This is a genomic window from Caproicibacter sp., assembly GCF_046707225.1.
Taxonomy (GTDB): Bacteria; Bacillota; Clostridia; order Oscillospirales; family Acutalibacteraceae; genus Caproicibacter.
Window position 1 is genome coordinate 1 of sequence record NZ_JBJKOP010000008.1, and the last position, 114586, is coordinate 114586.

At 53.1% G+C, this 114586-nt stretch carries 108 protein-coding genes, 2 riboswitches and 1 other annotated feature (1 of these 111 cut by a window edge); of the genes, 55 read left to right on the forward strand and 53 right to left on the reverse strand.

Features of this window, described 5'->3' with window-relative positions; genetic code table 11:
• Window positions 1-482: 482 nt before the first annotated feature.
• The 8 genes from ACLQ3M_RS00825 to ACLQ3M_RS00860 form a co-directional block, all read right to left on the reverse strand.
• On the reverse strand, window positions 483-1271 hold the full coding sequence (locus ACLQ3M_RS00825; RefSeq protein WP_411675817.1) for an alpha/beta hydrolase: 789 nt from the start codon (window positions 1269-1271) through the stop codon (window positions 483-485).
• Between the two features lie 27 nt (window positions 1272-1298).
• On the reverse strand, window positions 1299-1649 hold the full coding sequence (locus ACLQ3M_RS00830) for a VOC family protein (RefSeq protein ID WP_411675818.1): 351 nt from the start codon (window positions 1647-1649) through the stop codon (window positions 1299-1301).
• 144 nt (window positions 1650-1793) lie between these two features.
• Window positions 1794-3203 carry a glucuronate isomerase gene (gene uxaC, locus ACLQ3M_RS00835; RefSeq protein WP_411675819.1) on the reverse strand — a complete coding sequence of 470 codons (1410 nt, stop codon included), beginning with the start codon at window positions 3201-3203 and terminating at the stop codon, window positions 1794-1796.
• Between the two features lie 114 nt (window positions 3204-3317).
• Window positions 3318-4604 carry a TRAP transporter large permease gene (locus ACLQ3M_RS00840; RefSeq protein ID WP_411675820.1) on the reverse strand — a complete coding sequence of 429 codons (1287 nt, stop codon included), beginning with the start codon at window positions 4602-4604 and terminating at the stop codon, window positions 3318-3320.
• Window positions 4601-5149 (reverse strand): TRAP transporter small permease, encoded by a 549-nt coding sequence (locus tag ACLQ3M_RS00845; protein WP_411675821.1) that lies wholly within the window; start codon window positions 5147-5149, stop codon window positions 4601-4603. The genes ACLQ3M_RS00840 and ACLQ3M_RS00845 overlap by 4 nt, the downstream gene beginning before the upstream one ends.
• Window positions 5150-5213: 64 nt before the next feature.
• On the reverse strand, window positions 5214-6266 hold the full coding sequence (locus ACLQ3M_RS00850) for a TRAP transporter substrate-binding protein (protein ID WP_411675822.1): 1053 nt from the start codon (window positions 6264-6266) through the stop codon (window positions 5214-5216).
• Between the two features lie 118 nt (window positions 6267-6384).
• Entirely contained in the window at window positions 6385-7875 is a 1491-nt protein-coding gene (locus ACLQ3M_RS00855; RefSeq protein ID WP_411675823.1) for a UxaA family hydrolase, read from the reverse strand.
• A gap of 2 nt (window positions 7876-7877) precedes the next feature.
• The gene (locus ACLQ3M_RS00860) at window positions 7878-9338 is read right to left on the reverse strand and encodes a tagaturonate reductase (protein WP_411675824.1); all 1461 of its coding nucleotides are present in this window, start codon (window positions 9336-9338) and stop codon (window positions 7878-7880) included.
• A gap of 244 nt (window positions 9339-9582) precedes the next feature.
• Here ACLQ3M_RS00860 and ACLQ3M_RS00865 point away from each other — a divergent pair, with 244 nt between their 5' ends.
• The 3 genes from ACLQ3M_RS00865 to ACLQ3M_RS00875 all read left to right on the forward strand — a co-directional run bounded on the left by ACLQ3M_RS00865 (window position 9583) and on the right by ACLQ3M_RS00875 (window position 12219).
• On the forward strand, window positions 9583-10329 hold the full coding sequence (locus ACLQ3M_RS00865; protein ID WP_411675825.1) for a GntR family transcriptional regulator: 747 nt from the start codon (window positions 9583-9585) through the stop codon (window positions 10327-10329).
• Between the two features lie 172 nt (window positions 10330-10501).
• Complete coding sequence (locus tag ACLQ3M_RS00870; RefSeq protein ID WP_411675963.1) at window positions 10502-10852, forward strand: substrate-binding domain-containing protein; 351 nt, start codon at window positions 10502-10504, stop codon at window positions 10850-10852.
• 194 nt (window positions 10853-11046) lie between these two features.
• Window positions 11047-12219, forward strand: a complete 1173-nt coding sequence (locus ACLQ3M_RS00875; protein ID WP_411675826.1) for a DUF362 domain-containing protein — start codon at window positions 11047-11049, stop codon at window positions 12217-12219.
• A 30-nt stretch (window positions 12220-12249) separates the two neighbouring features.
• On the opposite strand, the gene ACLQ3M_RS00880 is transcribed toward ACLQ3M_RS00875, so the two are convergent.
• The 5 genes from ACLQ3M_RS00880 to ACLQ3M_RS00900 all read right to left on the reverse strand — a co-directional run bounded on the left by ACLQ3M_RS00880 (window position 12250) and on the right by ACLQ3M_RS00900 (window position 15772).
• On the reverse strand, window positions 12250-13047 hold the full coding sequence (locus ACLQ3M_RS00880) for a MerR family transcriptional regulator (protein WP_411675828.1): 798 nt from the start codon (window positions 13045-13047) through the stop codon (window positions 12250-12252).
• A 150-nt stretch (window positions 13048-13197) separates the two neighbouring features.
• On the reverse strand, window positions 13198-14361 hold the full coding sequence (locus tag ACLQ3M_RS00885; RefSeq protein ID WP_411675829.1) for an AI-2E family transporter: 1164 nt from the start codon (window positions 14359-14361) through the stop codon (window positions 13198-13200).
• A gap of 204 nt (window positions 14362-14565) precedes the next feature.
• Window positions 14566-14724 carry a DUF6132 family protein gene (locus ACLQ3M_RS00890; protein ID WP_411675830.1) on the reverse strand — a complete coding sequence of 53 codons (159 nt, stop codon included), beginning with the start codon at window positions 14722-14724 and terminating at the stop codon, window positions 14566-14568.
• Window positions 14725-14782: 58 nt separating this feature from the next.
• Window positions 14783-15010: a 4Fe-4S binding protein gene (locus tag ACLQ3M_RS00895; protein WP_411675831.1), complete on the reverse strand. Its 228-nt coding sequence runs from the start codon at window positions 15008-15010 to the stop codon at window positions 14783-14785.
• A 129-nt stretch (window positions 15011-15139) separates the two neighbouring features.
• Window positions 15140-15772, reverse strand: a complete 633-nt coding sequence (locus ACLQ3M_RS00900) for a CatB-related O-acetyltransferase (RefSeq protein ID WP_411675832.1) — start codon at window positions 15770-15772, stop codon at window positions 15140-15142.
• Window positions 15773-16059: 287 nt separating this feature from the next.
• Between ACLQ3M_RS00900 and ACLQ3M_RS00905 the strand changes: the two genes are divergently transcribed.
• From ACLQ3M_RS00905 to ACLQ3M_RS00920, 4 genes are all read left to right on the forward strand, one after another.
• A complete protein-coding gene (locus ACLQ3M_RS00905; RefSeq protein WP_411675833.1) occupies window positions 16060-16485 on the forward strand; it encodes a DUF3842 family protein in 426 nt (141 codons plus the stop codon).
• A 61-nt stretch (window positions 16486-16546) separates the two neighbouring features.
• On the forward strand, window positions 16547-17110 hold the full coding sequence (locus tag ACLQ3M_RS00910; protein WP_411675834.1) for an ECF transporter S component: 564 nt from the start codon (window positions 16547-16549) through the stop codon (window positions 17108-17110).
• Between the two features lie 204 nt (window positions 17111-17314).
• Window positions 17315-18310 (forward strand): asparaginase, encoded by a 996-nt coding sequence (locus ACLQ3M_RS00915; RefSeq protein ID WP_411675835.1) that lies wholly within the window; start codon window positions 17315-17317, stop codon window positions 18308-18310.
• A 102-nt stretch (window positions 18311-18412) separates the two neighbouring features.
• Window positions 18413-19258, forward strand: a complete 846-nt coding sequence (locus tag ACLQ3M_RS00920) for a patatin family protein (RefSeq protein ID WP_411675836.1) — start codon at window positions 18413-18415, stop codon at window positions 19256-19258.
• A gap of 7 nt (window positions 19259-19265) precedes the next feature.
• Here the strand turns inward: ACLQ3M_RS00920 and ACLQ3M_RS00925 are convergent, their stop codons facing one another.
• On the reverse strand, window positions 19266-21059 hold the full coding sequence (locus ACLQ3M_RS00925) for a glycosyltransferase (RefSeq protein ID WP_411675837.1): 1794 nt from the start codon (window positions 21057-21059) through the stop codon (window positions 19266-19268).
• A 404-nt stretch (window positions 21060-21463) separates the two neighbouring features.
• Entirely contained in the window at window positions 21464-22483 is a 1020-nt protein-coding gene (locus tag ACLQ3M_RS00930; protein ID WP_411675838.1) for a LacI family DNA-binding transcriptional regulator, read from the reverse strand.
• Between the two features lie 167 nt (window positions 22484-22650).
• Between ACLQ3M_RS00930 and ACLQ3M_RS00935 the strand changes: the two genes are divergently transcribed.
• From ACLQ3M_RS00935 to ACLQ3M_RS00950, 4 genes are read left to right on the forward strand one after another with little or no spacing between them, the layout of a single operon-like run.
• Entirely contained in the window at window positions 22651-24018 is a 1368-nt protein-coding gene (locus tag ACLQ3M_RS00935; RefSeq protein ID WP_411675839.1) for an acyclic terpene utilization AtuA family protein, read from the forward strand.
• Window positions 24019-24021: 3 nt separating this feature from the next.
• Complete coding sequence (locus tag ACLQ3M_RS00940) at window positions 24022-24348, forward strand: hypothetical protein (RefSeq protein ID WP_411675840.1); 327 nt, start codon at window positions 24022-24024, stop codon at window positions 24346-24348.
• Window positions 24349-24350: 2 nt separating this feature from the next.
• Complete coding sequence (locus ACLQ3M_RS00945; protein WP_411675841.1) at window positions 24351-25553, forward strand: CaiB/BaiF CoA transferase family protein; 1203 nt, start codon at window positions 24351-24353, stop codon at window positions 25551-25553.
• 36 nt (window positions 25554-25589) lie between these two features.
• Complete coding sequence (locus tag ACLQ3M_RS00950) at window positions 25590-26924, forward strand: CitMHS family transporter (protein ID WP_411675842.1); 1335 nt, start codon at window positions 25590-25592, stop codon at window positions 26922-26924.
• A gap of 179 nt (window positions 26925-27103) precedes the next feature.
• Here the strand turns inward: ACLQ3M_RS00950 and ACLQ3M_RS00955 are convergent, their stop codons facing one another.
• The 14 genes from ACLQ3M_RS00955 to ACLQ3M_RS01020 all read right to left on the reverse strand — a co-directional run bounded on the left by ACLQ3M_RS00955 (window position 27104) and on the right by ACLQ3M_RS01020 (window position 41338).
• The gene (locus ACLQ3M_RS00955) at window positions 27104-28243 is read right to left on the reverse strand and encodes a DUF3298 domain-containing protein (protein ID WP_411675843.1); all 1140 of its coding nucleotides are present in this window, start codon (window positions 28241-28243) and stop codon (window positions 27104-27106) included.
• 113 nt (window positions 28244-28356) lie between these two features.
• Window positions 28357-29763 carry a dihydrolipoyl dehydrogenase gene (gene lpdA, locus ACLQ3M_RS00960; RefSeq protein WP_411675844.1) on the reverse strand — a complete coding sequence of 469 codons (1407 nt, stop codon included), beginning with the start codon at window positions 29761-29763 and terminating at the stop codon, window positions 28357-28359.
• Between the two features lie 54 nt (window positions 29764-29817).
• A complete protein-coding gene (locus ACLQ3M_RS00965; protein ID WP_411675845.1) occupies window positions 29818-30819 on the reverse strand; it encodes a lipoate--protein ligase in 1002 nt (333 codons plus the stop codon).
• The gene (gene gcvPB, locus ACLQ3M_RS00970) at window positions 30809-32248 is read right to left on the reverse strand and encodes an aminomethyl-transferring glycine dehydrogenase subunit GcvPB (RefSeq protein WP_411675846.1); all 1440 of its coding nucleotides are present in this window, start codon (window positions 32246-32248) and stop codon (window positions 30809-30811) included. The genes ACLQ3M_RS00965 and gcvPB overlap by 11 nt, the downstream gene beginning before the upstream one ends.
• The gene (gcvPA, locus tag ACLQ3M_RS00975; protein ID WP_411675847.1) at window positions 32245-33570 is read right to left on the reverse strand and encodes an aminomethyl-transferring glycine dehydrogenase subunit GcvPA; all 1326 of its coding nucleotides are present in this window, start codon (window positions 33568-33570) and stop codon (window positions 32245-32247) included. The genes gcvPB and gcvPA overlap by 4 nt, the downstream gene beginning before the upstream one ends.
• Before the next feature lie 4 nt (window positions 33571-33574).
• Window positions 33575-33961 carry a glycine cleavage system protein GcvH gene (gcvH, locus tag ACLQ3M_RS00980; protein ID WP_411675848.1) on the reverse strand — a complete coding sequence of 129 codons (387 nt, stop codon included), beginning with the start codon at window positions 33959-33961 and terminating at the stop codon, window positions 33575-33577.
• Window positions 33962-34024: 63 nt separating this feature from the next.
• Entirely contained in the window at window positions 34025-35113 is a 1089-nt protein-coding gene (gcvT, locus tag ACLQ3M_RS00985; protein WP_411675849.1) for a glycine cleavage system aminomethyltransferase GcvT, read from the reverse strand.
• A 152-nt stretch (window positions 35114-35265) separates the two neighbouring features.
• A riboswitch (glycine riboswitch) is annotated at window positions 35266-35351 on the reverse strand.
• A 13-nt stretch (window positions 35352-35364) separates the two neighbouring features.
• Window positions 35365-35751 carry a carboxymuconolactone decarboxylase family protein gene (locus ACLQ3M_RS00990; protein ID WP_411675850.1) on the reverse strand — a complete coding sequence of 129 codons (387 nt, stop codon included), beginning with the start codon at window positions 35749-35751 and terminating at the stop codon, window positions 35365-35367.
• A gap of 153 nt (window positions 35752-35904) precedes the next feature.
• Window positions 35905-36675, reverse strand: coding sequence for a LamB/YcsF family protein (locus ACLQ3M_RS00995; protein ID WP_411675851.1), 771 nt, complete (start codon window positions 36673-36675; stop codon window positions 35905-35907).
• A gap of 18 nt (window positions 36676-36693) precedes the next feature.
• The gene (locus tag ACLQ3M_RS01000; RefSeq protein ID WP_411675852.1) at window positions 36694-37479 is read right to left on the reverse strand and encodes a putative hydro-lyase; all 786 of its coding nucleotides are present in this window, start codon (window positions 37477-37479) and stop codon (window positions 36694-36696) included.
• Between the two features lie 73 nt (window positions 37480-37552).
• Window positions 37553-38494, reverse strand: a complete 942-nt coding sequence (locus ACLQ3M_RS01005) for a biotin-dependent carboxyltransferase family protein (protein WP_411675853.1) — start codon at window positions 38492-38494, stop codon at window positions 37553-37555.
• Window positions 38484-39224: a 5-oxoprolinase subunit PxpB gene (gene pxpB / locus ACLQ3M_RS01010; RefSeq protein WP_411675854.1), complete on the reverse strand. Its 741-nt coding sequence runs from the start codon at window positions 39222-39224 to the stop codon at window positions 38484-38486. Before pxpB ends, ACLQ3M_RS01005 begins: the two co-directional genes overlap by 11 nt.
• A 127-nt stretch (window positions 39225-39351) precedes the next feature.
• The gene (locus ACLQ3M_RS01015) at window positions 39352-40449 is read right to left on the reverse strand and encodes a DUF4392 domain-containing protein (protein WP_411675964.1); all 1098 of its coding nucleotides are present in this window, start codon (window positions 40447-40449) and stop codon (window positions 39352-39354) included.
• Between the two features lie 25 nt (window positions 40450-40474).
• Window positions 40475-41338, reverse strand: a complete 864-nt coding sequence (locus ACLQ3M_RS01020) for an aminotransferase class IV (protein WP_411675855.1) — start codon at window positions 41336-41338, stop codon at window positions 40475-40477.
• Between the two features lie 416 nt (window positions 41339-41754).
• On the opposite strand from ACLQ3M_RS01020, the gene ACLQ3M_RS01025 reads away from it, so the two are divergent.
• Window positions 41755-42852, forward strand: a complete 1098-nt coding sequence (locus ACLQ3M_RS01025; protein WP_411675856.1) for a GGDEF domain-containing protein — start codon at window positions 41755-41757, stop codon at window positions 42850-42852.
• On the opposite strand, the gene ACLQ3M_RS01030 is transcribed toward ACLQ3M_RS01025, so the two are convergent.
• The 3 genes from ACLQ3M_RS01030 to ACLQ3M_RS01040 all read right to left on the reverse strand — a co-directional run bounded on the left by ACLQ3M_RS01030 (window position 42846) and on the right by ACLQ3M_RS01040 (window position 46360).
• Complete coding sequence (locus tag ACLQ3M_RS01030; protein ID WP_411675857.1) at window positions 42846-43601, reverse strand: protein-glutamine gamma-glutamyltransferase; 756 nt, start codon at window positions 43599-43601, stop codon at window positions 42846-42848. The genes ACLQ3M_RS01025 and ACLQ3M_RS01030 overlap by 7 nt on opposite strands.
• Complete coding sequence (locus ACLQ3M_RS01035; RefSeq protein ID WP_411675858.1) at window positions 43598-44590, reverse strand: hypothetical protein; 993 nt, start codon at window positions 44588-44590, stop codon at window positions 43598-43600. The genes ACLQ3M_RS01030 and ACLQ3M_RS01035 overlap by 4 nt, the downstream gene beginning before the upstream one ends.
• A gap of 144 nt (window positions 44591-44734) precedes the next feature.
• Window positions 44735-46360, reverse strand: coding sequence for a peptide ABC transporter substrate-binding protein (locus ACLQ3M_RS01040; RefSeq protein WP_411675859.1), 1626 nt, complete (start codon window positions 46358-46360; stop codon window positions 44735-44737).
• A gap of 236 nt (window positions 46361-46596) precedes the next feature.
• On the opposite strand from ACLQ3M_RS01040, the gene ACLQ3M_RS01045 reads away from it, so the two are divergent.
• The 4 genes from ACLQ3M_RS01045 (at window position 46597) to ACLQ3M_RS01060 (ending at window position 49389) form a co-directional block, all read left to right on the forward strand.
• Entirely contained in the window at window positions 46597-47031 is a 435-nt protein-coding gene (locus tag ACLQ3M_RS01045; RefSeq protein ID WP_411675860.1) for a LytTR family DNA-binding domain-containing protein, read from the forward strand.
• Between the two features lie 39 nt (window positions 47032-47070).
• Entirely contained in the window at window positions 47071-47478 is a 408-nt protein-coding gene (locus ACLQ3M_RS01050; RefSeq protein ID WP_411675965.1) for a DUF3021 family protein, read from the forward strand.
• Between the two features lie 148 nt (window positions 47479-47626).
• Window positions 47627-48532: an ATP-binding cassette domain-containing protein gene (locus tag ACLQ3M_RS01055; RefSeq protein ID WP_411675966.1), complete on the forward strand. Its 906-nt coding sequence runs from the start codon at window positions 47627-47629 to the stop codon at window positions 48530-48532.
• Window positions 48529-49389 carry an ABC transporter permease gene (locus ACLQ3M_RS01060; RefSeq protein ID WP_411675861.1) on the forward strand — a complete coding sequence of 287 codons (861 nt, stop codon included), beginning with the start codon at window positions 48529-48531 and terminating at the stop codon, window positions 49387-49389. Before ACLQ3M_RS01055 ends, ACLQ3M_RS01060 begins: the two co-directional genes overlap by 4 nt.
• A 74-nt stretch (window positions 49390-49463) precedes the next feature.
• Here the strand turns inward: ACLQ3M_RS01060 and thiW are convergent, their stop codons facing one another.
• The 6 genes from thiW to ACLQ3M_RS01090 all read right to left on the reverse strand — a co-directional run bounded on the left by thiW (window position 49464) and on the right by ACLQ3M_RS01090 (window position 55057).
• On the reverse strand, window positions 49464-49964 hold the full coding sequence (gene thiW, locus ACLQ3M_RS01065) for an energy coupling factor transporter S component ThiW (protein ID WP_411675862.1): 501 nt from the start codon (window positions 49962-49964) through the stop codon (window positions 49464-49466).
• 75 nt (window positions 49965-50039) lie between these two features.
• Window positions 50040-50149: riboswitch (TPP riboswitch) on the reverse strand.
• A gap of 133 nt (window positions 50150-50282) precedes the next feature.
• A complete protein-coding gene (locus ACLQ3M_RS01070) occupies window positions 50283-50606 on the reverse strand; it encodes a P-II family nitrogen regulator (RefSeq protein WP_066649831.1) in 324 nt (107 codons plus the stop codon).
• A gap of 233 nt (window positions 50607-50839) precedes the next feature.
• Window positions 50840-52351, reverse strand: a complete 1512-nt coding sequence (gene gpmI / locus ACLQ3M_RS01075; RefSeq protein WP_411675863.1) for a 2,3-bisphosphoglycerate-independent phosphoglycerate mutase — start codon at window positions 52349-52351, stop codon at window positions 50840-50842.
• 20 nt (window positions 52352-52371) lie between these two features.
• Complete coding sequence (gene tpiA, locus ACLQ3M_RS01080; RefSeq protein ID WP_411675864.1) at window positions 52372-53139, reverse strand: triose-phosphate isomerase; 768 nt, start codon at window positions 53137-53139, stop codon at window positions 52372-52374.
• A 68-nt stretch (window positions 53140-53207) separates the two neighbouring features.
• Window positions 53208-54401: a phosphoglycerate kinase gene (locus tag ACLQ3M_RS01085; protein WP_411675865.1), complete on the reverse strand. Its 1194-nt coding sequence runs from the start codon at window positions 54399-54401 to the stop codon at window positions 53208-53210.
• A gap of 155 nt (window positions 54402-54556) precedes the next feature.
• Window positions 54557-55057, reverse strand: coding sequence for a tRNA (cytidine(34)-2'-O)-methyltransferase (locus ACLQ3M_RS01090; RefSeq protein WP_187037267.1), 501 nt, complete (start codon window positions 55055-55057; stop codon window positions 54557-54559).
• A gap of 156 nt (window positions 55058-55213) precedes the next feature.
• Here ACLQ3M_RS01090 and ACLQ3M_RS01095 point away from each other — a divergent pair, with 156 nt between their 5' ends.
• The 6 genes from ACLQ3M_RS01095 (at window position 55214) to ACLQ3M_RS01120 (ending at window position 64650) form a co-directional block, all read left to right on the forward strand.
• On the forward strand, window positions 55214-55393 hold the full coding sequence (locus tag ACLQ3M_RS01095) for a hypothetical protein (RefSeq protein ID WP_411675866.1): 180 nt from the start codon (window positions 55214-55216) through the stop codon (window positions 55391-55393).
• A 271-nt stretch (window positions 55394-55664) separates the two neighbouring features.
• The gene (locus ACLQ3M_RS01100) at window positions 55665-57197 is read left to right on the forward strand and encodes a hypothetical protein (protein ID WP_411675867.1); all 1533 of its coding nucleotides are present in this window, start codon (window positions 55665-55667) and stop codon (window positions 57195-57197) included.
• Window positions 57184-58482 (forward strand): hypothetical protein, encoded by a 1299-nt coding sequence (locus ACLQ3M_RS01105; protein ID WP_411675868.1) that lies wholly within the window; start codon window positions 57184-57186, stop codon window positions 58480-58482. Before ACLQ3M_RS01100 ends, ACLQ3M_RS01105 begins: the two co-directional genes overlap by 14 nt.
• Window positions 58483-58897: 415 nt before the next feature.
• Complete coding sequence (locus ACLQ3M_RS01110) at window positions 58898-61771, forward strand: polymer-forming cytoskeletal protein (RefSeq protein WP_411675869.1); 2874 nt, start codon at window positions 58898-58900, stop codon at window positions 61769-61771.
• A 287-nt stretch (window positions 61772-62058) separates the two neighbouring features.
• The gene (locus tag ACLQ3M_RS01115; protein ID WP_411675870.1) at window positions 62059-63450 is read left to right on the forward strand and encodes an MBOAT family O-acyltransferase; all 1392 of its coding nucleotides are present in this window, start codon (window positions 62059-62061) and stop codon (window positions 63448-63450) included.
• Between the two features lie 12 nt (window positions 63451-63462).
• Window positions 63463-64650, forward strand: coding sequence for a DHHW family protein (locus ACLQ3M_RS01120; protein WP_411675871.1), 1188 nt, complete (start codon window positions 63463-63465; stop codon window positions 64648-64650).
• Between the two features lie 35 nt (window positions 64651-64685).
• On the opposite strand, the gene spoIID is transcribed toward ACLQ3M_RS01120, so the two are convergent.
• Complete coding sequence (gene spoIID, locus ACLQ3M_RS01125) at window positions 64686-65684, reverse strand: stage II sporulation protein D (protein ID WP_411675872.1); 999 nt, start codon at window positions 65682-65684, stop codon at window positions 64686-64688.
• Between the two features lie 273 nt (window positions 65685-65957).
• Here spoIID and ACLQ3M_RS01130 point away from each other — a divergent pair, with 273 nt between their 5' ends.
• From ACLQ3M_RS01130 to ACLQ3M_RS01210, 17 genes are all read left to right on the forward strand, one after another.
• The gene (locus ACLQ3M_RS01130) at window positions 65958-67328 is read left to right on the forward strand and encodes a citrate/2-methylcitrate synthase (RefSeq protein ID WP_411675873.1); all 1371 of its coding nucleotides are present in this window, start codon (window positions 65958-65960) and stop codon (window positions 67326-67328) included.
• 19 nt (window positions 67329-67347) lie between these two features.
• Complete coding sequence (locus tag ACLQ3M_RS01135) at window positions 67348-68361, forward strand: hypothetical protein (protein ID WP_411675874.1); 1014 nt, start codon at window positions 67348-67350, stop codon at window positions 68359-68361.
• Between the two features lie 94 nt (window positions 68362-68455).
• Window positions 68456-69472, forward strand: a complete 1017-nt coding sequence (gap, locus tag ACLQ3M_RS01140; RefSeq protein ID WP_411675875.1) for a type I glyceraldehyde-3-phosphate dehydrogenase — start codon at window positions 68456-68458, stop codon at window positions 69470-69472.
• Window positions 69473-69728: 256 nt separating this feature from the next.
• Window positions 69729-70466: an IclR family transcriptional regulator gene (locus ACLQ3M_RS01145; protein ID WP_411675876.1), complete on the forward strand. Its 738-nt coding sequence runs from the start codon at window positions 69729-69731 to the stop codon at window positions 70464-70466.
• Between the two features lie 89 nt (window positions 70467-70555).
• A complete protein-coding gene (locus ACLQ3M_RS01150) occupies window positions 70556-72337 on the forward strand; it encodes an L-fucose isomerase (protein ID WP_411675877.1) in 1782 nt (593 codons plus the stop codon).
• Window positions 72338-72391: 54 nt separating this feature from the next.
• Entirely contained in the window at window positions 72392-73414 is a 1023-nt protein-coding gene (locus ACLQ3M_RS01155) for a sialidase family protein (RefSeq protein WP_411675878.1), read from the forward strand.
• A 40-nt stretch (window positions 73415-73454) separates the two neighbouring features.
• Window positions 73455-74369 (forward strand): dihydrodipicolinate synthase family protein, encoded by a 915-nt coding sequence (locus ACLQ3M_RS01160; protein ID WP_411675879.1) that lies wholly within the window; start codon window positions 73455-73457, stop codon window positions 74367-74369.
• A gap of 26 nt (window positions 74370-74395) precedes the next feature.
• The gene (locus tag ACLQ3M_RS01165) at window positions 74396-75376 is read left to right on the forward strand and encodes a Bug family tripartite tricarboxylate transporter substrate binding protein (protein ID WP_411675880.1); all 981 of its coding nucleotides are present in this window, start codon (window positions 74396-74398) and stop codon (window positions 75374-75376) included.
• Window positions 75377-75499: 123 nt separating this feature from the next.
• Complete coding sequence (locus ACLQ3M_RS01170; protein ID WP_411675881.1) at window positions 75500-75970, forward strand: tripartite tricarboxylate transporter TctB family protein; 471 nt, start codon at window positions 75500-75502, stop codon at window positions 75968-75970.
• 23 nt (window positions 75971-75993) lie between these two features.
• A complete protein-coding gene (locus ACLQ3M_RS01175; RefSeq protein ID WP_411675882.1) occupies window positions 75994-77502 on the forward strand; it encodes a tripartite tricarboxylate transporter permease in 1509 nt (502 codons plus the stop codon).
• Window positions 77499-77945 carry a YhcH/YjgK/YiaL family protein gene (locus ACLQ3M_RS01180; protein ID WP_411675883.1) on the forward strand — a complete coding sequence of 149 codons (447 nt, stop codon included), beginning with the start codon at window positions 77499-77501 and terminating at the stop codon, window positions 77943-77945. Before ACLQ3M_RS01175 ends, ACLQ3M_RS01180 begins: the two co-directional genes overlap by 4 nt.
• A 70-nt stretch (window positions 77946-78015) precedes the next feature.
• Entirely contained in the window at window positions 78016-79683 is a 1668-nt protein-coding gene (locus tag ACLQ3M_RS01185) for a ribulokinase (RefSeq protein WP_411675884.1), read from the forward strand.
• 319 nt (window positions 79684-80002) lie between these two features.
• Window positions 80003-81997: a 1,4-alpha-glucan branching protein GlgB gene (gene glgB / locus ACLQ3M_RS01190; protein ID WP_411675885.1), complete on the forward strand. Its 1995-nt coding sequence runs from the start codon at window positions 80003-80005 to the stop codon at window positions 81995-81997.
• A 1-nt stretch (window position 81998) separates the two neighbouring features.
• Window positions 81999-83234, forward strand: coding sequence for a glucose-1-phosphate adenylyltransferase (locus ACLQ3M_RS01195; protein WP_411675886.1), 1236 nt, complete (start codon window positions 81999-82001; stop codon window positions 83232-83234).
• Complete coding sequence (gene glgD, locus ACLQ3M_RS01200; RefSeq protein WP_411675887.1) at window positions 83221-84333, forward strand: glucose-1-phosphate adenylyltransferase subunit GlgD; 1113 nt, start codon at window positions 83221-83223, stop codon at window positions 84331-84333. The genes ACLQ3M_RS01195 and glgD overlap by 14 nt, the downstream gene beginning before the upstream one ends.
• 31 nt (window positions 84334-84364) lie before the next feature.
• Window positions 84365-85792 carry a glycogen synthase GlgA gene (gene glgA / locus ACLQ3M_RS01205; protein ID WP_411675888.1) on the forward strand — a complete coding sequence of 476 codons (1428 nt, stop codon included), beginning with the start codon at window positions 84365-84367 and terminating at the stop codon, window positions 85790-85792.
• 24 nt (window positions 85793-85816) lie between these two features.
• The gene (locus tag ACLQ3M_RS01210; RefSeq protein ID WP_411675889.1) at window positions 85817-87079 is read left to right on the forward strand and encodes a glycoside hydrolase family 3 protein; all 1263 of its coding nucleotides are present in this window, start codon (window positions 85817-85819) and stop codon (window positions 87077-87079) included.
• A 95-nt stretch (window positions 87080-87174) separates the two neighbouring features.
• Here the strand turns inward: ACLQ3M_RS01210 and ACLQ3M_RS01215 are convergent, their stop codons facing one another.
• Window positions 87175-87879 (reverse strand): helix-turn-helix domain-containing protein, encoded by a 705-nt coding sequence (locus ACLQ3M_RS01215; protein ID WP_187037249.1) that lies wholly within the window; start codon window positions 87877-87879, stop codon window positions 87175-87177.
• Window positions 87880-88032: 153 nt separating this feature from the next.
• Here ACLQ3M_RS01215 and ACLQ3M_RS01220 point away from each other — a divergent pair, with 153 nt between their 5' ends.
• The gene (locus tag ACLQ3M_RS01220) at window positions 88033-88776 is read left to right on the forward strand and encodes a histidine phosphatase family protein (protein ID WP_411675890.1); all 744 of its coding nucleotides are present in this window, start codon (window positions 88033-88035) and stop codon (window positions 88774-88776) included.
• Between the two features lie 54 nt (window positions 88777-88830).
• On the opposite strand, the gene ACLQ3M_RS01225 is transcribed toward ACLQ3M_RS01220, so the two are convergent.
• Window positions 88831-89319: a deoxycytidylate deaminase gene (locus tag ACLQ3M_RS01225; RefSeq protein WP_411675891.1), complete on the reverse strand. Its 489-nt coding sequence runs from the start codon at window positions 89317-89319 to the stop codon at window positions 88831-88833.
• Between the two features lie 98 nt (window positions 89320-89417).
• On the opposite strand from ACLQ3M_RS01225, the gene rsmA reads away from it, so the two are divergent.
• On the forward strand, window positions 89418-90275 hold the full coding sequence (gene rsmA / locus ACLQ3M_RS01230) for a 16S rRNA (adenine(1518)-N(6)/adenine(1519)-N(6))-dimethyltransferase RsmA (protein ID WP_411675892.1): 858 nt from the start codon (window positions 89418-89420) through the stop codon (window positions 90273-90275).
• Entirely contained in the window at window positions 90272-90511 is a 240-nt protein-coding gene (locus tag ACLQ3M_RS01235) for a hypothetical protein (RefSeq protein ID WP_411675893.1), read from the forward strand. The genes rsmA and ACLQ3M_RS01235 overlap by 4 nt, the downstream gene beginning before the upstream one ends.
• Window positions 90512-90527: 16 nt before the next feature.
• Here ACLQ3M_RS01235 and ACLQ3M_RS01240 read toward each other — a convergent pair whose 3' ends face one another.
• The 4 genes from ACLQ3M_RS01240 to ACLQ3M_RS01255 form a co-directional block, all read right to left on the reverse strand.
• Complete coding sequence (locus ACLQ3M_RS01240) at window positions 90528-91700, reverse strand: homocysteine S-methyltransferase family protein (protein WP_411675894.1); 1173 nt, start codon at window positions 91698-91700, stop codon at window positions 90528-90530.
• Window positions 91701-91733: 33 nt separating this feature from the next.
• Window positions 91734-93428, reverse strand: a complete 1695-nt coding sequence (argS, locus tag ACLQ3M_RS01245; RefSeq protein ID WP_411675895.1) for an arginine--tRNA ligase — start codon at window positions 93426-93428, stop codon at window positions 91734-91736.
• Window positions 93400-93861 (reverse strand): DUF1934 domain-containing protein, encoded by a 462-nt coding sequence (locus ACLQ3M_RS01250; protein WP_066649896.1) that lies wholly within the window; start codon window positions 93859-93861, stop codon window positions 93400-93402. The genes argS and ACLQ3M_RS01250 overlap by 29 nt, the downstream gene beginning before the upstream one ends.
• Window positions 93862-93922: 61 nt before the next feature.
• Window positions 93923-94990: a D-alanine--D-alanine ligase family protein gene (locus ACLQ3M_RS01255; protein WP_411675896.1), complete on the reverse strand. Its 1068-nt coding sequence runs from the start codon at window positions 94988-94990 to the stop codon at window positions 93923-93925.
• Window positions 94991-95285: 295 nt separating this feature from the next.
• Between ACLQ3M_RS01255 and ACLQ3M_RS01260 the strand changes: the two genes are divergently transcribed.
• From ACLQ3M_RS01260 to ACLQ3M_RS01310, 11 genes are all read left to right on the forward strand, one after another.
• Window positions 95286-96077, forward strand: coding sequence for a hypothetical protein (locus ACLQ3M_RS01260; protein ID WP_411675897.1), 792 nt, complete (start codon window positions 95286-95288; stop codon window positions 96075-96077).
• A gap of 271 nt (window positions 96078-96348) precedes the next feature.
• Window positions 96349-96498, forward strand: a complete 150-nt coding sequence (gene rpmG, locus ACLQ3M_RS01265) for a 50S ribosomal protein L33 (protein WP_066650113.1) — start codon at window positions 96349-96351, stop codon at window positions 96496-96498.
• A gap of 25 nt (window positions 96499-96523) precedes the next feature.
• Window positions 96524-96760, forward strand: coding sequence for a preprotein translocase subunit SecE (gene secE, locus ACLQ3M_RS01270; RefSeq protein ID WP_411675898.1), 237 nt, complete (start codon window positions 96524-96526; stop codon window positions 96758-96760).
• A gap of 23 nt (window positions 96761-96783) precedes the next feature.
• On the forward strand, window positions 96784-97305 hold the full coding sequence (nusG, locus tag ACLQ3M_RS01275; RefSeq protein WP_066649906.1) for a transcription termination/antitermination protein NusG: 522 nt from the start codon (window positions 96784-96786) through the stop codon (window positions 97303-97305).
• A 114-nt stretch (window positions 97306-97419) separates the two neighbouring features.
• On the forward strand, window positions 97420-97845 hold the full coding sequence (gene rplK / locus ACLQ3M_RS01280; RefSeq protein WP_066649909.1) for a 50S ribosomal protein L11: 426 nt from the start codon (window positions 97420-97422) through the stop codon (window positions 97843-97845).
• Window positions 97846-97907: 62 nt separating this feature from the next.
• The gene (rplA, locus tag ACLQ3M_RS01285; protein WP_411675899.1) at window positions 97908-98603 is read left to right on the forward strand and encodes a 50S ribosomal protein L1; all 696 of its coding nucleotides are present in this window, start codon (window positions 97908-97910) and stop codon (window positions 98601-98603) included.
• A 44-nt stretch (window positions 98604-98647) separates the two neighbouring features.
• Window positions 98648-98788 (forward strand) — a sequence feature (ribosomal protein L10 leader region).
• A 28-nt stretch (window positions 98789-98816) separates the two neighbouring features.
• Window positions 98817-99353 carry a 50S ribosomal protein L10 gene (gene rplJ, locus ACLQ3M_RS01290; protein WP_187037235.1) on the forward strand — a complete coding sequence of 179 codons (537 nt, stop codon included), beginning with the start codon at window positions 98817-98819 and terminating at the stop codon, window positions 99351-99353.
• 31 nt (window positions 99354-99384) lie between these two features.
• Window positions 99385-99759, forward strand: coding sequence for a 50S ribosomal protein L7/L12 (rplL, locus tag ACLQ3M_RS01295; RefSeq protein ID WP_066649917.1), 375 nt, complete (start codon window positions 99385-99387; stop codon window positions 99757-99759).
• A 218-nt stretch (window positions 99760-99977) separates the two neighbouring features.
• Complete coding sequence (locus ACLQ3M_RS01300; RefSeq protein ID WP_411675900.1) at window positions 99978-100523, forward strand: DUF4342 domain-containing protein; 546 nt, start codon at window positions 99978-99980, stop codon at window positions 100521-100523.
• Between the two features lie 22 nt (window positions 100524-100545).
• A complete protein-coding gene (locus ACLQ3M_RS01305; protein ID WP_411675901.1) occupies window positions 100546-101223 on the forward strand; it encodes a response regulator transcription factor in 678 nt (225 codons plus the stop codon).
• Window positions 101213-102685, forward strand: coding sequence for a sensor histidine kinase (locus ACLQ3M_RS01310; RefSeq protein ID WP_411675902.1), 1473 nt, complete (start codon window positions 101213-101215; stop codon window positions 102683-102685). Before ACLQ3M_RS01305 ends, ACLQ3M_RS01310 begins: the two co-directional genes overlap by 11 nt.
• A gap of 41 nt (window positions 102686-102726) precedes the next feature.
• On the opposite strand, the gene ACLQ3M_RS01315 is transcribed toward ACLQ3M_RS01310, so the two are convergent.
• A complete protein-coding gene (locus tag ACLQ3M_RS01315) occupies window positions 102727-104085 on the reverse strand; it encodes a D-alanyl-D-alanine carboxypeptidase family protein (protein WP_411675903.1) in 1359 nt (452 codons plus the stop codon).
• A 166-nt stretch (window positions 104086-104251) separates the two neighbouring features.
• Here ACLQ3M_RS01315 and ACLQ3M_RS01320 point away from each other — a divergent pair, with 166 nt between their 5' ends.
• A complete protein-coding gene (locus tag ACLQ3M_RS01320) occupies window positions 104252-104950 on the forward strand; it encodes a metallophosphoesterase family protein (RefSeq protein WP_411675904.1) in 699 nt (232 codons plus the stop codon).
• Window positions 104951-105025: 75 nt separating this feature from the next.
• Here the strand turns inward: ACLQ3M_RS01320 and ACLQ3M_RS01325 are convergent, their stop codons facing one another.
• From ACLQ3M_RS01325 to rny, 7 genes are all read right to left on the reverse strand, one after another.
• Window positions 105026-105847 (reverse strand): DUF4367 domain-containing protein, encoded by an 822-nt coding sequence (locus ACLQ3M_RS01325; protein ID WP_411675905.1) that lies wholly within the window; start codon window positions 105845-105847, stop codon window positions 105026-105028.
• The gene (locus ACLQ3M_RS01330) at window positions 105844-106398 is read right to left on the reverse strand and encodes a sigma-70 family RNA polymerase sigma factor (RefSeq protein ID WP_411675906.1); all 555 of its coding nucleotides are present in this window, start codon (window positions 106396-106398) and stop codon (window positions 105844-105846) included. Before ACLQ3M_RS01330 ends, ACLQ3M_RS01325 begins: the two co-directional genes overlap by 4 nt.
• A 117-nt stretch (window positions 106399-106515) precedes the next feature.
• Window positions 106516-108546, reverse strand: coding sequence for an ATP-dependent DNA helicase RecG (gene recG, locus ACLQ3M_RS01335; protein ID WP_411675907.1), 2031 nt, complete (start codon window positions 108544-108546; stop codon window positions 106516-106518).
• Window positions 108547-108593: 47 nt separating this feature from the next.
• On the reverse strand, window positions 108594-110279 hold the full coding sequence (locus tag ACLQ3M_RS01340) for a DAK2 domain-containing protein (protein WP_411675908.1): 1686 nt from the start codon (window positions 110277-110279) through the stop codon (window positions 108594-108596).
• Between the two features lie 166 nt (window positions 110280-110445).
• On the reverse strand, window positions 110446-110706 hold the full coding sequence (locus ACLQ3M_RS01345; RefSeq protein ID WP_411675909.1) for a stage V sporulation protein S: 261 nt from the start codon (window positions 110704-110706) through the stop codon (window positions 110446-110448).
• 120 nt (window positions 110707-110826) lie between these two features.
• Window positions 110827-111594: a TIGR00282 family metallophosphoesterase gene (locus tag ACLQ3M_RS01350; protein ID WP_411675910.1), complete on the reverse strand. Its 768-nt coding sequence runs from the start codon at window positions 111592-111594 to the stop codon at window positions 110827-110829.
• A gap of 141 nt (window positions 111595-111735) precedes the next feature.
• Window positions 111736-113325 carry a ribonuclease Y gene (gene rny, locus ACLQ3M_RS01355; RefSeq protein ID WP_411675911.1) on the reverse strand — a complete coding sequence of 530 codons (1590 nt, stop codon included), beginning with the start codon at window positions 113323-113325 and terminating at the stop codon, window positions 111736-111738.
• 553 nt (window positions 113326-113878) lie between these two features.
• Between rny and thrS the strand changes: the two genes are divergently transcribed.
• A protein-coding gene (thrS, locus tag ACLQ3M_RS01360) for a threonine--tRNA ligase (protein ID WP_411675912.1) crosses the window boundary here: on the forward strand, window positions 113879-114586 show its beginning. 1203 nt of this gene lie beyond the right edge of the window; the window shows 708 of its 1911 coding nt (coding positions 1-708); it begins with the start codon at window positions 113879-113881; the stop codon falls past the right edge of the window.

The window sequence follows — 114586 nt, forward strand, 5'->3', positions numbered from 1 at the left end:
TCAAAGGATGCCAGCCAGCGGACATATTTCCGCAGCTCAGCTTCGTTGATGCTGTAATCGTCATTCAGTGGAACACAGATTGCGGGGAAAATGGTCTTATAGTCAATGACTTTTTTCTTACTCATGACAAGATCTCCTTTGCGATACTTAAATAGTTGTTCCGTAAATACGGCGAGATTACACTGCGCACATGTAAAGCGCCTTAACAGGAAACTTTATGCAAACGATTGCATCTCTTACAGTTCCTTTATACCACGCGAAGGACTAACCGTCAATATTAACAGTAAATTCTGCAACATATTGCATAAATTAGTTTAAGTTGATTTTCACATGAGAAGAATACGATTTTAGCCGATATGCTATTGGTAGAAACGGTTCGTTCTCAGCGACTCTGAGAAGTGGATGTCGTCGCGGCAAAATGTGCTGCGAAATCAGAAACGCGGCGGGAATCGATTCCCGCCGCGGTAATTGAGCTATGAGTATTATAGTTGGATAAAAGTCTGGTGCATCCATTCGACGCACAGAGAACTCCATGATGCAACGTGAGGATCTGCGAAGCGGCTCTTTTCGGGTTCTTCGACCTCGGGTGTCGCCAGCGAAAGGCCATGCACCCCTTTCGGAAACAGATGAAGTTCGCAGGAAATATGATGTTCCACAAGGGCGTTTAAAAACAGCATTGAATTCTGAACGGGGACATCTCCGTCCTGAACCGTATGCCAAAGAAAAGTCGGCGGGACGTTGTCCGACACCTGATTTTCCAGTGAGAAAAGGCTTTGCTTTTCCTCGGTTTGGAAAAGGCGCTCAAAGCTTTCACGGTGAGCAAAGGGGCCGGAAGAAATGACGGGGTACCCCAGAATCAAAGCGTTTGGCCTGTGACGCTCCCATAGCGAAGCGTCCGGGAAAATACGATTCTTATTCCAGAATACCCCAAGGCTGGCTGCCAGATGACCGCCTGCCGAGAAGCCGCAGACCGCGATCCGATTGGGGTCAACATACGGTTCGCCGGAATGTTCTCTGACCTCCTTAACAGCCCAGGACAGATCCCGCAGCGGCCGAAAGCCAAGGGGAGGATTTTCCACCGTGTATCTGAGTACGAACGCGTGAAATCCGTTTTGACGAAACATTTCGGCAACCGGCCCGCTTTCTCTGGGAGAAAGCCAGGAATATCCGCCGCCGGGGCAGATGACGACGGCGGGCAGAATCCGTTCGGAAGAAGCAGGATAACAGTCCAGTCGGGCGGAGCTGTCGGGACAGCATAAAGTCTGTACCAATGTAATTCTCCATCCTTCAAAATCAGCTTATTTTTTTAGCAGATGAAATGCAAAACCTGCAATCTCTTTCTTTAGATAGATCAGCTTTAATTCTCCGTTTTCGTTGTAGGCTGCCGTGCCGTCGTCAAATTCGATTCCCTTGCCTTCCAAATATTTTTTTGCTTCCGGAACGTCGGTGGTTCCAATCGCGATATGCCCGAGGGTTCCGGCGCCCTTCTTTTTCATAATCTCAATTTTGGAACTGGAAAAAACAGAAATCGGCGTGTCTGTTTCCGAAAAGCCAAACAGGCTGAGTAATAAGTCAGCCGTTTGCTGTGCCTCTGCCGTGTCCTTACAGTTGAATCCGACATGCATTACCTCAAAATCCAAGTCTCTCATGATCATGTTCCTTCTTTCAGCGTAAAGTAAAATGGCGCAGCAGCACCGATTGAGGACAACCGGTTTGACATGCACCAAAATTCACCTATATCTTAATGCAAATCCCAATAAAATTCAAACGGAGTGCGACAGAATTTTGCCGGGTCAAACATCATAATGAAAATATGCTTTCGCATTCTCATAGCAGATTCCCTTTATGATGGATTCCAGCATTTTTTTGTCATTGGGATATTCTCCGTTTTCCACCCAGGAACCGATTAGATTGCACAGGATTCTCCTGAAATATTCATGACGGGTATAGGAGAGAAAGCTGCGGGAATCCGTCACCATGCCTACGAAATTGCCCAGAAGGGAAAGATTTGCAAGACTGGTCAGCTGGTTTTCCATGCCGGCTTTGGAATCATTGAACCACCACGCGCAGCCATGCTGAATTTTTCCGCGTACACCGGGGCCCTGGAAACTGCCGATCACGCTGCCGAGCATCGCATTGTCATTTGGATTCAGCGAATAAAGAATCATCTTCGGGAGACCGCAGCGGGCGTCCAAAGCATCCAGAAACGCGACCAGACCATCCGCACAGGCGGCGGTGCCGATACAGTCCATGCCGGTGTCGGGGCCCAGCACGTGATACAGACTGGTTCGGTTGTTGCGCAGTGCATTGTAATGAATCTGCATCGCCCAGTCGTGTTTTGCATATTGTTCCCCCAAAAACAGGAGCAGCTCTGTTTTGTAGGCTTCAATTTCTTCCGTCGAGAGGGACTCTCCGTTCAGGGCTTTCTTGAAAACTGTGTCCGCTTTTGCGGTTCCTTCCGCCCGGCAGAAAAGATACTCCAGAGCGTGGTCGGAAGCGCGGCAGCCCATGGAATCAAAGAAATCAATGCGTGCGGCGAGTACGGAGAACAGGTCGTCTATGGAATGAATCGGAGTTTCGGCAGCTTTGGAAAGCTTTTGTATGTAGACGGCAAATTCCGGTTTTTCCACCCGCATCGCCTGGTCGGGACGCATGGAAGGAACGACAAGAAAATCACATGTGGGGTCGCCGTGCAGCTTTTTGTGCCAGCACAGGTCGTCCGCGGGGTCGTCTGTTGTTGCGATCACTTTCACGTTTGACTGATGAATGATGCCCCGCACCGAAAGGGAATCTTCACGCAGCTTTTTATTGCACAGATTCCAGATATCTTCCGCTGACTCCGCTGTCAGAAATTGATTGCAGCCGAAGTAACGCTTTAGCTCCAAGTGGGTCCAGTGGACCATAGGGTTGCCAATGGCGCGCGGCAGCGCTTCGGCAAAACGCTGGAATTTTACGCGGTCGGAGCTTTGTGAGCCGGTGATCTCCGCCTCATCCACGCCGTTTGAGCGGATGATTCTCCACTTATAATGATCTCCGCCAAGCCAGACCTGCGAAATGTTTTCGAAATTGCGGTTTTCCGCAATTTCTTTTGGACTGATATGGCAATGAAAGTCAATGATTGGCATCTGTTCGGCATACTCGTGATACAGGCTTTTGGCGGTATCGTTCGTAAGCAAAAAATCCTCATCCATAAACGGTTTCATCTTGACATCCTTTCTGAATGCATATTGCGAATAACAAACACGGGCAAATACAAAGGAGAACGCGCTGAAAACTAAATTTGATGTATAAAGAGCCGCTGTAAAAAGTACCGAGACTTACAGTAGGCCGGGAATCCAGAGAGATATGGCAGGAACAAAGGTGACTAGCATTAATGCAACCACCATGGCGCCATACATTGGCAGCATAGCCATTGTTGCTTTTTCAACTGGAATCTTGCCAATACTGCACCCTACAAACAATGCGCCGCCAACCGGTGGTGTGCAAAGGCCGATTGCAAGGTTCAAAATCAACATGACACCAAACTGAACCGGATCCATGCCGTATTGTTCCACAACAGGGAGCAGAATCGGAGTAACAATCAGAATCAGCGGGGCCATATCCATAAAGCAGCCGAGTACCAGCAGCATCAGATTAATCAATAAAAATACAATGATACGGTTGGTGGTGACGGAAAGCAGAAAAGTTGAAATCAACGTGGGAACCTGCAAATAAGCAAGCAGCCAGCCGAACGCACCGGCGGAAGCAATCAGGCTAAATACAACAGCGAGAGTCTTGATCGTGTTCATCAAGAGCTTGGGTATTTGCTTCAATTTTAATTCGCGATAAAAAAAGATAGAAATGATAAATGCGTAAATGCATGCAAATGCTGCGGATTCCGTCGCGGTAAAAATGCCTGAAACAACGCCGCCCATAATAATGATGATGGTGCCAAGAGCCAGAAGAGCATCACGCGTAATAATTAGGGCATCACGCAGTCTTACTTTTTCTCCTTTTGGGTACTGGCGTTTTACGGCTATAATTCCGCAAACAATCATGAGGCAGATCCCAAGCAAAACCCCTGGAAGGATTCCGCCCATAAACAAAGAGCCAATGGAAACGCCGCCGGCTGCAAGAGAATAGATAATCATGTTGTGGCTTGGTGGAACCAGCACGCCTTGGCAGGCGCTGGTAACTGTTACGGCAACAGAAAAGTCTTCGTCATAGCCTGCATCAGTCATCATCGGAATTTCAATGCAGCCAAGGGAAGAGACATCGGCAACGGCGGAACCGGAGATGCCGCCAAAGAACATACTTGCCAAAACGTTTACATGTGCGAGTCCGCCGCGCAGACGGCCGACAATTACATTGGCAAATTTTAAAAGACGGTCGGATATTCCGCCCGCCCCCATGAGTTCGCCGGCGAATATGAAGAACGGAATCGCCATGAGGGAAAAACTGTCGATGGATTTACTCATTTGCTGGACCAGCGTCATGACCGGGATCTGCAGATACAGCATGGTGATGGCGGTGGAACTGGCCAGCGCGATGGCGACCGGCATTTTGCAGATGATAAAGATGACGAAACTGATCAGAAGGAGAGCAATGGCAAAATTGAGGTTCATGTGTTTTCCTCCTTATGAAAGCCTTCTTCCAATTCCCTGTGCCGGTACCGTTCCAAATGGAACAGATCGATCAGCGCGTAGTAACAGATGAAAACCCCGGAAACCGGAATCATAATGTACAGGGTGCCGCTGGGCCAGCCGGTCGCCGGAAGAATGGACCCCATCGAAGCCTGCGTCATCATGATGCCGTAAACAATCAGCGTAACGCCAAACAGGACGGTGACAAGGCTGTTAATAACATTCAGAATCTTTTGTATGGGAGCGGGAAATTTTTTAAAGAACATTTCTATGGCGATGTGCAGCTTCTTTTCTACACCGATTGCCATAGAAATAAAGGCCATCCATACCATAAGAAGCAGGGCAACCTCGTCGGACCAGGAAATACTGAAACCCAAAAATTTGCGGCAGATGACCTGTGCGCTGACGATAAGAACGATGACCAGCATTACAATTTTGGAATACTCTTCCAATATTCTGTAAACGAAATCGAACAGAAAGGAAATACCATACATCAGCCGGTCGAGCGGATTTTTCTTGGTGTTCATAGAGTTCTCCTTATTTAAGGGTCATGAGCCGCGGAAAAAGCGGCTCATGACTGAGGATCGAAAGTTATTTTGTGTTCTGGATTTGCTTGATCAGATCCAAGTTGTCCTTGGCATATTTTTCATACAGCGGCTGTACGGCATCCTGGAATTTCTTGAGTTCATCCGCGGAAAGCTCCGTTACCTTGACGCCTTTGGATTTTACTTCATCCAGGGCGCTCTTTTCGGAATCAGCCCACAGCTGACGCTCTACCTTGGAAGCTTCTTCGGCACATTCCTGAATAATTTTCTGGTCGCTGGGCGACAGAGAATCCCAGGTCTTCTGCGAACACAGCATCATTTCCGGCAGACGGCTGTGACCATCCAGAAGCAGATTGGGGGCAACTTCGTAATGCTTGGTGGATTCATAGGATGGAAGGTTGTTTTCCGCGCCGTCGATGACGCCGTTCTGAAGGCCGGAGTAAACCTCGCCGTAATCCATCGGGGTTGGGCTGGCGCCGAGTGCCTTGACCATATCCATCATCAGGCTGGATTCCTGCACGCGAATTTTCATGTTCTTAAGGCCCGAAAGGTCTGTTACCGGTTTTTTGGTGTAGAAGTTTCTGGAACCGGCGTCGTACCAGCACAGGCCGACCATTTTGGAGCTTGAGATTCCGTCGAGGAATTTTTTGCCGATATCGCCGTTCAGCACATTCCACATCTGGTCGCTGCTGGAGAACAGGTACGGAAGGGACAGGGTGTTCAGCTCCTGGTCAAATCCGGACAGAACGCCAAGACTGGCGCGGGTGAAATCAAGTCCGCCGTACTGCACCTGCTGCACGCCTGACTTTTCATCGCCGAGCTGAGCATTGTAGTAAACCTGAATCTTGATTCTGCCGTTCGATTTTTCCTTAACCAGATCCACAAACTTTGCGTCTGCCTGGGAAGCCGGGTGTGTCGTCGCCTGAATTTCGGAGAAACGGAATGTGTATGATTTACCGCTGGAATCGGCGGAAGCCGCCGCGGAATTCCCGGCTGAAGTCGGGGCTGCCGAACTTGATGCTTGACCGGAAGAACAACCCGCAAGAATACTTGTGCATGCCAATGTGCCTGCAAGCAGGATGGAAATTGCCTTGTTCATAATAAACTCCTCCAATTAACAAATTTCATATCTTGTTTTTAATAATTCCCACATGGACTGCTTTTCTGATTATCCTCCCTTCCGGGATAAGACTGTTAACCTGTCTGAAAAAATGGGATTACAGGGTGACTCCGTTTTTCCAGACGGCAATCTCGGCAAAGTCATATTTTTCGCTGCATGTTTGCTGCCCAGAGGCAGTTTGCAAAACAAGCCGGGTCAAATCGCTGCACAGATCTTCCTTTTTTTTGCCGGCCGCAATCGGACCCGCGTCAAAATCAATCCATCGCGGCTTTCTTTCCGAAAGCTGCGTATTGGTTGAAATTTTGATAGTCGGAACAACCGTTCCGAACGGCGTCCCTCTTCCTGTTGAAAACAGAACCATTTGACAGCCTGCTGCGGCTAGGGCGGAGGCGGAAACCAGATCGTTTCCGGGCGCACAAAGCAGATTCAGCCCTTTCTGTGTGATTCGTCCCGCATAGGGAAGGACGTCCTCCACTTCGGCCGACCCGCCTTTTTGAATGCAGCCAAGCGATTTTTCCTCCAGAGTCGTAATTCCTCCGGCTTTATTGCCGGGAGACGGATTCTCATAAACCGGCTGCCCGGCATCCGTAAAGTATTTTTTAAAATTACGAATTAAATGAACCGTTTCGTGAAAGACTCTATTATCCCGGGCACGGTTCATCAGGATTGTTTCTGCGCCGAACATTTCCGGAACTTCCGTCAAAACCGATGTCCCGCCCTGAGAAATCAGAAAATCGGTAAACAGGCCGATCAGTGGATTTGCAGTAATACCGGAAAGTCCGTCCGACCCTCCGCATTTCATACCGACCCGCAGCTCCGTTAATGGAATCGGCTCCCTGCGGTCGCCGGCCATTCGGTCGTTCAGCTCCGCCAATAAATCGGCGCCGCGTTCAATTTCGTCATCCGTTTCCTGAGCGACAAGAAAACGGACGCGGCTTTCGTCAAAAGAGCCGAGCTCCCGCTGAAAGCTTTCTAGCGTGTTGCTCTCACAGCCAAGGCTGAGAACCAGAACCCCGCCCGCATTCGGGTGCCGCGTAAAGTCCGCCAGAAGGCGTCTTGTGGCGGATAAGTCATCTCCCAACTGGGAGCAGCCGTAATTGTGTTTCAGAATTCGGATTGCTTCGGCATGCACCGGACTGAGCTTTTCTCTGAATCGGCGGACAATCAGTTCAGCCGTTCCGTTGACGCATCCGACGGTGGGTACAATCCACAGTTCATTGCGGATTCCCGCGGAGCCGTCTGAGCGGCGAAAGCCGTCAAACGTCAAATTGCGGTTTGGAACGTCCACCGGCAGGGGTGTTTTCCGGTAACGGTACTCGTCTCCGGCAGCGTTAAGGCCTGTCGCCATGTTGTGGGAATGAACCCAGGCTCCGCATGGAATATTCTGCTTCGCACGGCCGATCGGGAAACCGTACTTGATGATTTCGGAATCCGCCGAAAGATCGGAGAGCGCGAATTTATGTCCCCGGGCGATCGTTTCCACTAGCGTTATGATTTTGCCGCCGAGTTCGACCGGTTCGCCTTTTTTCAGGTCGCACAAAGCCACGGCGACATTGTCTTTGTCGTTAATCTTGATTGCTTTGTTCATACTCAGGATCCCTGCACGATCTGTTCAACCGCCTTTTTCATGCCGGATTTTTCAATTTCGGACAGATCCTTCGCGACCGCGTTTGTCAATCCGGGCACCAGGTTTAAGTCCTGCTTCCAGACGGACTCGAACGACAAAACACCGCGGACCAGATTCAGCAAAGATTTCTCCGTCCCGTCATAAGCCGCCCATTGCTTTTTCATCAGTTCAAGCACCGCGTCTTCGTCGCTCAGGGCAATGGACTCTTCGCCGCGTTTGCCGCGGTAAAATTCCAATAGAGCGGCGAGCGAAAACACCAGATGCTTCGGCAGTTCTTTTGTCCTCGAGAGGTATTCCAGCAAAGAAGGCAGGACGCGGGTTTCGTATTTCGAGAAAGAATTCAGAGCGATGCTCATTAAGTAGTGCTTGACAAACGGATTGCGGAAGCGATCAAAAACTGCTTTCGCAAAGTCTTCCAGTTCCTGCTTTGGCAGGTCGAGCGTCGGGATGATTTCCCGCTCGACGGCCTGCGTAAGAAACTTGCCGGCCAGCGCGTCGTCGACCGCTTCGCCGACCGTGTCCAGATGAAGCAGGTAGGCAACCGGAACCAGGGTCGTGTGCGCCCCGTTCAGGATGCGGACTTTCCGGGTGCGGTATGGCGTCATATCCGCTACAACCTTCACATTCAGCCCGGCCTTTTCAAACGGAATTTCGTTCGAAATCCATTTGGGGCCTTCGATGACCCAAAGGTGGAACAGCTCTCCTACGTCGACCGCCTTGTCTATGTATCCAAGCTCCTTTGTCACTTCATCAATGGTGTCTCTCGGGTATCCCGGCACAATCCGGTCCACGAGGCTGCAGCAAAAGGTGTTCGACTGATTGAGCCATTCAATAAAGCCATGTTCCAGCTTCCACTGCTCCGCGTACTGTAAAACACATTTTTTCAGTTTTTCTCCGTTGCGGTCGATCAGCTCGCAGGGGATAATGATCAGCCCCTTATCTTTCGCTCCGCCGAAAACCTGATATCTGCGGTACAGGAATTGCGTCAGCTTCGCGGGGTAAGAGGTTGGAGGAGCATCGTCCGGGCCGCAGGCCGGGTCGAAAGCGATTCCTGCCTCCGTTGTGTTTGAAACCACCAGACGCAGTGTTTCGCATCCGGCCAGGGAAAGATAATCCTGATAATTTTCATAGGGATTGATTGCTTTGTTTACGCAGCCGATCACGCTGTGGGTGCGGACCGAATTTCCGTTTTCCATCCCCTGCAGAAAAAGCGTGTACAGGCGGTCTTGCTCGTTGAGAAGGGCTGCGTTTCCCTGTGGCAGAGGCTGAATGATGGCGACGCCGGCGTTAAAATCCGCCTTTTGATTCATCTGTTCTATTTGCCAGTCGACAAATGCGCGCAGAAAATTCCCTTCGCCATACTGCAACACTTTAATGGGGTATTCTTTGCTGCCGGAATATGTATTCTTCGAAAGTCTTTCCAATCGTAAGTCCTCCCTGCTTTGCGTTGATATGTTAATGTATGTATACCGTGTTGTATACATCAAATAATAAACTAAATTCATCAAATTGTCAATAATGTTTTTATATTTTCAGATATTTTGTTGAATGATACTTTTCATATCTCTCTGAAAAGAAAAATAACACTTGAAATTCTTTTCTGAGCATGATATAATACCAACAAAAATACGCATGTAAAATACAACATGTATTCTAGAGGATATTAATGTGAGTGAAAACAGTTTAAAAGAAAAAGCTTATAAAATGATTAAGGAGAAGATTGTATCCTGTGAATATCTTCCCAACACATTCCTAAACGAAAATATTCTTCAGAAAGAAATCGGAGTCAGCAGGACGCCGATTCGGGATGCGATCGGTCGGCTGGAGCAGGAGAATCTGGTGAGGATTCTGCCCAAAAAAGGAATCGTTGTGTCCGATTTATCCATTAATGAAATCAGCTCGATTTATGAAGTCAGGTTGCTGATCGAACCGTTTGCAATTGAGGGGTACGCCGATAAAATCGATAAAGCGACAATTCTGAACTATAAAAATTATTACTCTCAAAATAATTCGTTTGAAAATATTGACGAGGTTTATCAGGTCGATGATGAGATTCATCACATTTTTATATCCGCCACGCAAAACAAGTACTTAATCCAGACGTATGACAACATACAGGTTCAAAATCGCCGAATCCGCATTCTATCCGGAAAAAAGATTGAGGAAAGAATGGAAAGGTCGAATCAGGAGCATATCAGGATACTGGACGCGGTTCTGTCCGATCAGTTCGAGCAGGCGGCCCGGCATATGACGGAGCATCTTCAAAACGCAAAGAAAGCCGCGTTTTCTCTGATCCTTTCCAATGGCGGCTGGGATTATCCATCCGTGAATGCGGCGGGAAGTCCTTTCCTGCCGCAGAATTCGTTTGCGGCCGTGTCAAGGCACCTGACTGCCCCCGAGAAAAAAGAGGACTGACAAAAGCCGCGTGCCTAAATCAACCTGAAGAGAAGAGGCGTCCCGATTGTTCTGGCGGGCCGATGCATCGCGCAAAAGGGCGTGATCGACACGGTGACGGCCGAAAACTATAACAGTACTTATTACTGTATGCGGCATCTGCAGCAAATGGGATTTCAAAGGTGTTGCGTTAATTCCTGTCCTTCTCGCAATGCAGCGGGTTGGATGTGTTCCTGGGTGTGACGTAGGAGTATGCGGATTCGACGACTGGGAATGGGCGTCGATGATTCCGCCCGGAATTACCGCCATTGCGAAAGATACTTACTCCATCGGAATAAAATCGGCGGAAATCCTGCTTCGCCAGATTTCCGGCGAAAAAAAGAGTGAACCGGTTTTTCTGAAAATGGAAAGCAGTCTCTGCGTCAGGGGATCGACGGATCCGGCTCTTGCCGAGAAATTTCCGGTATGGAATTTATCGGCAGCAAATTTGGAGATTCGAAGGTTTAAAGCGGCGACTTCTCAAGAGCCTGTTCTTACCTGCTGATCAATAAGAGCAAGAAGCGAGAAGATACCATAAGAAAACAGGCAGACCACTTGTTCTACGAGGGTCATGCCTGTTTTCTTGTTGTGCCAGTATGCGCCGGCGAAAATTCCACGAATAAAACTGAAAAGCGCTTGACAAAGTATCTGCCGTGTGCCACACTGCGGTTAGAGAGATAGTTACAAAGGAGAATCGTAATGAGCAAATCCAAGGTTGCATTGGTTCGCTGCGAGGATTATGATTTCGGCCATGTGAAAGAAGCGGTTCAAAAGGGGATCGATTTGCTTGGGGGGCCTGCCGGATTTGTGTCGGCTGGTGAGACAATTCTGCTGAAACCAAACTGGCTTTCCGCGGATCCTCCCGAAAAATGTGTTACGACGCATCCGTCTGTTTTCAAAGCGGTTGCCGGAATATTTCAAAAAGCGGGGGCGGAACTCACTTATGGAGATTCACCGGCCTTTCAGAATCCGGAGCACGCGGCGAAACGGAGCGGAATCGAGGCTGTTGCCGCGGAGCTTGGCATTGCCCCGGCGGATTTTCAATCCGGCCGCGAAGTGTTTTTCTCCGAGGGGCGTCAGAATAAAAAGTTTACGATTGCAAACGGAGTGCTCGACAGCGACGGCGTCATCAGCCTGCCTAAAATGAAGACGCATGCCTTTCAACGCGTGACCGGAGCCGTTAAGAATCAGTTCGGGTGCATCCCCGGACCTCGGAAGGGAGAATTCCATGTCAGAATCCCCGATGCCGCGGCATTTGCCAGAATGCTGATCGATTTGAATTCCTACATTCGTCCAAGGCTTTTTATCATGGACGGAATACTGGCGATGGAAGGCAACGGCCCGCGGGGAGGAACCCCCCGCAAAATGAATGTGCTTCTGCTGTCGGCGGACCCCGTTGCGCTGGATACTACGGTATGCAGATTGATGAATCTGAATCCGGAGCTGGTTTTAACGAACAAGGCCGGCATCGAAATGGGCTTGGGTACATGCCGGCAAGAGGAAATCGAATTGCTCGGGGACCCGGTCGACAGCTTTGTTGCGAATGATTTCCGGGTGAATCGGAAGCCGATGAAAGCCGGACGGTCGGGCGGCGGCATGGCGGTTATCAAAAACGCTCTTGTGCCCAGGCCGTATATCATAGCGGACAAATGTGTTAAATGCGGCGTCTGCGTTAAAATGTGCCCCGTAACGCCGAAAGCGGTCGACTGGCACGACGGGAATAAAAGTAATCCGCCGTCGTACCGTTATGACCGCTGCATCCGTTGCTACTGCTGCCAGGAGCTTTGCCCGCAAAGCGCGATTCGCATCAAGGTGCCGCTTATTCGCCGGGTATTTGGAAAAGACGGCAGTCACGAGAAGCTGTCGTCCTAACCGGGCGGGCGGCCCGAATGCGCGAGGGATTTATTCGGCTTTTGTCACCGGAAACAGGATCCCGGTTTCATATTCATCCGGGTCGGAAACGGAATGCTCATCTTTCAGATACCGTTCGATGACCGGGCCGCTGATTTGATATTCCGGATGCCCGGCCATCCAATCGCAGATGGCGTCGTAAGCGTATTTTACGGTTTCGTAAGGACCGACATGCGTGGTTGCGACGCAAAGCTGCCCGGGGATTTCCTGAACGTCCGGCCCGTCTCCGGAAACCTGAACCTGTGCTTCCGCATCCATGCTGTCATAGGAAAATTCTTTGCCGTGATACATCAGCTGGGTTGCGCCGGCTCGTTTTAGACCCCGCCGGCCGGCTTCCCGCAGCAATTCCTGAAACAGGTCGTGAACCTCCGCGATACTGATTGTTTTGCGAAGCCCGAACACCCTTTGAGCGGGCGTATCCATCACAATGACGTGGTATTTTTCCTGAACCATACGGTTACCCTCCATATTGATGATATCGTCTTCCATTCGTCGGAGAGTTTTTCGAAGCTTATGCAATTCGTCGTATGCCTGCAGCCGCTTTGCGTGGATCTTTTTTGCCAGCGCTTCCCGGGAAAGCGCCAGCAATTCCGAAATTTCAGAAAGCGAAAATCCGTAGTCCTTCAGAGTTTCAATCTGAAGAAGAACGGGCAGCTGCGCGGCGTCGTAATACCGATAACCGTTCTGCTCATTGACGTGCGCGGGACGCAGCAGGCCAATGGCGTCATAATGCCGCAGCATCCGTGCCGAAATATGGCTCAGCTTTGAAAACTCTCCGATTGTAAACATGCTTGCCTCCTGGGAATCGATTCCTGAACTATCTTACACCTTGTCATTGTGTTAAGGTCAATCCCTTTTTTGTTTAATTTTTATAGGGGTACAATAATCAACGGGCTGCAGGCGAAAACCTGTAACCCGTTGATTTGATGGAAATGAATTTTATTCCGGGTCGGGGGATGTCTGTTCCTTCGGCCGGCGCATTCTTTTGTTTACATTTTCGCGGAGAAGTGTGTACAGTACGGAACAGACCGGAATGTTGATGATCATTCCCAGAATGCCGAACGCGTTGCCGCCGATCGTGACGGCGACCAGGACCCACAGCGCCGGAAGGCCGACTCTGGAGCCGACCACACGGGGGTAGATCAGGTTGCCTTCCAACTGCTGCAGGACCACGAAATAGATGATGAACCAGAGCGCCTGAATCGGATTGACAATCAGAATCAGAAGAGCGCCGACCACGGTGCTGAAAAACGCGCCCAGAATCGGGATCAGCGCCATAAAGGCGACAAAGACAGAAATCAGCAGCGCGTAGGGGAAATGGAACAGATTCATTCCGATAAAACAAAGCGAGCCGAGAATGCAGGCTTCGGTGCAGGTGCCCGCGATAAAGTTCGAAAAAGCGCGGTTCGTCAAATGAAAGACATGGTATACGGAGTCCGCGTATTTTCGGGGCAGGTACGCGTACATGACCCGTTTGACCTGATGATAAAGACGCTCCTTCTGAACCAGGACGTTAATGGAAATGACGAAGGTCAGAACGAAAGAGATGGCGCCGTGAAAAATCATCCCCATCATCGATACGCTGGACCCGACCAGGCTGCTGGCGAATTTCTGGCCGTAGCCCGCAATCATCTGGCTGATATTGGCCCAGTCGATGTTCAGGTTTTTAAAATACCCGGCGATTTCCGGGTGGTCGCGGTCAATTTTCGTGAGGCTGTTTTGCAGTTCGTTAAAAAAGGGCTGTATGTTGTTGGTCAAATTCGTGATAGTACGGACCAATTCCGGGATCACGATCAGCATAATCAGCGCGATCAAACCGAGTACAATGACAAGGGACAGAAAAATACCGGCGGCCCGACGCATTTTCGGCCAGACTTTTTTGTACCGCCGGTTCAGCGGAGAAAAGAGACGTGTCTCAATCGGAACCAGAAGAACGTTGATTACGAAGGCGACGGCGAAGCCCGCGAGAACCGGGCCGACGATATTGGAGACGGAGTTGACCAGCCAGGGCAGCAGGTATAAATTTTTCAGCATCATGAAAAATACGATACCGAAGGCGATTAAGAGCGCCAGGCTTTTCATATTGCTTTTGTTGAGTTCCATTTTGAACGTCCTTTCCGACAGGCTTTCCTTTCTATGTTTGACTCTCTCGAGAATTGTATACACATACACACGGTGCAGCGTGACAGCGCTTTCCGGTTTCATTATACGTGGAATTGCCAGATATTACAAGCCGCCGGATGCTGTTGACTAAAAAGAAAGCGGGCTTTGCGTTTCCGCAAAGCCCGCCGTGTGTTTCGAGCGGATTTAAAAGAAAGAACCGACCAACAGCCCCATGACCGCGCCGTACAGAGTGGAACCGTAGGGATTCGACGTAATGGGGCAGCTGCCCGTAGGGCATCCCACCTTTTTATAATAAAGAAAGCCCAGAACACCGCCGACCAGTATGCCTGCAATTTGAAACATCCGTTCATCTCCTCCTTTACGCTTCTGCCGCGCCGAATTTCATTCTTCGATACGGTCTTTATTCCAGTTTTAACGCACGCATGGGGCAGAATTTTACACATTTTCCGCACCGGATGCACTTGTCGGAATCGACGGTGGGCGCATGATAGCCCTCCTGATGCAGCGCCCCGACCGGACAGACCCTGACGGAAGGGCAGGGGTGATTTTGCGGGCAGCGGCTGATTTTTACAACCAGCGTCTTGTCTTTTGCGCTGTTTTCCCCGGACTTTCCAAAGCCGAAAATCATGATGAAACTCCCTTTTCACAAATAGTATGTTTTTATTATACTCTCCTGAAAATCAGGTTCCGTGATCTGGTCACACAGGAAAGGCGGCGGCCGGTCGCCCCGTTTCCGGAGCGCCGGCCGCCAAATCCGTTATTCATTTGTTATTTTCTCGACATTGCCGCTCATGATTTCCCGTAAGTGCTTACGAATCTTTTCATAAGGCCAGTTCCACCACTCGAGCTTTTGCAGCATGGCGATGGTCTTTAAGTCGTATCTCTTTCTGATTTCCCTTGCGGGGACGCCGCCGACAATGGCATAGGGCGGTACGTCTTTTGTGACGACGGCCCTTGTACCGACGATCGCGCCGTTGCCGATCGTCACGCCCTGCATGATGACGGCTTCATAGCCGATCCAAACGTCGTTGCCGATGACAATGTCCCCTTTGTTATCCCAGGCCTCGGTGACGTTTTCCCAGTCCAGCCCCCATTCGTCCGCGAAGATCGGGAACGGATAGGTGGAAAGCGACTGGAATGTGTGGTTTGCGCTTGTAAAGATAAATTTGGCGCCGCACGCGATGGAACAGAAATTCCCGATTACCAGCTTTTCCCGGTTCACGGGATAATGATAAAGAACATTGTTTTTTTCAAACCGGGTCGGGTCGTTCACGTAATCGTTGTAGAACGTATAATCTCCGACCACGATATTGGGGTCTTTCACAACGTTCTTTAAAGATACGGTTTCATGGTCGCCGCGGGGATAAATGCTTTTTTCCGGAATAGTCATTTTCATGCTCCTTACTTCATTTTGTAAAACTGCAAACTATTCCGGCAGTTACAATGCACCTTTTCATCGAACCACCACCTGTTCATGAATTCAGTATATCCAACTTTTGCACGCAAGTAAAGATTCACGGCCAGTAATTTTTTTGCGATATCAAGGCAAATATGAAAAATACTATTGAACTGGCCGACGCTTCTGGTTAAAATAAGAAAAGACGCTCAGGCTGTTTTCATTTATGCCGGACCGGCCGAAATTGCCTGCCGCCAGGAAGGCGGCAGAAAGGAAACGATATGAATATCTTAGTCATCGACGGCCAGGGGGGCAGCCTTGGAAAACAGTTGATCGTTCAGCTTCGCAAAGCTCTGCCGGAGCAGCCGGTTACCGCGGTCGGCACAAACAGCATCGCCACGGCGGCAATGCTGAAAGCCGGGGCCGACGCCGGCGCCACAGGCGAAAATCCGGTTCTTTTCGGCAGCGCCTGGGCCGATCTTATCCTGGGACCGATCGGAATCCTGATCGCTGATTCCCTTTTTGGGGAAATCACGCCCGCCATGTCGGCGGCGGTGGGAAAAAGCCATGCCAAAAAAATTCTGATTCCCATCAGTAAATGCAACTGCATCGTTGCCGGAATCCCGGAACTGCCCCTGTCCCGTTATATTGAATCCGCCGTCTCGACGACGGTCAATTTTGTTCAGGCTGATAAAATAAAAGAATAAAGTATCATGAAGATATTTTTCTTTCCCAAGGGAAGGCCAACTTATATTGGGAGGAAAAATTATGGAATCCAATCAAAAAACACTTGCATCTCATACCGAAGGCCTGTCTTCGGTGCAAAATTTGATTTTTTCCGCGCTGTTTCTGGCACTTGGCCTGTTGCTGCCCTTTCTCACGGGGCAGGTCCCTCAGATTGGTTCAATGCTGCTGCCGATGCATATCCCGGTTCTTCTTTGCGGATTCTTATGCGGCTGGCCTTACGGCTTGCTGGTCGGGCTGATCACGCCTCTGTTCCGTTCCGTTCTGTTCGGTATGCCTCCGATTTACCCGACCGCGGTGGCCATGGCGTTGGAGCTTGCCTCATACGGCTTTTTCAGCGGATTTTTTTACAGAAAGTTCCCGAAGAGGATTTCGTCAATTTATGCCGCTTTGATTTTGTCCATGATTTTGGGGCGCGTCATCTGGGGCGCCGCCAGTATTTTTCTGTATCAGGCGGCGGGGAAAGGGTTCACTTGGGTGATGTTTTTCGGCGGGGCGTTCCTGAACGCAATCCCCGGAATCGTTCTTCAAATTATTGCGATTCCGGCGCTGGTCGCCGTTCTCCGGAAAACGGCTGCACACCGCTAACCCAAAATTGCTGTCCGTTTGCCGCGGCCGTGTACCTGCGTGGAAAGTCCCTGAAAAAAGCGGGGACTTTCTTTTTGTTTCATATGAACTGATATTCCAAATTTCCAAGTGAAATATTTTCTGCTCTGTTTCTTTACTTTGCTTTCTGTTCATGCCATAATAGGATGATTTAATATTTCTTTGCCTAGTGAATCTGGAGGCCGTATGAAAAGAATTCTGATGCTGACTACGGGTGGGACGATCGCCTCCGAACCGACTGAGGAAGGACTGGCTCCCGCGATGGACGGCCGCCTGCTTGCGGCATACCTGAACGGGCTTGCCGCGGAAAACCAGCTTCAAATCGAAAACCTGTACCAGCTGGACAGCTCCAATATTCAGCCGGAGGAGTGGCAGGGGATGGCCCGCGCCGTCGCTTCCCGGTTTCAGCAGTACGACGGCATTGTCATGACCCACGGAACGGATACCATGGCCTATACCGCTTCGGTGCTGTCTTTTATGCTTCGGAACATTCCGGTCCCGGTTGTGCTGACCGGTTCCCAGCTGCCGATCCGGCATCCGCTGACCGACGGCGTTGAAAATCTGCGCTGTGCTTTTGCCATGGCGACCAGCGGAAGGGCGGGCGTTTTTGTTGCGTTCGACCGAAAAATCATTCTGGGGACCAGGGCGGTCAAGGTGCGCACGACGGGATTCGACGCCTTTGAAAGCGTCAACTGCCCCTACGCGGCGATGGTGGACTCCACCGGGCTAAGACTGAACGAGGCCGTCCTGCGAAAGCCTGCGGGTGATTTTCAGCTGGAAGACCGCCTTTGCGACGGCGTCATTTTAATCAAGCTGACGCCGGGCTTAAATCCGGAAATCTTCGATATGCTGCTGCAAATGCAGTACAAGGGAATCGTGATTGAAGCGTTCGGCGCGGGCGGCCTGAATTTTGTCCGCCGCGACTTGATTTCCAAACTGCACAAGGTGGTGCAGTCCGGCATTCCGGTCGTGGTTTGCAGCCAGTGCCTTTACGAACGGAGCGATTTTACCATTTATCAGGCGGGGCAGAAGGCCCTGGAGTCGGGGGTGCTGCAGGCCTATGACATGACGACCGAGGCTGCGGTCACAAAGCTGATGTGGGCGCTGGGACAGACAAACCGTCCGGGGGAAATCCGGCGGATTTTTGAAACCTGTTACGCCGGAGAAGTCAGCCTTACATAAACCGGCAAAGGACAGATTCCGTTTACGGCGTTGCCTCCCCGCTTTCTTTAGAGAAACAGAATAAATCATCTATGGAAGATCAGTTTAAAGGAGCATCACAAGATGAACGGTGTTGTTGATGTGGGCGGCGGTTTGCGAGGGATCTATGGGGCCGGTGTTTTTGACTGCTGTCTGGAGCAGGGAATTCAGTTCGATTACTGTATCGGCGTCTCCGCCGGCAGCGCGAACATCGCATCCTACCTGGGAAAGCAGAAGGGCAGAAATTACCGGTTCTATACGGAATACTCTTTCCGCAGACAATATATGAGCTTAAAGAATCTGATCCATACGGGCTCCTACATCAATATGGATTACGTTTACGGCGATCTTTCGAATCAGGACGGAGAAGACCCTCTGAATTTCAGAGAGATCGAACGGTTCGACGGAGAGATGAAGACCGTTGCGCTGAAAGCTGAGACGGGAGAAACCATTTATTTTGATAAAACGGACATGAAGCAGGATCACTACGATATTCTTAAAGCATCGTCCTGTATTCCGGGGGTTTGCGAGCCGTATTTGGTCAACGGAATTCCCTGCTTTGACGGAGGGCTGGCGGATCCCGTCCCGGTTCAAAAAGCTTTTTACGACGGATGCGACAGAGTGGTGGTGATTCTGACCAAGCCTTTGAATTTTATCCGTGCGCAGAAGGATGATGCCCGCATGGTCAGGCTTTTAAGACGAAAATATCCGGTTGCGGCGGATTGCCTTTCCCACAGGTATCAGAAGTACAATGACGGCGTTGCGCTGGCAAAGAAATATGCCGGGCGGGGCAATGCGCTGATCCTTGCCCCGGACGATTGCTGCGGAATGAAGACGCTGACGAAAAACAGGGAATGTATGGAGCAGATGTATCGGAAGGGGTACGCCGACGCACAAAAGGTCGAAGGTTTTCTGAACGGAAATTTGTGAGTTCCATTTAACCCTTGGCCGCGGCGGCGAGTGTTTTCGAAAGAATCGAAAGCCCTTCCGCGTCGATTTCGCCGGTGACGCAGATCGAGCGTTTCAGCTCGCGGCAGGCCAGCTCTGCGTAGCCGTATCGATAGCACAGCTTGCCGAGCCGAACCAGAATGCCGCGATCGTCGATTTGGTTCAGGAGTTGTACGGCTTTTGTAAATTCGTTTAGCAGTCCGCCGCGCAGCAGGATTTCCAGCAGACCGAAAACGGAGTCCGCACAGCCGGGTGGTTTCTGCTGGTCCTTGTTCAAAGGCGGGCAGGATTCCCCTTTGAGCAGTGCCCGAAACGCGGTCGCGGCAGGGATGTCGGAGGCTGAGAGCCCGAAGGGAAGCTTATCTGTTTCCACAGGCGCCGCGGAAGGATCAAGCAGGCTGCAAAGGACGCAGAAGAATGCTGCTCGGCTGTTCGCGCGTACTTCGGGAGTCCGCGACAGACATCGGTACGCGCGCCGGTACTGCCCCAGGAAAAACCGGCAGACTCCTTCATCATATAGGGCGACGGCACAGCAGCATGCCGGCGCCCATTTTTGCGCCCTGACGGCAAACTGCAGGGCCTGGCGGTACATCCGCCGGTCGTAAAACAGATCGGACAGCATTAAAAAGGAGCAGAAGTCTTTTTCCGACAGCCGCAAAAGGCGGGACTGAACCTGAACAGGGGTGCAGCCCTTAGCAAACAGCAGATATGCCATGCGGGCAAATGCTTCCCGGTCGCGGGGATTCAAGCGAATGGCTTTGCGGCAGTAACGAAGAGCAAGCTCCGGTTCCCCAAGCTGTTCATATAACACGGACAGCCGGTGATACGGCTTAAAAGAGGAGACACCGTAGACGCTGTTCATGTCGGAAGGCGGCGGGCCCATGCGGATGCACCTGCGGCAGGATCGAACGGCTTTCAGCAGCTTGCCCTGACGGTGCAGCATGCACGCCCTGAGATATTCAAAATCGGTCAGCCGCGGGTACAGCCGGAGCCCATCCCGGATATACTGCGCCTGATCCTCATCTCTGCCAAGCTGTTCGCAGCACAGAATCATCCGTGTGAGAAGCATGGTTCCGTAGCCGTAAGCGGGATCCAGAGTCCGGTAACTCTCGCGGTAACAGTCCATGGCGTCCTCTGTTTTTCCAAGCGCGAGGTATTCGTTGCCAAGATTGAAAAGCATGAAGCCGTTGCCGGGGCTCTCTTCCAGTTCCTTTTGAATCAGGGCAATATTGCGCCCATGCTTATCTTTTTTTTCAATCTGAGAGGATAAATATCCGTAATGGTAGAACCGAACGCCCGAAGCGGTCATGCGCGGCGGGCCTTCGGGACCTGTAAGCTGCTCGTGAACGCGCCCTGCATAGCGGTACCCTTTACCGTTTCGGATCAGGCGGATGTTCATGGTGACCAGAAGATTGCAGCAGTCTGCCTGGGCCCCCGAATAGCAGAGCGTTTTGCAGCAGCATACTTCGGAAGCGCCGTCTTTGTGCTGTGCGAGAGCGAGCAGGGCGCTTTGGTCCTCCGGCTCCAGCTCCTCATCCGCGTCCATGACGAGAATCCAGCTTCCGGCCGCCTTTGAGAGGGCGTAGTTCCTGGCGTCTGAAAAGCTGTCGTTCCACGGGCAAGAAAAGACAGATGCTCCGAATTCTCGCGCGATTGAAACGGTGCGGTCTGTGGAGCCCGTATCCACCAAAATCATTTCACTGACAAGGTCTTTTACGCTGTTCAGACACCTTGTAAGGTTTTCTTCCTCGTTTTTTACAATCATACAAAGACTGATTGACATTCCAAGCCTCCGTTCCTTTGTGTCACGAATGGAACCGTTTCTTCTTTACTGGTATAGTAAGTAGTTCGGAGGAGGAACGTGACAGGAAGTTGGTTTGCGTGAGATGGATTCTGTAGACAAAAAGCAGGAGGCACTTTAAACAGAAGCGCCTCCTCAATCCGTCGACAAAGTCCAAAGAAAGTTGGGCCTGTTTCGTTATGGATGGTCAGACGATGAGAAAAGTTAAAATGAATGACATAGCCTCAGATTGTCGAAGAACCCATCCTTCGCTTAATGCGTCGGGTGGGTTCTTTGACAATTTACAGGCCGCTTTAGCGGCGGTCTGTAATAGTAATGCAGCCTGGCGAATTTTTTAAATGTCCCTTGAGAGACACATTTGAGGATTGGATTCAATGCTAATCTTCCTATTCTTCAGGAACTTTGCCGCAGCTTTCCAGAGGATGATAGACAATCGGAAATTCGAAAGAAAATGGCTTTTTATGCTTTCCCTCCAGTAATTCCAGGATAAGATTCAGGCATTTTTCAGCCATGTCCTCCATAGGAACCTGGACATTGGAAACAGATATGACTGAATTCTCCTCTTGGTCCCTGTCCCCATTGCCGATACTGATGCACTCCAGATCCCGCGGTATTTGAATCCCTTTATGAAAAAAAGCGCGTAGCGCCCCCATAGCCATTGCGTCCGACCCAAAGAAGATGCAATCCGGCAGTCTGCCTTGCTCTAAGAGCTTCATTGTTCCCGTATATCCACCCTGCATAGAATTCTGTTCATGAATGACGGACGCAGTTTCCATTTTATACTCTTTCGCCGTCTGAAGAAAGGCCGTCGTGCGCAGCTGCATCTCCGTAAAAACCGGTTCAGAGGTAATGACAGATGCTCTTTGATGTCCTCTCAGTGCAAAAATACGGGCAGGCAAACTCCCAAGTGCAGAGTTGTTTATCGTAGCGGCGCAAAATTTTTCCGAATATCGATTATAAAGTACAATCGGAATCAACGGCGTCATTTCCTCAAGATATTCCATATCTTTTTGAGAAGCATTACAGATAATGGCCGCGTTAAACATGCTTAGGTTCTGATGTGAAGCCGCCTGACGCAACGCGCCGTTCTCATATGGCCGAATCATGATGTCTATTTCACGCTCAATGCTGAGCATGGCATGCTGCAGACCGTGAAGAAATCGAACCATCATGGGAGCACGAAAATCGGTGGCCCAGTACAGTGCAACCACAGTGTGTTTTTCTCCAACTGAGCGAAGCCTTCTTGCGGCAAGATTGGTTTGGTAGCCGATCTTCTTTGCGGCATCCATAATTTTTTGCTGTGTTGCCGCCGAAATATTTCTCCGGTTTCCCTCTCCGCGCATTACAACGGAAGCGGTCGTCGGCGATACTCCGGCCAGAATCGCCAGTTCTTTTAGTGTTGGCAAACAATTCCCCCATTTCAGCTATGCTTGTCCTTTCAATATTATAGAAATATTTGTAAAGAAAATCAATAAAATTTCAGTTGACAATTGTTAAAAAATAAACTAGTATATAAAGTATCGTTGTAGTATAACGATACTTTATAAATATTATACATAAAGGAGGATTTTTGTTGAGAAAAGTTGTTATCGGCGGAGGCCAGGGATTCTGGGGAGACAGTAACGATGCTGCCATCCATATGGTGAAGAAGAGTAACATCAACTATATGGCGTGCGATTATCTGGCAGAATTAACTCTTTCCATCATGGAAAGACAAAAGCTGAAAAATCCGGAGCGTGGTTACGCAAGGGATTTCATCGGTCTGCTCGAGCAGTGCGGAAAAGAGGCGTTCGACAAAAAAATCCGTCTCATATCAAATGCTGGGGGCATGAATATTGAAGGAGCTGTCAACGCCATCAAAAGCGTGGCGGAACAGCAGGAAATGCATGGCTACAAAATCGGATACGTCCTGGGCGACGATATGAAAGCTCAAATTCCAGAGTTGCTGAAACAAGGTGTCGATTTTAAAAACATGGACGACGTTGGCGACTTTAAAGAAATAGAAGATAAAATTCTTAACGTCAACGTTTATTTTGGTCATGAGCCTATCGTTGAATGTCTGGAACAGGGCGCGGATGTCACAGTGACCGGCCGTGCGGCGGATTCCGCTATGTTCCTTGCCCCGTGCGTGCATGAGCTCGGATGGAAGGCAAACGATTGGGAAAACCTTTCCAGAGGCATCATGGCGGGCCATCTGCTGGAATGCGGCGGCCAGGGAGCAGGCGGAAACTACCAATATGACTGGCGCGGAGTGCCCGACATGGACCAGCTCGGTTTCCCGATTGCCGAAATCGACAACGAGAATTTTGTGATCACCAAAGCACCGGACTGCGGCGGCATCATCTGCGAGCAGTCCGTCAAAGAGCAGTTCCTGTACGAAGTACACGATCCGGCCAATTACATCACCCCGGACGTTAATGTAGACATCAGCCGTGCCACTTTGACGCAGGCCGGTGAAAACCGCGTCCGTGTCGGCAATATTCATGGTAAACCGCGCCCCGATACATTGAAACTCTGCATTGGTTACCATGCCGGATATAAAGTTGTTACTTACTTGAGCTTCGCATGGCCGGACGCCTACGAAAAGGCACAATACGCGGCTGAAATCCTGAGAAAAAAGATGGAACGCAAAGGGATGAAGTATGAAGACGTAAACGTCAGCTACGTCGGGCTGAACTCCCTGCATCTCGGTGTTGCCGACATGAGCGAGTCCCTCATCAAAAACCAGAATGAAGTCATTTTGAGAATCGCGATCCGTACCAAGGAAAAATCAGAAGCCGCCAAAATCATTCCGGAAATCTCCCCTCTGCAGTTGAACGGCCCTCCGGGCGCCAGCTTCTTCGGCGGCCGCGCTCATGTTCAGGAAGTCATTGGGTTGTGGCCCACCCTGATTCCGCGTGACGCTGTGAAACTGACATCCCATATTGTGGAGGTGAAATAAACTATGAAGGAAATTTACTTAAAGGACATCGCCCATGGGCGCAGCGGCGACAAGGGAGATACCAGCAATGTGTGCGTTTTTGCCCGCAAACCGGAATATTATGAAATCATCAAACGCGAGGTCACGGTCGAAAAAGTCCGCGAGTACTTCGGCGACATGGTAAAAGGAAGCATAATCCGCTATGAAGTGCCCTCCCTGAATGGTTTTAACTTTGTTATGAAGCACGCCCTCGGCGGCGGGGCTACCCTTTCACTTCGGCTTGACAGCCTTGGCAAATCCATGGGTTCCGCCTTTATGCGTATGAAAATTCATGTCGGCGACGAGGTGTAAGCATGGAGCAGCAGAAGACCGCACTGGGAAACTTGACTATACTGGACCTCACACGGGTCTTGGCCGGGCCGTTTTGCACGATGATGCTTGCCGATATGGGTGCTAAAGTTATTAAAATTGAAATTCCCAAGCACGGGGACGACACCCGTTCCTATCCTCCCTTTAAAAACGGTAAAAGCCTTTATTTTGCCAATATCAACCGTAACAAAAAGGGAATTACCCTAAACCTTAAAGCCGAGGAAGGGAAAATGATTTTCAAGGAGCTTGTAAAAAAGGCCGACGTCGTAATTGAGAATTACCGCCCCGGCGTTATGGATAAGCTTGGCCTGGGCTATGACACGCTGAAAGAAGTCAATCCCCGCATCATTTACGCTGCTGTTTCAGGGTTCGGCTGCTACGGCCCGTATTCGCAGCGCCCCGGGTATGACATTATCTCGCAGGGGATGGGCGGTCTGATGAGTATCACCGGCCAGCCGAACGATCCGCCGACCCGCGCGGGAAACGCCATGGGCGACATCCTTGGTGGGTTGAATGTGGCCATCGGAATTTTGGCTGCGGTCAATGCCCGCACAATCACCGGTTATGGCCAGCGCGTCGATGTTTCTCTGGTCGATTCCGTCGTCGCGTCACTGGAAAACGCCAGCGAGCGCTACCTGGCATCCGGCGAAGTCCCCAAACGGCTGGGCAACCGCTACGCTGCCGTTTCTCCTTACGATACTTATAAGGCAAAAGATGGTTATTTCATCATTGCGTGCGGTAACCAGAAGCTCTATGATATTCTGTGCCGGGACATTTTGAAGCGTGAGGATTTGATTCAAGATCCGCGTTTTCTCGACCTGCCTCTCCGCATTCAAAATCAGGATGACCTTCAGGTAATCGTCGAAGACTTTTTCAAAGATTACACGATTCAGGAAGCGGTAGACCTTGTTCTTTCAAAAGGCGTTCCGGCCGGGCCGATTCTGGATATTGAAGCAATTCTAAACGATGAACATATCGCCGGTGCGCGCGAAATGTTTGTCCCACTGCACGACCCGGCTATCGGGGATATTACGGTTAATGGGGAAGCCGTCAAGCTGATGGACACCAAACCGAGCATACGCACCCCGGCACCAATGCTTGGCCAGCACAACAGGGAAATCCTGCAGGAGATGCTCGGTTACAGCGATGGGCAGATTGCGCAACTTACAGAAGAAGGAGTTCTGTAACGATTCACATTGAAACGATAACCCTTTACTAAAACAATGGGGAGGAAAAAGACCATGCCATTAGGACTTCTCGGTTTATTAACCATTTTGGTGATTCTTTTCCTGATCTTAAGTAAAAAGGCATCCACCCTGACCTGTTTGATTGTCGTGCCGATTCTGGCATGCATTGTTGCCGGCCACGCGGATAAAATCGGTACATATAGCGTGGACGGTATGAAAAGCGTCGTTGCGACCGGCGTCATGTTTATCTTTGCGGTATTGTTTTTTACGACAATGTCGGATGCGGGTGCCTTTGATCCGATTGTGAAAGGCATATTGAAAGTCGCCAAAAATGATCCTGTGAAAATTTGCGTGGGAACTGTTATTCTTACCTGCGTGACCCATCTGGACGGTTCCGGCGCGACTACCTTTTTAATTACCATTCCTGCCCTGCTGCCACTTTATAAAAAGCTGGGCATGCACACATGGATTCTAACTACACTTTGCGCACTTTCCGCGGGTACGATGAACATGCTTCCATGGGGCGGCCCGACGATCCGTGCCATCAGTGCCCTGCATTCTTCCCTGGGTCAAATTTTTACGCCGATGATGGTTCCCATGATGTGCGGGTTGCTGAGCGTTTTCGCGATTGCCGTCTATTTTGGCAAGAAAGAGAAAAAGCGCCTGGCTCTGGAAGCACCGGCTGGCGATATCTCAAAAGAAGAAGCGAAAGCTGTTCAGGGCCTATCCTCCGGTTCCAGTGACTTGGCCCGCCCAAAGCTGTTCGCCTTTAACATTCTACTAATCATCGTAACCGTGGCAGTCATGGTTTCCTCTCTACTCCCGCCCGCGCCAACCTTTATGATTGCGCTGGTCATCGCCATGGTCGTCAACTACCCGGACCTTAAGCTCCAGAGCAAAATTATTAATTCCCACGCGGAAGCCGCTTTGATGATGGCAAGCATTCTGTTTGCCGCCGGTTCCTTTATCGGTATCATGAGAGGATCAGGTATGCTGGATGCGATGGCTACCGGTCTTGTGAATCTGATTCCCCAATCCCTGGGCAGCAAAATCCCGTTGATTATCGGCCTGATTGCGATGCCTGCCAGTCTGCTGTTTGATCCGGATTCCTATTATTTTGGAGTAATGCCGGTTTTGGCCTCCGCCGTACAGAAGATCGGCCTGAACCCAGCGCTGGTAGCAAGGGCATCCATTGCCGGACAGATGACAATCGGATTCCCGCTTTCACCCCTGACCCCGGCAACATTTCTGTTGATTGGTTTGGGCGATATTGATCTTGGGGAACACCAGAAGAGGACGTTCCCATGGGCTTATGCGGTTTCATTAGTTATCATTCTTGCTGCCGTTATTACCGGAGCCATTACGCTCTGAATCTTTTCTCTTTTTATTCCCGGCACTGAGAATTCATTGAAATCCAAACAATGCTCTGTGTGTAGGGTATGTATCATTAGAACAATAACAAAAAGAACCCATCCTTTGCTTTGCGCATCGGATGGGTTCTTCAATAATCTGAGGGGCGCTTCTGTTTATAGCACCCCTATAGACTGTGTTTAAGCGGTTCGATTCAGCTTTTGGGAAAGGCAACTGTACGACGGATTCAGCATTTGAGAGATGGATTCAAACGAAACCGGGAATTCCTGAATTCCCGCCGCATAGGGGAAATATTCGTACTGCTGGAAGTAGAAGGTGATCCCGTCATCAGAAAGGTAAAAATCAGGATTATTGCCGAGCGTTTGAAAAGGAGTATTTTCAAACAACTTCTTTTCTTTAACCCGCGAGTCAATTTCGTTCCGTACTTTTGTATTGAGAAATTTCTGATACCCGCTGTCTTTCTTCATGAAATCGGAAAGGGCGAGTTGTTTGCCTGTTTTCAGATCGAAGGTGTACGAGGTCTGTATGGTCGAACCGTGCGCGCCGCCCGCGTACTGGTAATTGCTCAGAACGACGCTGAACAGGCCGTTCTGGCTGTACTTGATATCGTAGTCGAAATAGACCGAGCATTGCATCGAGCCGCCGTATTCGTTGCCGGAGGCTTTTTGAATTGCCACAATGTCTTCAAGGTCCTTTGAGTTTTTGCGTCCCTGGTCCACGGCGGAGTCCGCGGTCTGCTTGAAGATTCCGTTCATAGTTTCAAGCGCCTGCGCGCTCCACGGACCGGACAGCACCGGGTACTGAACGGTTGCCGTCAGCAGGCCTTCGGAGAGATCGTTTCGCTTCGTTTCAATGTTCAGGACATTTTGGATGATTCCGCGAACCGTGACGGTTTTCTGCGTTTCGTCGGTTTGTACGTCGAGCCCCAGCAGCTGGGACAGCAGGTCGGAACGCATATAAAGCCGGTCGTTTAACCGCATGCAGCCGCCGCCCAGCGTATCCTCGGGGGACAGATAGGAGACATTGAGCGTATGGCCGTTTTTCACGATTTGATTTCCGGCCGGGTCAATTTTTATGGTGTCGGAACCGTTTGTCAGGCGGATGTCGCTGCCGGCGTCGGCCAGAGTGACCGTATAGCTCAAATACCGGCAGACCGGTTCCAGCTCCAGATAAAGAACTCCGTCATTGTAATAGGCTCCCGACTGTGTTGTCGTCTGCCCGGTTTTTAAATTCATTGCACCGTTTGATGCCGCAAAGCAGTTGATTGGAATCAGAATCAGAAGCACAGCCGTAAAGGCCGCAAGAGTTTTTCTCATCATGCAGGTTCCCCCTAAGTCAAATATTCTTATAGTATTATTTTACCAGTCAGGGCTGAACTCTGCAAGGAAATATGAAAAATAGTATTCTGCGGGTGTTATTTTTTTGAACAGGCTTAAGCCCTTCTGCCACGGGGCATTGCGTGGATCGCGCCGCCCAGCGCGTCCTCCGCCGCTTCGGTCACGGCCTCCGAGAAGGTGGGGTGCGGGCGAATCACGCTGGCTAATTCGCGCGCCGTCACGCGCCGGTCAATCGCCTGCACCAGGCCTGCGATCAGATCGGTCGCGCGTTCGCACATCAGCTGCGCGCCGATCAGCGCGCCGGACTGCTTTGCGAACACCAGCTTGACAAAGCCGCGCTCACTGTGCTCGATGACCGATTTCCCAAGCGAGGCGGTCAGAGCCTTGCCGACGGTGACCTCGATGCCTTCCTGTTTCGCCTCGTCCGCGCAAAGGCCGGCGCAGGCGATTTCCGGGCTTGTGTAGACGCAGGAGGAGATTGCGCGGGGGCGAACCGGTTCTGTTCCCCGCGCCATGTACTCCACCGCCTCGATCCCCTGGGCGGAAGCGGCGTGGGCAAGCTGGATTCCCCCGGTCACGTCTCCTACGGCAAAGACGCCGGGCAGGCTTGTTTCGTGGTGCCCGTCGGTCAAGATAAATCCTTTTGCCGTTTTTATCCCGAGTCCTTCGGTGAAAAGATCATTGGTCGCGGGTTTGCGGCCGACTGCAATCAAAACAAGGTCCGCTTCCGCACTGTTTTCCGTCTCCTTTTCCGTGAACCGGCAGACAAGCGGAGAACCCCCGGCGATTTGCTCCACCTTTGCGGAAGAGTGAACCCGCACACCGCGCTTTTTGAGAATCATGGAAAGACTTTGCGAAATTTCACGGTCCATGGTCGGCAGAATCCGGGGCATGGCCTCCACGATTGTCACTTCACAGCCCAGATCGGAAAAAGCGGTGGCAAACTCCGCGCCGATGACGCCGCCCCCAATGATGACCAGACGGCGGGGAAGGGCATCGAGCTCCAGAAGACCGTCGCTTGTTACAACGCCGGGCAGTTCCGCCCCGGGAATCGGGGGAACGGACGGTACGCAGCCGGTTGCCAGAAGAATTTTGCCGGCCCTTAGTTCCTGCGTGCCGGAGGATCCCGTTACGGTAATCTGTTCCGCACTTTCCAGAAAACCTCTGCCCTCAAAACAGTCGACCCCGTTTGCTTTCAGCAGTTTTTCAATTCCGGTGCGCAATTCCGTAACCACCTGGTCTTTTCGGCGCAGAATGGTGCCGAAATCAAAGGAAAGGCCGTCTGCCGCAAGGCCGATTTCGCTGAATTTTTTTGCTTCACGGTACAGCCCGGAAGAGTGAAGAATCGCTTTTGTGGGAATACAGCCGCGGTTCAGGCAGGTTCCGCCCATGTCGCGGGCTTCGATCAGCGCGACGGAAAAACCGAGCTGGGCGGCACGGATGGCGGCTTCGTAACCGGCGGGGCCGCCCCCGATCACCGCCAAATCATATTTTTTCTCCATACGGATGCTCCTTTTTAAGAGTAAGCCCGCAGGTTTTTTTGCCTGCGGGCTGTTTTAAAACTGCTGTTGGGTAAGTAAGCGCTCAATATCTGCTTCGTATTGGCTGCGCTCCTCGGATTCACCGGAAAATTCCGTGCGAAGCCGTTTGACCGCTTCTTCGGAAGAAAACGGGCAGCCGGTCAGGCACGGCGGGATCCGGCGGATGAATTCCTCATCCATTGCGTCGGAGTCAACCTGCACTCCGGCAATGACGCCGCCCTGAACCCGCAGTCCGATTCCCACGCCGCCCCAGGAAAAGCGCCTGGAAAACTCGCAGGAGAACGGCATCTGAACGCCGTAGATCCAATCAGGATTCGAAAATTTCAGCCGCAGTTCTTCCACGCGCCGCTCGTCAACCGAGTCCGGAGAGATGATTTTCGGCTCTGTTCCGTAAACCTGGCCAAACGCCTTTGAAAGCTCCCGTTTCATATCATTTACGGTCAGTCCGGGACAAAACTCATTCAGGTTCGCGATGCGCGACCGAACGGAATCGACTCCCTTGGAGCGGATTTTCTCCGCGGAAACACTCAGGTATCTTCCCGCTTTCTCCTTATCCACATCGATCAGGATCGTGCCGTGGTGATAGGCGCTTTTCCCGCTGAAATAAAACGCGTTGCCGGAAAACTTGCGTCCGTCGACCGTGATGTCGTTGCGGCCGGATTTTTCGGCCTCTATTCCGCAGGCGGAAACGGCCCGCAGAATCACATCGAGCTGGCGGGAAACGTCATAGTCTTCTTTCCGGACCAGGAACGTAAAATTCAGATTGCCCAGGTCGTGGAAGACCGCTCCTCCGCCGGAAAGGCGGCGGACAAGGTGCCCGCCGTCGGCTTCCAGTTCTTTCACGCGGCATTCCTTCCAGCAATTCTGGTTCCGGCCGATGACTACGGTGTTCTGGTTCCGCCATAGATAAAGAATACAGGTACCCTCGGGGACAGTATCCATCAGGTATTCTTCCAGAGCCAGATTCCGGTACGGAATCAGACGGTCGGTTGTGCAGAGTAACGCGTTATGAATCATATTCGTATTTCACCACAGGATGCCTTGCGGCTTCCACCTCGTCCGGGCGTCCGATCACGCGTCTTTCCGGGGCACGGTGCATGGCTTCCGGTTTGGCAAGCGCCTTTTCGTACAGCTCGAGCAGAGCTTCGGCGGCCCGGTCCAGCGTCTCTTTTGACTCGGTTTCGGTCGGCTCGATCATCAGGGCCTCGTGCACAATCAGCGGGAAATACATGGTCGGCGGGTGCATTTCAAGGTCCTGCATGGATTTCGCGACGTCCATCGCGGTCACGCCGCAGGAATCCTTTAAGTCCTGCAGGGAAAGAACAAATTCGTGCATACAGGGAACGTCGTAGGCCACCTGATACCGCTTTTTTAGCAGCGCCATCAGGTAGTTTGCGTTCAAAACGGCGTTTTCCGCAACCTGAGGGACGCCTTCTTTCCCAAGCGTCAGCAGATAGGTCAAAGCGCGCACGATGACAAGAAAATTGCCGTAGAAGGATTTGACACTGCCGATGCTCTGCGGGCGGTTGTCGTCGAGATAAAATTTCCCGTTTTGCTCCGCGACGCGGGGCACGGGCAAAAACGGGGCGAGAGAAGATTTGCATCCGACCGCCGCGCCGCCGGGGCCGCCGCCGCCGTGAGGAGTGGAAAATGTTTTATGCAGGTTCAGATGAATCACGTCGAAGCCCATGTCTCCGGGTCTCGCGACGCCGACCACCGCGTTCAGGTTTGCGCCGTCATAGAAGCACAATCCGCCCGCTTCGTGGACAATTTGCGTAATCTGCAGAATGTTTTTATCGAACAGGCCAAGCGTGTTCGGGTTGGTCAGCATCAGCCCTGCGGTATCGTCGCCGACGGCTTTTTTCAGCGCTTCCAGGTCGACGCAGCCGTCAGGGCCGGACGGGATGTTCACAATGGTGTAGCCCGCCATGGCCGCGCTTGCCGGGTTGGTGCCGTGCGCGGAATCCGGCACGATAATTTTGGTGCGCTTTTGGTCGCCGCGGGAATGATGCCAGGCCTTGATCAGCAGCAGGCCTGTGTATTCGCCGTGGGCGCCCGCCGCGGGCTGAAAGACCATTTCATCCATCCCGGTGATTTCGCAGAGAAATTTTTCCGCCAGATGCAGTACTTTCAGGCATCCCTGAGCCGTGTGAGCGGGCTGAAGAGGATGAATCTCCGTGAATCCGGGCAATGCCGCCATTTCCTCGTTGATTTTTGGGTTATATTTCATCGTGCAGGAACCGAGGGGATAAAAACCGTCGTTGACGCCGAACGAACGCTTCGCGAGCGCGCTGTAATGGCGGCTCAGGTCGTTTTCAGACAGCTGCGGAAGACGAAGGGGAGCCTTGCGCGCGAATTGCTGCGGCAGGGTGGTTTCCGGCACGTCGCATGCCGGAAGAATCATGCATCCGCGGCCTGCGCGGCTTTCTTCAAAAATCAATTTCATTCTTGTTCCGCCTCCTCCAGCAGTTCGGCAAGCCGGTCGATTTCCTCTTTGGAGTTGTATTCCGTTACGCACCAGAGCAATCCGCCGTCCGGCAGGGGAAGGCCGCCCAGAATGCCGTGCTGTTCCAGTAATTCGAGTGTCTTTTGCACGTTCGGGCAGGCGGTGACGAACTCATGGAAAAATTCCGTTTGGTTCTTCAGCTCAAAGCCCTTGACCGCGCCGATTTTCTTAGCGGCGTAATGCGCTTTGGAATAGCACTGCTCCGCCGCCGCTCTGAGTCCGTCCGGACCCATTGTACTCAGGTAGACGGATGCGGTCAGCGCGCAGAGCGCTTCGTTGGAGCAGATGTTGCTCAGCGCCTTTTCCCGGCGGATGTGCTGCTCGCGCGCCTGAAGCGTCAATACAAACGCGCGGTTGCCGGCGGCGTCGGAGGTCTGGCCGACAATTCTGCCGGGCAGGCGGCGCATCATCGCCTTCTTGCAGGCCATAAAGCCGAGATACGGGCCGCCGAAGCCGAGCGGCATACCGAGCGGCTGACCTTCGCCGACCGCGACATCCGCTCCGCATTCGGCGGGTGTTTTCAGAACAGCGAGGGAGATCGGGTTGCATCCCATAATGAATTTTGCCCCGGCCGCGTGAGCAATTTCACCCAATGCCGCTGCGTCTTCAATCGTTCCGAAATAGTTCGGCTGCTGTAAAAAGAAGCATGCCGCGGTTTTGTCCTGTTCCAGCAGGTCTTTCAGGGCGGAAGCGTCGGTCGCTCCGTCCTTCTCGGGAACCAGACAAACCTGAGTATCCGCGCCGAACGCGTAAGTCCGGATGGTTCGAATGGTATCCGGATGAGAGGCCGCGGAAACATAGACGGTCGTGCGACCGCGGTCGCGGCACATCGCGGCGGCTTCCGCGGCGGCGTTTGCGCCGTCGTAAACGGAGGCGTTCGAAACTTCCATGCCGGTCAGTTCACAGATCATGGTCTGGTACTCGAAAATCGACTGCAAAATCCCCTGACTGATCTCCGCCTGATAAGGGGTATAGGCGGTCAGAAAGGTCTCGTTTGCGGTAATGCGGGTGACGGCGGCGGGAATGTAATGCCGGTACGCGCCGGCCCCCCGGAATACGGTGGGAAACACCTTGTTTTCCGAAGCGATCGCGGTCATTTTCCGCCGCACTTCCAGTTCGGAGAGACCCTGCGGCAGGTCGAGCAGGCGGCTCAGGCGGACCGATTCCGGAATCTGCGAGAACAAGCCGTCAAAGGAATCGAATCCGGCGGCGGAAAGCATCTCTTTCTGTTCTTCCGGGGTGGAGGGAATGTAAGAACCCATACCGTTAGTCTCCTTCTTTTCCGGACAGGAATGTGAGGTATTCGCCGGCGGAAAGGAGTTCCTCCGTTTTGGAGATGTCGCCGACCTGCACCATCCAGGACTCATAGGGGGCTTTGTTCAGCTGTTCGGGCGCGTCAAGCAGTTCTTCGTTGACTGCCTGAACCGTGCCCGTGACCGGGCAGTAAACGTCGGAAACGGCTTTGACGGATTCCACGTCTGCGAACGCCGCTCCGGCTTCCACGGAATCGCCCTCCTGCGGCAGGTTGACGAAAACAATGTCTCCGAGTTCTTTCTGCGCAAAGTCGGTCAAGCCGATTTTAGCGCTGCCGTCCGGCAGATAACTGACCCATTCATGAGATTTTGTGTACTTGAGTTCTTCTGGCAGATTCATATCAGTTCCTCCTTAAAATTCGACCGGTGATTTTTAAAAACGGGTTTCGGTAGGGAGCAAATATTATTTTGCCCGTTTATAAAACGGCAATGCGGTGATCTGCGCCGCCACACGGCGGCCGCGAATGTCCAGCTCCACGTCGGTTCCGATCTCAGTATTCCCGGAGTCGATCAATGCCATCGTAATAGCCGATTTCAGAAACGGGCAGAAGGTACCGGAAGTGGTTTTTCCCACAGCTTTTCCGTTGATGAGCACAGGTTCGCCGCCGCGGGCGATTCCGCGCCCGGTAACCGCTAAACCAACCCTGACGCGGGATGGCTGAATTTTACCGGCTAACGCGTCTTTGCCGATAAAATCGTGGGAATCCATCTTGACGCCGAACGAAAGTCCGGCTTCGAACGGATTGATCGTTTCATCCATCTCATGGCCGTAAAGCGGCATGGCAGCCTCCAGACGGAGCGTGTCGCGGGCGCCGAGCCCGCAGGGGATCAGCCCGTATTCCCTGCCCGCTTCCAGAAGCAGATCCCACAGACGCTCCGCGTCCTGCGGGGCGCAGTAAAGCTCATAGCCCAATTCGCCTGTGTACCCCGTGCGGGAGACCAGGCAGGAAATTCCGCCGACGGTGCCTTTTTCCACAAAGGTGTAATATTTCTGTGGGATGGAGGATTCATCGGCCACTTTTTTTAGAATCTCCGGCGCTTTCGGGCCCTGCAGGGCGATCTGCGCGACATGATCGGAGATGTCCTCAAACCGAACGTCGCCTTTCAGGTGGGCTTTGATCCACTCCGCGTCCTTTTTGCGGTTCGCGGCGTTGACGACCAGCAGATATTTGCTTTCGCTCATGCGGCACACGACCAGATCGTCTACCACGCCGCCGTCGTCATAGCACATCAGGGTGTAGCGGACGCGGCCGTCGTACATGCCGGAAAAATCGTTGGTCAGGATGTGGTGGAGGTTTGCAAGGGCATCCTTGCCCTCAAGAATGATTTCTCCCATATGGGAGATGTCGAACAGCCCCGCGGCGGTTCGCACCGCCATGTGCTCGGCGATGACGCCGGAGGGATACTGAACGGGCAGCAGGTACCCCGCGAACGGGACAATTTTGCCGCCTGCGGCGACATGCCGGCTGTAAAGAGGGGTTTTGCTTTCCATAATATTGTTCTCTTCTTTCCACAGTGGTATCAAACAAAAAAGGACAGAGGCATACGGCAGGACTTCCTGCCGTATGCCTCCGTTGATCAACCTGAAAGATTCTTCCCGACCGGGAATTGCCTCTTCGGTGTCCGATGGACTTTCCGGAGTTTCGTCGGATCCCGGTTTTTTTGCCTGAGAGTTTTTGCGTTCCCCTTCGGCGCCGTCTGTGACAGACGGTCTCTCCCGGAATCTTCATCCGATATTTACTTTTATGAGTTTTCTTTGCCGCTCTGCAATTTCGCCGCTTCTTCTTCAGCGGAGCGCAGTGCTTTTGTGCCGGTCTTGCACAGAACGTTGATTCCCCGCGCAATCGTGACGATCAGAAACGCCTCGGTCAATTCTTCCATCGTCATTCCCGCCCGGATTGCCGCGGCGGCATGGGCTTTCGCGCCGCTTTCCTCGTCCGCGATGCTGTCAAGAATGCTGAAAAGCATTTCCCGTGTCGCGGCAGGCAGCGCGCCGTTCTGCACGGCATCCCGCATTCCAAGGTAGCCTCTCAGACCGTCCGGAGCATAACGGGAAAGGATTTGAGCAAACGGCGGATTCCAGTGAAGAATATTCCGGTAATACTCCAACAGGTCCTCAATTTGGTCCAAAAAACACCTCTGGTTGCGGAATGCAGGAAATTGACTTTCCCAATTCAGATAATATGAATTATAAAAGAAGATGAAAAAGCCGTCAAGGCTTTTGATTCGATTCTAAAAAAAACAAAAAATTTTAAGAAAATATTCAGGTTATGCTTTAAAATATCAAGAAACAATCCGGGCGAGCGGGGCGATTTCAATTCCTTCCGCCGTCAGCGCGGAACGGATTTTCCGAACAAATTCCAGCGCATGGGCGTTATCTCCGTGAACGCAGACAGAGTCGGCCCGAATCGAAATATCTTTTCCCGTCGCGGCCGTGACTTTACCCTCTTTCGCCATGCGGACAACACGGCGGATCGCCTCGTTTTCGTCCGTGATCATGGAGTTCGGCTTCGTTCTGGCCACCAGGGAACCATCCTCTTCATAGGCCCGGTCCGCGAAAACCTCGCTCGCAGCGCGAATGCCGGTGTCCTTCGCGGCGCGGATCATTTCGCTGCCGGAAAGGGCTAGCAGAATCAGGCTGCCGTCGAACTCGGCGATGCCCTCGCAGATGGCTTTTGCAAGATCATAATCTTTGCCCGCCATGTTGTACAGGGCGCCGTGCGCTTTTACGTGGACCAGCTTTACGCCGCAGGCCCGGCAGAATGCGGAAAGCGCGCCGATCTGGTACTGAACGTAAGCCTTCGCTTCCGCCGGAGAAACCTTCATGTTTCTGCGGCCGAATCCCATCAGGTCCGGAAATCCCGGATGCGCCCCCACGCAGACCCCGCTTTTTCCCGCAAGCTCAACGGTTTTTCGCATCACGACGGGGTCGGATGCGTGAAAGCCGCAGGCGACATTGGCGGAGGAAACAAACGGGATGACTTCCTCGTCCATGCCAAGCCGATAGGCGCCGAAGCTTTCCCCCAGATCACAGTTTAAATCAATGCGGTTCATCGGTAATTTCCCCTTTCCTCAGTATTTGAGCTGTACGTTTTTTACATCCGTAAGAAACATATGCCCCGGTGAGTGCGTAATGGCGATTTTCGGCTTCACATTCATGATCACCGACTGCGGGGTTACGCCGCAGGGCCAGAAAACCGGAACTTCCCCGTCGCGGATGGTGACGCTGTCGCCGAAGTCCGGGTGATTGATGTCCTTGATGCCGATTGCTTCCGGCGAACCGATGTGAACCGGAGCGCCGTGCACCCGGGGCATTCCTCCGGTAATCAGCGCGGCGCGCACCACCTCGTCATGGGGGAGGGGGCGCATGGAGACAACCATTTTGCCGCTGAAAATACCGGCGGGTACGCAGTCGATGTTCGTACGGAACATCGGAACATTGCGGTTTTCTTCGATGTGGCGCACTGTGATGCCAGCTTCCAGCAGCTCCGCCTCAAAGGAGAAGCTGCAGCCGATCAGGAAGCTGACAAAATCGTCCCGCCAGAGACGGGAGGCGTCGGTGCATTCTTCCACCATCACGCCGTTTTCATAGACGCGGTATTTCGGAATGTCGGTGGCGATATCGGCGCCCTGCGCAATGGCATGCAGTTCTCTGCTGCCCGCGTCGGAAACCTCAAGCAGAGGGCAGGATTTTGGATTTCTCTGGCAGAACAAAAGAAAATCGTATGCGAGCTCTTTTGGAAGCACGGCCAGATTTGCCTGCGCATATCCGGCGCACATGCCGGCGGTCGGGCCGGTAATTTCGCCTTTGCGGATCAGCCCGCGAACCTCCGACGGCGCCATCGTTGTCAGATCCATTCGTTCAACCTCCGTTTCAACAGCCGGGACGGACGCGTTGAGCGTTCTTCGGCCCGGCAGGTCATTGTTTTGTTTATTCGTTCAGATACCGATTCAGCTTACGGAGCTTTTTTGTCTCTTTCCGCAGCAGCTTTTGGGCTTCCCCGACGGAAATGCGCTGAAACCGGACGGAATCGCCCGGGCGGCACTGCGCGAGCAGGGGCAGATCAACCGACGCCACCGTGCCGATTTTGGTGTATCCGCCCGTCGTCTGGCGGTCTGCCAGCATGATGATCGGCTTGCCGCTCGAGGGAATCTGAACGGCCCCTGCGGGGATTCCGTCGGATATGATATCCGCTTTGTCCCTGCACTCGACGACGGGACCGTCCAGCGCGCAGCCCATACGGTCGAACCGAGGCGTAACCTGATAAGTTTCCTCAAAGAAAGTACGGATTCCGCCCTCGGTGAAAGCGTCTTCCTGCGGACCCAAAATCACCCGCAGGGCCGTTTCGCCGCCGAAGGACGGGGCCTCCAATGTGCGGAGCGGAAAAAAGGGCAGCTCCTTTTTCGGCGAAGCGAATGCGATGACATCACCCGTCTGCAGTTTGCGTCCCCCGCAGCCTCCGAATCCGCATTTCAGGTTGGTCGATTTGCTGCCCATGACAACCGGCAGTTCGAGGCCGCCGGCGAACGCAAGGTAAGCGCGGCAGCCGCTTTTGGCGGGGCCGAAGGAAAGGACGTCCCCATCCTTGACCGGAATGGCGGCGTACCGCGGCATCGGCGCTCCGTTGAGCACAGGCGACAGGTCCCCTCCGGTCACCGCGACAAAATTATCCGCGGTAAAACGAAGCTCCGGTCCCATCAGGGTGATTTCGAAGACGGCTTCCCCGGCGGGATTTGCCACCAGAAGATTTGCGAGGATCATGGCTTTGCGGTCCAGCGCGCCGGAGGGGGAAATGCCGAGCTTTTGGTAACCGGTGCGCCCAAAATCCTGCACGGTGGTCAGAAGCCCGGGCTTTATGATTTCAATTTCCATCGGAGGAGCCCCCTTCCCGGACGACGCACTGATATTCGCCCTTTTCCGAAAGGGAATGAATCCGCAGATATTCTTCGCGCGGCACCGGGACAAAACGGATCCGATCCCCGGCCCGGTACAGAATCGGGTCCTCCCGGTTCGGGTCATAGGGCTTTACCGGCGTGCTGCCGATCAGCCGCCAACCGCCGGGGGAAGCGATGGGGTAGATGCCGGTCTGTTCGCCGCCGATGGCTACGGAACCCGCCGGGATTTTCACGCGCGGCGTTTTCAGGCGGGGCGTCGCAATCCGGGAATCCATTCCCCCAAGATAGGCAAAGCCGGGCAAAAAGCCCAGCATGTAAATCAGATAATCTTTTGAAGAGTGAATCCGGACGACGTCGTCCTCCGCCATACCCGCGTGGGCCGCCACATCCGGCAGATCCTCGCCGAATTCGCCCCCGTAGCAGACGGGAATTTCAACAATCCGGCCCGCGCCGGAAGCGGCGGAGCCAAGGTTGTTCGCAAGACGGGAAACCTTGCGTTTTAAAGAAGAACAGCGGATCGCGCAAGGGTCGTAACAGATTAAAAGAGAGCGATAAGTCGGTATCGTTTCCGTAATCCCCTTGAGACCGGACTGCCGAAGAGCGCGGTCCAGCGCGAGCACTTTCCCGTTGATTTCCTCACTGATTTCATTGCCGAACTCGACGGTGAGGGCACTGTCCCCCGCGGTCAGGATTCTGGGCTCCGGCATTTACAGTAACCTCCTCACTGAAAACCCGTTCTCACAGGTTGCAACGTCATGAAGCCGGTAATTTTTCCGCCAACTGCGTTGAAAATACATCGGAATACGCAGGTCTTTACGAAAGAATTCCCCGTGGTTATGTCGTTTCTCCCCTATGGGAACAGGTTTGAAAAAATCCCAACTCAAGCACCTTTTGAAACCAGGTTTTCCCCGGTTCGTATCCCGCGTAATCCAGAGCGTAGGCGACGCATTCGCGCATCAGCTCCAGAATCAGCACGTTCATTTTCAGGCCGAAGCCGTCCACCGCGGGGGTCAGGGAACCGTCCATATTGACCATTCCGCAGCGGGAAGCGGTTTTGATCGTTTCCCCGAGAAGCTCTCCGTCGTGAAGAATCTCCGGATTCTTCATCAGATACGCGAGCGCGGCGATCATTCCGTCGCAGCCCCAGTTGGAAACCGTCGCGGTCAGAACGGTTTCGGCCCTGGTCGCGGCGGCCAGCCCGCCCCCGCATCCGCAGGAACAGGAGCCCGGCGCGGCGTAGGGAATATAACGGTTCAAATGGTCGCCCAGCGTGCCGAGCCCAAGCTCGTTGCCGAGATCCCCGATGGAGATGGTTGCAACGCCCTTTTGCCGCAGCGTTTCAAACAGAATGTCTGCTTTCGCTTCCAGCGGGGTGACGTCTTTTCCCACCGCGTTATGATAGAAGCCCTTTGCGTTCGCCCCGGGAGCTTCAATGCTGACAACAGCGGAAGGGAGCCCCTGCGCGATGATTTCCTCCGCGCGGCCCGCCGCCTTTTCCGCTTCCTTCGGGAAAGTCAGGAACGCCATGGAAAATGGAAAGCGCTTTGCTTCCCCGACGGATTCGTAAAGGTGAAGGCCGATCAGCGGGGCGATCGCCTTCACGGCCGGAACGTTTTCTTCCGGGCAGACAAGGACGGGAACCGCGCGGAACGCTTTTTCAAGCGCTCTTGCCAGCAGCATGGCGCCGATAATTCCGTCCGTTTCGGCGCAGAGGGAAGGGGTCAGAACAAAACCGGTCAGAATAAGGACTTCGTTGCCTTCCCGGACCGTTTCCACCAGCTTTTTTGCCGCGTGTATGGTTAACGGTTCGCCGGCGAGCTTCCGCGACCCGTCGTACAGAATCCGGCAGACCCCGTATCCGCGGGGGTCCAGGTTCATCAGGTCGTCAAGATTTTGGCCGACGTTTAATTCGGTTAATGCTTCCTGATTCATTTCTGTCATGACGATCCTTTCGCTCTTATTTCGCGTAATCAGCGAATTTCACCTTCGTATAATCCTCAAATTGCTTTACAGCGGCGTCCTGCAGCTTTTTGAGCAGCTCGGGGGCGCGCCCGCCGACCGTTTTGCCGTCGATTTCCACTGCGGCGTTGCACAGGGTGCCGGAGCTATGTACGATGACTTCGTCGGCGTCCATCAGCTCGGCGACGGTAAAGGGGGTTTCGCTGACCTGCATTCCGACCTGCGCGGCAAGCGCGACCAGATGTTTTCTGGCGGTGCCGGGAAGAATCAGGTTGTTGAGCGGAGCCGTGCGAAAAACGCCGTTTTTGATGATGGAGACATTGCTGTGCGCGCACTCGGTGACGGTTTCGCCGCGGTGGAACACCGCCTCCTGGCAGCCGGCTTCTTTCGCCGCCTGAGCGGCCATAACGCTTGGAATCAAATTCAGCGTTTTAATATCGCAGTGCAAAAACCGCGTGTCTTCCACGGTAATCAGCTTGAGGGTCCGGTCGATCGCCGTCAGCGGATTCGGGCGGATGGTGACAAAAAGGTTTGCCGGGCCGTCGGGAAAAACATGGTTGCGCATGCCGGTGCCGCGTGTGGTCTGCCAGTAAACCATCAGGCTTTCGGAGTTTTCCACCTGGTCGACCAGCTCCTGAAGTGTTTTTGCAAGCTCTTCTTTCGACATCGCGAACGGAATTTTCAGCTTGGAAAAGCTGCGAAAAAACCGGTCGATATGATCCTCGAGCGCAAAGATGACATGGTTTACCGCGTAAGTGGCGTCATACACGCCGTCGCCGAAATAGACGACACGGTCGTTCATGGGGATGGTCATTTCCTCAATCGGGCCGGTTTTTCCATTGTAATACCCAATGTTTTTCATGCAGGTACCTCCACAAACTGTTTATTGTCGGCTGCAAATCCGGATGGTAGCACGTGAAAACGGACCGGTTTTCAACAAAAAAGAAGCCACTTAACCTAAACAGCGAGTTAAATGACTTCTGTATCATTTACTTTACGGTTCGTTGCCCTGCCCTCATTGGCGTTTGGCTTCCGTAATATTTTTTTGTAATAACGGGCCTACATCCGCATTTTACCGGCTGTAATCTTTCCCTATTTTATTCTACGATGCCGCTTTTGTCAACCTTTTTTTCGGAAACGGGGCGGACGGGACTTTACTCGGTGTTAATTCAATATTATAATAAAATCAGGGGGAGTAAATAAACGGTTATTCACTGGAATGAAAGTAAGGACAGGATGTGTGGGGAAATGGGGAAACGGGAGTTTGGCAGGATCCGAATGAAATCCTCGGGAGATGGAGCGAAGCCGGGGCGCAGAACGGCGTACTTTAATTACCAGCTGATCTCCAGCCGAAAATACATCAATCAGGTTTGCCTTGCTGTCGGCGTATTCAATGAAGCGCTTTTAATCCCGGATTCGATTTTTGTAAAAAGCCCGATGAGCAAGCTGCTCATTGTTTTGTTTCGCACCCTGTTCACAGGCCTTCTCGTCCTTTTTTCCCTGTATTGCTCCAGAGCCAGGGGATACAGGTCCTTTTACCGCTGTACAACGGGGATGGAGCTTCTCGCGGTCGCAATCTTTTTATTCGTTTTGGTTCAGTACGACCCGCCGAATTTTATGGTTCAGGCGGCGGGGCTGTATATCCTTCTGCTGGCTTTTTTTCTGGTTCCGAACCGGTACCGGAATATGCTTGCCGTGTCGACCGTTGGAATGGCCGGCTTTCTCTATTTTTCCTGGAGAAAGCTCGGCGGCCTGAGTATAGACGAGCTGATGGCGGCGGTCATTTATTTTGCCGCTACCGTTTTGATCTGCTCCATTTTCGCGTTGGGAAGGGACCGGCAGCAATACGGCGAATTTCTTTCCAAAGCTCAGCTGATGAAACTCAGCTATACCGACCAGCTGACAAGGGCTTCCAGCAGAAACCGGCTTTTTTCGGAATTCGCCAGGTGGCAGAAAATCTGCCTCGGGCGGCAAAGGCCCCTTTCGCTCTCTCTGTTTGACATAGACCGGTTCAAGTCCGTCAACGACCAGTTTGGGCATTCGATTGCGGACAGGGTGCTTGCCGAACTGGCCGATGTGATTCGCGCTCATTTGAGAAGCTCCGATCTTCTGGTTCGGTGGGGAGGGGATGAATTTGTGATTCTGTTTCCGGAGACCGACCGGAATAAGGCTGCGGGAATCCTGAACCGGGTCCGCTATGCAATTGAAAAGAAGCGATTCGCTGGTAAAATACATATTACCTGCAGCTTCGGTTTAGCTGAAATGGAGGAAGGCTCCACACTGGATTCCATGGTTCAAAAGGCGGATGATCTCATGTATTCAGCGAAAAAGCAGGGAGGAAACCGGGTGGAAATCCGTGAGGAAAAAGCTCAGTGATTCTGGGAAACCCGATACAGGTTTTTAAAATCGGGCCGTCCCGCCGAATCCATCAGATAGGCGGTTTCATCCGCGTCCTCAATCCTGTTTTCGTTCAGGGACCTGATGATGGTGTCCGCGTCGTAAATTCCGACTCCGTGGCCGTAATATAGTTTCCCGTTCAGGTCGATGACGTTCTCCCCCTGCCATTCCGGGGTCAGAGGGTCCACGTCCGGATTGGCGAAATAACGCCGGTCGCCCGGAAGATAGAACGGGTACTTTTTCATCAGGCCGACATCACGGAGAAGCCGGTCGAGATGATGCCAGTTCATCAGTTCTATTTTTGGAAAGACCTGATTGAATCGGTCCGCACCCAGTACGGCAAGAAGGGCGCGGTAATAGACAATGACCATGGCGGTCGCGCATTCCGTCGCGTATTTGCGGCCGTGGTCAAAAATGTCCGAAATCGCCTCACTCGGTTTCGCGCCGCTTTTCAGACGAAAACCGCCTTCCGCCGTGCGGTCCCAGAATTCCTGGTTGCACTTTGACTTGCGGAAGATCGCGAAATCCATGCCGCTGCGGTCCAGTTCTTTTGCGGCGGCGACGGTCTGGGCGCGCAGGCGGAGTTCGAATCCCAGCTGTTCGCTGGAATCGTAATCAAGCTTTTCTTCGGCGGACGCAAGCTGAGAAAGAATGGAGCGCTCCGCGTTTTCATGAGTCAGGTTCGTGAGTTCTTCGGCCGCGGTCTGCTTTCCGGCAATAAAAATCATACCAGTCGCCTCCCCGTTCCGTTTTTTGCAAGCCGCAGCTGCTCTTCTACCGGAAGGTGGATCCACCGGTTCCAGGATTCCGGATTGCTGGCATGGAGGGCTTTGGAGTAGTCGGAAAGTACGGCTTGATCGCTCTCTTCCGCCTGTGCGAAACAGCTGAGGGATTCTTCTTCCTGACTGGTCAGCGGATCGACCGGGGTGCGCTTGCGCGGGGAAATCTGTTTGCACAGATATTTCGCCTCCCGGTCAAGGCCGCAGATTTCCGGCTGATTGGAGCTTTGCAGGCTTTCTCCCGTAAAATACAGATAAGGGCTGTTGTCCTGCAGCCACTTCATGAAATTCCGGTACTGGGTCTCCCATCGGCGGGAATCCGCGCCGATGTCGGGAAGATGCAGGAGCAGGTGGGCAAGTTCCCGGTCCCTTGCGTTCGCGGAACGCAGGTACGGCGCGAGGTACCGCAGCGCATTCGGGTCGTGCGACTGGAAAAAGGCCCAGATCAGGTCGTGCAGATATCCCTTTTTGCGGTTGCGTCGAAAAATAAGGGCTGCCAGTCCGGGCAGAATGGATGTTTCGCGGTATCTTCTCGTCAGTACGGAGGCCGAGAGATCAAGAATTTCGTCGTAATCGTCGCTCATTCCGTCGTTTTCCGCTCCCGTCTGGAAGATCCATAGAAAAGCGGCGTGAACGTTTTCGTCCGTATAAGAAATTCCGCCGCCGGGCAGCGCCTTTTTTTCTTCCAGAACTTTATCACAAATCTGCAGCGCAGCCCGGATTTTTTCGCTGAGTCTGTCGTTCAGACCGGCTTCTTCAATCTGTGGCTTCAGCGAGAACAGGGTTGCGAAGCGCAGCCCTTCGTCATTCAGCAGGCGCGGCGCGGCTTCCTTTTGCTTTCCGATAATTTCCTGAAAACGCCTTTTGCAGGCGTTGATGCCGCGATTTCGCCGGACATATTCCAAAGTGCCGACGGGTGCGCGGGAATCGGAATACATATAATCTCCTTCTTTCACCGTTCGGATTCTGTTTCTAATCCATTTTATCGGAAATCGGGAGTTTTGTTTCCGTATTTGTTGATGCGATGCAGCGAAAAAACCGCCGCTCTGGAAGTCACAGAGCGGCGGTTTGCCGCAGTATCTTTATTCCTTGCCCGCGCCGATAAAATCGACGCCGCCCTGATAGGGGTGGAACACAATCCCGGTCACGCCCTTTGCCATGGCGTAATAGCGTTTGCCGTAGTACAGGGGATAGAACACGGCCTGACGGCTTAAATATTCTTCCGCCGCCGCGTAGTCGTCGGCGGCCTTTACCCCGTCTCCGGTTTCCCCCTTGGAAAGCAGGGCGTCGTACGCGGTGTTGCTGTATTTCGTAAAGTTCCCGTCGGCTCCGCTACGGAACAGGGACAAAACCGAAAGAGGCCCGTCGCTGTCGGGAGTGATCGGAGCAAGCGCGATTTGATAGTTCCCGGACTTCACCTTGGAAAGAAGATCACTTTTGTCCATTGCTTCCATATTAAAATAATTGTGAAACTGTGAGTTCCAGGATATAATCATTTCGTTAAGCATCAGCTTAACGTTTTCGTCATTCGGGCACAGAACGCTGACGGATTCCATTTTGTCTTCCTTGGAAAATCCGAGTTCCCTTAGCCCGTTCGCGAGGGTCTGCGCGGCCCCCGCGTCCTGGGAAAGCAGAAACGGGTCGCCTGCCAGTTTCCGGTAGTTCTGCCCCAGAAATGTGGTGCCGGGCAAAAGAACGGAGTCCGCGGCAGACGTGTCCTGCGGCAGATGCGACAGGACTTTTTTCCGGTCCAGCGCCTGAACAAAGGCTTTGCGGACATCCACGTTTTTCATCAGATCGGACGAGGTGTTAAAACAAAGTCCCCAGGTCGTGTCCTGAAACGATACGATGGAGCAGCCGTCGGCCGAAGCTTTCCCGGCCTGAGCGGCGGAGACCGAAACGGCGTCTACGACCCCGTTTTTTAACGTGGCCACAGGTTTGCTGAGGTCAAGGCTGTCCCCCTCAATCTGAAGATCAACGTTGGACGGCAGGGGCGCCGTGCCGCCGTGATAGGTTGCGGAGCGCCTCAGATTCAGATACTGGTCGTGAGCCCAGCCGTATTTTCCGTCGATGCGGAACGGACCGTTTCCCAGAACATAGGAGGCTTCAAGTCCGTAGCGGCCGGAGGTCGATTCGAAAAAATCCCGGCTGCAGGGCATAAAAACGGCGTTCGCCGTCTGCTTGGGGAAATCCGGATAGGAATATTCCAGATCGACTTTCAGTGTGCGGCTGTCCACGGCCGAGACCCCCAGCTTTTCCGGCGACAGTTTTCCGGAGCTGATTTGCCGGGCGTTTTTCAGGCAGAACATCTGCGAGCAGACCGGCGAACCCGTTTGCGGGGACACGGCCCGTTGGAAAGCGTAGACGAAGTCGTTCGCGGTAACGGGTTTTTTATTGCTCCATTCCGCGTCGCTGCGCAGGTAAAAGGTAAACTCCGTGCTGTCCGTATTGGCCTGCCACCGTTCGGCCACTCCGGGCTTGGCAGCTCCGTCCGCGCCGAGTCTTGCCAGTCCCTCAAAAAGTGCCTCGATCGCAATAATGGACGAGGAGTCCGAGGCAATCTGCGGATCCAGCGTTTTCGGGTCGCTTTTCAGGCCATATAAAATTGTTTTGTCCGCGTTTGACGGCCTGCTGTTTTTGCAGCCCGTCATGGAAAGCAAAAGAACGGCGAGCGCAAGGAAAACGGAGACCATTTTCCTGTTTTGCAATGGATACCCCTCCCGGCGGTAATAATATCGATATTTTAACATCTTTTTCAACCTAATTCAAATTGCAGCAGGAAGGCTGACGCCGTCGGCCTGAAATCGGAAGCAAAATTGCGGCGCGATGTTGCTTTCTGCGTTGGCTGAGCCTGCAAAATTCGGTCACGTGCAGGGAAACATGTTCCATACAGGAACTTTATGGTATAATGGAATCAATCTTGCGTGCGGGGTGAAAAAACAACTTGAAGATCATTATTGAGGAGCTGATGGAAGGCGAAGAAGAGCAGATTGTGATTCGCTGCCGGGAAATGTCACATGAAATCCTGCGGGCAATCTCCCTTTTCAAGTCTCAGGATGCCATGGTCGCCTACGAGGGAAATGAGATTTATCGTATTAAGCCCTCGGATATTTATTATATTGAAGTTGTTGACAATAAAACATTCGTATATGAAAAAAAGAAAGTTTATGAATCAAAACAAAAGCTTTATGAGCTGGAGGAATCCCTGTCGGCCGGCAGTTTTCTGCGCGTCTCCAAATCGGTTCTTCTCAATTTAGGGAAAATCCGGTCGCTCAGTCCCGCTTTCAGCGGACGGTTTGAAGCGCTCTTGGATAACGGAGAAAAAGTGGTGATATCCCGGCAGTACATAGGCGATTTAAAAAAGAGACTCGGTATATAGGAGGAATCAGCGGTGCGTCTTGATGAATTGTTCAAAGCAATGTTCAGGTCCTTTTTTGTAATTACTACGGGGGTTGTCGCTTCTATGTATCTTTACTGTGCCCTGCTCAGCCCCGGGGCGGTGTTTACCGTGAAAGACATCGGCAGAATTTTGCTGATGGCCTTTGTCGGTGACCTGCCTCTCTTGCTGTTCTGGTCGCGAAGGGAGCTGAGTAAACGCCGCTATTTTATCAGAAGAATTGTCCACATGGCGGTTCTTGCCCTCCTACTGCTGTATTTTGCGTCGCTTTGGGACTGGATCAGTCTGGATAAAGCAGGAGAGGTTGCTGTGTTCCTATTGTGTGTTCTGGCCGTTTACGTCATCGTCATGTTTGTTGCAGTACTCCGGGATAAAAAGCTGTCGGACCGTATGAATCGAAAGCTGAAGGAACGTTACCATACCCGGTGAATTTAATAGGCGGGGGAAAAGTTCACGCAGCTTACCGTGCTTTTTTTACAGTTTGCGTCCTTTTAAGCGCAGCATACGGTTTTTCGATTGCACAGTTACCGCCATTTTGATAAAGTAGCTTCAGAAAGGGGTTATCGCATTGAATAAGATGGTTGAGGTCAACGGGATGAAGAAAAATTTCGGGAATATTGAGGCTGTAAAAGGAATCAGCTTTTACGTGGAGCAGGGAAAGCTTTTTTCTTTTCTCGGCCCCAACGGCGCCGGAAAGTCGACGACGATACAAATTCTTTGCACTCTTCTCAGCTACGACGGCGGAACGGTGACGATCGACGGGATGGATTTAAGCCGGGACAGCCGGAATATCCGTCGGGAAATCGGCGTGGTGTTTCAGGAAAATATGCTCGATTCGCTTCTGACCGTTCGGGAAAACCTCACAATTCGCGCGGGGCTTTACACAAAGGAGAAAGTGGTGATTCAACGGGCTGTTTCCGAGGCGGCCCGGGTTACGGAACTGAATGAGTATATGGACCGTCCGTACGGCAAGCTGTCCGGGGGGCAAAAGCGCAGAGCCGATATTGCCCGTGCTTTGCTTCATACGCCGAAAATTCTGTTTCTCGACGAGCCCACGACCGGGCTCGACCCGCAGTCCAGAAGGAATATCTGGGAAACCGTGCGAAAGCTGCAGACGGAAACCGGGCTGACCGTCTTTTTGACGACGCATTACATGGAAGAAGCGGCTGAATCCGACTATGTCATTGTGATCGACCATGGGGAAGCAGCCGCCAGGGGCACGCCGGCGGAACTGAAATCACAGTATGCCGGCGACACGCTTCAAATAAGTGCAAAAAAGGAAAAAGAACTTCGTGACGCGCTGCAAGAAATGAAAGCGGACTTTACCGCTTCCGGTGGAAAAGTAATCGTAAAGCTTTCGGATACCGTAAGCGCGATTCCGGTGTTAACACGCTGTGAACCGTTTATCAGCAGCTTTGAAGTGCTGCAGGGTACGATGGACGAGGCATTCATCGGCATCACCGGAAAGGAGCTGAGAGAATGAACGTTTTAATCAGACGGAATGTAAAGCTTTATTTTCGCGACAGAAGCGCGGTTTTCTTTTCCCTTCTGGCGGTCATCATTATCATCGGTCTGTATGCGCTTTTTCTGGGCGGTGTGTGGATTCCGAGCTCGCTCAAGGGAATTCCTTCGGTGGATTATCTGATGAACAGCTGGCTGATGGCGGGACTTCTGTCCGTTGTATCCGTGACGACGACCATGGGAGCCTTCGGAATTATGATCGACGACAAAACGCGCAGAATCGACCGGGACTTTTTCGCTTCTCCGGTGAAGCGGAGCGGGATCGCGGCGGGATATATCGGAAGCTCGTTTTTGATCGGCGTAATCATGTCGCTGATTACAGCCGTTTTAGCGGAACTTTATATCACCTCGAAAGGCGGGGGATGGCTCCCTGCGGTAAGTCTGCTCCGGGTATTCGGCCTGATTCTGCTCGCGACTCTGACGAATACCTCCATGGTATGCTTTTTGGTATCTTTCTTTAACAGTCAAAACTCATTTGGAACGGCAAGCACCGTAATCGGGACTCTGATCGGATTTTTGACAGGCATTTATCTTCCCATAGGGGAACTTCCCGCCTCGGTGCAGACGGTGATCAAGCTGTTTCCACCCTCTCATGCGGCGCTTTTGTTTCGTCAGGTGATGGTGGAGGCCCCGATGAAAACGGCCTTTGCGGGGGCTCCGTATGATATGGTGCGGGAATTCAAGGAATATATGGGCATAGAGTTTTCCGTGGGGGGACAGGAGCTTGCGCCATGGGTCAGTGCCGTGGTCCTGCTGGTTTCCGCAGTCGTTTTTTACGGATTGTCGGTTCTTAATCTCTCCAGAAAGAAGAAAGACTAAGAGCTTTTTTCAGAGAAAAATGAATCGGACAATTCCGTTTCTTGTCTGCCCTGAACGGAAAACGGCTGCCTAAATTAGAAATGATGAGAATGGGCCAGATCGAACAGTTTTGTCCGCTCAAGAATTTTCAGCAGCACGACGGAAATAGCAGAACCAATTAAAGAGCTGACCATAAACGGCAGAACATAAGTGAAAAGGGCCGCCGGAGCCGACAGAAGATAAGCGGCGACGGGGTATGCGGCCAGCGCCCCCAGGATTCCCGTTCCCGCGACTTCCCCCAAATAGGCGGCGGACAGCTTGTGAAAACGATGATAAAGCAGTCCGCTGCAAAGCGCGCCGATCATACTGCCCGGGAATGCCAGAAAGCTCCCCGTACCCAGCATGACGCGAAGCAGGGAGGTAATAAACGCCATTGCGACGGCATAAGCCGGGCCGAGCATGACCGCGGCGAGCACGTTGAGCAGCGACTGAATCGGGTAGCATTTTGCAAGGCCGGTCGGAATATAAAAGGCGGATAAAACAACGCCAAGTGCGGCAAACAGTCCGGTCAATACGATTTTTCTCAAGTCTTTCATTAAAATCCCCTTCCAATCTTTCAATCATGGTAAAAAAGAAAGCGGGACATGCCGAAAAGGCATATCCCGCTTTCTTCGTAACGGAAATAAAGTCCCTTCGTTGGCATTATCCAAATCAGGTTAACGGGTCGAAGTTCGCGCTAACTTCCTCTCAGCCTGTATCACAAGCTCCCTGCTTTTGATTCAATTTTCATAGATTGTACTCTTGACGGATGGAGATGTCAACCGGCTTTCACTTGAAAATGAATGCGGAGCCGTTTTAAAAGGCTCCACGTATTTCTGCTTATGATGAAATTCGGTTTGAGAAAGCTCAGTCCGTCAAATTGCGTCGTCTCCGCTTTCACCGGTTCTAATGCGAACCGCCTCTTCCACAGGGAATACGAATATCTTTCCGTCTCCGATTTCTCCCGTTTTAACGGCCTCACAGATTTTAGAAATCAGTTCGGTTACGATCTCGTCGTGCACAACCGTTTCCACCTTGACCTTCGGGAGAAGGTTCAGATTATAAACGGTTCCGTGGTAAACTTCTTTCATGCCCTTTTGGTTTCCGCATCCGGAGGTCATCGTGACCGTCATGCCATAAATGCAAAGGTTGTTGAGAACGGCCTTTACCTCTTCCAGCTTTTCCGGGCGGATAATCATTTCGATCTTTTTCGTAACCTCATCCCCTTGTCAGATTTTTTGTATGAAGAAAATCTTATCTGATTTCATTATATCGTTAAGTTCTTCCGAGTCAATACAAGAGGAGATAAAACGAGGAAAATAAACCCCACGGTATTTGAAGAGATCGAATCCCGGATGTTTTACCATACAGGAAAAAGAAAAGAGGATCACCCGTGAAAGGGTCATCCTCTTGTTTTCACAACGATCTTAATTTATTCGATGATGCTTTTTCCTGTCATTTCAGGCGGCTGCGGGAGCCCCAGAATTTTCAGCATCGTCGGGGCAATGTCCGCCAGGCGACCGCCGGAGCGCAGCTTGCACGGATAACCGACAACGCAGAACGGAACCGGGTTTGTCGAATGCGCGGTGAAGGGCGAGCCGTCGGGCTCCTCCATCTGCTCGGCGTTTCCGTGGTCCGCCGTAATCAGAGCAACGCCGTTCATTTCCCGAATCGCTTCGATCACGCGGCCGACGCAGGAATCCACGGCTTCCACGGCGGCTTTCGCCGCGTCGAAAATTCCGGTGTGGCCAACCATATCGCAGTTCGCGAAATTTAAAATAATCACATCGTATTTGCCGCTGCGAATCCGTTCCACCAGAGCGTCCGTCACCTCGTACGCGCTCATCTCCGGTTTCAGATCGTAAGTCGCGACTTTAGGAGAATTAATTAACACACGGTCTTCTCCGGGAGTCACGGTTTCCACGCCGCCGTTGAAGAAAAACGTCACATGGGCGTACTTTTCCGTTTCAGCGATGCGCAGCTGCGTCTTTCCGTTATGGCTGATGACTTCCGCCAGCGTGTTTTTCAGCTGCTGGGGGCGGAAGGCGACTTCGACATTCGGAATCGTGGCGTCGTACTGCGTCATGCAGACGAAATGAAGGGGGAAGAAGCCGTTCGCCCGTTCGAACCCGTCAAAATCGGGATCGACAAAGGTACGGGTAATCTGGCGGGCGCGGTCCGGACGGAAATTGAAGAAAATAACCGAATCGCCGGATGAGATGCAGCCTTCTTTCTCACAGACAACCGGAATGACGAATTCGTCCGTCACGTCGTTTTTGTAAGAGGTTTCCACCGCGGCGGCGGGGTCGCGGTTCTGCACGCCTTCGCCGAGAACCATAGCGTCATAGGCCTTTTCGACGCGCTCCCATCTGCGGTCGCGGTCCATCGCGTAATAACGGCCCATCACGGTAGCAATTTTGCCGATGCCGATCTCCCGCATTTTGTTCTGGCAGTCCAGAATAAAATCTTTTCCGGAGGCGGGGGGCACGTCGCGGCCGTCCAAAAACGCGTGAACATACACCTTTTTGCAGCCGCGTTGCTTTGCAAGCTTCAAAAGAGCGTAAAGATGGCTGTTGTGGCTGTGGACGCCGCCGTCGGACAGCAGGCCCATCAGATGCAGCGCGTGGCCGGAGGAAGCGGCGGCGTCCACTGCGCCGAGCAGGGCGGAATTTTCAAAAAAGTCGCCGTCCTGAATCGATTTGGTAATCCGGGTCAATTCCTGGTACACGATGCGGCCGGCGCCGATATTCGTATGCCCGACCTCGGAATTTCCCATCTGCCCGTCGGGAAGGCCGACGTCCAAGCCGGAAGCACCGATCTGTGTCAGCGGATTTTCTGCGAAAAGACGGTCAAGGTTCGGGGTAGAGGCCGCCTTGATGGCATTGCCGTATTCCGGCCCAATGCCGAATCCGTCCAAAATCATAAGAATCAGAGGCTTTTTCATTCCTGTACTCCTTTATGGCTTTACTTTCCGGCCGCTTTGATAATCTGGGCGAAATCGTCCGGCTTTAAGGAAGCACCGCCGATCAGGCCGCCGTCAACATCCGGTTGCGCGAGAAGCTCAGCGGCGTTTTTCGCGTTCATGGAACCGCCGTACTGGATGGTCAGGGCGTTCGCTGCAGACGAGTCATACAGGGAAGCCACCGTAGCGCGGATGGTCGCGCAGACTTCGTTCGCCTGTTCGGCGGTAGCCGTTTTGCCTGTGCCGATTGCCCAGATCGGCTCATACGCGATCATAATCCGTTTCAGTTCTTCTGCGGAAACGCCGCCCAAAGCGACCTTCGTCTGCATGGCGACCAGTTCGGAGGTAATCCCCTGTTCGCGCTGTTCCAGTGATTCGCCGACGCAGAGGATTACGGAAAGTCCGCTGTCAAGAGCCGCGCGGATCCGCTGGTTGACGGTAATATCCGTTTCGCCGAAATAAGTGCGGCGTTCGCTGTGGCCGATAATGACGTACTGTACGCCCATGGAAGCGAGCATCGGAGCGGACACCTCGCCCGTGAATGCGCCGGAAGGAGCCCAGTGGCAGTTTTGAGCGCCTACGCCGATGGAGGAGCCCTTCGCGGCTTCCAAAACAGGGAACAGGTCCACATACGGCACGCAGACGACGACTTCGCATCCCGCGTCCTTAGCCAAAGGAAGAATAGCGCCGATCAGTTCTTTTGCTTCTTCCGGGGTTTTGTTCATTTTCCAGTTTCCCGCGATGACTGCTTTTCTGAGCTTTTTATTCATGACTGTAGCCTCCTGTATCATCATTAATGCGAATGAAAAGGAAGGGGCGGTTTGCCGCCCCTTCCGCCTTATTTATCGTTCAGGCAGGCGATTCCGGGCAGTTCCTTGCCTTCCAGAAATTCAAGAGACGCGCCTCCGCCTGTTGAAATGTGGGTCATTTTTTCCGCAAAGCCAAGCTTTTCAACCGCGGCGGCGGAATCGCCCCCGCCGATGATCGAAACGGCGCCGCTGTCGGCAACCGCCTTTGCGACGGCGACGGTGCCTCCCTCGAAATGCTCCCATTCGCTTACGCCCATCGGGCCGTTCCAGACGACGGTTCCGGCTCCGCAAATGGCGTCTGCGAACAGCTTGCGGGTTTTCTCGCCGATATCAAGGCCCATCCAGCCGTCCGGGATTGTATCGGAATTGACGGTCTTGTACTGAGCGTCCTTTTCGTATTCGTCGGCGACCACATTGTCCACAGGCAGCAGGAAACGCACGTTCTTTTCCTTCGCCTTAGCCATCAGGTCGGAAGCAAGGCCGACTTTGTCCTCTTCGCACAGAGAGGAGCCGATGGAATAGCCGAGCGCCTTCATAAAGGTGTAGGCCATGCCGCCGCCGACAATCAGCGTATCCACTTTGTCCAGCAGATTGGTGATGACGCCGATCTTATCCGATACCTTCGCGCCCCCGAGGATCGCGACGAACGGGCGTTTCGGGTTCGCGAGCGCGCCGCCCATAATGGTGATTTCCTTTTGAATCAGGTATCCGCACACGGCGGGCAGATACTCCGCGACGCCCGCGGTGGAGGCGTGCGCGCGGTGCGCGGTTCCGAACGCGTCGTTGACATAGATGTCCGCGAGGGAAGCCAGCTCCTTTGCAAAGGCGGGGTCGTTCTTTTCCTCTTCCTTGTGGAAGCGGACGTTTTCAAGAAGCTCCACTTCGCCGTCCTTCAGGCCGGCGGCAATGCTCTTCGCGCTTTCCCCGATAACGTCCTTTGCCATCTTAACCTCGGCGCCCAGCTTTTTAGACAGATAGCCTGCGACCGGCGCGAGGGAAAATTTCGGGTTGAACTCGCCCTTCGGGCGGCCCAGGTGAGAGCAAAGAATCACTTTCGCTCCGTGATCCCTCAAATAGCGGATTGTCTTCATGGCTTCGTCGATCCGCTTTGGGTCGGAGATGTTTCCCTCCGAGTCAAACGGAACATTAAAGTCGCAGCGGACCAGAACCCGCTTACCCTTTACGTCAATATCCTCTACGGTTTTTTTGTTTAAAGCGTTCATCAGATACCTCTCCTTCTCAACAGGCAGAATTTTGGGAGATCTTTTCGATATTGTTACCTTTCTAACAAACTTTTTCTATTATACAACCAACGAATGGCATTTTCAAGCATTTCCGGGTTTGCACTGGCACGAATTTTGGAAGAAAAGGGGATTCATTACCAGTGATATTGCCGAAGCTGCCCGCTGCACAGCATGCCGGGAAAATTCCATTGGCGAAGAACCTCGAACACGCCGACCGCGACGGAATTCGAAAGGTTCAGGCTGCGGGCGCCGGGGTTGTTTCTCATCGGAATCCGGACGCAGGAGTCCGGATTCTCGTAGAGCAGCTTTTCCGGCAGCCCGGCGGTTTCTTTCCCGAAGACCAGGTAGCACCCGTCCGGATAGGCCGGCTCCGTGTAAACGTGCTGCGCTTTGGTGGAAAAATAGAAAAAATTACCGGTATTGCGGCTGAAAAATTCGGAAAGACTCTCGTAACAGGTAATATCCAGAAGGTGCCAGTAATCCAGCCCGGCGCGCTTCAGCTTTTTGTCGTCGATCTGAAACCCCATCGGCCCGACTAGGTGCAGCCGCGCGCCCGTCGCGGCGCAGGTCCGCGCGACGTTTCCGGTGTTCTGCGGGATTTCCGGTTCCACCATGACAATATTCAGTTCCGGCATAGTATTCTCCTTTTTAATGAAAAAAATGTGTGATTTTCAGGACAGCTTTTCCAGCGTTTCACTTCAATATTTCGAAAGAAAAGAGGCAGAATAATGAAAGGGTGTAATCTCATTTATTTTACTCATACTTTTTTCTGTGTTTGGAGGTTTTATAGAATGTATAAGCAAACCATGGGCTTTGTCCGCGGGATCGGCACCGGCCTTGTCGCCGGAATGGCTCTTGCGACGGTCGGGAATCAGATGATGAAAAACAACCGCGGCTTCCGCAAACGCGCGAACAAAACGCTGCATACGGTCGGGGATCTGATGGACAGCATGCAGTATCTGTTTAAGTAGGAATATGAATCAAAACCCGAGGGGGACGGACTTATTATAGCCCGTCCCCCTTCCTTTGCGCAACCCTTTTCCGCGCGGGCTTCGCCGGCGAGTCCGTCATCAATAAAAATACTATGATGCTAATGAGAAGCGCGAAGAACTGGAAAATTTGTTACATAATTGTTCCACCGTGAGAATTTAGTGGAATCCTTGAAAATTCCTTGGAAATAAGGTAGGATAGAACAAGAAAAGAAAAAGGGAAGAGTTTCCTAGGGAAAGGGGTTCTGAACCCATGTCGGAAAATCCTTTGCAGACTGTCTTCCATACGGTATCCTACCGCCCGTTCGACGGCGGCGGGGAAAGGGATTCTCTTTTGGCCGCCGCGCGGGAAAAGGCGTTTTCCGGCAGCACGGCGAAAGGCTCGGCGCGCGGGGTGGAAGCCGGGCGGATTGTCCGCACGCGCTATAAGATCGGCGGGGGGGAATTCCGCTGGCGCAAGATTTCCGGCAAAACCGTGGTGCAGGAGGCGTTCCGCCGCCCGGACGGCTTTTGCCTTGTCAGCCGGAACCTTTCCGGAGAAATCGTATCCGAATCGGTGTACGGGACTCATCTTGAGTGGCTGCGCACCGCGTATTTCGCCGGGACCCCCGGCAGGCCGGAAGCCGTCCTGCGCCCGGTCGGGAATGGCATTGAACTGCTTTTATTCGATACAAACTCCGGCAGGTACCGCCGGGAGGAGCTGCTTTCATGCCCCGTGGCTCCCGGAACGGCGGCGCAGAGCTATGTCAACAGCGCCGCGGGCGGCGAGCCCAAGGTGCTGGCTCGCACCGGCGATGGCCTTTTCTGCTACTGCGGGAGGGCGGAACGGGAAAAGCGCCTTGCTCTTTTCTGGCGGCTGGAGGAAAACGGCGGCGTTCCCGATCCAGACTGGACGGAGACGGACGGCGACGCAAAGCTGGAATTTTCCTACATACGAAACGACGGCTCCGCCCCCGAACGGCCGGGGAAAGAGGAACCGGATGATTTTGCGCGCGAAGCCGTGCCCGCGTTTGCTGTCCGCGCGGCTGCCCCGCGCGCCCCGGAGAGCCTGGATTCGTCGGACTACGCGGTCGACCGGGAGGTTTTTTCGGTCGAGCCGCCCGTTCCCCGGCCGGTTCCGAATCCCGTTCCCGCGCCGGAGCCCATCCCCCTGCCGAATCCAACCGCTCTGCCGCGGCCCGCGCCGACCAAATACGGCGTGGCCGCCAAGGGACTTGGCGGAAAGGTGGTTCACACCAGAAATCTGGAGAAGAAATTTGCGCGGATTGAACCTTTCTTCGGCGATGGCCTGATTCCCGCGAAGCGCATCGTCATCAGCGAGGAAGAGAGCTACCTGTATTTCGGCGAGCTGATCGGCGGGCTGCGGCAGGGGCAGGGCCGCACGCAGATGGAAAACGGGCATACCGCGTACGAGGGCGGGTACCTCGGCGACAAGCGCGACGGCTTCGGCGTGTACTATTATAAATCCGGAAAGCTGTGCTATGCCGGGAACTGGAAGCGGAACCTGCGCGACGGCATGGGGGTCGCGTTCGGCTCCTCGGACGGCTCCGTGTTCATCGGCCGGTGGAAGGACGGCGTCCCCGGGCGCGGTTCCGCGTTCGACATGGAGGGCAACCTGCTCTACACCGGGGAATGGAAGGACGGCAAGCGCCACGGGCAGGGCACCGAATACCGGGGCGGGCGGGTCGTGCGTTCCGGCGAGTGGCGCGACGGCGAATTTTACTCCGGATGGAGCCGCACACAGGCTCAATCCGACGGGACGGAGGGCGCGGGTGCGCTGGATTGACCTGCACGACGTCGGCTGGGGCGAATGTATCGTTCTAGGCGGCGACCGCGGCGGAATCCTGATGGTCGACTGCGGCAGCAGCAACCTGAAGCTGGGGGAAAACGGGCCGGGATTTTACGAGTATGTCGCGGATTCGATCATTCCCCGGTACCGCGAAGCGGAAAGCCGCTCGTTTTTTCTGACCCATTGCCACCGCGATCATCTGTGCGGCCTGTGGAGGATTCTGGAAGCCGCGCCCGGCTATTTCGGCGCGCTGTACCTGCCGGTTCCCCCGGGCGGGGAGGAGGGCCGGCCCGTTCTGCTGGAATTCGCCCTGTACGCCGCGGTGTTTTTAAGCCGCCTGACCGGCTACGCGCGGGTGAATGTCTCCGTCCTCACGCTGTTTACGCGCGCCGCGCGGCTCGCGGGGGCCGGAGCCGTGTTCCCCGTGCGGGAGGGGGACGGGTTCTTTCTGGACGGGGCGGAGTACGAGGTGATCTGGCCGCCGGAAACCGGATTTGTGTTTCCGCCGGAGCTGACCGAAACCGTGGACGCGCTGGACGCGATGCTCTCCGCGCCGTTCCTGCCGCCGTGCGCGCGGGAGTTTCTGGCGCTGCGGGAGCGCTTCTGCGCTTCCTACCGTCATATGTGCTCCGCTTCGCCGGTGCGGGAGGAGGACGCGGAGGAAACGCGAACGCTGTACAATCGGATCGAAACCCTGATTCCCGAGCTGCTCCTGCTGCCCTGCGCCGGGGACGCGGCGGCGCTGCTGGCTGCCGGGGAAACGCAGGACGCGTACTCCGGAGCGCTGAACGCCGCCTGCGCGGTGTTTCAGAATGTGCGGCGGGGCGGCTCCGGCCCGGACGACATCCTGATGACGGGGGACGCGCCGCCGGAAAGCATCCTTGCGGCTTCCGCGCGGATGTACGACGGGTATTCCGTGCTGAAAGCGCCGCACCACGGCACGGCGGGGTATTTCTTCCCGCTGGAAATCGCGGCGGACCACATCCTCATCAGCAACGGGCCGTACCGGGGCGGCGGCGAAATCGCTTCCGGCTACGCCGAACTGCCCGCCGTCCGCCACTGCTCCGGGAACGCGGCTTGTTCTTATTATAAGGAATACGGTTCCTGCTGCAACCGCCTGGCCCTGTGCGGCGCGCCGCCCGGCGGGGCGATCCTGCCCGTCCGCTGCCCCGCCGCGGCCCGCCCCGGCGCCCGCCCCCCGTGCCTTGTCCGCGTGGTGTCCCGCCGAAAGAATCTTTCCTGCCTTTGCGACGCCGGTCGGCGGGCACATAAAAATTTTTAGGGCATGGGAAAGATTTTCACGGAATTTTTTCAAAAAAACCGGCATAAAATTCCTCAGTTGGGACATCTTGCGGGCGCCAGTCTCAGCCGGTAAAAAAATCCCATCGCCGCGCTTCCAAATTCTTCCGGAGAAAATGAAGAATTTGGCTTTAAATCTGTAAAAATCATAGCGAAAGTACAAATTTTATTAAAAAATATATCCACAATGTACTTGACATTAAGTACCAAATATCTTATAATCCAATTAAACATATGAGCGGTGCTTGTGGTCGCCGCGCTCAGGCGCGCTGTGGGGCGCGGGGAAAGCGGGTATCGTTTTCAGTCAAGGGCCTTGCGGCCCGCGGCTAAGATGTATGTTAAAATTCTCATAGCACACGCAAATGCACAACGAACTATTTTAAGGAGGACAAAAAAGGATGAAAAAATTCAGAGGAAAAGCTCTGGCAGCACTGCTTTCATTAGCGCTGATTGCCTCAAGCCTTCCGGTAACCCTCGCATCCGCTTCCACAAGAAGCATGAGCGGAATCGTCAATCACCAGTTAAATGACGACATTTATCTGGTGAACGGCGGCAAATCGAGAGAGGCCACCATCACCGATTTCCTTGTGGCAAGCGATACTCTTGTCACGAACACAAGGGAAGAAGTGGATAACCCCAAAATCGCCGCGATTTCCCATGTTTCCGGCGACAGCCTCGTTTCTTTGAAGCTCATCGGCGACGATGATGATACCGCGAAACTGAAGCTGAAGAGCAATGACAAGTCCGGAACAGAAGTAATCGCCGTGCTTTATGAGGGCGATTACACGGATGACGACACTGATACGGATTACACCGTTAAGGCAAGAAAAAATGTAACGATCCATGTCTTTGACAAAGATCAGCCCGTCTTCGGCAAAGTGTCTGATGGCGCTATTGATCCCGGCAAGGCTCCCGACGATCTGGACACGTTTGCGAAAACCAGAAACTATAAAGCCCATGTCGGCATTTTCGCCGCTGAGCCCGATGACAGCAACGATAGCTGTTTTGCTACTTACTCACCGGTTGATTTAACCGCACAGACCAGCACAAGTGAAACAATAAGTATTAATGATAAAGATACTCCGACTTATTCGATCGAAATCACAAGCGGCGACAGCGATGTTCATCTGTCGGATAGTGACTTGTTGGCGACGAACGAAAAAGACAATGCTTCTTATAATGGAGTAGTTGCTACTACAACAGGCGCCGGAGTTGCGGTTGTGGTCGGCAAAGGTGATTACAAAGATGGCAAATATTCCAAGGATGCAAGCACATCAAATGTCACCTTTACTTTAAAAAAAGTTAAGTCAGACGGCAAAATCTCCACTTCTTCCGATGATAAGTACACGCTGAAGACCAAAGTGGAAGATAAGGTCGATGTTACAACTGCTTTGACGAATGCAGGTGTGGCTGACAAGAAAACCTTCGAAGTTTGCAAGGACGGAAAGACCAGAATTAAGGCCGTGAAAGAAAGTACTGACAGTAACGCAAAAGACCTAGACGTTACAAATTCAATTGTTGTTTTCCCCAGCAACACTACGTCAGTGACTGTTGACGACAGCACAAACCTGAAAGGCATTGAAGGTACGGTAGGTCAAAATTCAAAAGATTCGACGGGCTTGTCAATCGGTGATGCCCGCGTGGGTTATGTCGATGTTGACTGCGGCGATGTGGAACTCGCAGACGGCAGAGTTGGGGATATTACAACTTCTGGCGAAACCGGCAAAGTTACCATCAGCAGCGGCACGACCGGCAAAATCAAAACAACCGACTGCAAAGACGCTGCGCCGCAGGATGTTGAAATTAACGGCGGTATCGTCGGCGATGTAGAGTCGGACGGCACAGTTACCGTTGATTCCAGCGATGAAGATACCAAAGTTGTTACGGGAACACTGAAAGCTCCGATTATTGATGTTTATGCTGATGAGGCTTCCGTAACGATCGGCGAACTTCTGGCAAAGGCCGACGGTACTATTACCGTAAGAGGCAACAGTGCCGAGATTAAGGCCATTGACTTGGATTCTTATGAGACCACGGTAGACCTTGGCAATGATGACGACGAGTTTACCGGAACGATTCCTGCTCCGAAGAATGCAACAAAGGGCACGATCGAAACAGTCAATGAAGACACCGCGGCAACCGTTAACGGCGATGTGGATGTTGATACGATTAACCTCGACAGCGATACTACCACAACATTTACCGGTAAGATTACGGTAGATACCGTGGAAGGCGACGGCTGCATGGTCGTCAAGGCTGGCAATATGTATGTTTCCGGCAGCGTTTCCGGCACACAGCTGAAGCTTTCCGATTCTACTCTTGCGGCTGGCACGACCGTTTTCAAGGCTGCTGCCGATGAAGTAGACCCCGAGGATTTCAGTTGCTACGGCTTTACGCTTACTAAATCCGAAGGCAATTCCGTAGATACCTTTAAGATCGATACGCTGAGCTTTGCCGGACTTCAGATCAACAAATCTTCTTCCAGCATTGCGAAAGGCCAGTCCGAAACCTTCACGGCTTCCGCTTATCCGGGCGGCACTTCCCTTCCGGCAGGCTATACCATCGGCTGGAAGCTCGACGGCGGCAACAGCGACGTGTTCTCGATGACTTCTTCCGGCAACACGGCTACGGTTACGGTCAATTCGATTGATCCGGACTTTCCTTCTGAAAACCACACCGGTTTGACCGCGAAGCTGTACGATGCAGACGGTTATGAAGTCGACAGCGAAGATTACGGCGACGCAGTCTGCAACATTACCGCTACGGAAGTTCCGGTAATTCAGTCCGACACAACGAAAGACTTTACAATGGCTCCCGGCGCAACCTATCAGTTCAAGATCACAGCTCCGACAGCTCCGGTCATGACTGCTGGTTCCGCTGGTGTCATCAGCTCCATTACAAACGTTGGCAAATCCGGCAACGATTATTTCATTAAGATCACTGCCGCTGCAAATGCTAACGGCAAAGCAACAGGCATCTATGTAAACGGCACGAAGCTTCTGGTTGTTACCGTTTCCGGTTCCCAGACCTTCAAGAGCGACACAACTGCCGCTCTTACCGTGAAAAAGGGTGCTTCTTACCAGTATGGCATTACCACGAACAACGGCGCGGCCCCGACCTTTACGCTTGGTTCTTCCAATGTGTTCCACTATGAACTGGTTGGACACAACGGCAGCACATACTTCTTCAAAGTTACTGCTGTCGGCGCTGTAGGCGCACAGACCGGCGTATATGTTAACGGCACTAAGGTGAACGTTGCTAAGGTCGGCTAAGCAAAACCCCCTAAACAAAACAATTACTGACTCAACAAATTAGTAAGTTGTATTTGCGTGGCGGCGGTTTGGGTGAAAACTCAGGCCGCCGCTTTGTGCGAATCGTATGGGAAGAGACGTTGAAAAGGAGCCGCCGGGTCCGTACAGCGCAGATTTGAAACGGACACAGCAAGGCGGCTGATAAGGGAGAACGCGAAGAAACATCTTCGCGTTCTCTTGCTTTTTTTTGTCAATACTTATAAAATAGAAAAGGATAAAAAAATCGGGGGAAAGGACTCGAAATACATATGTTATTCAGCAGCCTGTTTTTTATTTTTATCTTTCTTCCGGTTTCGCTCGCGGCGTATTATCTTCTGCCGCGCAAATGGAGAAACCTGTGCCTGTTCGCGTTCAGCCTGGTCTTCTATGCCTGGGGCGAGCCGGTTTATGTGTTCCTGATGCTGTTCACCGCCGTGTTCGATTACGCGGTGGGGACGCTTCTGGAGCGATTTGCGGGCCGTCCGGGCCCGCGCAGGGCGGTGCTTGTGTTCGGGATTTGCGTCAACCTCGGCATGCTGGCTTATTTCAAATATGCCGCGCTGTTTGTTTCCACCGTGAATTCCGCGTTTTCGCTCTCGATTCCGGTTCCGGCCGCCGCGCTGCCGATCGGAATTTCGTTCTATACCTTTGAATCCCTTTCCTATGCGATTGATATTTACCGCGGCGAAGCGCCCGCGCAGAAAAGCCTGATCGACTTCGGAACCTACGTGTCCTTTTTTCCGCACCTGATTTCCGGGCCGATCATCCAGTATAAAGAGATGCAGGCGCAGCTTCGCGGCAGGACGGAGTCCATGGAGCATGTGACGGAGGGGGCGCTGCGGTTTCTGCACGGCCTGTTTAAAAAGGTTTTGCTTGCGAACAATCTTGCGCTGATTGCGGACAAGGTTCAGTATTTCGGGCATCCCTCCGCGTTAAGCGCCTGGCTGGGCGCGCTTGCTTTTACCTTTCAGATCTACTTTGACTTTTCAGGCTATACCGACATGGCCATCGGTCTTGGCAGGATGTTCGGCTTTATCCTGCCGGAAAATTTCAATCTGCCTTACAGCTCGCGCAGCGCCTCCGACTTCTGGCGCCGCTGGCACATGACGCTGGGCCGTTGGTTCCGCGACTACCTTTATATTCCGCTTGGCGGCAACCGGTGCTCCACCGTAAAGCTTGTCCGGAATCTTGCCATCGTGTGGGTTCTGACGGGCTTCTGGCACGGTTCTAGCTGGAATTTCGCGGTCTGGGGTGCGTATTGGGGCTTTTTAATCATCTGTGAGAAATTGTTTCTGCAAAAATGGCTGGACCGCATTCCCGTGTTTTTTCAATGGCTGTACGCGTTCTTGGCGGCGGTTGTGGGGTGGGTGTTTTTTTCTTACACGGATATCCGCACCGCGTGCGGCGTGGTCGCGGCGATGTTCGGCTTTTCCGGTGGAACGGATTCCCTCGGTGTGTACACGCTGATCACTGGCGCGCCGATCCTTCTGCTTGCGGCGCTGTTCTGCACGCCGTATCCCGCGAGGCTGCTGGGGTGGCTTGACCGGAAAGGAAGAACCGGGCTTGCGCTGCGAAGCGCGGGTATGACGGTGCTGTTCCTGCTCTCGATTGCCGCGCTTGTCGATAATTCCTACAATCCGTTTTTATATTTCCGCTTTTGACGGGGGACGCTGATGAACAGATTGAGAAAAATGCAACTGAAAAAGTTCGTTTGCCGGCCGGCGGCGCTCTCGGCGGCATTTTTGCTTGCCGCCGCGATCTTAGTCGGTGTATTTTGGCTGGTGGCTGCGCCGAAACAGACGTTTTCGGAAAATGAAAACAGAGTTCTGGAACCAACGCCGGTTCCGACTCTGGATACCGTTTTGAATGGGCGTTTTATGAAATCGGCTGAAAATTACGTCGGCGATCATTTTCCGCTGCGCAATACCTTTGTCACGCTGAATACGGCTGAGCAGCTGCTGCTCGGCAAGCGCGACCTTGCGGCGAATTACGGTTCGACCCCCGCGGAGGGCGGCGTATACTTTGGAAAAAACGATCATATTTACGAGGTTCTTCTGCCGGATAAAACCGGAATCTTTCAGAAAAACGCGGAAGCGCTCGCGGAATTCGCTGAAAAATCCGGTTTGCGGCTCACGATCCTTCCGGTGCCCTCCGGCTCTCAGGAACAGCCTGAGAACCTTCCGTACTCCGTGCCGAACCATGACCAGCATCAGGAACTGGAGGAGCTGGAACAGGCCGTGGGAGGAAAAGCAAAGGTGGTCGACCTGTTTTCGATCTTGAGTTTGAAAACAGGCCGGGATTACTATTTTAAAACCGACCATCACTGGAATACCGAGGGGGCCTATGTCGGTTATCGGGCACTTGCCGACGCGATGGACTTTGACAGTCTGCCCCAAAGCGCGTTTATTTATCAGGCTGTACCTCAGCCCTTTTATGGAACTCTCTATTCCAAGGCGGTCAATACATGGCAGAAGCCGGATACGCTGGTGCTTCCGCATGCAAAGGAAAAATCCGCCGTTACACAGGTGACCGGCAAAATAACGCATCAAGGGATTTACTGGGACCAGTATCTGAACAGTAAGGACAAATATTCTGTTTACCTTGGCGGGAACCCTTCGGTAACGGTGGTTAAGAACCCCGAAGCAAAGGGCGGCAAGCTGCTTCTGATCAAGGACTCGTTTGCAAATTCGATGATTCCTTACCTGTCGCAGAACTTCTCGGAAATCCATATGATCGATTTGCGCTATTACAATCTGGATATTTATAAATATATACAACAAAACGGAATCGATCAGGCCGCGGCAATTTACAGTATTAAGCAGCTTTGTGATGTTTCCATCGCGAATAAGCTCAGCAGGTAGAGAAAGGAACAGGGCGTTTGATCCGCCCTGTTTTGTTAGGCTGCAAGCGTAGTCGTCGGATAGTACCAGGATAGAATCTGCCGGTAATCGGCGCCTTGCTTTGCCATGTACTGCGCGCCTGTCTGGCTCATCCCGACGTCGTGGCCGTAGCCAAGCACTGAAAAGGTAAACTGCCCGTTGGAATAACTGGCGGTAAAATTCGCGGAGCGAAGCCCGAAAGCCGTGCGCACGTCGTTGCCGGTTACGCTTTTTCCTCCCAGCAGAATTGTTTTTACAGAACCCGCTGCGGCGCGTTCGGCGGTACCCACCCAGCCGGACGGATCGCCGGACAAATCCGCGTCCGGCGCGGCGGATAAAATACAGGCTTTCATTTTCTCTAAGGACAGGGTGACGGTGGTTTGGTATCCGCCGGCGAATCTGTCTCCCGGGCTTGCGACGGAGATGAGGTAGGGTCGTTCACCGCCCCAAACGTCAGCGGAAGCTTCCGTGTTCCCGCACGAGATTGCATAATAGGTCGCCTCGATCAATTCCCCGCCGCTTTTCAGAACCTGGCCGAACACCGGGTCGATGGCGCTTTTCAGGGCTTGAGCGTATTCGTCGTAATGGGTGCCCCAGCGCTTTTTTCGAAGTTCGTCCGTCAAATAAATCTGGCCGTTCTGCAGATCGGCCGAGAAGTCGGCGCCGTTCAGTGACGAATCGGGCGTCTTTTTTTGATTTTCGCGCAGTCGGGAATAATAGGTGTAACAGGCTACTGCCTGGGCTTTCAACGCCTCCTGCTCCGCGCTGGGGGACATTTCCGCCGCAACGGCTCCGGTCATGAACTCCCGGTCGCCGACGGTCAGAATCTGTTTCGTGGCGGTGTCAAGAATATGAAATGAGCTGCCGGCTTCCTGGGGGCGGCTGGACGCCGGACTTTCGCTTTTACCGGAACCGGCCTTGCCTGCGGCCGGGTTGCCGAAAGCCACAAAGGGAATCAGAAACATGGCCAGAAAAAGGAAAAGTCCCAAAAGAAATTCTCCTCTGCGGTGATGCATTTCGCGTTCCTCCTTACAGTCATACAATTTATGAGTTACCATGATGCAATTATATACATTAATAATTATTAATGAGAACAATAAGCCTAAATAATGAAATAAACAACAAATTTTATTGCAAAATCAATAGCAATGTATACAGCAAATCACTTGACTTTGCCGGTGCGGTGGGATAAAATACATTTATTAATTAAATAAATTTCCATTGGGCCGCACGATCTTCCTTTTGAGTTGCGGCTTTATTTTTACTTTAATTACAGAAAGAAAGGTGCTATGATGACGGAAATCAATCTGGAAAATCACAGTCCGGAACTGGAAGCCCTTTGCAATGAGTTTCGTGCAAATAACCGAATTTCCCCGGAGAAATTTGAACTTTATCAGGTGAAGCGAGGACTGCGCAATCCGGATGGAACGGGCGTCATGGCAGGTCTTACGCTGATCTGTAATGTACACGGATATCTGATTGCCGACGGTGAGCTGATCCCGGACGTCGGAAAACTGACTTACCGGGGGATTGATCTGAATGAAATCGTAGACGGATGCACGGCTGAAAACCGGTTTGGATTTGAAGAGGTCGCATGGCTGCTCCTTTTTGGAAAGCAGCCGACCAAGAGCCAGCTGGATCATTTTCGGGAGGTGCTGAGCAGCTGCCGGGAACTGCCGGAGTATTTTGCGGAGGACATGATCATCAAAGCGCCTTCCAAAAATGTCATGAACAAGCTGGCGCGGTCTGTTCTGGCGCTCTATTCCTATGACAGCGATCCCGATAACCTGTCGCTGGAAAACAACATGCGTCAGGCGATTCAACTGATTGCCCAGCTGCCAACCATTATGACCTATGCTTATCAGGTGAAGCGGCGGCATTTTGACAAGAAAAGTATGTACTTTCATCCTTTGGACCCGAATCAGTCTACGGCGGAATCGATTCTAAACGCGATCCGTCCGGACCGGTCGTTTACGGATGAGGAAGCGAAGCTGCTTGACATCTGCATGATGATTCACGCGGAGCACGGGGGCGGAAATAACTCCACCTTTACGGCTCGGGTACTTTCGTCCACGGGCACCGATATTTATTCTGCGATCAGTGCGGCGATCGGCTCACTGAAAGGCCCCCGGCACGGCGGTGCGAATCACCGGGTCATGACGATGATGAACGGTCTGATGGAAGGCGTTAAGGATTGGAAGGACGAGGAGGAAGTTTCCGACTATCTGGAAAGAATCCTGCGTAAAAAAGTCCCCGACCATTCCGGCCTGATTTACGGAATCGGGCACGCGGTTTACACTTTGTCCGACCCGCGCGCGGTCATTTTGAAAAAACAGGCTTGTAAGCTGGCCGAGAAGCGCGGGATGAAGGACCAGTTCGACCTGTTCGAGCGCGTGGAACAGCTCGCGCCGGAGGTTTTTGCCAAAGTAACGGGGAAGCCCAAGGTCATGTGTGCGAACGTCGACTTTTATTCCGGCCTTGTGTACGAAATGCTAGGAATTCCGAGCGATCTGTACACGCCGATGTTTGCCGTTTCCAGAATTACCGGCTGGTGTGCCCATCGGATTGAGGAAATGGAAACCTGCGGCCGGATTATGCGTCCGGCGTACCGTTCGCTTTCGAAAGGCATCCCATATGTTCCGATCGATCGAAGAATTTAAAATTATGGAGGAAACCACTATGAAACGGGCTTGGATTGCTTTTTTAGGTACTTTGGTTCTGGTTCTCCCAATCAGAATCTTTTCGATGCTGCGGTATCTGAATCCTCAGACCGGGTTTTATTCGGACGGGGGAAAGTCTGTCGCAGCGGCGTCCATACTGTTGGTTGCCGGGGCTTTTCTAACAGCGTATTTTTCCAGTCGGGACGGGAGAACAGAAATCAGCGCCGAACCGATCAGAAATGTTGTCGCCGCTGTTTTGGGCGCGGTAGCCGGGATCTTTGTTCTCGTTCAGTCGGTCGTCGGATTAACCGCAGGTTTTCTGGGGGTAGGGCAGATTTTCTACCAGATTTTTTGCGGAGCCGGAATTCTGACCGGAGCCGTTTTAATGCTGACGGCTTACGACCTTGCGACCGGCCTGCGTAAAGTTGGAAGCCATCCGCTTCTGGCGCTGATTCCCTCGGTTTGGGGATGTTTGTACCTTGTGGTCCTGTTTATTGCCTATTCTGCCGTGGTGAATCTGGCAGAGGATGTCTACCATACATTTACGGTTGTTTTTCTGCTTTTATTCCTGTTTACGCAGGCAAAACTGTTCACAGGAATAGAAAGTACCAAAAGTGGAAAAATGATTTACATGGTTGGTCTGCCGGCGGCGTTAATAGCGCTGGCGACGGGAATTCCGAGCAGCATCCAGTTTTTCGGCACCGGGATCACCGCGGGAGTTGTTTCCATCGGTATGCACATGGCGAATATTGCGCTGGCATTCTATATTATCGCGTTTTTATCTGCTCTGCAGGCGGTTCCTGCCGCAGCGGAAACAGATCCGGCCGGAGCAGCTGGCCTTGAAGACCTATCTCAACCGACGGCCCTGCCCGACACGGACGACCGGGGAAACAAACCGATGCTGAAGGCGGAAGGGTCCATTTCCGAATATGTCAGCTTTTTACGCAAGGCCTGCGGGAGCGGTGAAAAATTCGTTACGGCGGTTCCGAGTCCGTTTTATTCCAGAAACGACCCCTCGACGGAAGAAAGCTAGTTAAAATATTATCAAAAAGCTTGTAAAAGTTTTCCTAATGTACTAAAATAATAATGAAAGACAGAAGTCTCATTGAATTAGGAGGTAGCAATCTATGTCCATTAAGATTGGCATCAACGGTTTTGGCCGTATCGGGCGTCTCGTGTTCCGTGCGGCAATCGCTCAGCCCGAAACGTTTGAGGTCGTCGGAATTAACGATCCCTTTATCGATCCCGACTACATGGTATACATGGTAAAATACGATACCATGCACGGTCATTTTCAGGGGGAAGTCAAAGCTGAAGACGGAAAGCTGGTTGTAAACGGCAAAGCCATCTCTGTTTTTGAGGAAAAGGACCCCGCTCAGATTCCGTGGGGAAAAGTCGGGGCTGAATATGTCGTCGAATCCACCGGCGTATTCCCCAGCACCGAAAAGGCTTCCGCTCACCTGACCGGCGGAGCAAAGAAGGTCGTTATTTCCGCTCCCGCGAAAGACGACACACCCACATTTGTCTGCGGCGTAAACCTTGACATGTACAAGAAGGATATGAAGGTTGTCTCCAATGCGTCCTGCACAACGAACTGCCTGGCTCCGATTGTCAAAGTTGTCAATGACAAGTTCGGCATTGTAGAGGGCCTCATGACAACCGTACACTCCACCACGGCAACCCAGAAAACAGTGGACGGTCCTTCCAAGAAAGACTGGCGCGGCGGCCGTGCCGCAGCCGGCAACATCATTCCCTCCACAACCGGCGCCGCCAAGGCCTGCGCCCTTGTGATTCCTTCCGTAAAGGGCAAGCTGACCGGCATGTCCATGCGTGTTCCGACGCTGGATGTTTCCGTGGTCGATCTGACTGTGAACCTTGCAAAGCCCACAACCTATGAAGCAATCTGCGATGCGATGAAGGAAGCTTCCGAAGGCGAGATGAAGGGCATTCTCGGTTATACGGAAGATATGGTTGTATCCTCCGATTTCCTCGGTGATCCCCGTACCTCCATTTTTGACGCGAAGGCCGGTATCATGCTGAACGATCACTTTGTTAAGCTGGTATCCTGGTACGATAACGAGTGGGGCTACAGCAACAAGGTCCTCGAACTGATTAAGCACATGTTCAAGGTTGACCACGAATAAGAACGAATTTCCATTTTGATTTTCTAGCGCCTCTTATCGGATTGTTACGGTAAGGGGCGCTTTTCTATTTGATGATTTACGTATCTTACAGTGAAAGAGTAGTTGTTAAAAATAGACTAAATCAATTAATCGAAGTTATGTAAAATGTAGAATTGCTATGAAAACCTTGAAAAAGAGAACTGAATGTTATACACTATTAACAGATAAAGAACGATGTTCTACAATATAGAACAAGGATCGAGTGGAAATAGAGACTATGATTAAGTCGTTAGAAAAAGCGCTGAATATTCTTGAGTGCTTCTCAGTCGAAAAGCCGGAACTTGGAATTACCGAAATCAGCCAAATGACGGGGCTTTACAAAAGCAACGTGTTCAATATTGTTTCAACATTTGTCGGCAGCGGCTATCTGGAGCAGAACCCGGAAACAGAAAAATACCGTATTGGCTTAAAAATTATGGGACTATCGCATATTCTGTCCACTTCAATGGGGTTTCACAGTGTCGTGCATCGCTGCATTAATGAACTGGCAAAGGCGATCGATGAAATTGTCTATTTCGGAATTCCCGACGGCGAAAATGTGATGTATATGGAGGGAGCCTATCCGGAGAAATTCTACAATATCAGGTGGGTACAGGGAATGACGGCTCCTTTGGTTTGTACCGCGATTGGCAAAGCAATGTTGGCTTACATGGAGGAAGCGTTTATAGACCAGGTCTTGGCAAAACCTTTGCGGCGATATACGGATTATACGATTACGGACCCGGAGATCTTAAGAGCCGAGCTGATGCTCACCAAAAAGCGAGGTTACAGCACGGATAATATGGAGCATGAGTACGGGATCAAATGCGTGGGTGTTCCTGTATTTAACCGTTCCGGAGACTTGATTGGGGCGCTCAGTACAACCGGTCCCTCCCTTCGATTCAGCGAGGAACAATCCGCAGTATTTGTATCCATGTTGAAAGATAAGGCGGAAATCATACGCCAAAACAACTGAAAATTCGGACTTTCAAAGTCCAAATTTTTTAGCCTAATATAAGAACGTTGTTCTACAGTATAGAACATAATAAGAGAGGGGTTTTAATCTTGCTAAATTGTTTGCCGAAAATCGGAATTCGTCCTGCTATTGACGGGCGACGCGGGGGAATTCGTGAGTCACTCGAAGATAAAACCATGTCCATGGCAAAAGCAGCCGCTCGGCTGATCAAAGAAAACCTGCGTCATGCGGGCGGAGAAGAAATAGAGGTCATTCTCGCCGATTCCACCATCGGAGGGGTAGCGGAGAGCGCGGCCTGCGCGGAAAAGTTCGAAAGAGCCGGCGTCGCGATTACCCTGACGGTGTCGCCCTGCTGGTGTTACGGCACCGAAACGATGGACATGAACCCGAATACCATAAAGGCCGTTTGGGGCTTTAACGGAACGGAGCGCCCGGGGGCCGTTTATCTGGCGGCAGTTTTGGCCGCGCATAACCAAAAGGGTCTACCGGCATTTGCAATTTACGGGAAAGACGTCCAAAACCTAAACGACGACTCTGTTCCGGAGGATGTGCAGCAAAAAATTCTGCTTTTCTGCAAGGCAGCGGTCGCCGCTGCTACTGTGCGGGGCAAGAGTTATCTATCCATCGGCTCCGTCGCCATGGGAATTGCGGGTTCGATTCCAAACCACGAGTTTTTTCAGGACTACCTGGGCATGCGGAACGAACAGGTGGATACCGCGGAAATCCTGCGCCGAGTAGAAAAAGAAATTTATGACAAGGAAGAATACGAAGCCGCGATGAAGTGGGTTCGCGAAAACTGCCGCGAGGGCTTTGATAAAAATCCGGCACAAAAGGCATATAGCCGAGAAAAGAAAGACGAACAATGGGCGTTCGCCGTCAAGATGGCAATGATTTTCCGCGACCTGATGCATGGAAATCCAAAGCTGGATGAGATGGGATGGAAAGAGGAAGCCTGCGGTCATGAAGCAATCTGCGGCGGATTCCAGGGGCAGCGCCAGTGGACGGATTTTCTTCCGAACGGGGATTTTCCGGAAGCAATTCTGAATACGAGCTTTGACTGGAACGGAGTACGGGAAGCAATTCCGTTCGCAACGGAAAATGATACGCTCAATGGTGCGACCATGCTGCTCGGGCATTTATTGACGGATCGCGCTCAGCTTTTCGCGGATGTCCGAACCTACTGGTCGCCGGAGGCGGTCGAACGCGTGACCGGGAAAAAACTGACCGGTTTGGCGGCAAACGGAATGATCCACATGATCAACTCCGGCGCGGCCTCTCTCGATGCCAACGGGAAAATGAAAGACGCGAACGGCAGCCCGGCGATGAAACCCTTCTGGAAGATCACGCGGGAAGATGTTCGGAATTGTCTCGGCGGCGTTGATTGGTGCCCGGCGGATGTCGATTATTTCCGGGGCGGCGGCTTTTCCTCAAGGTTTATCGGAGGTTCCGAAGGAGGAATGCCGATGACGATGGCAAGAATCAATTTGATTAAAGGCATAGGACCCGTTCTTCAGTTGGCGGAGGGGTATTCCTGCAGCGTTGATCCGGAGATTCATAAAATTCTGGATCAGAGAACGGACCCGACCTGGCCGACCACATGGTTTGCGCCGAAGCTGACCGGGAAAGGCGTTTTCAAGGACGTTTACTCTGTTATGGCAAACTGGAACGCCAATCACGCGGCATTGTCTTACGGCCATATCGGGGATTTGCTGATCACGCTTTGTTCCATCCTGCGGATACCGGTCTGTATGCACAATGTGGAACGTGAGCGAATTTTCAGGCCGACTTATTGGAGCTGCCTTGGGACGGATGATCTGGAAGGCGCGGATTACCGCGCGTGCAGTGCGCTCGGATCCCTGTACGGGATTTAAGGAGGTACCGCTTCCTTATTTTCCCGGGGAGAGCATGGAAAGGAGTCGTTTCTTTTGAGCTATGAAATCTTAAAACGAGAATTTATCATCCCGGAATTGAGCTCCGGCATGTGCCATGCCTCCACGGTCCTTCCTTTGGCGGACGGTTCCGTGCTTGCCGCATGGTTCGGCGGTTCGCACGAAGGAAAAGGGGATACGGCAATTTGGCTTTCCAGGAGAGAAGGCTGCTGGGAAAGGCCCATGCGCCTCGCGTATTCTGAAGAAGCGCACTGGAATCCGGTCCTGCGGGACGCCGGTGAGAATCAGATCGTTCTTTATTTTAAAGTCGGAGACGTCATCGCGAAGTGGAGAACCATGTTCTGCGTATCGGCTGACGGGGGCCGAACATGGAGCGATCCTCAGGAGTTGGTTGAGGGGGACCGCGGGGGCCGCGGGCCGGTTCGGAACAAAATTCTAGAATTGATGAGCGGCCGGCTCCTGGCTCCGGCTTCCATAGAAGACGGAATCTGGCGCGCGTTTGCGGATATTTCAGATGACGAAGGGCGCTCCTGGCAAAAGAGTACGGAAGTTCAGATCGAAAATCTGCAATTTAAAGCCGGAGAGCGAACGGACCGGGGGAGCGGGATAGAAGTCAGCGAGCAGTCGTTTTATGGCAGAGGAGTGATTCAGCCGACTCTTTGGGAATCTTCCGCCGGTCGGGTCCACATGCTGCTGAGAAGCACGGAGGGAGCGGTTTACCGCAGTGATTCGGAGGATGGCGGGAAAACATGGTCCGCCGCAAGACGAACCGCTCTTCCGAACAATAACAGCGGGATTGATCTCACCCGGACGGAGGATGGCGCGCTGTACCTTGCCTGTAACCCCGTCGGCGTCAACTGGGGGCCGCGTACACCGATGTCTCTGCTGAGGTCCGGCGATAACGGGGAGAACTGGGAACGGCTGCTCGACCTCGACGGCGGAGAAGGAGAATTCTCTTATCCGGCGGTTGTTGCCGGCGGCTCCGTGCTTCATGTTACCTACTCCTGGAAGCGGAGAACGATAGCATACTGGCAAATCGGTATTGCACCGCTTAAATAATTGCACCATTACTTTTAAAACTGGAAAGGATCGAAATTAAATGAAGAACACATTCCCGGGCGGCGAATGGCCCACCATGCTGACCCCCTTTACAAAGGAAGGCGCCGTGGATTACAAAGCCCTTGAAAAGCTGGTCGAATGGTATCTGCAAAACGGGGTTTCAGGTTTGTTTGCCGTTTGCCAGTCCAGTGAGATGTTTCAGCTCAGCTTGGAGGAGCGGGTGGGCGTAGCCGAATTTGTCAGGAAGAAGGCTGCGGGCAGAGTGCCGGTCATCGCGTCGGGCCATATTTCGGACGCGATAGAGGACCAGGCGGCTGAACTGACTGAAATGTCAAAGACCGGCGTGGACGCCGTCATCCTGATTACAAACCGGCTCGCGAAGGAAAAGGAGAGCGACGAAGTCTGGCTTTCCAATCTGAAAGAGCTGTTGCGTCGGATTCCGGAAGATGTTCCGCTTGGTTTTTATGAATGCCCCTATCCTTACAAAAGGGTGATGAGCAAAGAAACGGTTTCCTGGTGCGCGAAGGCAGGAAGATTCTTTTTCCTGAAGGACACCTGCTGCGATATTGATCGGATTCGGGAAAAACTGGAGATGATAAAGGGTACAAACCTGAAGCTGTACAACGCCAATACTTCCACTCTTTTGGAATCGCTCCGTCTGGGGGCGGCCGGATACAGCGGCGTTATGGCAAACTTTCAGCCGAAGCTGTACGCATGGCTGTGCGAAAACTACCGGTCGGAGACAGCCGACAAGCTTTCGGATGAGCTGTCCATCTGCTCCCTGATTGAACGTCAGCTGTACCCCGTAAACGCAAAATACAATCTTTTGTTGGAAGGCCTCCCGGTGGAAACCGTTTGCCGGGTGAAGAACAGTGCCGATCTTACTCCTACGTTCCAAAAAGAAGTGCAAATGCTTCATCGAATTACGGAGCGTATGAATAAGGAACATAGATAAAAATAGAAACAGCAGGAGGAATTGTAATGAAATTCAGAAAGGTCCTAGCATTTTCACTGGCCGCCGTCATGGCGGCGGGCACCCTTGCAGGATGCCAGAACAAGGCGGATAAAAAATATCCGACGGGCGGCGACGTTACGGTCATCATTCCGAAAAGTCCTGGGGGCGGCACGGATATATCGACCCGAGGGCTGCTTCAGTACATGAAAAAGTACGCCGACGGCATCAATTTTGTGCCGACAAACAAACCGGACGGCGGCGGAGTGACTGGAATGGTTGAAACTTCCAAGGCAAAGCCGGACGGCTACACGCTGGGCGCAGTTACCGTCGAACTTGCCATGTTTCCACATCAGGGCAAAACAACTTTAACCTACAAGGAATTTGCTCCGATTGCGGCTCAGATTGCCGCGCCGGCCGCTCTCATCGTTCCGAAAGACGCGCCGTACAACACCGTGCAGGAATTCGCCGATTACTGCAAGGCGAATCCCAACAAAGTTCAGATGGGTAACTCCGGTACCGGCGCTATCTGGGATATTGCTACAACTGAGTTTGAAGACGAGTTCGGTGTAAAAGTCAAACATATTCCCTATCCGAACGGAACGGCGGACATCGTAGCGGCGCTCGCGGGCGGCCATATTGACGCTACCCTTGCGGACCCCTCCGGCGTAAAGAGCCAGTATGAGGCGGGAACAGTGAAAATCCTTGGCATTATGGCGGACACCCGTTCCAAGCTTTATCCGGATGTCCCAACCTTTAAGGAACTGGGCCATAACCTGACTATCCGTGCGTGGGCGGCTCTTGTCGCTCCGAAAGACACCCCGGCCGACGTCCTGAAGTATCTGCGCGACGTCGCGAAGAAGACGGTTGAAGATCCGGAGTATCAGCAGTACCTGATGAAACAGGGAATTGATCCGGTAGAGATCATCGGCGATGACTGCTATAAAATGATGGAAGAGGACGACGCCCTGTACGCGAAAGCGCTGGCGGATACCAGCAGTTCCAAATAAGGATAATGAACGTCTTGTAAATGTCTTTCGGAGAGGGAATCGAGGGAGGAACGCTCTTTTCCCGGTTCTCTCTCCGTTTATTTCTTTCGACAATCGCCTATCATGAAAATGAGGAATTGTACCATGACAAATATGAAAAAATGGAACTATATTGTTTCACTGGTAATGGCGTTATTCGGCGGCTTTGTCATACTGATGTCCCTGCACTACCCTGTTACCCTTGGGACGGGGGATCCGGGGGCGGGTTTCTGGCCGATCGTTCTCGGCGCCGTGATGATCTTTCTTTCGGCTTTGCTGACCGCTGCAAACATTGCAAACGGAGAAAAAGAAAAACAGAAAGAGTTTACCATTTCGCTGCCTGCCAATCGAAGGGTCTATTGGTTTATGGCGCTGATTACTCTTTTTTGCATTGTGATGTATCTGCTTGGATTTCTCGCCGCGGTGCTGCTCTTTATTCCTGCGTCGATGTATCTTTTGGGTGTTCGCAACGTGAAAGAGATGGTTTTGACCAGCGTTATCTCAACGGCGGCGATCTATGTTATTTTCTCGCTGCTCTTAAAGACGCCTTTGCCCATGCCGTTTTTTATGGAATAAACTGAAAGGAAAGGATCGGTTACATGAATGCTTTTATTGCTGCTCTGGGAAACGTTGCCGAACCGATTAACATAATCGGTCTGGTGTTCGGCGTCGGTATCGGGATCCTGATCGGCGCGCTGCCCGGCCTTTCGGTGAACATGGGTATTGCGCTTTTATTTCCCCTTACGTTTGCGTTTCAGGGGATCGGCGGAATTTTGATGCTGCTCGGCATTTACTGCGGAGCAATTTACGGCGGTTCTATTTCCGCGGTTCTTTTAAACACCCCGGGTACGCCGGCTTCAGCCGCGACAACCATCGACGGGTATCCCATGGCGATCAAAAACAACCAGCCGGGGCGTGCCTTGGGCCTCTCTACGCTGGGCTCCACGTTCGGCGGTGTTTTCAGCGCCATTTGCCTGATGCTCCTTTCACCGCTGCTTGCCAAGGTTGCCCTTCAATTTTCGAAACCTGAATATTTTGCTTTGGCGATATTCGGAATCAGCATCATCACAAGCGTTTCATCCGGCTCCGTGATTAAGGGAATTATGGGTGGAATCATAGGTTTGGTCATCTCCACAATCGGGGTCGACGCGATGAGCGGACAGATGAGACTGACGTTCGGCACAACCTATCTCATGGGCGGGCTCTCTTTTGTTCCGGTCCTGATTGGCCTGTTTGCGTTTTCTCAGGTGCTGCAAAGCATCGAAGACTGTTACGACGAAAAATTTGTGAAGCAGGAAGTTAAAATAGCAAGGGTTTTCCCGACTGTGCCGGATTTAAAACGTGTTGCGGGCACCCTGCTGCGTTCCGCGTTTATCGGAACGTTTATCGGATGCGTTCCAGGCACCGGCGGAGATATTTCCTCTTTCATTTCCTATAACGAAGCCAAACGCTGGTCCAAACATAAGGAAGAATTCGGCCATGGCGCACCGGAAGGCATCGTGGCGCCGGAAACCGGGAACAACGCCGTTTCCGGCGGCGCCATGATCCCGATGCTGACGCTGGGGATTCCGGGCGACGGGGCAACGGCAATCATGCTCGGCGCGCTGCTGGTTCAGGGATTGCAGCCGGGCCCGCTACTATTTACTCAGCAGGCGCCTCAGGTTTACACCATTTTTCTGGGGCTGTTGATTGCGAATCTTGTCATGGGCTTGTTTGGATTTTCCCTGATTCGGCTCTTTGCAAAGGTAATCAATATTCCGAAGCGTTTCCTTTTGCCGGTTATTTTGGTCCTGACTTTTGTAGGCTCCTACGCGTACAACAATTCCATCATTGATGTTTATGTGATGGTCGGATTTGGGTTCCTCGGATACTTCCTCAATAAGATGGAGTTCTCCATGTCGGCGATTGTCATTGGCATTATTCTTGGCAGTCTGGCGGAAACGAATTTCCGCGGCGCGCTGATGATGAGCGACGGCAGTCTGAAAATTTTTCTGACCCACCCGATTTGTGCATTCTTCCTGGCCGTAGCGCTGATTTCCCTTTGTTCGCCGATTCTTGGACCTTTGTTTAAAAAGATATTCCCAAAGAAGGGAAGCGCGCAGGCATGATTTTGGACACACCTGCAAATTTGTTTCGCAGATGTTCTTCACCGCAGTGGAAAGAGGCGGAGAAGTTTTACCGTTCCAGTTCCGCGCTTGCCCCGGGCCGGTATGAGCTGAATCACGGGGTATTCGCCTTGGTCCAGGAGGGCGTAACTACCCCGGAGGAGCAGGGGGATTTCGAGGTCCACCGCAAATACACGGACCTGCAGATCGTTACCGAAGGAAGCGAATGGCTGGTTTGGTCGGATACGGCGGCTCTGACACAGAAAATTCCGTATGACTCTCAGAGGGATGCCGCATTCTTTTCCGGCGAGGGGACATCGATTCCGGTTCGGGCGGGAATGTGCTATGTTATGACCCCGTCCGACGGACATAAGGCCTGCTGTCATCGAAACGGGCCGTTGCACTACCGCAAGCTGGTCATTAAAATACCGGTTGACCCGAAATAGAGAAAAAACAGGGAAAAGCGCCGAAACTGCGGCGCTTTTTCTTTCAACCGAGGAAAGGATTCAAATTGCTATGGCTGAAGAAAAATATGTAATTGGAATAGATTTTGGTACGCTGTCCGCCCGGGGAGTGCTTGTGAAGGTACGGGACGGCGCCATCGTTTCCTCTGAAGTCAAAGAATATCCGCACGGTGTAATGGACAAAAGGCTTCCGGACGGCACCGAGCTTGGGCCGGACTGGGCGCTGCAGCATCCGCAGGATTATCTGGACTGCATTTCTGAGATTTTTCCCACACTGATGAAAGACGCAGGAGTGACGGCGGAAAATATTATTGGAGTGGGCAGCGACTTTACAACCTGCAGTATTCTTCCGACTAAAGCCGACGGAACGCCCCTGTGCTTTCTTCCGCAGTATCGCGAAACGCCGCACGCCTATGCAAAGCTGTGGAAACATCACGCCGCTCAGAGAGAAGCAAACGAGCTGAACAGAATTGCCGCAGAGCGGGGGGAGAATTTCTTATCGAATTACGGCGGAAAGATCTCTTCGGAATGGATGATTCCAAAGATCTGGCAGATTTTAAACGAAGCTCCGGAAATTTTCAACGCGGCCGAGCGAATTATGGAATGCGGCGACTGGGTTGTTTTCCAGTTGACCGGGGAGGAAAAGAGAAGCTCCTGCCAGATGGGCTATAAAGCCATTTGGCAGAAGGAAACAGGCTATCCGCCGAATGATTTTTTCCGTGCCCTTGACCCGCGGCTGGAGCATGTTGCGGACGAGAAGCTTTCCAGAACGGCTTATCCGCTGGGAACCCGGGCGGGGACCATTACGAAAAATTCCGCAAAATGGACGGGGCTGAACCCGGGAACCCCTGTCGCCGTCAGCTGTGGAGATGCCCATGCGGCTGTGCCGGGAGCTGGAATCACACGGCCAGATGTTATGCTGATGGTGATCGGTACCTCCGGCTGTGATATGATGGTGTCCAGGCAAAGGTGCAGGATCCCGGGAATCTGTGGAATTTGCGAGGATGGAATTTTACCCGGCTATTTCGGTTATGAAGCCGGTCAGTCCTGTATAGGTGATCATTTCCAATGGTTTGTTGAGAATATGGTTTCCACTGAATACCGGGCGGCGGCGAAAGAAAAAAACATGTCGGTTTACCGGTATTTCGACGATCTCGCAACCCAAATCAGGCCGGGGGAAAGCGGATTGCTCGCTTTGGACTGGTGGAACGGGAACCGCAGTGTGCTGGTAAACGCCGATCTTACGGGACTGATTCTTGGAATGACGCTTCGCACCAAGCCCGAGGAAATTTATAAAGCGCTGGCGGAAGCCGTTGCGTTTGGAAAACGAAAGATCATCGACACCTTTCAAGCAAACGGCGCGGGAATTTCAGAGCTTTACGCAACTGGGGGCATTTCCGAAAAAAGTCCGTTTGTCATGCAAACGCTTGCCGATGTCATTGGAAAAACAATAAAGGTTTCCGCTGTGGATAATGCAACCTGTATGGGAGCAGCCGTTATGGGCGCGGTCGCGGCCGGCGTAGAAAAGGGCGGTTACGGCGGCATACCGGACGCCGCGTCCGCCATGAGCGGAGGCGTCCGCGCTGTCTATGTTCCTAACGCGGGTAGCCACGTGATTTACGAACGCCTTTATCAGGAATACTGCACGCTGCACGATTATTTTGGAATCCGGAACAATGTAATGGAACGGCTGAAGAAAATGGAATCCGCCGAAACCTGAACCGAGCCGCCGAAAGCTATTTTCGCTTTCGGCGGCTTTTTCATGGGATTCATCCCGTTGTATCATTGCACCCTGCGCGGGCAAAAGGAATACTCCGTTTTCCCTCCGAAAGCGCGGAGAGGAACAGAAATCGACAGAGCTCCTGTGCTATGATGAAAGACAAAGATTTTATTAGAAAATAAATTCGATATCTTTTGTAACAAAACAAACAAAAACAATCTAACTTATAGAAAAAAACACTTTAAAATGACTAAATTATCTTGATATTTTCCCAAATTGTGCTATGATAAAATTAAATAAGAAAAGGGGGTCGGCTAAAATGCAAAAGAAAGAGATGCAAAACGGCATGGACCCGTCGCTGACCGGATTCTTAGCAGGGACGAATGCCAGGGCGTTCGATTATCTGGGAGTACATAAGTCGGCGCGAAACGGGCGGGAAGGCATGATATGCCGCGTTTGGGCGCCGAATGCCTCGGAAATCTCCGTTGTCGGCGATTTTAACCGCTGGCAGGCCGGGCTCGACTGCATGGAACGGGTCGGCGGCGGAGTATGGGAATGCTTCCTGCCCGGGGTATGGAACCGCTTTGACTCCTACAAATTCTGCATTGTCGCACCGGACGGGAAAAAGCTCTTTAAAAGCGATCCCTATGCCTACCACTTTGAATCCGGAGAGGGAAAAGCGTCCAAGTATTACGATCTGGAAGGCTTTTGCTGGAAGGACGCAGCATGGATGCGGCACAAGGCGGCAAAACCGCATTACGGGCAGCCTGTCAATATTTATGAAATTCACCCCGGCTCCTGGAAAAGGCACGCGGACGGCAATGTCCTGACTTATGAGGAATTGGCGGACGAGCTGCTGCCCTACCTGAAGGATATGGGCTACACGCATGTGGAGCTGATGCCGGTGACCGAATATCCTTTCGAAGGCTCCTGGGGGTATCAGGTTACGGGGTATTTCGCGCCGACCAGCCGCTACGGGGAACCCAAACAGTTCATGAGCTTTGTGGAAAAATGCCATGAAGCGGGAATCGGGGTGATTCTTGACTGGGTTCCCGCCCATTTCCCAAAAGACGCGTTCGGCCTCGCGCGGTTTGACGGAACGCCCTGTTACGAATATGCGGACCCCCGGAAAGGGGAACACAAGGACTGGGGAACGCTCGTGTTCGACTACGGCCGCAGGGAAGTGGTTAGTTTTCTGATTTCCAGCGCGGTGTTCTGGTTGGAAAAATACCATGTGGACGGGATTCGGGTGGATGCGGTCGCCTCTATGCTTTACCTGGATTACAGCCGGAAAGCGGGAGAATGGGTCCCGAATATCAACGGCGGAAGGGAAAACCTGGAGGCGGTAGCATTCCTGCGAAAGCTCAACGAGGCTGTGTTCTCCCTTTTCCCCGACGTGATGATGATCGCAGAGGAATCCACCTCGTGGCCAATGGTTTCGCGCCCTACTTATTCCGGCGGGCTTGGTTTTAACTACAAATGGAACATGGGATGGATGAACGATATGCTCCATTACCTGACACTGGACCCCGTTTACCGCCCGTTTAACCATGACAGTCTTACCTTTTCCTTCTTTTACGCGTTTTCCGAAAACTTTATTCTGCCGATTTCCCACGATGAGGTCGTGCATGGAAAAAGCTCCCTTATCAATAAAATGCCCGGCGACTACGAGCAGAAATTTGCCGGGGTCCGCGCGTTCCTGTGTTACATGATGGCCCATCCGGGCAAAAAACTGATTTTTATGGGAACGGAGTTCAGCCAGTTTATTGAGTGGGATTATCAGAAGGAGCTGGACTGGATGCTGCTGGATTATGAGCAGCACCGCAAACAGCAGAGTTTTTTCCGCGATCTGAATCATTTCTACCTGAATACGCCCGCGCTGTGGGAAATAGATTTTACGTGGGAAGGCTTTTCCTGGATTTCCAACGACGATTATACACAGAGTGTGATCGCATTTCGCAGGATAGACAGGTCCGGCAAAGAAGTGATCGCAGTCTGCAACTTTCAGCCGGTTCGGCGGGACAATTACTCTATTGGGGTGCCGTATGACGGCATTTATGAAGAAGTCTTTTCATCCGACGCGGTTCGGTACGGCGGCAGCGGCATCAGCAACGGTTCCTCCATTCAAAGCGTAAAAATACCGTTGCACGGCTGCGAACAGTCCGTTTGTCTTACTTTACCGCCGCTTTCTGTTTTTTATCTCAAATGCAAACGCCGCAGGACAAAATCTTCTGGGGGTCCGGCCCGACCTCATCAAGGCGGCGAACGCCGGAAAGCGCGCGGACAAAGGTCCGGTCAAAAGGAGGAGGAATAATATGTTTCCAAAGCAACAGGTCGTGGCCATGCTGCTGGCGGGCGGTCAGGGCAGCAGGCTTGGGGTGCTGACAAAAAATCTTGCAAAACCCGCCGTGCCTTATGGAGGAAAATACAGAATTATCGATTTTCCGCTGTCAAACTGTGTGAATTCCGGAATTGAAACCGTGGGGGTTCTCACCCAGTATCAGCCGATGATATTAAATGAATATATCGGAAACGGGCAGCCCTGGGATCTGGACAGCATGAACGCCGGGGTACACGTGCTGCCGCCGTTTCAGCGCAGCCGCAGGTCAGACTGGTACAAGGGTACGGCCAACGCGATTTATCAGAACATTCCGTTTATCGAGCGGTACAATCCCGACTATGTCGTGGTCCTCTCCGGCGACCACATCTACAAAATGGACTATTCGCGCATGATCGCGTTTCACAAGGAAAAGGAAGCCGATTGTACGATTGCGACAATCGAGGTCCCAATGGAGGAAGCCTCGCGATTCGGAATCCTCAATACCAACCCGGACGGCTCCGTCTACGAATTTGACGAAAAGCCGAAAGCACCCAAAAGCAATCAGGCTTCCATGGGGATTTATGTGTTCAGCTGGAATAAGCTGAGAAGCTATCTGGAGGAGGACGAGGCGGCGCCGAAGTCTTCGAATGATTTCGGCAAGGACGTTCTGCCCGCCATGCTGAACGCGGGCGAGCGCATCTTTGCTTATCGCTTCGAAGGATACTGGAAAGATGTCGGCACGATTGACAGTCTGTGGGAATCCAACATGGATCTTTTGAACCCGAAAATTCCATTGGACCTGAGCGAAGAAAGCTGGAAGATTTTTACGCGCAATCCGGTCATGCCGCCGCATTATGTCGCCAAGGGCGCCCGGGTGCAGAACTCGCTTGTTGCGGAGGGCTGCACCGTTTACGGCGAAATCGACTTTGCCGTGCTTTTTTCCGGAGTCTACATCGCGCCCGGCGCGGTGGTGCGCGACTCGATCATTATGCCGAACACGCGGATAGAGGAAGGGGCCGTTGTGCAGTACGCGATCGTCGCGGAAGAATGCGTCATCGGCAGCGGGGCGAAGATCGGCGCGCGTCCGGAGGATATCGTCAACAAGGAAGAATGGGGAGTCGCGGTCGTCGGGAACGGCTGCTCCATCCCGTCCGATTCCGTCATTGCACCCAAATCCATGATTGATTCCGAAACTTTCGCACAGGAGGCGGTGAAAAATGCGAGGAAATAATGTGCTGGGGCTGATCTTTTCCAACACGCACGAAGAAAAGCTCCGCGACCTGACGGAAATCCGGACCATGGGCTCCGTGCCGTTCGGCGGCAGGTATCGTCTCATCGATTTTCCGCTTTCCAATATGGTCAATTCCGGGATTAGTAAAGTCGGCGTCGTCACAAAAAGCAATTATCAATCCCTGATGGACCATCTCGGTTCCGGCAAGGCCTGGGACCTCTCCAGAAAAAGGGAGGGGCTGTACATTCTGCCGCCGTTCGGCGACACCCGTCTTGTGAATAACAGGGTCGAATCGCTTGCTTCCATTAAGAGATTTTTGACCAACTCCAAGGAAGACCTGGTTCTGATTACGGACAGTGATGTTGTCTGCAACATCGATTATTCCGATGTGGTTTCCACTCATATCAGGAAAAACGCGGATGTCACGCTGGTCTGCCGCTTCGGGCCGCTGCCCCGGAAGCTGGCCGAGCCGCTGGTGCTGACAACCGACCCGGACGGCCGCGTGATCGACCTGCTGATCGACCCGCGCACCGACGGAGAGTGCTGTTATGGAATCGGAATGATTCTGCTCCGGCGAGAGCTCCTGATTCGGCTGGTGGACGACTGCGTCAGCCGCAACCTTTACAGCTTTAAACGGGATCTGCTCCAGCGGAATCTGTCCTCTCTGCGGATGTATTCCTATGAATTCAGCGGCTATGCCCAGATCATCAGTTCGCCCGTTTCCTATTTTGCGGCAAATATGGAGCTGATGCAGCCGAATGTCAGAGCGCAGCTGTTTAATCCGGACCGGCCGGTCTACACGAAAGTGCGCGACGACATGCCTGCGCGGTACGGCCTTGGCTCGGAGGTTTCGAATTCCCTGGTCGCCGACGGCTGTGTGGTTGACGGGGCGGTGCGCAACAGTGTCCTGTTCCGCGGTGTGCGGGTCGGCAAAGGCGCCGTTGTGGAAAACTGCGTCATTTTACAGGACGGACAAATCCGGCCCGGGTGCAGAATGAAGTACGTCATCACGGATAAAGATGTCCTGATCCAAAACGACCGCTCTCTGCTGGGGTTTGAATCCTACCCGATTTTTATCAGCAAGGGCAGCGTTGTCTGAATACACGATTTCACGCAAGGGGGTATTAGAAATGAAGGTACTGTACTGTACAAGCGAGGCAATGCCGTTTGCTTCGACGGGCGGTTTGGCGGAGGTTGCCGGCTCATTGCCGCAGGCGCTCCGGCTTCGTCTGATCGGCTGCCGTGTGGTGATGCCGCTTTACGAGGACATTCCGCAGGAACTGCGAGACGGGATGAAATTTTTGACCAGCCTGTCCGTGCCGGTCGCATGGCGCAGGCAATACTGCGGCGTTTTCGAAACTCATGTCGGCGGCGTGATATACTACCTGATCGACAACCAGTATTATTTTAAACGTCACGGCCTGTACGGCCATTTCGACGATGCGGAGCGCTTTGCCTTTTTTTCCCGCGCCGTGCTTGAAATGCTGCCCTACATCGATTTTAAGCCGGACGTCATTCACGCAAACGACTGGCAGACCGCGCTGGTACCGGTTTATTACAGCACATTCTATGCGGATATCGACTGGTTCCGCGGAATGAAAACGGTTCTGACGATTCATAATATTCAATATCAGGGGAAATACGGGGAAGAACTTCTGGAAGATGTTCTCGGTTTGCCGAAGACTTCCCTTCCTCTGCTGCAGTTCGGTGAGTGCGTCAATTTTCTGAAGGGCGCGATCGAATGTGCGAACCGCGTCACAACGGTCAGCCCAACCTATGCTTCGGAAATTCTGGATCCGTGGTATTCCCATGGACTGGACAGCATACTTCTGGAACGGAAATGGAAACTGAGCGGAATCCTGAACGGAATTGACACCGGGGTCTATAATCCGGAGACTGACCCGGAGATTTATTCCAATTATTCCGCGGATGATTTGTCCGGGAAAACTGCGAACAAGACGGAACTGCAAAAGAGGTTAAGTCTTGCGGTTTCCGAACGGACGCCGCTCATCGGCATGGTGACGCGCATGGTTTCCCACAAGGGGCTGGATCTGGTGCGCGATTCGCTGGATCAGCTGCTGAACTCGACGGACTGCCAGTTTGTCATTCTCGGCTCCGGCGACTGGGAGTACGAGACGTTTTTCCGGCAGCTTCAGGAACGGTTCCCCGGGCGCGTGTGCACATGCTATGGGTTTGTGCCTGAGCTTTCTCACAAAATCTACGCAGCGTCCGATATTTTCCTGATGCCGTCCAAAAGCGAGCCGTGCGGGCTTTCTCAAATGATCGCGTTGCGTTACGGTTCGATTCCCGTCGTGAGGGAAACCGGCGGACTGAAGGATTCTATTACCGACAGCGGCGACGGGGAGGGCAACGGTTTTACCTTCCAGACCTATGACGCCGGCGATATGCTTCACGCGCTCGGCCGGGCGCTTCAGGGTTACCAAAATCCGGAGGGCTGGGAAATCCTGATGCGGCGCGCCATGGAATGCGATTTCAGCTGGGGCCGTTCCGCGAACGAATATATTCGTCTGTACCGGAGCCTTCTGAAAAATGGTTAATGCACTCGGCGGGGAGGGAAAGCGATGAAAAAACGGCGTGCCAAAGGCCTGCGCATCGCGGGGAAAACCATGCTTTTTTTATTGCTCTTTCTCTGTGTGGGCGCCGCGGCTTTCGGCTTTTACAGGATTGCCGACAAAGCTTTAGACCGCATGTTTCCCCCCGCCGGCGGAATCACAGTGTCCCAGCCGTCCTCTCTCCCTTCCTCCTCAGCGGTGCCCTCTTCCTCATCCGCGGCCTCGGGAACGCAGTACAAGCCGGTGAAAGGGCTTTTTTCGGCTTACGGCGAGGCGGCACAGCGGCGCCTGACAAAAATGACAACCAGGGAAAAGGTGGGCCAGGTTTTCCTGGTTACCTGTCCCACTGCGGGACAGGTTATGGTGATCGACGATTATCAGCCGTGCGGCTACTGCCTGACGGCACGGGACTTTGAAGGCAAAACGGCCGATCAGGTCCGCAAAACGCTTGCTTCCTATCAGAATTCCAGTAAAATCAAGATGATTCTCTGCTGCGATGAAGAGGGCGGCACGGTGGTGCGCATCAGCAAGTTTCCAGCTCTTTCAGAGCAGAAATTCCGTTCCCCTCAGCAGATTTTTCATCAAAGCGGACTGGACGGAATTAAACAGGACACGGAGAAGAAGTCCCGGCTGATGGAATCACTTGGCCTGAATATGAACCTGGCGCCGGTCTGCGACGTTTCCGTCAATCCGTCCGATTTTATCTATGCGCGCTCCTTCGGACAGAACGCCGAGCAGACCGCGGAGTTTGTCACGGCTTCTGTGAAAGCCTACCGAGCCCAGGGACTTGCCTGTACGCTTAAGCATTTTCCGGGTTATGGAAACAATGCGGACACTCATACCGGCGTTGCGACGGACAAGCGCAGTTATCAGACCTTTCAGCAGTATGATTTTCTGCCGTTTCAGGCGGGGATTCAGGCGGGAGCGCCCTGTGTGATGGTCTGCCACAATATCGTTGAGTGCATGGATTCCAGAAATCCCGCGTCGCTTTCGCCGCAGGTGCACAGGATTCTGAGGGAGACGCTCGGCTTTTCCGGGGTTGTCATGACGGACGACCTCTCCATGAAGGGAGTCACGAACTTTCTGGGCGGCAAAAACGCGGCTGTGAAGGCGTTTCAGGCGGGAAACGATCTTTTGTTGACACCGGATATCAAAGACAGCTTCAACACCCTGTACGCCGCCGTGGAGGACGGCACGATCAGTGTGGACAGGCTTAACGATTCCGTGCTGCGCATCCTTGCGTGGAAATACAGCATGGGAATGCTTTCGTAAAGGCCTAAAAAAAGCCGGGGCGCTGCGCGCTCCGGCTTCCATTTGCCCGATTTTGACCTTTGCCGTTTTCAAACGGCAAAGGCCGTGCTATAATTTTATTTGGTTTGTTTTTTTGCTCCCATCCGAACTTCCGAATTCTGAATCAGGTTGAAGAGCGAAGAGGCAAACAGGGGATATTCCGAGGACAGCTTTTCGGGGGAAAGGGAAGGCAGCGCGTTTTTATCCACACCCTCCATCTCATCCACCTTATCGCCGGAAATCAGGCATTCCGCGTTGGACAGCGAGATCTGCTGCGCCGCTGCGGACCGGCCTGCTCCAAGCTTTAAGGGCACCGAGAAAAGCCCCTGCGGATTTTTAAGGTTCGCGGAATACAGCATCCGGAACACCTTGTAAACGGAAAGATTCAGGTAGGCGGAAATTTCCATGGTCAAAGCCTTGTTTCCGCATTTCTGCAAAATTCCGAAAATAATATTCAGGGAATTTGCGATCAGCTTTTTATTCAGTACCGGCAGCAGGCTCCCGCGCAGGGTGTTTTCCTTGCCCACTGCGTCCGGCTCGGGGATATCCTCCACCGAAATCGTTGCTCCGCTGCGGTGCGGCGTCCTGCCCAGCAGGTAGTCGCAGGATACGCTGTAGTAGTCCGCGACCCGGACTACAAAGTCAAGTCCGCATTCACGGATTCCCTTTTCGTAATGGGAAAGCAGCGCCTGAGAAACGCCGAGGTCCCCGGCGGCTCTTTTCTGGCTGTATCCGCGTTCCTTGCGCAGCAAAGTAATAATCCGGGCAAAATTGTTGTTCATTTGACTATCCCCTGTCGAATCCTGTATAATAAACGCAATGTAAAGTATACAATAGATATAACAATTTGTAAAGCCGCTAGATATCGTGCCGGGACTTCTGATACTTTCCGTATCTTGAGCAAAACGGCGGGGGCGGCGCTGAAGGAGAGTTTTATGAAATCCTATACCGTTCATCTGATCCGCCATGGAACGACAGAAGGAAACGAGCAGGGCAGGTATATCGGTTCAACGGACCTGCCTCTATCCGAACAGGGGGCGGAGCATCTTCGCGCTTTGCGGGAAAAACACTCATACCCTCAGGCTCAGGCGTATCTCTGCAGTCCGCTGCGCCGCTGCACCGAAACAATGAAAATTTTATATCCGGACGCCCAACCGATTTTGATCCCCGATCTGCGGGAATGTGATTTTGGGGACTGGGAGGGAAAAACGGCGGATGAAATCGCGCGGGAAGACGGCCGTTTCCGCCGGTGGATCGCCGGAAACGGGGAGCCGGTCACGCCGCCGAACGGAGAGGACGGCGCGGCGTTTTCCCGGCGGGTCTGCGCGGCCTTTGAAAAGATTGCGGAAGGTCTGATGCGTTCCGGCATGACTTCCGCGGTCCTTGTGGCGCACGGCGGGGTGCTGATGAGCATCCTTGCGGCGTACGGGCTTCCGCGCGCGGAGTTTTACGACTGGATCACCGAGCCGGGCTGCGGATATTCCATGAGGATCATCCCGGGCTTGTGGATGCGGTCCAGAGTGGGGGAGGTCTATGCGGAGATTCCGCCCAGGCCGCAGAAGGACGGGGACGACAATGAAAGAATTCTGGTTGACCTTGCGCGGGAGGCGGCCGACCGCGCGTTTGGGAAGCGGGACGAAGCGGACAGGGCCGGCAACCGGGAGGAAAAAGAAGAATAAAAGGCCCTCGCGGCAGCCGGAAGGCGCCCGCGAGGGCCGATGTTTCGATTGCGGTCAGTACCCGAACTTTCCGGCGAGAGACTCGTCGTTCTCCACCCAGTCCTGCACGTCCGTCACGGTGAAGTCGGAGGCTGTGTTTCTCGCCACGACACGGGTGATGCCCGCGTTAATGATCATCCGCTTGCACAGCGAACACGGCGCGGGGTGGGCAACGTAATCGCCGGAGTCTGCCTCCCGGCCGACCAGGTAAAGCGTGGCGCCGATCATGTCCCCGCGCGAAGCGCTGATGATCGCGTTCATTTCCGCGTGGACGGAACGGCACAGCTCATAACGTTCTCCGCGCGGGACTTTCAGGGATTCCCGTACGCAGATTCCGGTATCGATGCAGTTTTTTCGGCCGCGCGGCGCGCCGGTGTAGCCGGTGGACACAATTTCGTCGTTTTTGACGATGATCGCGCCGAAGTTGCGCCTCAGGCAGGTCCCCCGTTCCAGAACGGTCTCCGCAATGTCGAGATAATAATTTGCCTTGTCGGTGCGCTTCATAAAAAGTCCTCCCAGTAAATCGCAGAATTGCTTGAAATGGAAATTCGGGTCAGGGTATGCTATAATAAAGGCAGAAGAGAGATCGGAGGATCAGCAGCATGGAGTTGACGGACCTTTCAACCATACAGGCGGTGCTGAAACGGCACGGCTTCCGCTTTTCAAAGTCCCTGGGCCAGAATTTTCTGATCGACCCGGCCGTCTGCCCGCGCATGGCGCTGGAGTGCGGAGCGGATGAAACCACAGGGGTGCTGGAAGTCGGCCCCGGTTTCGGGGTATTAACCCGCGAGCTTTCCGCGCGGGCCGGCCGGGTGGTTGCGGTGGAACTGGATAAGGGCCTGCTGCCGGTCCTTGGGGAAACGCTGGGCTCCTGCCGGAATGTGGAGATTGTTCAGGGGGACGTGCTGAAACTGGACCTCGCGGAGCTGTTGAAGGAAAAATTCGGCACAATGAAAATTTCGGTCTGCGCCAATTTGCCGTATTATATCACGTCGCCCGTGCTGATGCGGTTTCTGGAGGAACGGCTGCCCGTGTCCTCGCTGACGGTCATGGTGCAGAAGGAAGCGGCGCGGCGGCTGTGTGCTCCGCCGGGCAGCCGGGACTGCGGAGCCGTGAGCGCGGCGGTCAGCTACTATGCGAAACCGCAGATTCTGTTCGAAGTGCCCAGAACTTCGTTCTATCCGCGGCCGAATGTGGATTCCGCCGTGATCCGGCTGGACGTGCTCGACGAACCGGCGGTTCGGGTACTCAGTGAAAAAGGTTTTTTTGCGCTTGTCCGCGCGGCGTTCGGCAAACGGAGAAAAACGGTGTTAAACTCCGTGTCCTCCGGGCTGGGGCTTGAAAAGGAGCAGGTGCTCCGGGTGCTTGAGGACGTCGGAATTCCCCCCGCAACGCGGGCGGAGCGGCTGACCCTTCCGCAGATGGCTGATTTTGCAAACGGACTGGAGGAACTAAAATGAGCAATGAAAGACTCGCGATGCTTTTTTTCGACATCGGGCTTGTCCTCGCAATGATCTCCATGGTGATCGGGCCGTTCGAAATTACAAACTGGGCGCTGACGACCGGCGTGGTCGCCTGCTTTTTCGGGATTGCGTCCCTGTGCCTTGGTTTCCTGAGCTGGGACGAGTGGATGGAGCCGGAGCGGCCCGTTTCCGGCCCGGACCCAGCCGAGCCCGGGGAAACGGCGGAGCGCTGATGCGGCGGTACGCCGCTCAGTAGATGATCGCGCCGTATTTCGCGGCCAGCGGCTCCAAAGTTTCGCGTTCAATCTGACAGTCGGAGTCAACGATCAGCCTGCCCTGAAAGTACCGCAGCGCGGCGTCCAGAAGCGTCGGAATATCTGCATGAACCGCAATCGGCAACCGGGCCATGCCGCCGACGGTGCCGAGCAAAACCGCGTCGTCCATGCCGGTTATTTCCACCAGCGCGGCGGTGACCTGCTCGTCGTCCAGGTCGATCAGGTCGTCTTCAAGCGAACTGGTGCAGCGGATCGGTTCGCTCAGAATAATATCGTCGCCCAGGAAAAAGGCTTCCTGCTCAATGGCGGCGGCGTCGCAGTCCGGCTCCTCCGGCAGCATGGGGGGGCCGTAATTTTTTAGGGTTTTCGCAAGGGCTTTCAGGTGTTCCGGTCCGGCCCCGGTCCCCGTCCCCAAGATTCCAACGCCCGCGTCTAAAAACGAAACGGCCGCTTCGGCCAACTGCCGGGGAGACAGACCCGCGATTTCAAGCCGGATGGCAAACGGCACCGCCGCGTGCTGCCGTGCGCGCTGGAACTGTTCCGCAAGGTCCGGTTCCGCGGTGCAGCAGAGACCGACCGCGTCCGCTCCCATGGCCTGAAGGGTGATTAGCCCGGGCAGAAGGCTTCCGCCGGTCATGGTATTCCCGTCGGAATCAACGGACATCAGCGCGATCACCGGAAGACCGGTGGTTCGGGCGGCAAGCAGGGCAGCGCGAAGATCTGAAAGAGCGTGAAAACCTTCTAAAATAAGGAAATCGGCTCCGCCTTCGTCCAAGGCCCTGATCTGTTCCCGGTATCCGTCAAAAATATCGTCAAAGTCGGACTCGCCGTGCGGCGGCACAAACAGGCCGCTGGGGCCGATTGCTCCGCCTACGGGGATTCCGGGCCGGGCGGCGCTGCAGGCGATACTCAGCAGCTTCCGGTTCAGTCCGGAGATGTCGCAGTCGGGCAGGCAGAACCGGTTCGCCGTCAGCGTGGGCGCACGCAGAACCTGAGCCCCGGCGGCAAGAAATCCGCGCAGCAGATCCCTTGCCGCATCCGGGTGCTCCGCAAGCCAGAGTTCGGGTTCGGCGCCGGCCGGCAGCCCGGCGGCGTGAAAATCGGGAATCGGGTCCAGAAGAAGAGGAAGCCGATCAAGTAATTCCATTTTTCTTTCTTTACACCTGCATTTCTGAACGGCTCACATGCTTTCGGGAGCCGTGATTTTAAACATGGAAAGCACATTGCGAAGGACCGTCATGGTCGCGCGGCATAGATAAAGCCGTGCCGCGGTTAAAGGCTCCTCTTCGCCCTTGACTCTGCGCATGTTGTAAAATTTATGGAACAATGTCGCAAGCTCGATGACATACCGCGTGATCCGCGCCGGATCGTAATTCTGCGCCGCGGCGACGATTTCGGAAGTAAACGAAGCAATATGGCGGATCAGCTCGATTTCTTCGGGCGAATTCAGCAGAGCCAGCTCCTCATCCGTGCAGTCGCGCGGGAAGATTCCTTCCGCCGCCAGATTTTTCAGGATGCTGCAGATTCTCGCGTGAGCGTACTGGACGTAATAAACCGGGTTCTGGGAATCCTGCTGTACGGCGAGGTCCAGATCGAATTCCATCTGGGAGGTGGCTTCGCGCAGGTTGAAGTAGAAACGCGCCGCGTCCACGGGAACCTCGTCCAGAAGATCGGCAAGCCCGATTGCCTTGCCGGTGCGCTTGCTCATACGGACGACTTCGCCGCCGCGCACCAGCCGGACCAGTTGAATCAGAACGACGTCCAGCTTGCCGCCGTCCAGCCCGACGGCGTTCATCGCGCCTTTCATCCGCGCGACGTGGCCGTGGTGGTCCGCGCCCCATACGTCGATGCAGCGGTCAAAACCCCGTTTTGAGAATTTGTTGCGGTGATAGGCGATGTCCGCCGCAAAATAAGTCGGGTTTCCGTTCTGGCGGATCAGGACCTCGTCCTTTTCTGCGCCGAGCGCCGTCGCGCGGTACCACAGCGCGCCGTCCTTTTCATAGGTCATGCCGCGGCTTTTCAGAAGGTCGATTGTCTCCTGCAGCTCACCGTCTTCGTGAATTGTACTTTCGCGGAACCAGACGTCGTAACGAATGCGGTATTTTTTCAGGTCCGTTTTCATCTTGTCGATATTTTTAGGCAGGGCGAAATCGACCAGTGCCCGGCGGCGTTCAGCGGAATCAGCCTTTACAAAGCGGTCGCCGTTTTCGTCGGCGAATTCCCTTGCCCGGTCGCGGATATCGTCCCCCTGGTAGCCGTCTTCCGGAAACTCCACGGCTTCTTCCCCCAGATAAATCTGAAGATAGCGCGCTTCCAGCGAAGCTCCGAATTTTTCAATCTGATTTCCGGCGTCGTTTACATAGAACTCACGGGTGACGTCGTAACCGGCGGCGTCCAGAACGGAGGCGAGGCAGTCGCCCAGCGCTCCGCCGCGGGCGTTGCCCATGTGCATCGGGCCGGTGGGGTTGGCGGAAACAAATTCCACCATGATTTTTTCCTTTTGACCGAAATTGCTGCGGCCGTAGCCGTCGCCGAGGGCGATTACGTCTTTTAAGACGTCGCCGTAAAACTGACTTTTGAAAAAGAAATTCAAAAAACCGGGTCCGGCAATTTCCGAACGGTCGAAATAGGTGCCGGAAAGGTCGATATGGTCCGCGATGGCCTGAGCAATTTTACGCGGGGGGAAGCGAAAGCTTTTCGCGCCGACCATGGCGGCGTTGGTTGCCCAGTCTCCGTGCGTGCGGTCCGCGGGGATTTCAACGGTAAATTCGGGCAGGGGAGCTTCGGGCAGGGCCCCGCTCTCCATCGCCTTCTGCATGGCGTCGCGGATGGCGTCCCTCAGTTGTTCAGTTGCCTGCAGCGCTAATTTCGACATCCTTGTTGTTTGCCTCCTTGATGGTGATGAAAATCTCGTTCTGGCTGGACAGGCTGGAGTTGATGTCCAGCGTGTAGCTGACTTCCAGTTTTCCGCCCAGATCATTGAGCTCGGACTGAACCCGGCTGGTAAAAACGCCGATCATCATATTGCCGAACTCGGTGTCGTACTGGCAAAGGTGGCGCTTGCCGCGTTCCAGAATCAGGCGGGTGCTGTCTTCACCGCCGCGCATCAGCGTCACCTTGTTTCCTCCGTCAACTTTAAGGATTGACGTCCTCGTTGTGTTTTTATCCTCGGACGTGTATTCCTTATACACGATATAACGGCTGTCGCCTCGCCGGACATAGGAGCCGAACGTGGTCAGCTCCACTTCTCCGGTCTCGTCGTCGACTCTCTGGCGCCCTTTGATCGATATCAAATAGTTCTCCTGCATTCTATACTCCTAAGATAAGTAATTAGTGATTCCGTTCCCGTTTCGTTCCATGAGAAACGGTTTATGCTTTTTCCAGAGCCAGTTCGATCAGCCGGTCGAGAAGATCGCCGTAGGAGAGACCGGAGGCCTCCCAAAGCTTCGGATACATGCTGATCGGGGTGAAGCCGGGGATCGTGTTCAATTCGTTGAGCAGAATTTCCGTCTTGCCCCGCACAAAGAAATCCACTCGGGCAAACCCGCGGCAGCCCAGGGTACGGTAGGCTCTGACGGCGATTGCGCGCAGTTCCTGAGTCACTTCATCGGAAAGGTGTGCCGGGATATACAGTTTCGATTTTCCGGATTTGTATTTGTCGTCATAATCATAGAAAGCGGCGGAAGCGGCAATCTCGCCGATCAGCGCGGCGGCCTCCGGCTCTTCGTTGCCCAGTACCGCGCATTCCACTTCCTGCCCGGATACGGCTTCCTCCACCAGAATTTTTTCACCCTCCGTCGCAGCCAGTCTGACTGCGGCATCCAGTTCCTCTTCGCTGTTTACGCGGCTGACTCCGACGGAGGACCCGGAACCCGCGGGTTTTACAAACACCGGGTAACCGAGCCTCGCGCCGATCTTAATGCGAACTTTATCGGGGTTCTTTAAATATCTGGAATAATAGAACCATAGGTATTGTGCCTGTTTGATGCCGACGCCGGCTAAAAGCGTGTGAGTGACCGCCTTATCCATGCACACGGCGGAGCTGAGGGTTCCGCAGCCGACAAACGGAAGTCCGGAAAGCTGCAGAAGGCCCTGGACGGTTCCGTCCTCTCCGTTTCTGCCGTGCAGAACGGGGAACACGCAGTCGACTTTCAGAATTTCGGTTTGGTCCGGTCCGCACACAACAAAACCGGCGGCACCCCGGTCCGGGGTCAGGTAAGCGGGACGCTTTTGCTCGCTTTGTTCCCATTTTCCGTCTGGAATGGAATCCAGCGGCCCCTCATAAAGATACCACCGCCCGTCCTTGGTGATTCCGATACGGTGGATTTCATATTTCTCCTTGGAAAGATTGCTGATGACAGAATACGCGGAAACGCGGGAAACCTCGTGTTCAGAAGAACAGCCGCCGAACAGGACGGCGATTTTTTTACGGTTCATTCCTTCATCCTCCATTGCAGCACCTGCTTTGCAATTCCGCAAACAGTCCTGCAGAGCAGCATTTTTTGAAGCAGGCTTTGTGCAAACAGAATTCTACAAATATATATGATAGCACAACGCCGCCGCGCACGCAATTGCTTATTTTCGGGAAATGCGGGTCTTATAAATTGTATGGTGACAAAAAAATGTTTATGTAGTATAATCAGGTATAATTACTGTCTGCAAGCAAAAAATGGAACGGAAAGTTTAGATAAAAGTTTAGGATAAAGTTGAGATTCGGGAGTGAACGAACCATATGGATCAAAAAGTATTTGAAATGGTGACGGGCAGTGTTGAAACGGCCCTGAACGGTCAGGGGTTCCGCAGAACAGAAGGCGAAGTGAAAAAGGAAGAAGGGCGCGAAGTCCTGTTCCTCGGGGAAGGAGCCGCCTACAGCGTTCTGTATCAGGAGAACGGCAAACGCTTTACGCTGCGTACCTGCGACATGGACGGCGAGGAGCCGAACGGCCAGTGGAAAACCCTTTCCATGTGGCTTTACGACCCGGATACCGACACGCCGGCCCAGGCACAGAGCATTGTGGAGGATTTTACGGAAACCCTCACCGGCCCAAAGCAGACGGCGGCGGTGAAAGCGAGGAAAAAACGCAAAAAGGACGACGACAGCAACGTCGATCCGCTGTTCTTCTTTAATCGGTTTGTCGGGTTGTTTCCCGAACTGAAGGATGAACTGAATGAAGAGAGGGCCGTTTACGGCGACGTCCGGTCGGTTACGTTTGCAAGGGAACGGCTTCTTCCGAAAATCAACGCTCTGGTGAACAACCCGGCGGAAAAAGATCGCATTGCGCGCTGTTCCCAGCTCTTGAACGACCTCTATATCGCGGGCGATATGGACGTAAGGTCCATCATCACGATTGTCGTCCTCAACGGGATTGAAGGAGAAAAGGCCGTCGAGAACGTTCGTGCCCAGATGAACGAGGACGTGCTGAAAAGTTACAAATCCGCCCTGAAGATGAAGGGCAAAAAAGTAAAGCCGGAAAAGAAAAAGAAGCCGAAAAAATTCACGGCGGAGTCCCTGCTCAACCGTTGACAATTCCTATGACACCGAAACGAAAAGAGCACAGCCGTAAAGACGATTCAACGTTTTGCGGCTGTGCGGCTTTTTTAGAATCGGTCCAAAATGGGAAAATGTGTAAAAAATATAAAATGATTACTAAAAAAACTTGACAGAAAAAAACGATTGTGCTATGATGTCTATACCTCGATAAAGGGGTTATTTTTTTGTGCCCGTTTATTTTGAGGGAGGCCGAAGCTTCTTTCAGGGGCTTAAAAATTTTTTCCGTACAGCGGGAGGTGCCGTCATGAGAACCAAGGTAACATTAGCCTGCACAGAATGCAAACAGCGCAACTATGACACGATGAAGAACAAAAAGAATGATCCGGACAGGCTTGAGATGACCAAGTACTGCAGGTTCTGCAGGAAACATACGCTTCACAGAGAAACGAAGTAATCCGGACGGAGGGACAAAAGAAATTATGGCCGATAAAAGTGGAAAGAAAGAAAACTTCTTTACCAAAGCTGGCAAAAGTATTTCTAAATTCTTTCGCGAAACCAAAAGCGAAGCCAAGAAAATGGTTTGGCCTACCCCGCAGTCGGTATTCAAAAACACCGGCGTCGTTCTGGCAACCATTATCGTAATCGGATTGTTTGTTTTCGGACTGGACACGCTGCTGGTCAACCTGCTCGGGCTGATTATGAATGTCGCAAAATAATCTGAAGAAGCGGAGGGTTTTCTTTGCCAGAGGAAGCAAGATGGTATGTGGTCCACACCTATTCCGGCTATGAAAACAAGGTAGCCTCCAATCTTGAAAAAACGGTGGAAAACCGCCAGCTTCACGACCTGATCCAGCAGATTCTGGTTCCGACCGAAACCGTCACCGAAATCAAAGATGACAAAAAACGCGATGTGGAGCGGAAGATCTTCCCCGGCTATGTCCTTGTAAAAATGATTTTAACCGACGAGTCCTGGTATGTTGTGCGGAATATCCGCGGCTGCACCGGATTCGTAGGCCCATCCTCAAAACCGATTCCCTTAACGGATGAGGAAGTGGCAAGGCTTGGCGTTGAGAAAAGAGAGATTGAGGTTTCCTACGATGTTGGCGATTCGGTCCAGATTATCGACGGCCCGCTCGAAGGGTTTGTCGGTGTTGTGGAAGAAGTCGACAAGGAAAAGAACCGGGTTCACGTTACGGTGTCCATGTTTGGGCGCGAAACGCCGGTTGAGCTTGAGCTGAACCAGGCTCAGGCGATGGAATGATTTTATTTTTCGGTAATACGGCGGATTCCCCGCCTGTTATGAGGGGCATCGCCCCAGTGGGAGGGACGGCGCAGCCGTTCCGCCATCAACCACGAATTTTGGAGGTGCAGTAAAATGGCTCAGAAGGTTACGGGCTTTATTAAGCTCCAGATACCTGCCGGCAAAGCTACGCCGGCACCGCCGGTAGGACCTGCGCTTGGTCAGCACGGCGTTAACATTATGGCGTTTACAAAAGAATTCAACGAGCGCACAAAAGGCGAAGCGGGAATGATCATCCCGGTTGTCATCACGGTATACGCCGACCGCTCGTTTACGTTTATTACCAAGACGCCGCCCGCCGCGGTCCTGATCAAAAAGGCATGCGGAATCGAAACGGCTTCCGGTCAGCCGAACAAAACCAAGGTGGCTAAAATTACCCGTGAGCAGATCCGTAAGATCGCCGAGACCAAGATGCCCGATCTGAACGCGTCTTCCATTGAATCGGCCATGAGCATGGTCGCCGGAACCGCGCGCAGCATGGGTGTTGAAGTCGCGGACTGATCAAAGGCCCAGGTGGGAGGAAGTATGAATCCGATTTTACCACTTCACAGGGAGGATAACCAATGAAACACGGAAAAAAATACAACAACAGCGCAAAGCTGATTGACCGTTCCAGCCTTTATGACGCGAATGAGGCCCTTGATCTTTGCGTAAAGACCGGCACGGCAAAATTTGACGAGAGTGTCGAAATTCACGTAAAGCTCGGCGTTGACAGCCGCCATGCGGACCAGCAGGTGCGCGGCGCCATCGTTCTTCCGAACGGAACCGGCAAAACCGTGCGCGTGCTCGCGCTCTGCAAAGGCGACGCGGCAAATGAAGCCGAAGCGGCCGGAGCTGAGTACGTCGGAGCCGAGGAAATGGTTCAGAAGATTCAGAGCGAGAACTGGATGGATTTTGACGTCCTGATCACCACGCCCGACATGATGGGCCAGGTCGGGCGCTTGGGTAAAATTCTCGGTCCCCGCGGACTGATGCCGAACCCGAAGGCCGGAACCGTTACCCGCGAGATTGGAAAGGCGATTACCGAAGCGAAAGCCGGTAAGATTGAGTACCGTCTCGACAAGTCCAATATTATTCACTGCGTAATCGGCAAGGTTTCTTTCGGCAGCGAGAAGCTCCGCGAGAATTTCGACGCCCTGCTCGGCGCGATTGTCAAGGCGAAGCCGGCGGCCGCAAAGGGCCAGTATATTAAGTCCTGCGTTGTCGCGTCCACGATGGGCCCCGGCGTGAAAATTAACCCGAACAAATTCGGCGTTTGATTTTTATTGACATTCACTGTTTTCTCTGTTATAATAATTGAAAACAATAGTTTTTTCTTTATTCAAAGACAGCAGGCGCTGTATGCTTAATGGATTTTCCGGCCTGCCGAGAATAAGGTTCGATATGCATTTGTGTGTTGAAGGCCTTTTCTGCGGCAGCGGGAAAGGCCTTTTACGTTGCGTGTTGATCTGAAACAACGGAGGTGAATCTATTTGCCAAGTGAAAAGATTTTGGAAGGGAAAAAGCAGGCTGTCTCCCAGCTGTCCGAAAGCCTGAAAGCAGCCCATACGGGCGTTATCGTAAACTATAAAGGGATTACGGTGGAAGCTGACACCAAGCTTCGCAAGGAACTGCGTGAAGCAGGCTGCCAGTACAAGGTCGTCAAGAATACTCTTCTGCGTCTGGCGCTGCAGGATTCCGGTATTTCCGGTCTTGAAGGTGTTCTGGAAGGGACAACCGCTATTGCCGTACATTCGGAAGATTATGTCGCGCCGGCCAAGATCCTTGCGGGCTACGCCGATAAGAGCGACACTTTTAAAATCAAGGCCGGTTTTATTGACGGGAAGGCCGCGACCGCGGACGAGATCAAAACCCTCGCTTCCCTGCCCTCGAAAGAGGAACTGGTTGCTCAGGCTCTTCGCGGCTTGAACGCACCGATTACCGGTTTGGTCACCGTTCTCAACGGTACGATCAAGGGACTGGTGGTTGCTCTGAACGCAATCGCCGAAAAACAACAGGCATCCGCTTAAAAAAATATATTAATTTGGAGGTTTCTATCTTATGTCTGATAAAGTTGCAAAGCTGATTGAAGATGTAAAATCCCTTACGGTTCTTGAGCTCTCCGAGCTCGTCAAAGCTCTTGAAGAGGAGTTCGGCGTATCCGCCGCTGCTCCGGTTGCTGTTGCCGCTGCTCCGGCTGCTGCCGCTGCTGCCGCAGAAGAGAAGACCGAATTTGATGTTATCCTGAAGTCCGCCGGTGCGCAGAAGATTCAGGTTATCAAGGCTGTTCGTGAGATTACGGGCCTTGGCCTGAAGGAAGCGAAAGAACTCGTTGACGGCGCTCCGAAAGCTGTCAAGGAAGGCGTTTCCAAAGACGACGCGGAAGCAATGAAGGAAAAACTTACAGGCGCAGGCGCAGAAGTAGAAGTAAAGTAAGTTTCGTTCATCTGTTGTTCTCCTGTACCATAAAACGGGAAAAAAGAACCGCCCCGGCAATCCTGTGGATTGTTTGGGGCGGCCTTTTTCTGTTTGGTCTTGCAAAATAATAAAAGTTTTCGTACAATGTTTTTAATCCTATTTTAATGATCCTCAAATTGTCCTTAAAGTCGTTCCTGTTAATCTAGAGATACAGAAACGAAGGAGGAACAAATCAAATGGTTACTTTGGAACAGGTTGAAAAATTGAAGGAACGGGCGAATGTAAGCTATGATGAGGCGAAGGCGGCGCTGGAAGCTACCGACGGCGATCTTTTGGAAGCGCTTATTTACCTGGAGAAGCAGGGCAAAGTGAAAACTCCCCGGGGAAATGGGTTTTACAGCAGCGCGGAAGATATTCCGCACGACAGCGAAAAACAGGTGCGGGGTGAATTCCGTGGAGCGGACAGGGGAGAAAGCTTTTCCGGGCTGCTGAAACGGATCGGCAGGTTTTGCCTCAAATTGATCCAAAAGGGAAACAGCAACACGTTTGAGGTTTTAAAGGGGAATGAGTGCAAGGCCTCCATCCCGGTAACGGTTCTTGTGCTGCTGCTTGTTTTTGCATTCTGGGTTTCCCTTCCGCTGATGATAGTCGGGTTGTTCTTCGGTCTGCGCTATCGTTTTCAGGGGCCGGACCTTGGCAAGGATTCCGTCAATCACGCGATGGACAGCGTGGCGAACGCGACGGACGATTTGAAAAAATCGATCTGCGAGGACAAAAAATAATGAGTGCCGGGTGGTGATTTGGTTGGGCAAGAAAATTCTGATTGTGGAAGACGAGCAGAAGATCGCGCGGTTTATCGAAATGGAGCTGAATTACGAGGGTTATGCGACTGAAAAGGCGGCGGATGGACGAATCGGGCTGGAGCTTGCCGAGACAGGCGGCTTTGACTTGATCCTGCTGGATCTGATGCTTCCCGGAATGAGCGGTATGGAGGTCCTGCGAAGGATCCGCCGCTCTTCCGATGTTCCGGTGATTGTGCTGACCGCAAGGGACAGCACAATGGATAAAGTTTCCGGACTCGACGGCGGTGCGGATGATTACATTACGAAGCCGTTCGCAACAGAAGAGCTCCTTGCCAGAATTCGCAGCGCACTGCGAAAAAGTTCACCGGCGGAAAGCGAACAGCTTTCCGCTTTCGGCGTTGTACTGGATCCGGCACGCCGGAAAGTGACCGTGAACGGGAATGCTGTGCCGCTGACCAAGCGGGAATTTGATCTGCTTTGTTACCTGATGAAAAACAAAGGCGTGGTTTTGTCGCGGGAAGTTCTGCTTGAAAATGTCTGGGGCTATGAGTATGAAGGTGAGACCAACGCCGTGGACGTTTTTGTCCGTTTTTTACGTTCCAAAATCGACGACGTATACGGAATCAGGCTGATTTCCACGGTACGCGGCGTCGGTTATGTGATTCAAGATGAAGAATGAGACGACGAAAACCGGAAAATCACCTCCCGAGGACCGTGCCAGACGGTCGATCGTATTTCGGCTGAACACGGTTTTTTTCTTCGAAATGATCGGAATTTTTCTGGCGCTCGATCTGTTGTTTACCGCTTCCCTGTTCCTTGTTTCGGCCGGTCAGGCGGAGCGCGCCGCCGTCCTCGCGGTTTCTGCCTTTGAACGCAGTGAAACGGACGTTTTCCAGGGCGGCGGAGTGACGGTGAGGGAAGGCGGGACAAAGCCGGGCGGCACGGCGATTCCAGCATTGCTCGGCAGGCTGTTTTTTGCCCCGTCGCTGTCGGGAGAGCGATATTTAACCTTTCCGGAAAACAGCGGCGCTTCCCTGCTTCACCGGCTTGACGGAATGGCTTACGCCCTTGTTCTTCGGAAAAACGGGCGGGACTGCGTTGTTACGGTTGATTTGAACGGCGAGGTTCATCGGGGAAAAACGGTTTTGACGGTCCTTCTGGCCGCCGAGCTGCTGCTGCTTTTTTTCGGCCTGAGGTCGCGCGCGGGAAGAATCCGAAAAACACTGCGTCCGATTGCCGAGCTTGCCGAAACGGCCCGCAGACTGAACCAGTCCCGGCCGTTTACGCCTGAGGAGATTGAGACGCTCGCCGGAAAAATCAACGGAATCAACGCGTCGCGCCTGGATACCCGCATTGCGGTAAGTAGCACGCAGGATGAACTCAAAAACCTAGCGGGTGCCATCAACTCGATGCTGGACCGGATCAACGAATCCTACCGCGCTCAGGTACGCTTTGTCTCGGACGCCTCCCATGAGCTTCGTACTCCGATCGCCGTGATTCAGGGTTACGTCAGCCTGCTGGACCGCTGGGGGAAGAACGACGAAAAAGCCCTTCAGGAGTCCATTGAGGCGATCAAAAGCGAAACGGACAATATGAAGCAGCTGGTGGAGCAGCTGCTCTTTCTGGCCCGTGGAGACAACAATACGATGCTTTTGCAGAAAGAGCGGTTTGACGTTTCCGTCCTTGCACAGCGGGTATTTCGCGAAACGAAGATGATTGACAAAGGGCACGATTACCTGCTTCAGGCGGAGCCCGCGCTGATCGAAGCGGACGAGGCGCTGATCAAGCAGGCAATGCGGATTTTAGTGGACAATGCGGTGAAGTATACGCCCGCCGGGGGCGCAATCCGAATTTCCGTCACAAGCCGGGACCGGGAGGTCCGCCTGACGGTTCAGGACGACGGAATCGGCATTGAACCGGACGCGGTTCCAAGGGTTTTCGACCGATTTTTCCGCACCGACGAATCCAGAGCCCGTGCCACCGGCGGCGCGGGGCTTGGGCTTTCCATCGCAAAGTGGATCGTCGAGCGTCACGGCGGATACATGGAGGTCCTGAGCCGTGAAAAAATCGGAACGCGAATTTCCCTTGTTCTGCCTGTAGCACAAGCGGAAAAAGAACCGGACACAGAGACGCCTGAATAGGCGTTTCGGCGTCCGGTTCTTTTGGGTGCCGACGCGGCGGGTTACATTTTTCTGTATTTCTTCACTTTGCGCATGTTTTTCTTTTTCCGGTTATAAATCAGTGTCAGGATAATATAAATGACCACAAGGAGAATAATCAGCGCGGCGATAATCAGGAACCAGATGGAGGTGAAAATCGACTTCACCACGTCGGTCATGTGCAGCAGTTCGCTTCGCTCGACGGATTCGGACGCGACCAGGTTGACGGTGGCAAGCGTCTGGTCGGCATATTTGAGCGTCGCCTTGCCGATGACCTGTCCTTTCTTCACCGGCGCGTCCACATGGTCCGGGATGGTTTTATTGATGATAATGCTGCTCGAAGAGACGTCCTTCGGCAGAATCGCGGAAAAGCTTTTTTCCGCTGAAAGCAGCAGGCTGTCCTTTTGCCAGGCGTAGTTCAGCTTGACTTCCCCCAGGGACTGGTCGGTTCCGACGATTTTTTTCAGTTCCAGCTTTGTCAGCGCCCAACGGTAGAGGGCCGCGCTGTCGAGCATTTCGCCGCGCGCCGTGACCGCTTTGCCGTTGGCGTCGACAGAAGGCGCCCCGAGTGCTACGCAGAGATAGGTGTAGCCATAGGCGGAAGCGGTCGAAATCAGGCAGTAGCCCGCCTCGTCCGTATGTCCGGTTTTGATGCCTTTTGCGTAGGTGTAGAAATATTTCCCACCGAGGGCGTTCTTGTCGATCAGGAGGTTAGTCGTGGAAAGCGTCGGCATCTGTTTCCCTGCGCCCGGTCCTCCGACAGGTTTGTAGGTGTAGCGTGTCTGGGAGCAGATCTGCATAAAGTAGGGCTGGCTCATCGCGTAGCGGGCAATTTTCACCAGATCGTTGGCGGTTGTGTAGTGCTGGTCGTTATGCAGCCCGTGCGGGTTTGCAAAATGCGTACCCTTACAGCCCAGAGCTTTGGCTTTTTCGTTCATCAGTTCGACGAATTTATCAACGTTCCCGTTTCCGACATAATCGGCCAGGACCAGAGCCGCGTCGTTTCCGGAGGGAACCATCATGCAGTTGAGCAGCTGATAAACCGTCAGCACATTGCCCACTCTGATGTTCGACATCGAGCTTCCCGTTCCCAGCAGCCGGTCAACCACTTCTTTGGATACCGTTACCCGAGTCCCCTGCAGGTCTTTCACATGTTCGCTGACAATGATGTAGGTCATAATTTTAGTCAGGGAAGCCGGCTCCCTGCGGGCGTCCGCGTTTTTCTGGTAAACGGTGGTTCCCGTATCAAGATTCACAAGGGCAATCGCCGCGCAGGAGGTGTTGAAGTCGACGGGAAAACTCGCGGCTTGAGTGGGAGCGGCGGTGAACAGAACGCAGCAGACGAGCAGAACGGAAAACAGGGATGCTAGCTTTTTTTCCATGGAAATTTTGCCTCCGATGTGATATGATAATAAAGCCGACTGAGCGGGTCTTCAGTTGATCTTATAGTTAGTATAACAGCCAATTCCGAAAAGATAAAGAACTAAGCCATATAAAAATTGTTTTTGCTGCTTTCCCTTTGGGAATAAAATAATGGAGGAGACCGGTATGATCTATTTAACCGCCGATACGCACGGGGAAATGAGCCGCTTCGATTCCCCGCAGATGCGCAGATTAAGGGCGGGAGATACGCTGATCGTCTGTGGGGACTTCGGATTTCTGTGGGACGGGGGAGCTGCGGAGGAAAAGGTCCTGAAAAAGCTTGGCAAAAAGAAATACCGCATCCTGTTTTTGGACGGAGCGCATGAGAACTTCGACTTGCTCGAAAGTTACCCGGTTTCCGAGTGGAACGGAGGAAAAGTCCGGCAGATCAGCGGGAATCTGTACCACCTTCTCCGCGGCCAGGTCTATGAAATTGAGGGAAAAAAGGTTTTTGCTTTCGGCGGCGGCGAGAGCACCGAGAAGCAGTACCGCATGGAAGCGGGCAAATGGTGGGCCAGGGAAATGCCGACCATGGAGGAGATGCGCGAGGGTGCGGAAAACCTGAAGGCCGCCGGAAAAAAGGTGGATTATATTGTGACGCACACGCCGCCGCCCAGAATGGGCGCCGCTCCCGCCGAACCCGGAGCGGGCGGAAAAAACCAGCTCGAAGCGTTTTTTGAGCAGATTACAAAACAGGTCGGCTACGAAAAGTGGTTTTTCGGCTCCTTACATATGGACCGAAAGGTCACCTACAAGAATTACGCGGTGTTTCAGCAGGTCCTTCCGGCGTGGGAAAATCCCCGCAAGCATCGTTTCAAAAAGTAAAAAACGCTCCGGTTTCTGAGAATTGCAGAAACCGGAGCGTTTTGTCAACAGAAGGGTGCAGTCTCTCCATGAAAGCTACTTTGATTGCTGATAGGATTCCGCAAACGAAATTAAATCCTGCTCGGAGATATTTTTTTGAGTGGTGATATAGATATCGACCCCGTTTTCTTCCCATTCGAGCGTGTCGCCATCGATTATTGCGGCTTTGTTCCCGTTGACGGTCAGCGTTTTTACGTCTGTGCCGCCGGTTTCAGTGGTGGTTTCCGGTGTGATCCGCCTTTCCTGAACAAATATTTTCTTGTCTCCGCTGGTGTAATAGAAATCGACATAGTCGCCGTCGATTTTCCCTTTGTCGTCTTTATAAAGTCCCGCGTGGTCGAACGCGTATCCGGATGGAATCGCAGAGGGCAGCAGAGGTTTAAAGGACAGGCTTTTTGAAGCTTTATTCGCGTCCTTTTCGGTGACGCAGCCGTCCTGCTCCGATGAATTACCGTTGCCTACAGTAACCGATCCGAGCCTCTTGCCGTTTTTATCGTAGATGTCAACGCTTTTGCCCTCCGGCATGCTGGTGATCAGGTTCCCGTTCTTATCATAGATTTCCGGCTTCGAGGGTTCCGCGTTCGGGTCTTCCTGGTAGACGATGTTGTGTCCCAGATTGATGGTCTGAAGAATTCCGTTAATCGCGGTTTTCGCAAAAGCCGTCTGGGAAAATCCGATCAGGCAGACAAGGCATGCCGCCGCGGCCGTCCATCTGGTTGCCGATCGCGAAGCGGAGAACCCCGCCGCGCGGCGGAACCCGTTCTTCATTTTATTTTTCTCAAAACGGCTCAGCCTCGGGTTTTCCTGTTTTTCTGTTTCCTCCTGCACATCGTTGAGCAGGTCGTAAATGTTTTTCATGGTTTTACCTCCCTGATTTGTTTCAGTTTTTTTCTTCCTCGGGACAGACGGTTGTATAAGGCGGATACCTTGATGTTTCGCTCCCGCGCGAGCTGGTCGGCCGGCTTTTCGCGGACATAGCAGTCCCAGAACAGCCTGCGGTCCTCTTCCGGAAGCTCCCGGAGCAAATCCAGAACCGCTTCGCGTACCTCGCTGCCGAATTCCGGCTGCGGTGCGGCGGAGCAATCCAGTTCCTCGTAATTCAGAGGAAGCTCGTTCCGGTATTTGATGCTTCTGCGCAGACAGTCGATTGCTTTGTACCGGCAGACCGCCGCCAGCCAGCCCGTAAAGTTGTTTTTTGTACTGTCAAAATGACCGATCTCGTTCCACACCGCGAGAAGGATGTCGTTTTCACACTCTTCCCACTGGTTCGGCAAAGACGACAGGCGTTTTCGCACAATGGACCGGATCATGCCGCCGTAGGAATCAATTACATAATCCAGTGCCCGTTCGTCCCGTGCGGTCAGCCGGTCCACGAAGTTTTCACGAGTTATCTTTTTTGCATCAAACATGTTTTCTCCTTTTCTGCCGTTCCCTGCAAAATTGGCGCGCTCATCTTTACAATTCGCACGCGTTCAATGAAATCTATCAAAAAAGGCCGCGTTTTTTCAAACGCAGCCTAAAAATTTTCAATCCGTCCAGTTTTCAAAGAGCTGCCTTACCTCTGCCCGCAGTCCCCGGTGCTCCGGCAGAGAGAGCTCCGGGTCCGAACCGGATATTTCTTTCGCGACCGACTGAGCTTCCCGCAGGGGGTCCATGTCCGTCATCATATCCGCGATTCTCAAATCGGGAAGTCCGTGCTGCCGGTTTCCGAAAAAGTCGCCGGGCCCGCGGAGTTTCAGGTCCTCCTCCGCGATACGGAACCCGTCGGAGGTGGAGCACATAATTTTCAGCCGTGCGAGGGCTTCGTCGTTCTGTGCCGCGGAAATCAGGATGCAGGTTGACGCGTGAGTCCCGCGCCCAATGCGTCCCCGCAGCTGATGCAGCTGGGAAAGGCCGTAGCGTTCCGCGTTCTCGACCAGCATGACCGTGGCGTTCGGCACGTCGACCCCAACTTCCACGACCGTAGTGGAAACCAGAACGTCGGTTTTCCCCCGGGAAAACCGATCCATCACCGCTTCTTTTTCCTTTGACTTCATCTTTCCGTGCAGCATGGCGATTCTGCAGTCCGGCAGCCATTTGTTCTTCAGAAGCTCCGCGTAAGCCGTCACGCTTGCCAGATCGCTGCCGCCCTCTTCAATCGTGGGGCAGATGATGTAGCACTGCCTGTTCTTTTGTATCTGCTTTTTAACAAAGTTGAAAACGCGCGTGCGGTAATCCGGCGTTACGGCGTAGGTCTCTGTTTTCTGCCTGCCCGGCGGCAGCTCGTCCAGTACGGAAAGGTCCAGATCGCCGTAAATCATCAGGGCGAGCGTTCGGGGAATCGGCGTCGCGCTCATAATCAGCATATGGGGGCGGCCGCCTTTCGCGGCGAGTGCCGCCCGCTGGGTGACCCCGAACCGGTGCTGTTCGTCCGTGACTACAAGACCCAGCCGGAGGAATTTTACCTCGGACGAAATCAGCGCGTGCGTGCCGATCAACAGGTCGATTTCACCGCAGGCAAGCGCGGCGCGCAGCTTCTTCTTTTCGGCGGCGGGGAGAGAGCCGGTCAGAAGGCCGACCCGTATTCCCGCGGGGGACAGCAGCGCTGAAAGCGTTTGCGCGTGCTGCCGTGCGAGAATTTCCGTCGGAGCCATCAGCGCCGCCTGCATGCCGTTGCGAATCGCGGAGTAACACAGGGCGGCGGCCACGGCCGTTTTGCCGGAACCGACGTCTCCCTGAATCAGGCGGTTCATCGGGAAACCGCCGAGCAGGTCAGCCATTGCTTCCCGAACGGCCCTTTTCTGGGCGTCCGTGGGCGAAAAAGGCAGCAAACTGTAAAATTCCCCTGTGAAGTCTTTTTGAAGCTGAAACCGGCTTCTGGAGCGGGAACGGCCCCCGATTTTCAAAAGACCGAGCTGCAAAACCAAAAGCTCTTCGAAAATCAGCCGCCTTCTTGCCAGCGCGAGTGATTCCATCGTTGCGGGGAAATGAATGTTTTTCAGAGCAAAATCCAGGCGGGGAAGGGAATGCTCTTTTCGCAGCATCGGCGGAATCGGGTCGCGGACCGGGTCCGGCAGCAGACGGAGCGCCTCGCGGACCGCGTTTCCGATCATCCGGCTGGAAAGGCCGTTTGTTTGGCGGTACACAGGCAGGACCGGGGGACAGGATTCAGCCGGATAAAACTCCGGCGAAGCCATCTCCCGTTTGAGGAAATTAGCGGTTACTTTGCCGTAAAAAAGATAGGTTTCGTTTTCCCTCAGCAGGTTCATGACGAAACGGTTGTTGAAGAAAGTCAGTTCCAGGGTGCTTTCCCCGTCGTCCGCACGGGCCTTGTAGAGCGTCATTCCCCCGCGGATTCGAGTTTCACGGGGCGCCTGAATCACGGTTGCCCGGACGGCGCAGGGCGTTCCCAGCGGAGCGGTACGGATGGTTAAGGGGTGGCTCAGGTCCTCATAGGCTCGGGGGTACAGACGCAGCAAAGCGCCGACCGACGGCGCGCCGAGCTTTCGAAAAAGCTCCGCGCGCCGTTTGCCGACGCCTTTCAGTGTTTGTATTTCCTGTCCGTATAGGCTGGCCATTTTACCACCTGCAAAACATTTTTTGGCAACTCAGGCGGGCATGGCTTTCATTCAACCGAAACAACAAAGTAGTAGACCGGCTGTCCGCCGTTGACAAGGGTGATTTCAATATCGCCGCTGACTTTGGCCTTGATGCGGTTATATGCGTCGTTCGCCATTTCATCGGTCACATCCGCGCCGTATATCAGCGTGATAAACGAGGTTCCGCGTCCCACCATGGAGCGTGTCAGCTTGGAACAGGCGTGAACCACGTCCTTGCTCTTCTCAATCAGGCTTAATTTGCCGTTCACCAGTCCCAGCGTGTCCCCTTCGTGAATTCTTTTTCCCCCGAATTCGGAGTCGCGGGCCGCGAACGTCACGGTGCCGGTCTCAACGCCGGACGCTGCTTCCATCATGCCGACGGTGTTAACTTCGACGCTTCCGTCCGGATTATAGGCCAGCAGCGCGGAAAGGCCCTGCGGAATCGTCCGGGTCGGCAGTACAATCACCTTTCGGTCCTGAATCAGAGGAATGGTCTGCTCAGCAGCCAGAATGATGTTTTTGTTATTCGGCAGAATGATGACGGTCTTCGCCGGAGTCGCAAGGACCGCGGCCATCAGTTCCTCGGTGCTTGGATTCATGGTCTGCCCGCCGCTGACCACCTGCGCGCAGCCCAGGTCGGAAAAAAGCGTTTGCAGACCTTCGCCCGCGGCGACCGCCACAAAACCGACTTCTTCCACCGGCTCCGCCGGTTCCGGAGCCGCTGATCTTGCTTTGGCGGCTTCGTTTTCCTCGGCGTTTTTCCGGTGCTGCTCTTTCATATTATCAATTTTTACCGTCAGCAGCTGCCCGTAGGCAAGGCCCGCTTCCAATGCGTTGCCCGGATCCTCCGTGTGTACGTGAACCTTGATGATTTCGTCATCGTCCACAACGAGGACGCAGTCGCCCATGCTTTCAAGGTAGGTTCGAAGGTCCTGTGGGTCTTTCGCGCATTCGGAATTCCGCCCGATGATGAACTCGGTGCAGTAGGTGAAGTTAATCACTTCGTCGAATTCGGCGGCCGCGTTGCGGAAAAAGTCGCTGTCCAATGTCCTGCTCTTGCCGGGCTGATCGCCTTCCGCCTCCGGCATTTCGTTTGAAATCACGGTGTGGTCACGGAATACGCTCAGCATACCGTCAAAAATATGGCACAAGCCTTTGCCCCCGGCGTCGACAACGCCGGCGCGTTTCAGAACGGGGAGGAGCTCCGGAGTTTTGGCAAGCGCTTCCTGTGCTCCTCTGCAAATGGCTTCCCATACCGCTACGGGGTCGTCATCGTCAAGCGCGGCGGCCTTTCCTGCTTCGCATGCGATCCGTGAAACGGTCAGAATCGTGCCTTCGGTCGGTTTCATAACCGCCTTATATGCGGCCTCCACGCCAACGCCGAGAGCCGAGGCAAGGTCGGAGCCGCCGACTTCCTCCATCCCCTCCACGCCTTTCGCGAATCCGCGGAACAGCAGAGAAAGAATAACGCCCGAATTTCCCCTCGCGCCGCGCAGAAGGGCGCCGGAGGCGATCTTTGCGACTTCCCCGGCGGAACTTGACGTTGTTTTAGCCAGCTCTGCGGCGGCGGAGCCCATCGTCATGGACATATTGGTTCCCGTATCTCCATCCGGGACAGGGAAAATGTTAAGTTCATCGACCGATGTTTTATAGCGGATTATATTATTTGCACCGGATATGATAGCGTTTTTCAAATCAATCCCGTTTATCACTTTGTCAGCACTCCCTCAATTCTAACAGCGGTTAAAACCCGGTTCGGTCCGGTTTCATATCGACTATTATACCATACACTTCCATTGGATTCAATCTTTAATAATTTGCCGGAATGAAAGCGGAAAATAAAAATATCCCCACGTAAAGTGAGGATATCGGCATGTATTACCGGGGTTCTACGATGAGCTTGATTGCGGTGCGTTCCTCGCCGTCGATTGTGACGCTTGCAAAAGCCGGGGTACATATTGCGTCAATTCCCGATGGCGCCAGATAACCGCGCGCGATAGCTATGGCTTTGATAGCCTGATTGGTGGCGCCGGCGCCGACGGCCTGGATTTCCACCGCGCCGGATTCCCGGATGACCCCCGCAACCGCGCCGGCAACGGAATTAGGCGCCGATTTTGACGACACTTTTAAGATTTCCATAAGCTATCCTCCAACTTTTTTTAATAGTAATATCATAAATCGAAAAAAAAGTTTTTGCAAGATATTTTATAAAAAATAATTATATTATCAAAATTTAGACAGCGATATTACCAAACTTTATCATGAGATTTGTAGCCTTTCGATGGAAATCGTCTTTCCCGTCTTTTCATCGATGGAAAAAACAGCGCCGTCAATCCGGCAGTCGCCGTCCGCCAGCTCAAAGCGGACCGGCATTTTTGTCCTCATTTTCTGAATAGTAAGTTCCGGTTTGACCCCCAGCACGGATTGAACCGGGCCGGTCATTCCCAGGTCCGAAAGATACCCCGTGCCACCGGGAAGAATTGTTTCATCTGCGGTTTGCACATGGGTATGCGTGCCGAAAACCGCCGTAACACGGCCGTCGAGGTAGTAGGCCAGAGAACGCTTTTCTCCGGTCGCCTCGGCATGAAAGTCAACCAGTGTGATTTTCGGTACGCCCGCCGAGAGAATCCGGTCGGCAGCGTCGAAAGGAGATTCCATGCTTTCCATGTAAACAACTCCGATCAGATTCAGAACGCCTACCTGAATCCGCCCGAGATCGATGACTTCAAAACCCTTTCCGGGCGCGGAGGAAGGAAAATTCGCGGGGCGGAGCAGAGCCGGGCAGGAATCGTAAAGATCGTAGCTCTCCCTGCGGCGAAAGCTGTGGTTGCCTGATGTAATAACATCCACGCCGCTGTCGAACAGATGATGAACGGACGCGGGGGTCAGTCCGTTGCCGTCGGCGGAGTTTTCCCCGTTCGCGATGACCAGATCGATCCCTTTCATTTTTTTGACGGCCGGCAGGTGACTGCGCAGAAAATTGCAGCCGATGCTGCCGACCACGTCTCCGATTGCCAATATATTCACTTGATTACCCCCAAAGATGAAAACTCCGGATAAAAAAAGGGAACAGCACTCTGTTCCCCTGTCGTTCCAAAATGTTTGCACAGGAGAGAAGTTCCTCCTGTGCCACAGCCTGCACCGCAGCTTCAGCTGACGGATGAAATTTCATTTTGCGTATTCAATCGCTCTGCTTTCACGGATTATGGTAACCTTGATCTGGCCCGGATATTCCAAATCACTTTCGATTTTTTTACAGATATCCCGTGCCAGAAGCACCATTTTGTCATCGCCGACGGATTCCGGTTTTACCATGATCCTGATTTCGCGGCCCGCCTGAATGGCATAGCTTCGGTCGACTCCGTCAAACGAGGAGGCAACGGCCTCCAGCTTTTCCAGACGCTTAATGTAGTTCTCCAGGTTTTCCCGCCTTGCCCCCGGCCGCGCCGCGCTGATTGCGTCTGCGGCCTGAACCAGACAGGCGACGATCGTTTTGGCTTCAACGTCTCCGTGATGGGCCTGTATCGCGTGTACCACCGCGTCGCTTTCCTTATATTTGCGAGCCATATCGACGCCGATGTCGACATGGGAACCTTCGATTTCATGATCCAGCGCTTTGCCGATATCATGCAGCAGACCGGCTCTGCGCGCAACGGTTGGGTCCAACCCGAGTTCGCTTGCCATCATGCCGGCAAGATAGGCGACTTCAAGGGAATGGTTCAAAACATTCTGGCCGTAGCTGGTGCGGTAACGCAGCCGTCCCAGCAGCTTCACAAGTTCAGGGTGTACGCCGTTGACGCCGGCTTCAATCACGGCGTGCTCGCCTTCCTGCTTAATGGTGGCGTCCACCTCTCGACGAGCCTTTTCGATTGTTTCTTCAATCCGTGCGGGATGAATTCTTCCGTCTGCAATCAGGTGTTCCAGGGCGATGCGAGCCACTTCGCGGCGGACCGGTTCGAAACAGGACAAAGTAATCGCTTCCGGCGTGTCGTCGATAATCAGGTCGACGCCGGTCATGGTCTCAATCGCGCGGATATTTCTTCCCTCGCGGCCGATAATCCTGCCCTTCATTTCATCATTCGGCAGCGGCACGACGGAGATGGTGGCTTCCGCGACATGGTCCGCGGCGCAGCGCTGAATTGCGGTCGAAATAATCTCCCGCGCGGCTTTTTCTGATTCTTCCCTCGTCTGCTGATCGAATTCCATCAATTTGACAGCTTTTTCATGAGTTAACTCATTTTCAAGATTGTTCAGAAGATAATCCTTTGCCTGATCCTTGGTGAAACCCGAAATCCGTTCCAGCATTTCAAACTGACTCTTTTTCAAAGCTTCCGCTTCGCCAAGGCGTTCTTCCACATGTTTCAGCTTATTGTTCAGGATTTCATCCTTGGCTTCCAGACTTTCCGTCTTTTTGTCAAGCGTCTCTTCCTTTTGCTGAATGCGGCGTTCCTGCCGCTGTATTTCTTTCCGGCGCTCATTCAGTTCGCGCTCGGATTCCGTCCTTTGGCGGTGGATTTCATCTTTTCCCTCCAGAATTGCTTCCTTTTTCTTCGCTTCCGCCGTCTTGATCGCATCGCTTACAATCCGCTTTGCTTCCTGCTCCGCCGAACCGATGGTATACTCGGCAATCTTTTTGCGGTGAGCGACCCCCCCGAGGAAGGATATAACCGCGGCCACGGCGGCGGCTGCGACGACAGCGATAATACAGGTAATGAGAGTAACAGTCAAATTTTGGCACCTCCTTTTCCTTTTCTTCATAATAAAAATTTAATAAATCATAAAAATTGGGTATCATGGGTGCGTTATCCCATAAAATGCAAAATATTGCATCATAAAAATAATTGTATTACTTTCCATGCCGGTCTGTCAAGAAATTTGCTTAGAAATGCTTCCTGAGTTTTCATAATTTAGGACATGCTGCAAAATGATTGCCGCATTGTTTGGAAATCCGGTTGCCACGTTGACATTTTATGCATAAGGTGCTACTATAATAATCATTATAAAAGATCTTTATATTCAGGGATTCATGAAAACTGAAAAAGCTGAAAATGTTGACGAGGAAGCCTCGCCCGGGACCCTGCTTCAGAGAGCGTGCGTTATGAGCTGAAAGCGCATGCAGCAGGACGGAGGAAGGCTACCGCCTCCGAGTGTACACCGAAGCGAGAGCAAAAGGTGTGCCGGCCGCCGCCGTTATCGGGCCGCAAGGAGGGCAAAAGCATGGCTTTTGTCGAATTGGGTGGAACCGCAGGATCAATACCCTGCCCCAGGATTTGGGGCAGGGCTTTTTTATTTTTCAAAGGAGTGTAACAGGATGATTCATGTCTGTTTAAAAGGCGACCTTCGCGACTATGAAAGCGGAACAACCGTTGCAGAGGTTGCAAAATCCATCGGCGCCGGGCTTTATAAGGCTGCGTGCGCCGGAAAAATCGACGGAAAAACGGTTGATCTGCGCACGCCGCTCTACAGCGACTGCAGTCTGGAAATTCTGACGTTTGAAGACGCCGAGGGAAAACGCGCTTACTGGCACACCACGTCCCACATCATGGCGCAGGCGGTGAAACACCTGTTTCCGGAGGCGGGCTTTGCCATCGGCCCCGCGATTGAAAACGGCTTTTACTATGATTTCGACCTGCCCCGCACGCTGACCCCGGAGGATCTCACCGCCATTGAGGCTGAAATGAAAAAAATCATCAAGCAGAATTTGCCGCTTGAGAGGTTTGAGCTGGACCCGGATGAAGCGATTGAACTGATGGAAAAGGAAAACCAGATTTACAAGGTGGAGCTGATCAGGGAACATTCCGGCAAGGGAGAAAAAATCAGTTTTTACCGGCAGGGCGATTACGTCGACCTGTGCGCCGGCCCGCACCTGATGACAACCGGCCAGGTCAAGGCGGTCAAACTGACCAACTGCACCGGCGCCTACTGGCGCGCGGACAAAAACAATAAGATGCTGCAAAGGGTTTACGGCATTTCATTCCCGAAAGCCTCCGAACTCGATGCATACCTGACGATGATGGAG

What these genes read in the sequence shown, in the direction of transcription:
- ACLQ3M_RS01130 (WP_411675873.1), top strand. Translation starts at nt 65,958, where the DNA reads ATGATGACGGAAATCAATCTGGAAAATCACAGTCCGGAACTGGAAGCC.
- rplA (WP_411675899.1), top strand. Translation starts at nt 97,908, where the DNA reads ATGAAACACGGAAAAAAATACAACAACAGCGCAAAGCTGATTGACCGT.
- ACLQ3M_RS01255 (WP_411675896.1), bottom strand. Translation starts at nt 94,990, where the DNA reads ATGAACCGTAAAAAAATCGCCGTCCTGTTCGGCGGCTGTTCTTCTGAA.
- rpmG (WP_066650113.1), top strand. Translation starts at nt 96,349, where the DNA reads ATGAGAACCAAGGTAACATTAGCCTGCACAGAATGCAAACAGCGCAAC.
- rny (WP_411675911.1), bottom strand. Translation starts at nt 113,325, where the DNA reads ATGAAGAAAAGGAAAAGGAGGTGCCAAAATTTGACTGTTACTCTCATT.
- ACLQ3M_RS01240 (WP_411675894.1), bottom strand. Translation starts at nt 91,700, where the DNA reads ATGGAATTACTTGATCGGCTTCCTCTTCTTCTGGACCCGATTCCCGAT.
- ACLQ3M_RS00885 (WP_411675829.1), bottom strand. Translation starts at nt 14,361, where the DNA reads ATGGAACTCAACAAAAGCAATATGAAAAGCCTGGCGCTCTTAATCGCC.
- ACLQ3M_RS01000 (WP_411675852.1), bottom strand. Translation starts at nt 37,479, where the DNA reads ATGGATCTGACAACGATGGCGCCGTCGGAGGTTCGCGGGCTGATCCGC.
- secE (WP_411675898.1), top strand. Translation starts at nt 96,524, where the DNA reads ATGGCCGATAAAAGTGGAAAGAAAGAAAACTTCTTTACCAAAGCTGGC.
- ACLQ3M_RS00830 (WP_411675818.1), bottom strand. Translation starts at nt 1,649, where the DNA reads ATGAGAGACTTGGATTTTGAGGTAATGCATGTCGGATTCAACTGTAAG.
- ACLQ3M_RS01165 (WP_411675880.1), top strand. Translation starts at nt 74,396, where the DNA reads ATGAAATTCAGAAAGGTCCTAGCATTTTCACTGGCCGCCGTCATGGCG.
- rsmA (WP_411675892.1), top strand. Translation starts at nt 89,418, where the DNA reads ATGGAGTTGACGGACCTTTCAACCATACAGGCGGTGCTGAAACGGCAC.
- gcvPA (WP_411675847.1), bottom strand. Translation starts at nt 33,570, where the DNA reads ATGGGTTCTTACATTCCCTCCACCCCGGAAGAACAGAAAGAGATGCTT.
- ACLQ3M_RS00920 (WP_411675836.1), top strand. Translation starts at nt 18,413, where the DNA reads ATGAACGGTGTTGTTGATGTGGGCGGCGGTTTGCGAGGGATCTATGGG.
- ACLQ3M_RS01110 (WP_411675869.1), top strand. Translation starts at nt 58,898, where the DNA reads ATGAAAAAATTCAGAGGAAAAGCTCTGGCAGCACTGCTTTCATTAGCG.
- rplL (WP_066649917.1), top strand. Translation starts at nt 99,385, where the DNA reads ATGTCTGATAAAGTTGCAAAGCTGATTGAAGATGTAAAATCCCTTACG.
- ACLQ3M_RS00855 (WP_411675823.1), bottom strand. Translation starts at nt 7,875, where the DNA reads ATGAACAAAGCAATCAAGATTAACGACAAAGACAATGTCGCCGTGGCT.
- ACLQ3M_RS01235 (WP_411675893.1), top strand. Translation starts at nt 90,272, where the DNA reads ATGAGCAATGAAAGACTCGCGATGCTTTTTTTCGACATCGGGCTTGTC.
- ACLQ3M_RS01180 (WP_411675883.1), top strand. Translation starts at nt 77,499, where the DNA reads ATGATTTTGGACACACCTGCAAATTTGTTTCGCAGATGTTCTTCACCG.
- ACLQ3M_RS01100 (WP_411675867.1), top strand. Translation starts at nt 55,665, where the DNA reads ATGTCGGAAAATCCTTTGCAGACTGTCTTCCATACGGTATCCTACCGC.
- ACLQ3M_RS00875 (WP_411675826.1), top strand. Translation starts at nt 11,047, where the DNA reads ATGAGCAAATCCAAGGTTGCATTGGTTCGCTGCGAGGATTATGATTTC.
- glgD (WP_411675887.1), top strand. Translation starts at nt 83,221, where the DNA reads ATGCGAGGAAATAATGTGCTGGGGCTGATCTTTTCCAACACGCACGAA.
- ACLQ3M_RS00910 (WP_411675834.1), top strand. Translation starts at nt 16,547, where the DNA reads ATGGAATCCAATCAAAAAACACTTGCATCTCATACCGAAGGCCTGTCT.
- ACLQ3M_RS01070 (WP_066649831.1), bottom strand. Translation starts at nt 50,606, where the DNA reads ATGATTATCCGCCCGGAAAAGCTGGAAGAGGTAAAGGCCGTTCTCAAC.
- ACLQ3M_RS01345 (WP_411675909.1), bottom strand. Translation starts at nt 110,706, where the DNA reads ATGGAAATCTTAAAAGTGTCGTCAAAATCGGCGCCTAATTCCGTTGCC.
- ACLQ3M_RS01135 (WP_411675874.1), top strand. Translation starts at nt 67,348, where the DNA reads ATGAAACGGGCTTGGATTGCTTTTTTAGGTACTTTGGTTCTGGTTCTC.
- ACLQ3M_RS00965 (WP_411675845.1), bottom strand. Translation starts at nt 30,819, where the DNA reads ATGATTCATAACGCGTTACTCTGCACAACCGACCGTCTGATTCCGTAC.
- ACLQ3M_RS01025 (WP_411675856.1), top strand. Translation starts at nt 41,755, where the DNA reads ATGAAATCCTCGGGAGATGGAGCGAAGCCGGGGCGCAGAACGGCGTAC.
- ACLQ3M_RS01160 (WP_411675879.1), top strand. Translation starts at nt 73,455, where the DNA reads ATGAAGAACACATTCCCGGGCGGCGAATGGCCCACCATGCTGACCCCC.
- ACLQ3M_RS01260 (WP_411675897.1), top strand. Translation starts at nt 95,286, where the DNA reads ATGGATCAAAAAGTATTTGAAATGGTGACGGGCAGTGTTGAAACGGCC.
- ACLQ3M_RS00880 (WP_411675828.1), bottom strand. Translation starts at nt 13,047, where the DNA reads ATGTTTACAATCGGAGAGTTTTCAAAGCTGAGCCATATTTCGGCACGG.
- ACLQ3M_RS01005 (WP_411675853.1), bottom strand. Translation starts at nt 38,494, where the DNA reads ATGGAAATTGAAATCATAAAGCCCGGGCTTCTGACCACCGTGCAGGAT.
- ACLQ3M_RS01020 (WP_411675855.1), bottom strand. Translation starts at nt 41,338, where the DNA reads ATGAAAAACATTGGGTATTACAATGGAAAAACCGGCCCGATTGAGGAA.
- ACLQ3M_RS00925 (WP_411675837.1), bottom strand. Translation starts at nt 21,059, where the DNA reads ATGTCAATCAGTCTTTGTATGATTGTAAAAAACGAGGAAGAAAACCTT.
- glgA (WP_411675888.1), top strand. Translation starts at nt 84,365, where the DNA reads ATGAAGGTACTGTACTGTACAAGCGAGGCAATGCCGTTTGCTTCGACG.
- ACLQ3M_RS01060 (WP_411675861.1), top strand. Translation starts at nt 48,529, where the DNA reads ATGAACGTTTTAATCAGACGGAATGTAAAGCTTTATTTTCGCGACAGA.
- gcvH (WP_411675848.1), bottom strand. Translation starts at nt 33,961, where the DNA reads ATGAATCTGCCAGAAGAACTCAAGTACACAAAATCTCATGAATGGGTC.
- ACLQ3M_RS01145 (WP_411675876.1), top strand. Translation starts at nt 69,729, where the DNA reads ATGATTAAGTCGTTAGAAAAAGCGCTGAATATTCTTGAGTGCTTCTCA.
- ACLQ3M_RS01115 (WP_411675870.1), top strand. Translation starts at nt 62,059, where the DNA reads ATGTTATTCAGCAGCCTGTTTTTTATTTTTATCTTTCTTCCGGTTTCG.
- ACLQ3M_RS00945 (WP_411675841.1), top strand. Translation starts at nt 24,351, where the DNA reads ATGGAGCAGCAGAAGACCGCACTGGGAAACTTGACTATACTGGACCTC.
- ACLQ3M_RS00900 (WP_411675832.1), bottom strand. Translation starts at nt 15,772, where the DNA reads ATGACTATTCCGGAAAAAAGCATTTATCCCCGCGGCGACCATGAAACC.
- argS (WP_411675895.1), bottom strand. Translation starts at nt 93,428, where the DNA reads ATGTCGAAATTAGCGCTGCAGGCAACTGAACAACTGAGGGACGCCATC.
- gap (WP_411675875.1), top strand. Translation starts at nt 68,456, where the DNA reads ATGTCCATTAAGATTGGCATCAACGGTTTTGGCCGTATCGGGCGTCTC.
- ACLQ3M_RS01185 (WP_411675884.1), top strand. Translation starts at nt 78,016, where the DNA reads ATGGCTGAAGAAAAATATGTAATTGGAATAGATTTTGGTACGCTGTCC.
- tpiA (WP_411675864.1), bottom strand. Translation starts at nt 53,139, where the DNA reads ATGAATAAAAAGCTCAGAAAAGCAGTCATCGCGGGAAACTGGAAAATG.
- lpdA (WP_411675844.1), bottom strand. Translation starts at nt 29,763, where the DNA reads ATGGAGAAAAAATATGATTTGGCGGTGATCGGGGGCGGCCCCGCCGGT.
- ACLQ3M_RS01325 (WP_411675905.1), bottom strand. Translation starts at nt 105,847, where the DNA reads ATGAAAAACATTTACGACCTGCTCAACGATGTGCAGGAGGAAACAGAA.
- ACLQ3M_RS01015 (WP_411675964.1), bottom strand. Translation starts at nt 40,449, where the DNA reads ATGAATCAGGAAGCATTAACCGAATTAAACGTCGGCCAAAATCTTGAC.
- ACLQ3M_RS01225 (WP_411675891.1), bottom strand. Translation starts at nt 89,319, where the DNA reads ATGAAGCGCACCGACAAGGCAAATTATTATCTCGACATTGCGGAGACC.
- spoIID (WP_411675872.1), bottom strand. Translation starts at nt 65,684, where the DNA reads ATGCATCACCGCAGAGGAGAATTTCTTTTGGGACTTTTCCTTTTTCTG.
- rplK (WP_066649909.1), top strand. Translation starts at nt 97,420, where the DNA reads ATGGCTCAGAAGGTTACGGGCTTTATTAAGCTCCAGATACCTGCCGGC.
- ACLQ3M_RS01250 (WP_066649896.1), bottom strand. Translation starts at nt 93,861, where the DNA reads ATGCAGGAGAACTATTTGATATCGATCAAAGGGCGCCAGAGAGTCGAC.
- ACLQ3M_RS01310 (WP_411675902.1), top strand. Translation starts at nt 101,213, where the DNA reads ATGAAGAATGAGACGACGAAAACCGGAAAATCACCTCCCGAGGACCGT.
- ACLQ3M_RS00915 (WP_411675835.1), top strand. Translation starts at nt 17,315, where the DNA reads ATGAAAAGAATTCTGATGCTGACTACGGGTGGGACGATCGCCTCCGAA.
- uxaC (WP_411675819.1), bottom strand. Translation starts at nt 3,203, where the DNA reads ATGAAACCGTTTATGGATGAGGATTTTTTGCTTACGAACGATACCGCC.
- ACLQ3M_RS00840 (WP_411675820.1), bottom strand. Translation starts at nt 4,604, where the DNA reads ATGAACCTCAATTTTGCCATTGCTCTCCTTCTGATCAGTTTCGTCATC.
- ACLQ3M_RS00950 (WP_411675842.1), top strand. Translation starts at nt 25,590, where the DNA reads ATGGGGAGGAAAAAGACCATGCCATTAGGACTTCTCGGTTTATTAACC.
- ACLQ3M_RS00895 (WP_411675831.1), bottom strand. Translation starts at nt 15,010, where the DNA reads ATGATTTTCGGCTTTGGAAAGTCCGGGGAAAACAGCGCAAAAGACAAG.
- ACLQ3M_RS01175 (WP_411675882.1), top strand. Translation starts at nt 75,994, where the DNA reads ATGAATGCTTTTATTGCTGCTCTGGGAAACGTTGCCGAACCGATTAAC.
- ACLQ3M_RS01210 (WP_411675889.1), top strand. Translation starts at nt 85,817, where the DNA reads ATGAAAAAACGGCGTGCCAAAGGCCTGCGCATCGCGGGGAAAACCATG.
- gcvT (WP_411675849.1), bottom strand. Translation starts at nt 35,113, where the DNA reads ATGGAAAGCAAAACCCCTCTTTACAGCCGGCATGTCGCCGCAGGCGGC.
- pxpB (WP_411675854.1), bottom strand. Translation starts at nt 39,224, where the DNA reads ATGCCGGAGCCCAGAATCCTGACCGCGGGGGACAGTGCCCTCACCGTC.
- ACLQ3M_RS01090 (WP_187037267.1), bottom strand. Translation starts at nt 55,057, where the DNA reads ATGCCGGAACTGAATATTGTCATGGTGGAACCGGAAATCCCGCAGAAC.
- ACLQ3M_RS01215 (WP_187037249.1), bottom strand. Translation starts at nt 87,879, where the DNA reads ATGAACAACAATTTTGCCCGGATTATTACTTTGCTGCGCAAGGAACGC.
- gpmI (WP_411675863.1), bottom strand. Translation starts at nt 52,351, where the DNA reads ATGAAAAAGCCTCTGATTCTTATGATTTTGGACGGATTCGGCATTGGG.
- ACLQ3M_RS01170 (WP_411675881.1), top strand. Translation starts at nt 75,500, where the DNA reads ATGACAAATATGAAAAAATGGAACTATATTGTTTCACTGGTAATGGCG.
- thiW (WP_411675862.1), bottom strand. Translation starts at nt 49,964, where the DNA reads ATGAAAGACTTGAGAAAAATCGTATTGACCGGACTGTTTGCCGCACTT.
- ACLQ3M_RS00905 (WP_411675833.1), top strand. Translation starts at nt 16,060, where the DNA reads ATGAATATCTTAGTCATCGACGGCCAGGGGGGCAGCCTTGGAAAACAG.
- ACLQ3M_RS01300 (WP_411675900.1), top strand. Translation starts at nt 99,978, where the DNA reads ATGGTTACTTTGGAACAGGTTGAAAAATTGAAGGAACGGGCGAATGTA.
- ACLQ3M_RS00850 (WP_411675822.1), bottom strand. Translation starts at nt 6,266, where the DNA reads ATGAACAAGGCAATTTCCATCCTGCTTGCAGGCACATTGGCATGCACA.
- ACLQ3M_RS01120 (WP_411675871.1), top strand. Translation starts at nt 63,463, where the DNA reads ATGAACAGATTGAGAAAAATGCAACTGAAAAAGTTCGTTTGCCGGCCG.
- ACLQ3M_RS01095 (WP_411675866.1), top strand. Translation starts at nt 55,214, where the DNA reads ATGTATAAGCAAACCATGGGCTTTGTCCGCGGGATCGGCACCGGCCTT.
- ACLQ3M_RS01315 (WP_411675903.1), bottom strand. Translation starts at nt 104,085, where the DNA reads ATGGAAAAAAAGCTAGCATCCCTGTTTTCCGTTCTGCTCGTCTGCTGC.
- ACLQ3M_RS01035 (WP_411675858.1), bottom strand. Translation starts at nt 44,590, where the DNA reads ATGTATTCCGATTCCCGCGCACCCGTCGGCACTTTGGAATATGTCCGG.
- ACLQ3M_RS01220 (WP_411675890.1), top strand. Translation starts at nt 88,033, where the DNA reads ATGAAATCCTATACCGTTCATCTGATCCGCCATGGAACGACAGAAGGA.
- ACLQ3M_RS00845 (WP_411675821.1), bottom strand. Translation starts at nt 5,149, where the DNA reads ATGAACACCAAGAAAAATCCGCTCGACCGGCTGATGTATGGTATTTCC.
- ACLQ3M_RS01330 (WP_411675906.1), bottom strand. Translation starts at nt 106,398, where the DNA reads ATGTTTGATGCAAAAAAGATAACTCGTGAAAACTTCGTGGACCGGCTG.
- ACLQ3M_RS00995 (WP_411675851.1), bottom strand. Translation starts at nt 36,675, where the DNA reads ATGAACCGCATTGATTTAAACTGTGATCTGGGGGAAAGCTTCGGCGCC.
- ACLQ3M_RS00940 (WP_411675840.1), top strand. Translation starts at nt 24,022, where the DNA reads ATGAAGGAAATTTACTTAAAGGACATCGCCCATGGGCGCAGCGGCGAC.
- ACLQ3M_RS00955 (WP_411675843.1), bottom strand. Translation starts at nt 28,243, where the DNA reads ATGATGAGAAAAACTCTTGCGGCCTTTACGGCTGTGCTTCTGATTCTG.
- ACLQ3M_RS01085 (WP_411675865.1), bottom strand. Translation starts at nt 54,401, where the DNA reads ATGAACGCTTTAAACAAAAAAACCGTAGAGGATATTGACGTAAAGGGT.
- ACLQ3M_RS01055 (WP_411675966.1), top strand. Translation starts at nt 47,627, where the DNA reads ATGGTTGAGGTCAACGGGATGAAGAAAAATTTCGGGAATATTGAGGCT.
- gcvPB (WP_411675846.1), bottom strand. Translation starts at nt 32,248, where the DNA reads ATGAAATTGATTTTTGAAGAAAGCCGCGCAGGCCGCGGATGCATGATT.
- ACLQ3M_RS01050 (WP_411675965.1), top strand. Translation starts at nt 47,071, where the DNA reads ATGTTCAGGTCCTTTTTTGTAATTACTACGGGGGTTGTCGCTTCTATG.
- ACLQ3M_RS00890 (WP_411675830.1), bottom strand. Translation starts at nt 14,724, where the DNA reads ATGTTTCAAATTGCAGGCATACTGGTCGGCGGTGTTCTGGGCTTTCTT.
- glgB (WP_411675885.1), top strand. Translation starts at nt 80,003, where the DNA reads ATGCAAAAGAAAGAGATGCAAAACGGCATGGACCCGTCGCTGACCGGA.
- ACLQ3M_RS01195 (WP_411675886.1), top strand. Translation starts at nt 81,999, where the DNA reads ATGTTTCCAAAGCAACAGGTCGTGGCCATGCTGCTGGCGGGCGGTCAG.
- ACLQ3M_RS01320 (WP_411675904.1), top strand. Translation starts at nt 104,252, where the DNA reads ATGATCTATTTAACCGCCGATACGCACGGGGAAATGAGCCGCTTCGAT.
- recG (WP_411675907.1), bottom strand. Translation starts at nt 108,546, where the DNA reads ATGGCCAGCCTATACGGACAGGAAATACAAACACTGAAAGGCGTCGGC.
- ACLQ3M_RS01030 (WP_411675857.1), bottom strand. Translation starts at nt 43,601, where the DNA reads ATGATTTTTATTGCCGGAAAGCAGACCGCGGCCGAAGAACTCACGAAC.